This window comes from Rhodococcus koreensis (assembly GCF_017068375.1).
In the GTDB taxonomy this organism is placed as follows: domain Bacteria; phylum Actinomycetota; class Actinomycetes; order Mycobacteriales; family Mycobacteriaceae; genus Rhodococcus_F; species Rhodococcus_F koreensis.
Genome location: NZ_CP070609.1, coordinates 794574 through 909916, shown reverse-complemented (window position 1 = coordinate 909916; position 115343 = coordinate 794574). Strand labels below are relative to the sequence as shown.

The 115343-nt window shown below is 65.9% G+C and carries 104 protein-coding genes and 1 pseudogene (2 of these 105 cut by a window edge); 57 read left to right on the top strand and 48 right to left on the bottom strand.

Going from position 1 to position 115343, the window contains the following annotated elements; genetic code table 11:
* Nucleotides 1-1274, top strand: partial view of an alanine/glycine:cation symporter family protein gene (locus tag JWS14_RS04095; RefSeq protein ID WP_095863768.1) — the 3' portion only. It extends 220 nt beyond the left edge of the window; 1274 of the gene's 1494 nt are visible here — the last part of the coding sequence; its start codon lies off the left edge, out of view; its stop codon occupies nt 1272-1274.
* Nucleotides 1275-1437: 163 nt separating this feature from the next.
* Nucleotides 1438-2943 (top strand): aminobutyraldehyde dehydrogenase, encoded by a 1506-nt coding sequence (locus JWS14_RS04090; protein WP_206012570.1) that lies wholly within the window; start codon nt 1438-1440, stop codon nt 2941-2943.
* 1 nt (nt 2944) lies between these two features.
* On the opposite strand, the gene JWS14_RS04085 is transcribed toward JWS14_RS04090, so the two are convergent.
* From JWS14_RS04085 to JWS14_RS04070, 4 genes are all read right to left on the bottom strand, one after another.
* Entirely contained in the window at nt 2945-3706 is a 762-nt protein-coding gene (locus JWS14_RS04085; protein WP_072941603.1) for a class I SAM-dependent methyltransferase, read from the bottom strand.
* A gap of 64 nt (nt 3707-3770) precedes the next feature.
* The gene (locus tag JWS14_RS04080; RefSeq protein WP_072941602.1) at nt 3771-4211 is read right to left on the bottom strand and encodes a VOC family protein; all 441 of its coding nucleotides are present in this window, start codon (nt 4209-4211) and stop codon (nt 3771-3773) included.
* A gap of 123 nt (nt 4212-4334) precedes the next feature.
* Nucleotides 4335-4730 (bottom strand): hypothetical protein, encoded by a 396-nt coding sequence (locus JWS14_RS04075; protein ID WP_206012569.1) that lies wholly within the window; start codon nt 4728-4730, stop codon nt 4335-4337.
* Nucleotides 4731-5406: 676 nt separating this feature from the next.
* A complete protein-coding gene (locus JWS14_RS04070; RefSeq protein ID WP_095863772.1) occupies nt 5407-5985 on the bottom strand; it encodes a dihydrofolate reductase family protein in 579 nt (192 codons plus the stop codon).
* A gap of 409 nt (nt 5986-6394) precedes the next feature.
* On the opposite strand from JWS14_RS04070, the gene JWS14_RS04065 reads away from it, so the two are divergent.
* On the top strand, nt 6395-6922 hold the full coding sequence (locus tag JWS14_RS04065; RefSeq protein WP_095863773.1) for an Rv2253 family sensor-like surface protein: 528 nt from the start codon (nt 6395-6397) through the stop codon (nt 6920-6922).
* A 41-nt stretch (nt 6923-6963) separates the two neighbouring features.
* Here the strand turns inward: JWS14_RS04065 and JWS14_RS04060 are convergent, their stop codons facing one another.
* Nucleotides 6964-7434 (bottom strand): MTB12 C-terminal domain-containing protein, encoded by a 471-nt coding sequence (locus tag JWS14_RS04060; protein WP_206012568.1) that lies wholly within the window; start codon nt 7432-7434, stop codon nt 6964-6966.
* Nucleotides 7435-7475: 41 nt separating this feature from the next.
* The gene (locus tag JWS14_RS04055) at nt 7476-8066 is read right to left on the bottom strand and encodes a dihydrofolate reductase family protein (protein WP_095864011.1); all 591 of its coding nucleotides are present in this window, start codon (nt 8064-8066) and stop codon (nt 7476-7478) included.
* 199 nt (nt 8067-8265) lie between these two features.
* On the opposite strand from JWS14_RS04055, the gene JWS14_RS04050 reads away from it, so the two are divergent.
* The gene (locus JWS14_RS04050) at nt 8266-8892 is read left to right on the top strand and encodes a class I SAM-dependent methyltransferase (RefSeq protein WP_206012567.1); all 627 of its coding nucleotides are present in this window, start codon (nt 8266-8268) and stop codon (nt 8890-8892) included.
* 3 nt (nt 8893-8895) lie between these two features.
* On the opposite strand, the gene JWS14_RS04045 is transcribed toward JWS14_RS04050, so the two are convergent.
* The gene (locus tag JWS14_RS04045) at nt 8896-11433 is read right to left on the bottom strand and encodes a polynucleotide kinase-phosphatase (RefSeq protein ID WP_206012566.1); all 2538 of its coding nucleotides are present in this window, start codon (nt 11431-11433) and stop codon (nt 8896-8898) included.
* Entirely contained in the window at nt 11426-12862 is a 1437-nt protein-coding gene (locus JWS14_RS04040; protein ID WP_206012565.1) for a 3' terminal RNA ribose 2'-O-methyltransferase Hen1, read from the bottom strand. Before JWS14_RS04040 ends, JWS14_RS04045 begins: the two co-directional genes overlap by 8 nt.
* 235 nt (nt 12863-13097) lie before the next feature.
* Between JWS14_RS04040 and JWS14_RS51135 the strand changes: the two genes are divergently transcribed.
* Nucleotides 13098-13223 carry a hypothetical protein gene (locus JWS14_RS51135; RefSeq protein ID WP_259375783.1) on the top strand — a complete coding sequence of 42 codons (126 nt, stop codon included), beginning with the start codon at nt 13098-13100 and terminating at the stop codon, nt 13221-13223.
* Nucleotides 13224-13449: 226 nt separating this feature from the next.
* Here JWS14_RS51135 and JWS14_RS04030 read toward each other — a convergent pair whose 3' ends face one another.
* Together JWS14_RS04030 and JWS14_RS04025 are read right to left on the bottom strand one after the other, a co-directional pair.
* Nucleotides 13450-13656, bottom strand: a complete 207-nt coding sequence (locus JWS14_RS04030) for a hypothetical protein (RefSeq protein ID WP_072941917.1) — start codon at nt 13654-13656, stop codon at nt 13450-13452.
* Nucleotides 13653-13907, bottom strand: a complete 255-nt coding sequence (locus JWS14_RS04025) for a hypothetical protein (RefSeq protein ID WP_179377671.1) — start codon at nt 13905-13907, stop codon at nt 13653-13655. The genes JWS14_RS04030 and JWS14_RS04025 overlap by 4 nt, the downstream gene beginning before the upstream one ends.
* Nucleotides 13908-14178: 271 nt before the next feature.
* Here JWS14_RS04025 and JWS14_RS04020 point away from each other — a divergent pair, with 271 nt between their 5' ends.
* On the top strand, nt 14179-14367 hold the full coding sequence (locus tag JWS14_RS04020) for a ChaB family protein (protein ID WP_072941588.1): 189 nt from the start codon (nt 14179-14181) through the stop codon (nt 14365-14367).
* Between the two features lie 63 nt (nt 14368-14430).
* Here the strand turns inward: JWS14_RS04020 and JWS14_RS04015 are convergent, their stop codons facing one another.
* Nucleotides 14431-15156: a GntR family transcriptional regulator gene (locus tag JWS14_RS04015; RefSeq protein WP_179377672.1), complete on the bottom strand. Its 726-nt coding sequence runs from the start codon at nt 15154-15156 to the stop codon at nt 14431-14433.
* A gap of 52 nt (nt 15157-15208) precedes the next feature.
* Here JWS14_RS04015 and JWS14_RS04010 point away from each other — a divergent pair, with 52 nt between their 5' ends.
* Entirely contained in the window at nt 15209-18058 is a 2850-nt protein-coding gene (locus JWS14_RS04010; RefSeq protein WP_206012564.1) for an FAD-binding and (Fe-S)-binding domain-containing protein, read from the top strand.
* A gap of 69 nt (nt 18059-18127) precedes the next feature.
* Here JWS14_RS04010 and JWS14_RS04005 read toward each other — a convergent pair whose 3' ends face one another.
* Nucleotides 18128-19519: an amino acid permease gene (locus JWS14_RS04005; RefSeq protein ID WP_095863778.1), complete on the bottom strand. Its 1392-nt coding sequence runs from the start codon at nt 19517-19519 to the stop codon at nt 18128-18130.
* A 271-nt stretch (nt 19520-19790) separates the two neighbouring features.
* On the opposite strand from JWS14_RS04005, the gene JWS14_RS04000 reads away from it, so the two are divergent.
* Nucleotides 19791-20921: a PucR family transcriptional regulator gene (locus JWS14_RS04000; RefSeq protein WP_206012563.1), complete on the top strand. Its 1131-nt coding sequence runs from the start codon at nt 19791-19793 to the stop codon at nt 20919-20921.
* 19 nt (nt 20922-20940) lie between these two features.
* On the opposite strand, the gene JWS14_RS03995 is transcribed toward JWS14_RS04000, so the two are convergent.
* On the bottom strand, nt 20941-21858 hold the full coding sequence (locus tag JWS14_RS03995; protein ID WP_206012562.1) for a LysR family transcriptional regulator: 918 nt from the start codon (nt 21856-21858) through the stop codon (nt 20941-20943).
* 168 nt (nt 21859-22026) lie between these two features.
* Here JWS14_RS03995 and hglS point away from each other — a divergent pair, with 168 nt between their 5' ends.
* The 9 genes from hglS (at nt 22027) to JWS14_RS03950 (ending at nt 33245) form a co-directional block, all read left to right on the top strand.
* Complete coding sequence (hglS, locus tag JWS14_RS03990; RefSeq protein ID WP_206012561.1) at nt 22027-23490, top strand: 2-oxoadipate dioxygenase/decarboxylase; 1464 nt, start codon at nt 22027-22029, stop codon at nt 23488-23490.
* Nucleotides 23491-25047 (top strand): L-piperidine-6-carboxylate dehydrogenase, encoded by a 1557-nt coding sequence (amaB, locus tag JWS14_RS03985; RefSeq protein ID WP_206012560.1) that lies wholly within the window; start codon nt 23491-23493, stop codon nt 25045-25047.
* Between the two features lie 32 nt (nt 25048-25079).
* Nucleotides 25080-26228 (top strand): Glu/Leu/Phe/Val family dehydrogenase, encoded by a 1149-nt coding sequence (locus tag JWS14_RS03980; protein WP_206012559.1) that lies wholly within the window; start codon nt 25080-25082, stop codon nt 26226-26228.
* Nucleotides 26229-26276: 48 nt separating this feature from the next.
* Complete coding sequence (locus tag JWS14_RS03975) at nt 26277-27443, top strand: NAD(P)/FAD-dependent oxidoreductase (RefSeq protein ID WP_095863784.1); 1167 nt, start codon at nt 26277-26279, stop codon at nt 27441-27443.
* An 88-nt stretch (nt 27444-27531) separates the two neighbouring features.
* Nucleotides 27532-30075 carry an excinuclease ABC subunit UvrA gene (locus JWS14_RS03970; protein ID WP_206012558.1) on the top strand — a complete coding sequence of 848 codons (2544 nt, stop codon included), beginning with the start codon at nt 27532-27534 and terminating at the stop codon, nt 30073-30075.
* A gap of 648 nt (nt 30076-30723) precedes the next feature.
* The gene (locus tag JWS14_RS03965) at nt 30724-31587 is read left to right on the top strand and encodes a class I SAM-dependent methyltransferase (protein WP_072941558.1); all 864 of its coding nucleotides are present in this window, start codon (nt 30724-30726) and stop codon (nt 31585-31587) included.
* Between the two features lie 328 nt (nt 31588-31915).
* Nucleotides 31916-32245 carry an ANTAR domain-containing protein gene (locus JWS14_RS03960; RefSeq protein WP_095863786.1) on the top strand — a complete coding sequence of 110 codons (330 nt, stop codon included), beginning with the start codon at nt 31916-31918 and terminating at the stop codon, nt 32243-32245.
* Nucleotides 32242-32502 (top strand): hypothetical protein, encoded by a 261-nt coding sequence (locus tag JWS14_RS03955; RefSeq protein WP_143548923.1) that lies wholly within the window; start codon nt 32242-32244, stop codon nt 32500-32502. Before JWS14_RS03960 ends, JWS14_RS03955 begins: the two co-directional genes overlap by 4 nt.
* A 65-nt stretch (nt 32503-32567) precedes the next feature.
* The gene (locus tag JWS14_RS03950; protein ID WP_095863788.1) at nt 32568-33245 is read left to right on the top strand and encodes a hypothetical protein; all 678 of its coding nucleotides are present in this window, start codon (nt 32568-32570) and stop codon (nt 33243-33245) included.
* A gap of 8 nt (nt 33246-33253) precedes the next feature.
* Here JWS14_RS03950 and JWS14_RS03945 read toward each other — a convergent pair whose 3' ends face one another.
* Nucleotides 33254-34357: an aminotransferase class I/II-fold pyridoxal phosphate-dependent enzyme gene (locus tag JWS14_RS03945; protein WP_206012557.1), complete on the bottom strand. Its 1104-nt coding sequence runs from the start codon at nt 34355-34357 to the stop codon at nt 33254-33256.
* Entirely contained in the window at nt 34354-36036 is a 1683-nt protein-coding gene (locus tag JWS14_RS03940) for a nitrite/sulfite reductase (RefSeq protein WP_206012556.1), read from the bottom strand. Before JWS14_RS03940 ends, JWS14_RS03945 begins: the two co-directional genes overlap by 4 nt.
* A gap of 107 nt (nt 36037-36143) precedes the next feature.
* Between JWS14_RS03940 and JWS14_RS03935 the strand changes: the two genes are divergently transcribed.
* The 4 genes from JWS14_RS03935 to JWS14_RS03920 all read left to right on the top strand — a co-directional run bounded on the left by JWS14_RS03935 (nt 36144) and on the right by JWS14_RS03920 (nt 38702).
* Nucleotides 36144-36971 carry a sulfurtransferase gene (locus tag JWS14_RS03935; RefSeq protein ID WP_072941546.1) on the top strand — a complete coding sequence of 276 codons (828 nt, stop codon included), beginning with the start codon at nt 36144-36146 and terminating at the stop codon, nt 36969-36971.
* A 51-nt stretch (nt 36972-37022) separates the two neighbouring features.
* Entirely contained in the window at nt 37023-37670 is a 648-nt protein-coding gene (hemQ, locus tag JWS14_RS03930) for a hydrogen peroxide-dependent heme synthase (protein WP_206015914.1), read from the top strand.
* 73 nt (nt 37671-37743) lie between these two features.
* Nucleotides 37744-38220, top strand: coding sequence for a MarR family winged helix-turn-helix transcriptional regulator (locus tag JWS14_RS03925; protein WP_072941543.1), 477 nt, complete (start codon nt 37744-37746; stop codon nt 38218-38220).
* Between the two features lie 50 nt (nt 38221-38270).
* Nucleotides 38271-38702 (top strand): DUF5313 family protein, encoded by a 432-nt coding sequence (locus tag JWS14_RS03920; protein ID WP_095863792.1) that lies wholly within the window; start codon nt 38271-38273, stop codon nt 38700-38702.
* Between the two features lie 25 nt (nt 38703-38727).
* Here JWS14_RS03920 and JWS14_RS03915 read toward each other — a convergent pair whose 3' ends face one another.
* The gene (locus tag JWS14_RS03915; RefSeq protein ID WP_206012555.1) at nt 38728-39741 is read right to left on the bottom strand and encodes an alcohol dehydrogenase catalytic domain-containing protein; all 1014 of its coding nucleotides are present in this window, start codon (nt 39739-39741) and stop codon (nt 38728-38730) included.
* Between the two features lie 214 nt (nt 39742-39955).
* On the opposite strand from JWS14_RS03915, the gene JWS14_RS03910 reads away from it, so the two are divergent.
* The 7 genes from JWS14_RS03910 to JWS14_RS03880 all read left to right on the top strand — a co-directional run bounded on the left by JWS14_RS03910 (nt 39956) and on the right by JWS14_RS03880 (nt 47260).
* Entirely contained in the window at nt 39956-40882 is a 927-nt protein-coding gene (locus JWS14_RS03910; protein WP_206012554.1) for a cyclase family protein, read from the top strand.
* A 44-nt stretch (nt 40883-40926) separates the two neighbouring features.
* Entirely contained in the window at nt 40927-42459 is a 1533-nt protein-coding gene (locus JWS14_RS03905) for a long-chain-fatty-acid--CoA ligase (RefSeq protein WP_206012553.1), read from the top strand.
* A gap of 114 nt (nt 42460-42573) precedes the next feature.
* Nucleotides 42574-43812, top strand: a complete 1239-nt coding sequence (locus JWS14_RS03900; RefSeq protein WP_206012552.1) for an ABC transporter substrate-binding protein — start codon at nt 42574-42576, stop codon at nt 43810-43812.
* On the top strand, nt 43809-44594 hold the full coding sequence (locus JWS14_RS03895; RefSeq protein WP_206012551.1) for an ABC transporter ATP-binding protein: 786 nt from the start codon (nt 43809-43811) through the stop codon (nt 44592-44594). Before JWS14_RS03900 ends, JWS14_RS03895 begins: the two co-directional genes overlap by 4 nt.
* Complete coding sequence (locus JWS14_RS03890) at nt 44591-45298, top strand: ABC transporter ATP-binding protein (protein WP_072941411.1); 708 nt, start codon at nt 44591-44593, stop codon at nt 45296-45298. Before JWS14_RS03895 ends, JWS14_RS03890 begins: the two co-directional genes overlap by 4 nt.
* Nucleotides 45299-45314: 16 nt before the next feature.
* The gene (locus JWS14_RS03885; RefSeq protein WP_206012550.1) at nt 45315-46199 is read left to right on the top strand and encodes a branched-chain amino acid ABC transporter permease; all 885 of its coding nucleotides are present in this window, start codon (nt 45315-45317) and stop codon (nt 46197-46199) included.
* On the top strand, nt 46196-47260 hold the full coding sequence (locus JWS14_RS03880; protein WP_095863798.1) for a branched-chain amino acid ABC transporter permease: 1065 nt from the start codon (nt 46196-46198) through the stop codon (nt 47258-47260). The genes JWS14_RS03885 and JWS14_RS03880 overlap by 4 nt, the downstream gene beginning before the upstream one ends.
* Before the next feature lie 71 nt (nt 47261-47331).
* Here JWS14_RS03880 and JWS14_RS03875 read toward each other — a convergent pair whose 3' ends face one another.
* From JWS14_RS03875 to JWS14_RS03850, 6 genes are all read right to left on the bottom strand, one after another.
* Nucleotides 47332-48705: a phosphotransferase family protein gene (locus tag JWS14_RS03875; protein ID WP_338051132.1), complete on the bottom strand. Its 1374-nt coding sequence runs from the start codon at nt 48703-48705 to the stop codon at nt 47332-47334.
* Entirely contained in the window at nt 48696-49880 is a 1185-nt protein-coding gene (locus JWS14_RS03870; RefSeq protein ID WP_206012549.1) for an acyl-CoA dehydrogenase family protein, read from the bottom strand. The genes JWS14_RS03875 and JWS14_RS03870 overlap by 10 nt, the downstream gene beginning before the upstream one ends.
* Before the next feature lies 1 nt (nt 49881).
* Nucleotides 49882-50268, bottom strand: coding sequence for a nuclear transport factor 2 family protein (locus tag JWS14_RS03865; RefSeq protein ID WP_095863800.1), 387 nt, complete (start codon nt 50266-50268; stop codon nt 49882-49884).
* A gap of 77 nt (nt 50269-50345) precedes the next feature.
* Nucleotides 50346-51269: a hydroxymethylglutaryl-CoA lyase gene (locus JWS14_RS03860; RefSeq protein ID WP_206012548.1), complete on the bottom strand. Its 924-nt coding sequence runs from the start codon at nt 51267-51269 to the stop codon at nt 50346-50348.
* Complete coding sequence (locus JWS14_RS03855) at nt 51266-52531, bottom strand: CaiB/BaiF CoA transferase family protein (RefSeq protein ID WP_206012547.1); 1266 nt, start codon at nt 52529-52531, stop codon at nt 51266-51268. Before JWS14_RS03855 ends, JWS14_RS03860 begins: the two co-directional genes overlap by 4 nt.
* 147 nt (nt 52532-52678) lie before the next feature.
* Entirely contained in the window at nt 52679-53314 is a 636-nt protein-coding gene (locus tag JWS14_RS03850; protein ID WP_095863802.1) for a TetR/AcrR family transcriptional regulator, read from the bottom strand.
* An 86-nt stretch (nt 53315-53400) separates the two neighbouring features.
* On the opposite strand from JWS14_RS03850, the gene JWS14_RS03845 reads away from it, so the two are divergent.
* Both JWS14_RS03845 and JWS14_RS03840 read left to right on the top strand, forming a co-directional pair.
* Nucleotides 53401-53967: a VOC family protein gene (locus JWS14_RS03845; protein ID WP_095863803.1), complete on the top strand. Its 567-nt coding sequence runs from the start codon at nt 53401-53403 to the stop codon at nt 53965-53967.
* A 25-nt stretch (nt 53968-53992) separates the two neighbouring features.
* Nucleotides 53993-54631 (top strand): carboxymuconolactone decarboxylase family protein, encoded by a 639-nt coding sequence (locus JWS14_RS03840; RefSeq protein ID WP_206012546.1) that lies wholly within the window; start codon nt 53993-53995, stop codon nt 54629-54631.
* 28 nt (nt 54632-54659) lie between these two features.
* Here JWS14_RS03840 and JWS14_RS03835 read toward each other — a convergent pair whose 3' ends face one another.
* The 13 genes from JWS14_RS03835 to JWS14_RS03775 form a co-directional block, all read right to left on the bottom strand.
* Nucleotides 54660-55295 carry a VOC family protein gene (locus JWS14_RS03835; protein WP_206012545.1) on the bottom strand — a complete coding sequence of 212 codons (636 nt, stop codon included), beginning with the start codon at nt 55293-55295 and terminating at the stop codon, nt 54660-54662.
* Nucleotides 55296-55370: 75 nt separating this feature from the next.
* Nucleotides 55371-56129 (bottom strand): SDR family oxidoreductase, encoded by a 759-nt coding sequence (locus tag JWS14_RS03830; RefSeq protein WP_206012544.1) that lies wholly within the window; start codon nt 56127-56129, stop codon nt 55371-55373.
* 796 nt (nt 56130-56925) lie between these two features.
* A complete protein-coding gene (locus tag JWS14_RS03825; RefSeq protein ID WP_206012543.1) occupies nt 56926-57408 on the bottom strand; it encodes a VOC family protein in 483 nt (160 codons plus the stop codon).
* A gap of 65 nt (nt 57409-57473) precedes the next feature.
* A complete protein-coding gene (locus JWS14_RS03820; RefSeq protein WP_206012542.1) occupies nt 57474-58520 on the bottom strand; it encodes a branched-chain amino acid ABC transporter permease in 1047 nt (348 codons plus the stop codon).
* 125 nt (nt 58521-58645) lie between these two features.
* Entirely contained in the window at nt 58646-59536 is an 891-nt protein-coding gene (locus JWS14_RS03815; RefSeq protein ID WP_206012541.1) for a branched-chain amino acid ABC transporter permease, read from the bottom strand.
* Nucleotides 59533-60291, bottom strand: coding sequence for an ABC transporter ATP-binding protein (locus tag JWS14_RS03810; protein WP_206012540.1), 759 nt, complete (start codon nt 60289-60291; stop codon nt 59533-59535). Before JWS14_RS03810 ends, JWS14_RS03815 begins: the two co-directional genes overlap by 4 nt.
* The gene (locus JWS14_RS03805) at nt 60291-61100 is read right to left on the bottom strand and encodes an ABC transporter ATP-binding protein (protein ID WP_095863811.1); all 810 of its coding nucleotides are present in this window, start codon (nt 61098-61100) and stop codon (nt 60291-60293) included. The genes JWS14_RS03810 and JWS14_RS03805 overlap by 1 nt, the downstream gene beginning before the upstream one ends.
* On the bottom strand, nt 61097-62137 hold the full coding sequence (locus JWS14_RS03800) for a substrate-binding domain-containing protein (protein WP_206012539.1): 1041 nt from the start codon (nt 62135-62137) through the stop codon (nt 61097-61099). Before JWS14_RS03800 ends, JWS14_RS03805 begins: the two co-directional genes overlap by 4 nt.
* Nucleotides 62138-62529: 392 nt before the next feature.
* Nucleotides 62530-63675 (bottom strand): Rv3169 family protein, encoded by a 1146-nt coding sequence (locus JWS14_RS03795; RefSeq protein WP_476748559.1) that lies wholly within the window; start codon nt 63673-63675, stop codon nt 62530-62532.
* 21 nt (nt 63676-63696) lie between these two features.
* Nucleotides 63697-64077, bottom strand: a complete 381-nt coding sequence (locus JWS14_RS03790; RefSeq protein ID WP_095863813.1) for a hypothetical protein — start codon at nt 64075-64077, stop codon at nt 63697-63699.
* On the bottom strand, nt 64074-65081 hold the full coding sequence (locus JWS14_RS03785) for a phosphotransferase family protein (RefSeq protein ID WP_206012538.1): 1008 nt from the start codon (nt 65079-65081) through the stop codon (nt 64074-64076). The genes JWS14_RS03790 and JWS14_RS03785 overlap by 4 nt, the downstream gene beginning before the upstream one ends.
* On the bottom strand, nt 65078-66295 hold the full coding sequence (locus tag JWS14_RS03780) for an acetyl-CoA hydrolase/transferase family protein (RefSeq protein WP_241031263.1): 1218 nt from the start codon (nt 66293-66295) through the stop codon (nt 65078-65080). Before JWS14_RS03780 ends, JWS14_RS03785 begins: the two co-directional genes overlap by 4 nt.
* Nucleotides 66292-67167, bottom strand: coding sequence for a cyclase family protein (locus tag JWS14_RS03775; RefSeq protein ID WP_206012537.1), 876 nt, complete (start codon nt 67165-67167; stop codon nt 66292-66294). Before JWS14_RS03775 ends, JWS14_RS03780 begins: the two co-directional genes overlap by 4 nt.
* Nucleotides 67168-67966: 799 nt before the next feature.
* On the opposite strand from JWS14_RS03775, the gene JWS14_RS03770 reads away from it, so the two are divergent.
* From JWS14_RS03770 to JWS14_RS03715, 12 genes are all read left to right on the top strand, one after another.
* The gene (locus tag JWS14_RS03770; RefSeq protein WP_095863816.1) at nt 67967-69286 is read left to right on the top strand and encodes a metal-dependent hydrolase family protein; all 1320 of its coding nucleotides are present in this window, start codon (nt 67967-67969) and stop codon (nt 69284-69286) included.
* An 11-nt stretch (nt 69287-69297) separates the two neighbouring features.
* On the top strand, nt 69298-70164 hold the full coding sequence (locus JWS14_RS03765) for a sugar phosphate isomerase/epimerase family protein (RefSeq protein ID WP_206012536.1): 867 nt from the start codon (nt 69298-69300) through the stop codon (nt 70162-70164).
* Between the two features lie 350 nt (nt 70165-70514).
* Complete coding sequence (locus JWS14_RS03760) at nt 70515-71792, top strand: thiamine pyrophosphate-dependent enzyme (protein WP_206012535.1); 1278 nt, start codon at nt 70515-70517, stop codon at nt 71790-71792.
* Nucleotides 71789-72766 carry an alpha-ketoacid dehydrogenase subunit beta gene (locus tag JWS14_RS03755; RefSeq protein WP_072941363.1) on the top strand — a complete coding sequence of 326 codons (978 nt, stop codon included), beginning with the start codon at nt 71789-71791 and terminating at the stop codon, nt 72764-72766. Before JWS14_RS03760 ends, JWS14_RS03755 begins: the two co-directional genes overlap by 4 nt.
* 10 nt (nt 72767-72776) lie before the next feature.
* Nucleotides 72777-74045: a dihydrolipoamide acetyltransferase family protein gene (locus JWS14_RS03750; RefSeq protein ID WP_206012534.1), complete on the top strand. Its 1269-nt coding sequence runs from the start codon at nt 72777-72779 to the stop codon at nt 74043-74045.
* 1 nt (nt 74046) lies between these two features.
* Nucleotides 74047-75438 (top strand): dihydrolipoyl dehydrogenase, encoded by a 1392-nt coding sequence (gene lpdA / locus JWS14_RS03745; protein ID WP_206012533.1) that lies wholly within the window; start codon nt 74047-74049, stop codon nt 75436-75438.
* Nucleotides 75435-77078: a class I adenylate-forming enzyme family protein gene (locus JWS14_RS03740; protein WP_206012532.1), complete on the top strand. Its 1644-nt coding sequence runs from the start codon at nt 75435-75437 to the stop codon at nt 77076-77078. The genes lpdA and JWS14_RS03740 overlap by 4 nt, the downstream gene beginning before the upstream one ends.
* Nucleotides 77075-79021 carry a flavin-containing monooxygenase gene (locus tag JWS14_RS03735; RefSeq protein ID WP_241031262.1) on the top strand — a complete coding sequence of 649 codons (1947 nt, stop codon included), beginning with the start codon at nt 77075-77077 and terminating at the stop codon, nt 79019-79021. Before JWS14_RS03740 ends, JWS14_RS03735 begins: the two co-directional genes overlap by 4 nt.
* Nucleotides 79018-79782, top strand: coding sequence for an SDR family NAD(P)-dependent oxidoreductase (locus JWS14_RS03730; protein WP_206012531.1), 765 nt, complete (start codon nt 79018-79020; stop codon nt 79780-79782). Before JWS14_RS03735 ends, JWS14_RS03730 begins: the two co-directional genes overlap by 4 nt.
* A 100-nt stretch (nt 79783-79882) precedes the next feature.
* The gene (locus JWS14_RS03725; protein ID WP_206012530.1) at nt 79883-81058 is read left to right on the top strand and encodes a CaiB/BaiF CoA transferase family protein; all 1176 of its coding nucleotides are present in this window, start codon (nt 79883-79885) and stop codon (nt 81056-81058) included.
* Nucleotides 81055-81894 carry an IclR family transcriptional regulator gene (locus JWS14_RS03720; RefSeq protein WP_095863824.1) on the top strand — a complete coding sequence of 280 codons (840 nt, stop codon included), beginning with the start codon at nt 81055-81057 and terminating at the stop codon, nt 81892-81894. Before JWS14_RS03725 ends, JWS14_RS03720 begins: the two co-directional genes overlap by 4 nt.
* 3 nt (nt 81895-81897) lie before the next feature.
* The gene (locus tag JWS14_RS03715) at nt 81898-82890 is read left to right on the top strand and encodes an alpha/beta hydrolase (protein ID WP_206012529.1); all 993 of its coding nucleotides are present in this window, start codon (nt 81898-81900) and stop codon (nt 82888-82890) included.
* A 27-nt stretch (nt 82891-82917) separates the two neighbouring features.
* Here the strand turns inward: JWS14_RS03715 and JWS14_RS49965 are convergent.
* From JWS14_RS49965 to JWS14_RS03660, 12 genes and pseudogenes are all read right to left on the bottom strand, one after another.
* Nucleotides 82918-83090: pseudogene (locus JWS14_RS49965) on the bottom strand (OsmC family protein); the annotation flags it as partial.
* Nucleotides 83091-83182: 92 nt separating this feature from the next.
* Entirely contained in the window at nt 83183-83671 is a 489-nt protein-coding gene (locus JWS14_RS03710; RefSeq protein ID WP_206012528.1) for a thiamine pyrophosphate-dependent enzyme, read from the bottom strand.
* Nucleotides 83628-84797 carry a thiamine pyrophosphate-binding protein gene (locus JWS14_RS03705; RefSeq protein ID WP_206012527.1) on the bottom strand — a complete coding sequence of 390 codons (1170 nt, stop codon included), beginning with the start codon at nt 84795-84797 and terminating at the stop codon, nt 83628-83630. Before JWS14_RS03705 ends, JWS14_RS03710 begins: the two co-directional genes overlap by 44 nt.
* Before the next feature lie 76 nt (nt 84798-84873).
* On the bottom strand, nt 84874-85356 hold the full coding sequence (locus JWS14_RS03700) for a VOC family protein (RefSeq protein ID WP_206012526.1): 483 nt from the start codon (nt 85354-85356) through the stop codon (nt 84874-84876).
* 60 nt (nt 85357-85416) lie between these two features.
* Nucleotides 85417-86751, bottom strand: a complete 1335-nt coding sequence (locus tag JWS14_RS03695; RefSeq protein ID WP_206012525.1) for a flavin-containing monooxygenase — start codon at nt 86749-86751, stop codon at nt 85417-85419.
* Between the two features lie 164 nt (nt 86752-86915).
* Complete coding sequence (locus JWS14_RS03690) at nt 86916-89378, bottom strand: ATP-binding protein (protein ID WP_241031261.1); 2463 nt, start codon at nt 89376-89378, stop codon at nt 86916-86918.
* 39 nt (nt 89379-89417) lie between these two features.
* The gene (locus tag JWS14_RS03685; protein WP_206012524.1) at nt 89418-90308 is read right to left on the bottom strand and encodes an NADP-dependent oxidoreductase; all 891 of its coding nucleotides are present in this window, start codon (nt 90306-90308) and stop codon (nt 89418-89420) included.
* A gap of 159 nt (nt 90309-90467) precedes the next feature.
* The gene (locus JWS14_RS03680) at nt 90468-91658 is read right to left on the bottom strand and encodes an epoxide hydrolase family protein (RefSeq protein WP_206012523.1); all 1191 of its coding nucleotides are present in this window, start codon (nt 91656-91658) and stop codon (nt 90468-90470) included.
* A gap of 58 nt (nt 91659-91716) precedes the next feature.
* The gene (locus JWS14_RS03675) at nt 91717-92352 is read right to left on the bottom strand and encodes a VOC family protein (protein WP_241031260.1); all 636 of its coding nucleotides are present in this window, start codon (nt 92350-92352) and stop codon (nt 91717-91719) included.
* A gap of 74 nt (nt 92353-92426) precedes the next feature.
* Nucleotides 92427-92735: a hypothetical protein gene (locus JWS14_RS03670; protein ID WP_095863832.1), complete on the bottom strand. Its 309-nt coding sequence runs from the start codon at nt 92733-92735 to the stop codon at nt 92427-92429.
* 109 nt (nt 92736-92844) lie between these two features.
* On the bottom strand, nt 92845-96123 hold the full coding sequence (locus JWS14_RS03665) for a protein kinase domain-containing protein (protein ID WP_095863833.1): 3279 nt from the start codon (nt 96121-96123) through the stop codon (nt 92845-92847).
* Between the two features lie 422 nt (nt 96124-96545).
* Nucleotides 96546-96923, bottom strand: coding sequence for an ANTAR domain-containing protein (locus JWS14_RS03660; RefSeq protein ID WP_072941321.1), 378 nt, complete (start codon nt 96921-96923; stop codon nt 96546-96548).
* Between the two features lie 470 nt (nt 96924-97393).
* Between JWS14_RS03660 and JWS14_RS03655 the strand changes: the two genes are divergently transcribed.
* From JWS14_RS03655 to JWS14_RS03595, 13 genes are all read left to right on the top strand, one after another.
* Nucleotides 97394-99049: an ABC transporter substrate-binding protein gene (locus JWS14_RS03655; protein ID WP_241031259.1), complete on the top strand. Its 1656-nt coding sequence runs from the start codon at nt 97394-97396 to the stop codon at nt 99047-99049.
* A gap of 3 nt (nt 99050-99052) precedes the next feature.
* On the top strand, nt 99053-100015 hold the full coding sequence (locus JWS14_RS03650; protein WP_072941319.1) for an ABC transporter permease: 963 nt from the start codon (nt 99053-99055) through the stop codon (nt 100013-100015).
* Nucleotides 100016-100027: 12 nt separating this feature from the next.
* Nucleotides 100028-100909 (top strand): ABC transporter permease, encoded by an 882-nt coding sequence (locus JWS14_RS03645; RefSeq protein WP_206012522.1) that lies wholly within the window; start codon nt 100028-100030, stop codon nt 100907-100909.
* Nucleotides 100906-102582, top strand: a complete 1677-nt coding sequence (locus tag JWS14_RS03640; RefSeq protein WP_206012521.1) for a dipeptide ABC transporter ATP-binding protein — start codon at nt 100906-100908, stop codon at nt 102580-102582. The genes JWS14_RS03645 and JWS14_RS03640 overlap by 4 nt, the downstream gene beginning before the upstream one ends.
* 34 nt (nt 102583-102616) lie before the next feature.
* Nucleotides 102617-103021: a rhodanese-like domain-containing protein gene (locus JWS14_RS03635; protein WP_072941313.1), complete on the top strand. Its 405-nt coding sequence runs from the start codon at nt 102617-102619 to the stop codon at nt 103019-103021.
* 176 nt (nt 103022-103197) lie between these two features.
* The gene (locus tag JWS14_RS03630; protein ID WP_072941310.1) at nt 103198-104433 is read left to right on the top strand and encodes an acyl-CoA dehydrogenase family protein; all 1236 of its coding nucleotides are present in this window, start codon (nt 103198-103200) and stop codon (nt 104431-104433) included.
* A 177-nt stretch (nt 104434-104610) separates the two neighbouring features.
* Nucleotides 104611-105516 carry a LysR family transcriptional regulator gene (locus tag JWS14_RS03625; protein WP_072941308.1) on the top strand — a complete coding sequence of 302 codons (906 nt, stop codon included), beginning with the start codon at nt 104611-104613 and terminating at the stop codon, nt 105514-105516.
* Between the two features lie 104 nt (nt 105517-105620).
* Nucleotides 105621-106964 carry an NtaA/DmoA family FMN-dependent monooxygenase gene (locus JWS14_RS03620; protein ID WP_206015908.1) on the top strand — a complete coding sequence of 448 codons (1344 nt, stop codon included), beginning with the start codon at nt 105621-105623 and terminating at the stop codon, nt 106962-106964.
* Entirely contained in the window at nt 106961-108151 is a 1191-nt protein-coding gene (locus tag JWS14_RS03615; protein ID WP_083395854.1) for an acyl-CoA dehydrogenase family protein, read from the top strand. Before JWS14_RS03620 ends, JWS14_RS03615 begins: the two co-directional genes overlap by 4 nt.
* Nucleotides 108148-109491, top strand: a complete 1344-nt coding sequence (locus JWS14_RS03610) for an LLM class flavin-dependent oxidoreductase (protein ID WP_206012520.1) — start codon at nt 108148-108150, stop codon at nt 109489-109491. Before JWS14_RS03615 ends, JWS14_RS03610 begins: the two co-directional genes overlap by 4 nt.
* The gene (locus JWS14_RS03605; protein ID WP_206012519.1) at nt 109491-110825 is read left to right on the top strand and encodes an NtaA/DmoA family FMN-dependent monooxygenase; all 1335 of its coding nucleotides are present in this window, start codon (nt 109491-109493) and stop codon (nt 110823-110825) included. The genes JWS14_RS03610 and JWS14_RS03605 overlap by 1 nt, the downstream gene beginning before the upstream one ends.
* A 29-nt stretch (nt 110826-110854) precedes the next feature.
* Nucleotides 110855-111904 (top strand): aldo/keto reductase, encoded by a 1050-nt coding sequence (locus tag JWS14_RS03600; protein WP_206012518.1) that lies wholly within the window; start codon nt 110855-110857, stop codon nt 111902-111904.
* Nucleotides 111904-112944: an aldo/keto reductase gene (locus JWS14_RS03595; protein WP_179377682.1), complete on the top strand. Its 1041-nt coding sequence runs from the start codon at nt 111904-111906 to the stop codon at nt 112942-112944. Before JWS14_RS03600 ends, JWS14_RS03595 begins: the two co-directional genes overlap by 1 nt.
* 215 nt (nt 112945-113159) lie before the next feature.
* Here the strand turns inward: JWS14_RS03595 and JWS14_RS03590 are convergent, their stop codons facing one another.
* Nucleotides 113160-113423 carry a WhiB family transcriptional regulator gene (locus JWS14_RS03590; protein ID WP_241031258.1) on the bottom strand — a complete coding sequence of 88 codons (264 nt, stop codon included), beginning with the start codon at nt 113421-113423 and terminating at the stop codon, nt 113160-113162.
* A 194-nt stretch (nt 113424-113617) separates the two neighbouring features.
* Between JWS14_RS03590 and JWS14_RS03585 the strand changes: the two genes are divergently transcribed.
* A complete protein-coding gene (locus JWS14_RS03585; RefSeq protein ID WP_206012516.1) occupies nt 113618-115036 on the top strand; it encodes a PLP-dependent cysteine synthase family protein in 1419 nt (472 codons plus the stop codon).
* A gap of 130 nt (nt 115037-115166) precedes the next feature.
* A protein-coding gene (locus JWS14_RS03580; RefSeq protein WP_420855133.1) for an MFS transporter crosses the window boundary here: on the top strand, nt 115167-115343 show its beginning. It continues 1137 nt past the right edge of the window; the window shows 177 of its 1314 coding nt (coding positions 1-177); it begins with the start codon at nt 115167-115169; its stop codon lies beyond the right edge, outside the window.

Below are 115343 nucleotides of genomic sequence, written 5' to 3'. Positions count from 1 at the left end.
GCGTCGGTGTCGGAAGTATCGCGGGCGTCGCAACCGCGGTCGGCGGTGGTGGACCGGGCGCACTGCTGTGGATGGCCGTGACCGGTCTCGTCGGCTGTACCGTCGGGTACGCCGAGGCCACCCTCGCGCAGGTGTTCAAACGTCAGGTGGAGGACGAGGACCGGAAGAAGGCCGGCGAGGACATCGGCGGCATGCCGTACTACATCAAGTACGGCCTGAAGCTTCCGAAGGTCGCGGCGCTCATCGCGTTTCTCGGGCTGGTCGGCTACGGCTTCATGTTCCCCGGGTTCCAGGTCAGCACCATCGCTTCCAGTGCTCAGCTGGCGTTCGGCTTGCCGAGCTGGGTGCCTGCGGTCTTCGTCACCGCGCTGATCGCTTTGGTGATCTTCGGCGGCACGACGCGGATCGTCAAAGTCACCCAGACTCTCGTTCCGACTCTTGCAATCGGGTACCTCGTGCTGGCACTGGCCGTGATCTTCGCGAACCTCGAAAGCGTCCCCGACGCAATCAAGCTCATCGTGAACTCGGCATTCGGTATCGATCCCGTGCTGGGCGGTATCGCGGGCGCCGCAGTCGCGTGGGGTGTTCGCCGGGCGGTCTTCGCGTCGGCGAACGGCATCGGTGAGGCCACCTTCGCGGCCGCGGCGGCGCGGACCTCGCATCCCGGCAAGCAGGGCCTGGTCCAGACGTTCAGCATCTACATCGACGTCCTGCTGATCTGCATGGCAACGGGTTTGATGATGGTGGTGTCCGGCCAGTACAACGTCTCGGACGGCTCCGGCGGACATCTCGTCGAGAATCTTCCCGGCGTCGAGGCAGGGCCGAACTGGGTCCAGAAGTCCATCGACACACTGGCGCCGGGATGGGGTGCCGGCTTCATCGCCGTCGCCGTGTTCCTGTTCGGCTTCACCTGTCTGCTGCTGTACTACTACGTCGCGAACTCGAACCTCCTGTTCCTGCTGAACGGTCGAAAGGGACCGGTGCCCAAGCTGATTCTCAAGATCGGCACACTCACGATCGTCTTCGTGGGTTCCGTGGTGAACGCCGGAATCGTCTGGGCCATCGGCGATATCGGGCTCGGAATGATTGCCTGGATCAACCTCGCCTGCCTGGTCCTGCTGTTCCCCATGGTCTACAAGGTCTACCGCGACTTCGAGCAGCAGAAGAAGCGCGGACTCGACCCGACCTTCGACCCGAAGTCGCTCGGCATCGAAGGAGCCGACTTCTGGGAGGAAAGCAGCGCCACGACCGTTACAGCGGATCGCAAAGATTGAGCTCTTCGTTCGAGGACCGTGCACGGCGTCGATGTGACGCTGTGCGCGGTCCTTCGCGCGGAACCCGCGTGATGGGGGCGCGCTTCCTTCGCGAGTTCTTACCCGTCGGAACCACGCCGACGCGCCAGTTCGATTTTCATAGAACACCATGGAGGTTCGTCCGATGTCCATCCCCACTCATACTGGACACACGTCGGTCCGTCGACCCACCGACGGTTCACTGAAGGTCTCCGATGATCTCCCGCCGTTGCAGCATTACATCGGCGGAGAATTCGTCGACGGCGAGACCGACTCGTTCACGGACATCGTCGACCCCTCCACCGAAACCGTCATCACCCGAATCCCCGAAGGCACCGCCGCAGATGTCGACCGAGCCGTCGTCGCCGCGGTCGCCGCCAAGCCCGACTGGGCGCGGCTGGTCCCCAAACAACGCTCGGAAATACTGCACCGCATCGCAGACCGACTCGAGCAGAACTCCGAGATCCTCGCCCGCCTCGAATCTGCTAACACCGGCAAACCGTTCGAGGTCTCGAACGACGACGTCGCCGGCGCCATCGACACCTTCCGATTCATGGCAGGCGCACTGCGCGCCACCACCTCCCTCTCCGCGGGCGACTACGCCGAGCACCACCTCTCGCTCATCTTGCGTGAACCCCTCGGCGTCGTCGGCGTCGTCACTCCGTGGAACTACCCCCTGCTGATGGCCGCCTGGAAACTCGCACCGATCCTCGCCGCCGGGAACACCGTCGTCATCAAACCCTCCGAGCAGACCCCACTGACGACGCTCAAGTTCGCCGAACTCGTCGGTGACCTACTGCCTGCAGGTGTCCTGAACGTCGTCACCGGACTCGGTGCCTCGGTCGGAGCACGCCTCACCGAACATCCCGACCTCGACATGATCGCCCTCACCGGATCGGTCGGCAGCGGCAAAGCCGTCGCACGCGGCGCAGCGGAATCCCTCAAACGCGTTCACCTCGAGCTGGGCGGCAAGGCACCCGTGGTGATCTTCGCCGACGCAGACCTTGACGACGCCGCCGTTTCCCTGCGCGCGGCGAGCTACTGGAACTCCGGCCAGGAATGCGGCGCCGCCTGCCGCATCCTTGTCCACGAATCGGTCGCCGACGCCTTCGTCGACAAACTCGTCGCGCAGGTTGCCACTCTCGTCGTCGGCGAACCTGCCGTCGGCGACGTCGAAATCGGACCCCTCGTGTCGAAGGCGCATTACGACCGCGTCGCCGGATACCTCGAACGCGCTGCGCAGCAAGGAATCACCGCGGCCATCGGCGGAGCGCCACTGGACGGCCCCGGCTACTTCGTCGCACCGACCGTGCTCGTGGGTGTGCCCGACGGCGCCGAATGTGCACGCGAGGAAATCTTCGGCCCCGTCGTCACCGTTGAAACCTTCACCGATGAGGACGACGCCATCCGCCGCGCCAACGATGTCCCCTTCGGGCTGTCCGCATCGGTCTGGACCGAGAACGCCCGTCGTAGCCACGATGTCGCCGCACGCATCGACGCCGGAACCGTGTGGGTGAATTCCCATCTCGTCCTCGCGAACGAAGTCCCCTGGGGCGGGTTCAAAGGATCCGGCTACGGACGTGACCTGTCGGTCTACGCACACGACGAATACTCCCGCACCAAACACATCATGCACAACCACGGGCGCTGACCTACCGCCGATCCGCGCACGGAATCTTGGCGGGGGTCGATGCGACGAGCCAGGTCATATAGTGCTCGACCACGGTGCCTCCGAGTTCCCGGACAGCGGCGGCAGCGCGGTCGGCCTCCTCTGCGGTCCAGTCGCTGAACGTCGAGAACAGCCGGAACACCTGCCGGTCGTTCAGTTCGATGTTCCACCGGAACGTGCGGACCACGTCGACGGTGAACAGGCCCGAACGAATCAACTCCGCGGTGAGCGCTGAAACATCCTCCGGATCGCGTCCGGGGCGTGGTGGTGTGCCGCGGTCCTGCACGATCCGTGCGACCTGCTCCCGGAACGGGGTCCCGGCATCGGGGTCTCCGAAGACGTTCCGCCACACCAGGAACCTCCCCTCGTGGGTCAGCGCGCGGTGGACCTTCGGAAGAGCGACAGCGAGATCGATCCAGTGAATGGAAGTGGCCGCGATCGCGATATCGAAGCCATTCTCCGGAAGCTCGGCGTCCTCGACGCGTTCGACGATGACGGCCGCGTCCGGATATGCACGTCGAAGGTGTGCGGCGAGTTGAGGGCCGGGCTCCACCGCAGTGACGTTCAGGCCCGCGGCGAGCAGGGGACCGGTCGCCTGCCCGGTTCCCGCTCCGATGTCCAGGGCGCGGCGGCCGGGCTGGAGAACACCGAGACGGCGAAGACCGTCCCACAGGGCCGGCGGATACGGCGGCCGCGCCTCACCGTAGGTGTCGGCGTGCGCCTCGAAGTGCATCGGGTCGACCACGTTCGAAAGTCTATGCTCCTGTGCAGACCGGCCTGGTCACCGATCTCCTGTCGGCAACGTGCTGTCAGTTCAGCTCCTCGGCCAACGCGACGATGATCCCCGCGGGGCCGCGGACGTAGCAGAGCCGGTAGCTGTCCTGGTACTGCGCCATCTGTCCCACGAGTTCCGCGCCGTGGGCTCGCAGACCGGCGACAGTGTCGTCGATATCGTCGACGGCGAACATGATGCTCCGTAGACCCAGCGTGTTCCCCAGTGCGTTCTTCGGCTCGGCGCTGACCGCCGTCGGGTTGTGGAACTTCGTCAGCTCGAGCCGGCCGTGGCCGTCCGGGGTCCGCATCATCGTGATGTCGACTCGGACGCCGTCGAGCCCGTTGATGCGGTCCACCCAAGGTCCCTCGATCCGCGCCTCGCCCTCCCGCTCCATACCGAGTTCGACAAAGAACGCAATAGCAGCCTCGAGGTCGTCGACGACGACGCTCACGTGGTCCATCCGCTGAATCGCCATGTGGTTCTCCTTCGTGGTCGCGCGGCCTTTCGTGGCCGCCGGTGTGCCTGGGACGGAGTCGGCGCCACATTCTCGACATCCGTGTACAGAGTCCAGCAGACAAGTCCTGATCGGTGCGCGGTTTCAGGGCCGGCACTGCCAGTTCAGTTTCCCGTCGGTCACAGCGGGCGTCCATCCACCGCCGAACGGGATGAACCCGGGCAGGTAGGTGAACGCGGTCTCGCCTGCGGAATTGCCACCCGCGGGTGCGCCGCCCATTTCTTCGTCGAGCTCTCCCCAGGTGTCGAGTTCCATCTGCCGCTCCTCGACGAGGCGTTCGAGGTCGAACAGTTCGTAGGCCGGCAACAACGCCACCCAATTCTCGTGCGGAAATCCGTTGATCTGCTCGAAGAATGCCGTCAGCTCGTATGGCCACTCGACGCCGGTGGCGTCGACGGCCTGGGTGATCTGTGCCCGGTCCGCACCGGCGATCGGCGCGGGGTCAGGTGTGTGCGGATCCAGTGGGCGATCCGCGTCCACTGCTCGATGACCGCGTGGGCGGCGTCTTCCTGCAGGACAGCGGAACGATGAATCGTGCCGGCAGGGTCTGTGGCGGGTGAGGGCGCCGGCCGGGTCGGAACTGTGGTGAGCATCTGGGGGAGGTAGGAGTCGCCGACTTTCACCGTCGTCAGTGGCAACGGGTGCTCGGCGGGCGATAGCTGCAGCAAGACAGCCACGTCGCCCCGGTCGGCGTCCCGTCCTCGCGCGTGGACCCGGATGTGCCATGAACCGGGCGAGATGTCGTCCACCGTGGTCACTCCCGCGATGTCCTCGATGGAGGTCTCGGTCCCTGCAGGATGCGGGATCAGTGAGAGTGGGCCAGTCACCGCGAACGTGCCTTCCTCGATCGTCTCCCACTCGGTCATCGTGGTCGTCGGCGGTGTGGTCCGTACGCTGATGCCGACCTCCGCCGGGCCGTATGTCGCACCCGTGTAGACCACGACGAAGTCGGTCCCCAGGAAGATGAGACGTCCACACGAATCGGAGCTCAGGTCGCCGTTCTGGATCCCGGCGCCGCCCTCCAGAGTCTGACGAAGAGGACAGGAACCCCGAGATCGATCGTTCGGCGTGTGTCCATCCACGGATGATGTCATCCGGTATGCCGATCCGTCGAAGACGGAGCGGTAATTCTACTCGCGCATCGGGAATCGGTAGGTCAATGGAGCGTGGGTCGGTAGATGAGCTCCTGGATGTGACCGTCGAGCGTCCGGTTCTCGAGCAGTTCCAGGTCGAAGTCGGCCGCACCCTGGAAGATCGGGTCGTCACCGGTCTGACCGGTGATCACTGGGAAGAGCGTCACCTGCAGGCGGTCGACGAGTCCGGCGGCCAACAGCGCCCGGTTCATCGACAGGCTGCCGTGGGAGCGCAGCGGCACGTCGGACTCCTGCTTGAGCCGGGCGACGATGTCGACGGCGTCACCGCTCACGATGGTCGCGTCCGGCCAGTCGAGAGGTCCTTTCAACCTCGTCGACACCACCGTTGCAGGCAGACTCCTCATCCGCGTGACCCACGGGTCACGGACTTCGGACTCCTCGGTGCTCGATGCCAGCATTTGCGCAAATGCCCGATAGGTGTTGGCCCCGAAGACCATCCGCTGATCCGCCGCGTACAAGGAAAGGCGGTGGTCGAGCAACTCGGGACCCTGTTTGCCCCAGTAGCCTCCCCAGTCTCCGCCGCTGACGCCGCCGTAGCCGTCAAGGCTGGAAAAGACGTCGAAGGTGTAGGTCGCGGTCATGTCGTTCTCCTCGAGTCACGTTTGATCGATGTAGGTACTGACTGGGAATCAATGCAAAACTCATCGTCGCCGATGGGGCGCAGCGTTGCGCAGGGTTCCGTGAGGTGGCTCGCGGGTCGACAGCCGGGGGTCGCGCTGTGGCGGGCGGAGCGGATCGCCTCTGTCAGAGGGGCGAACTACTCGTACCATCGCGACGGGCAACAGGTCGCCACTCACTGCCGAGACCGGTGATCTGATCACGGTCCTGATCTGCGGAGTTCCGCGGATTGGCAGGCGTGCGGCGACCTGTTTCTCTGTGCAGAGCGGGCGACTCCAATCATTCTGGGGCTGCTTGGTCGCCGCGATCCCGGTTACCACCGCGGGACACATACACCCACCGCGCTGCCGACGCCTGTGATTCAATCGCGTCATGCGCAAGTCACTGCTGATAGTCGCGTTGATCGCGTCCTGGTCGGTTGCCGGGGCTGTGCCTGCGGGGGCGGCACCGACGCAGCCGTCCTGGTCGGGGGAGTATTCGCTGAAGCGCTTCGCCGCGACGAAGACCGGCACGAGTTTGGCCGCGCGGCAGTGGGAGCCCGACTTCTCCGATACGTACCGATTCGAGACGAGTTGCACGGACGACTCCTGCGTTGCGACCGTGACCGATGGACCCACGCCGGCCAATCCGACACTGCCGCTACCGCCGCGATACACCTGGGACGGGACCAGTTGGGTCCACACCTACGACTGGGAGTGGGACTGCTACCAGGGCGAGGGTGTGCCGAAGGTGTGGGCACCGGCGCACTCGGTTGCGTACTACACACCGCAGCCAGACGGGACGCTGACCGGTTCCTGGCGTACCGACATCGACAGCGGCCCGTGCGAAGGCTCGGTGCTCATGGACGTCGCCGCCTATCCCGTCCAGCCGCCACCCGGACCATTCGGCAGCAGTTCATAGGGCGCGGACGCACAGCGGCCGCGAACCGGCTGAGCCCTTGCCTAGCAGCCGGCCTGTGAGCATGCCCAGCTTCTGGCGATCTTCCATGCTCCGTCTTCGGCGACGAACGGAATCGGAGACCCTTCCGGCTGTGCCTGCCCTTGTAAGACGGGGTTGCCGAAGGCGAGTAAGGATCCGTCGCCACGGTCCACCACTAGGTGGAACTCGACCGTCATTCCCTCTTGAACGAACTTCTGGGCGAGCCGTGGATCGGCGTCATCGACGCCCTGAATCAGATTCACTCGGTCGGACAACGGGACGTCGTAGTCGAGGGCAGCGTTGTACAGAGCGGTCAGCTCGTCCGCCGTCGGGAGCAATCCCGGAATGTCGGGTGTGGCCGGCACGGATGACGTTGCTTCCACTCCCACCGAGGGGGGTGCTGACTCGCCGCCGTGGGAACCGCACGCAGCCATCAGCACCGACGTGGCGACGACGACGCCGGCGATCGGTATCGACTTGAACCGAAACGTCATCGACGAATCCTTCGTGGTGAGGAATGCAACTGTTCGTGCCACTATGACAGTTCGATGCTCGCTTCCGGCCCGTCGGACTCGTCGCGGGCGCACCGGTAGCGCTCATAGATCACGCGCGAGCCGAACGTCCTGGTCTCGACGAGGTCCAGCGGAACGTTTTCGGTGACCGGCGGCAGGAACGGCGTGCCGCCACCGACGACGATCGGATTGCGGAACATGCGCAGCTCGTCGACGAGACCGAGCTCGATTGCTGCCGCGGCCAGGCCGGCGCCGCCGATCGCGACGTCCTTGTCGGTCGCGTCGCGCGCCGCGGCGGCCTCCTCGGCCACCGACGCCTCGGCGAGCCGGGCGTTGCCGTGAACGCTGTCGAGCGTGCGGCTGAAGACGACCTTCGGGATAGTGCACCAGACGTCGGCGAACGCGGCGTGAAGCTCGTTGTCGCGCATCGACGGATCCGTGTCCCACGGCAGCATGGTCTCGTAAAGCCTGCGGCCGCACAGATAGCCGCCGAGCTCGCGTATCTGCGCGACGTGGAAACGAAACTGCTCCTCGTCGGGCACCGTCCACCCGAATCCGCCCTCCCGGTCGGCGATGAAGCCGTCCACCGAGACGCTCATCGAGTAGATCAGCATGGCAATGTCACCGTTGAGCTGGACATCCCGCTCTCCATCCTTCTGCACGCTGCTCTGCCACACACTGCGACCGATCGCGAGACGACAACGGATCGTCGTGGGCGGTCCACGCGATCGTACGGCGGTTGTCGACGCCAGGTGTCGACTCGCCCCGGGGAGGATCGGCACTCGCAGCACCCGATCGACGATCATTGACGGCATGGCGAACACGAGAATCCAGCCGGGCGACATCGTCCGAGAGTCGTACTCGGCCAGATCCCAGGAGTACACGGATCTCTTCGGCTCCATGACGTCGACGCACCCGTCCGATCGGGCCCTGGTGAGCAGCTGGGCCGCCGCCCTGACGGGTCCCGTGCTCGACGCCGGATGTGGTCCGGGGCAGTGGACCGACTTCTTGGCCGCGTGTGGAGCCGCTGTGAGCGGGATTGATCTCGTTCCCGAGTTCGTCGAACGTGCTCGCGCGCAATATCCGGACCTCTCCTTCGGCGTCGGCAGCTTCGAGACGTTGGACGTCGCGACAGAATCACTGGGTGGTGTGCTGTCCTGGTACTCGCTCATTCATCACGGTCCACAGGACATCGAAATTCCGCTCGCCGAGTTCGCGCGCGTGATCCGACCGGGCGGAGGGCTGCTGGTCGGCTTCTTCGAAGGAGCAACCGTCGAGACTTTCGACCATGCCGTGACCACTGCCCATCGTTGGCCGGTTGCCGAACTCGGCCGGCAATTGGCCCAGGCCGGCTTCGAGGTGATCGAGACACATACCCGAACCGGGAGCGGCTATAGGCCTCACGGCGCAATCACCGCACACCGGCAGAGTATCCGGTGACGGCTACAGCCTCGGGTCCACCGGCTCGGATTCGAGCGCCAGAACCGCGAACACCGTTTCGTGCACCCGCCACAGCGGGTCACCTTCGGTGAATCTGGTCAGCGCCTCGAGACCGAGCGCATGTTCGCGCAGAGCCATCGATCGTTTGCGACCGAGTGAGCGGTCGCGGAGAACGTCGAGGTTCTCGGTGTAATCGGGGCCGTAGATGATTCGCAGGTATTCCCGTCCCCGCACCTTGATGCCAGGCTGAATCCTTCTCTGTGCCAGTTCTGTGGGTGTGGGGCCGAGTGGCTTGACCACCATGCCCTCGCCGCCGGCATCGGTCAGTTGCGACCACCAGGTGGTCGCCGCATCCCGGGACTCGTCGGAGGTGAGATCGACGAACTGGTGCCCGGTCTCGGCGATGAGAGGATCGTCGAGTGTCGCCAGCTTCGCGAGGTGCCACGAGTGCGGTTCGGTGACCGCGGTTGCGCGGCCGTCACAGGCGAGGATGTGGAACGGTGCGAGCCGCACCCCGTCCAGGCCGGTCACCGGCCAGCAGTACCGCGCGTACGCGTCCCTGAAACGTCGGGCGTTGGCCGCGCGGGTCCGGGTGTGAGCCAACAGGTCTGCGACCTCCAATCCTCGCGCCGCGGCCCGTTCCAGTGCGGTGATCGCGTCCGGCAGCGCCGCACCCGCCGCGGCGCCGACCGATGCGTATTGGCTGCGGATCAGTTCTCCGGCCTTCGCCGACCACGGCAGCAGCTCGCAATCGAGCGCCAGCCACGACGACTCGAGGTCGTCCATCAGCGGCCTGCACGCGGTGCGGAGCCGGGCCACCAGTTCGCTCATCGTGGCCGGGTCGTCGAAGAACGGTCGGCCGGTGCGGGTGTAGACGATCCCCGAACTTCCATCGGTGACACCGAACCGCTCCGCCGCGGCTGCGGCGTCGCGGGCCAGCACGGCGATCGCCCGGGAACCCATGTGCTTTTCCTCGCACACGATCTCGGTGATCCCATTCGCCGCGAACTCGGCGAAGGCCTGCGCGGGGTGTTCCAGGTAGCCGTCGAGGTTCGAGGTGGCGGGTGGAGCCATGGTCGGCGGCAGGTACACCAGCCAGCGCGGGTCGACGGCGAACCGGCTCATGATCTCGAGAGCGGCGGCGGAGTTCTCCTCGCGCACCTTGATGCGTCCCTTGTTGTACCGGACGTCGATGTGCCGTGTTCCGCGCACGTCGTCGATGGACAACAGGGCCGGATCGCGCTGTGTCCGACGCCCTGGTGTGGCCGGCCCCGTCTCGAGTGGTCGCGCCGGTTCGAACCACACCTGCTCGGCCGGAACGGACACGATGTCCTTGCCGGGGTAGCGCAGGGCGGTCAGTCTGCCGCCGAAGACGACTCCGGTGTCGAGGCAGATGGTGTTGTTGATCCACTCGGTCTCGGGAACAGGCGTGTGGCCGTAGACGACGACGGCCCGTCCGCGGTACTCCTGGGCCCACGGGTAGCGCACCGGCAGCCCGTATTCGTCGGTCTCACCGGTGGTGTCGCCGTACAGGGCGAACGAACGCACCCGCGCCGATGCGCGGCCGTGGTAGGCCTCCTTCAGCCCGGCGTGCGCGACCACCAGATTGCCGCCGTCGAGTTCGTAGTGGCTGATCAGGCCGTCGATGAAGGCGTGCGCCGACTTACGGAAGTCGTCAGGTTCCGCGGCGAGCTGATCGAGCGACTCCTGCAGACCGTGCGAGGCGGCGACCTTCCGGCCGTGCAGCGCCCGGGCGAGCTTCTGTTCGTGATTGCCCGAGACGCACAGCGCCGTTCCGGCCGCCACCATACCCATCACCAGGCGCAGCACTCCCGCGGTGTCCGGTCCGCGATCGACCAGGTCGCCGACGAACACTGCGGTCCGCCCCTCGGGGTGGTGGGCGCCGGCGCCATCGGGCTGGAGCCGCCAGCCGAGTTCGCGCAGCAGCGTTTCCAGCTCGCTTCGGCAGCCGTGCACGTCGCCGATGATGTCGAACGGACCGGTCAGATCCCGTTTGTCGGTCCAGGCCTTCTCTGTCGACACCGACGCCGAGTCGATGGCGTCGACTCCGGTGAGCACGTGCACGCGCCGGAAGCCTTCGCGGCCGATCTTCGGCAGTGACCGCCGAAGGTCCTTGTGCTGCCGTCGGATCACGTGTGCACCGAAGTCGCGGTCCGGTCGGGTCGCGTTGCGCGCGATCGCGACGTCGTCGGGAACGTCGACCACGATTGCGTCGACCAGGACGTCGTGGGACTTGGCCAGATCGATCAATGCCTTGCGTGCTTCGCGCTGCACATTGGTGGCATCGACGACCGTGAGCAGACCACGCCGCAGCCGGGTCCCGGCGATGTAGAGTAGCACGCCGAAGGCGTCCGAGGTTGCGGCCTGGTCGTTTTCGTCGTCGGCGACCAGCCCCCGGCAGAAGTCGGACGACAGCACCTGGGTCGGTGCGAAATGCCGCGCGGCGAAGCTGGACTTGCCGCTGCCGGACACACCCACGAGAACCACCAGCGACAGTGCCGGCACAGAGATGTCAGGCATCGGAACCACCCGCCCGCGCGAAAACCGCCATCTGAGTCGGTGGACCGACCTCGGGGTCGTCCTCGCCGACCGGCCGGAAGTCGGCGGTGTATCCGTGGACCCGGCATACGTTGCTTGCCCACGAACGGAATTCGGCCCTGGACCACTCGAAGCGGTGGTCGCGGTGACGCATTCCCTCGAGTTCGGGGTAGCGCACGTTGTACTCGGAGTTGGGTGTCGTCACGATCACGTGCCCGGGCCGCGCGGTACCGAAGATCACCTGCTCGAGTGCGGTGAGCCGCGGCGGGTCGATGTGTTCGACGACCTCCATCAACACGGCCGCGTCGTAGCCGGCGAACCTGCTGTCGGTGTAGGTGAGGGCCGCCTGGAACAGTTGCAGACGCTCGCGGCGGCGCTCCGGCATCCGATCGAGCCGCAGCCGGCGTGCTGCGATCGTCAGCGCCCGGGTCGACACGTCCGCGGCGGCGATCTCGGTGAGGCGGGGATCGTCGAGCAGCGCGGAAACGAGTTGGCCGGAACCGCATCCGAGGTCGATGACAGTGCGGGCCTCGAGTTCGCCGAGCGCTCCGAGGACCGCCTCGCGCCGAAGCAGGTTCAGCGGCGGGGCGGCCGCCGTGTCCGCCTCGCACCCAATGCCCGCCGCGTCGCTGCCGGGCTCCTCGTCGACCGGTGGTTCCAACCGCTCCGCCACGTCGTCGCCGAGTTCGGCGAGCCGCTCGAACGCCGAGCGCGTCAGGGCGGACTGATGCCGCAGGTAGCGGCGGGTGATGAGGGTGCTCTCCGGGTGCTCCGCGAGCCAGGATCCACCGGCGCGGATCAGCTTGTCGACCTCGTCGGAGGCGACCCAATAGTGCTTGGCGTCGTCGAGCACCGGAAGCAGTACATACAGGTGATTCAGGGCGTCGGCGAGCCGGATGTCGCCGCGCAAGGTGAGCCGCACATAGCGGGAATCGCCCCATTCCGGAAACGCATCGTCGAGTGGCACGGGGCGCGCCTCGACGGTCCACCCCAGTGGCGTGAAGAGTTGTTCGGCCAGTTCCGGTCCACCGCGACACGGCAGTGCGGGCAGCGAAATCTCCAGCGGGATCGGCGTCGCGGCCAATTCCGGCTTGAGCGTGCACCGTCCGGCACGGGCAGTGCGGAAGACGTCCGCCAACGCCACCGACAGCAGCGATGACACGGCGTACGGCCGGTCGTTGACATACTGTCCCATCGCATAGTCGGCGGACCTGCCGGACGTGCGGGCGAGCCGGATCGCATCGACATCGAGCAACAGCGCCGCCGTGCAACGATTTTCGTTCGCCTCGGGATAGAACACGCGTGCGACACCGCAGGATTGGGTGAACTCCTGAACCCGATCGGGGTGCTTGTGCAGCAGGTACCCGAGATTGGTTGCCGGGCGCGCCGTCGTGGAAATCGTCAGGATCACCAGGCACAGTCTGCCGCAGGCAGGGTGCCCGCCGCACCCAGATTTCGGTCGGGCACCCGTCCGGACGGTACGGTGCTCGATTCGGTGGATACCTGGTTCGAGATCAACAGGGTGTCCGCACGCTCGAACGCAGTGTCGTCGCTTACCGTCCCGAAGGCACCCGGATCGTCGCTACAGCCGGCGACGCCGACAACACCGACGCGAGGGCAGGCGGCCGGCACAGCGGAACATCCCGTTGGCCCTCGACGAGTTGACCGCGATCGCCACCACCCCGCCCCTGACAGTGACGGCGCCGCTCATCCCGGCCGTGCCGCTGATGCCGTCCTGCGGAGCCGTCACCGATGGGAACGGGCAGAGCTGACCCGTGAGAAGGTGGCCCGGCTCGACCGAGCGCTCGAAGTGCGGTGGGCGAACTGCCGGGTAGCAGGGGCCTCACCCTGGATCGGCGGATCGGACCACTCCGGTTGACGGACTTCGGCAAGGACAGCGTCTGCGAGGTGGTCACCGTGGCATCGGCCGCCGGGGAACGGCGCCTGGACGGGTTCTACCCCGGTCACGGCAGCGCCTACTCCGACGAAGACCATCCGTCACATGCTGTCGAAGATGCGTTGTTCCGGGACGCCGGCGTTCTGTGCCGAGGTGACGGCGTCGAGGAGGTCGTCGGTGAGTTGCTCGAAGGTGGCGGTGCGGACCCGTTCCGGGGGTCGGTCGCTCGGGTGTGTGGTCAGGAAGCAGTGCAGCATCGCGCACGTGTCGCGCACGTGTTCGAGTGCCCGGCGTTGGTCGTCGTTCATCGCAGGTCCGATTGGCGGCCGACACTCGGCGTCGGCGCGTCGTGAGGTTCCCTGGGCGGGCTGGCGTGGTCGACCGCCCGTAGCAGGTCGTGGGTGAGTCGTCGGTAGGTGGAGAGCCATCGGTGGTCGACGGGTTCGTCGCGCAGATATGCAGTCAAGGTGGCGGTGTTCTCGCCGGTATCCAACCATCGGCGCAGGTCGGTAGTGCGATCCTGGACGTGCTGCAACAAAGTGTGTGGCGAAACGGGCATCGAGTCTCCTCTGGTCCGGAATTCCCTTCGGCGAGAATGAATTTCACGTGGCGGCGAGCTTCCCGAGTCATTGTTGCCTATGCAGGTGTCCGATGCTGGTGTTTCCCGGTCTGTGCCGCCACGGTCGGGAGTCGGGGTGACTCGTGACTGCCGATGGCTGATCAGTCGGTCGGCGTCGGAAAACTTGCCCAACTCCGGTTCCGTCGCGGTGGTACCGGGCGGACAATCGATGGGTACGAGACCAAGCCCATGACCGAGAAGGAGTGGAGCCGTGAACCGGACAGACCTCCCACAGACACTGCGGAGATCATCGAAGGAGGTGCAGGCCGCTTTCGCCACAGCGCATGAGACAGCCGTTCGGCGGTACGGCGAGGGCGAGGAGGCTCAACGTGCGGCATACGGCGAGCTCAAACAATCTTTCGAGCTCGTGACGGACCACTGGGTGCCCAAGCAGGACTGATGTCGCACCCGTGAGTACTTGTTAACCGCCGGACGTTGATAAGTACTCACGGGTGGATGGGCCTCAGACGACGGCAGACCAGATCTCGTCGACGGATCGATCGGACGCCTCGGTGCGAAGGGCCTGTGCGACGAGCAGGCGTCCGGTGTTCTCCAGGTGCCTACGCATCGCGGCCTCTGCCTCGTCGGAATCACCTGCGATGATCGCGTCGATGACGGGTGTGTGCTCGTCGTCGATGTCGGTGAGCGTTCTGGTCTTGTCGGCGGTGTTGGCCCCGAGTAGTCGGGTGGTCTCGCGCAATGTCTTGACGATCGCCCGGGCCCGGCTGTTGTCGGCGGCGTCGAGGATCATGTCGTGAAGCCCGAGGTCATGGTGGGCGAACTGGTGTTCGTCGCCGACAGCGGCCGCGTCCCGCATCAGGCGTTGCTGGCGGAGTAGTGCGTCCGACAGGGCGGGGTCGGATGCGGTCGCGGCCTTGCGGACGGCGGGAAGTTCCAGCGCCAATCGGACTGCGAAGATCTCGGCGATCTCCTTGGGCTGGGGGAGCAGAATGCGGAACCCCTGCCGAGCCTCGAACTTGATGAGTCCCACTTCTTCGAGACGGAGCAGCGCGTCGCGCACGGGGGTGCGGGAGATGCCCAGGCCCTCGGCGAGTTGGTAGACCGAATACTTCACTCCCGGCTTCATGCGGCCGTCGTCGATGGCGGCCCGCACGGCGGCGATGGCCTGCTCCATCCGTCGTCCTGCGAACGGGGTGAGCGGTTCGAGTTCGAGCGCTTCGTCTGCCACCCGATCACTGTAACAACACAGGACTGTTCGTAGCATGCTAGGAGCATGTAGCATGCTACAAATGATCACCGCTGAATCACTGGCCGCTGAGCTGCGCAGTTCTGGAGTGAGCGATGTTCTCTCCGACGGCACGACCCGCGCCGCCTATTCGTCCGACGCGTCCCTGTACCGGGTGCGACCGCTGGTCGTCGCGCGGCCGCGACACGCCGACGAGGTCGCGGCGGCCCTCGCGGTGTGCCGCCGGGAGGGTGTGCCCCTGACTTCGCGCGGCGGTGGCACGTCCGTCGCCGGCAACGCGGTCGGGACGGGACTGATCCTGGACTTCAGCCGGCACATGAACCGGGTGCTCTCGATCGACACGGACGCACAGACTGCGACAGTGGAGCCGGGCACGATCCAGATGGTGCTGCAGCAGGCCGTGGCACCGCACGGCCTGCGATTCGGGCCCGATCCGTCGACCTCCACCCGCTGCACGATCGGCGGCATGATCGGCAACAACGCGTGCGGGTCCCGCACCCTCGGATACGGCCGGACCTCGGACAACGTGACGGGCCTACATGTGCTCACCGGAACCGGGGAGTCGCTGCAACTGGGCGCGGCGGGCGAGCTGACGGCATCCCCGGCGCTGAGTGCATTGCAGCAGGTCACCCGCGGCGGCTTGGCGGCCATCCGCACCGAACTCGGCCAGTTCGGCCGTCAGGTGTCCGGCTACGCCCTCGAACATCTTTTGCCGGAGAACCGGTTCGACGTGACCCGCATGCTGGTCGGCACCGAGGGCACGCTCACGGTGGCGACCCGGGCCACGGTTCGGCTGGTGTCCGAGCCCGCCCACCGCGTTCTGGTCGTTCTGGGATACGCCGACATCGCGTCGGCGGGGGACGCGACCCCGTTGGTGCTGAAGTTCGATCCGACGGCCTGCGAGGGGATCGATTCCCGGATCGTCGACGTCGTCCGTGAACGCCGCGGCCAGGGCGCGGTGCCGCCACTGCCTACGGGGGCGGCCTGGCTGTTCGTCGAGGTGGTCGGCGAAGACCTCGACGAGACGATCGCCCGGGCCCAGCAGGTCGGACGCGACTGCGGAGCCGTCGACAGCCTCGTCGTCACCGACGCCGCCCGCACGGCCGAGTTGTGGCGGATCCGGGCCGACGGGGCCGGGCTCGCCGGGCGCAGCCCCGCCGGACTGCCCGCGCACGCGGGGTGGGAGGACGCGGCAGTGCCACCAGCGATGCTGGGCAACTACCTCCGCGATTTCGATGCGCTGATGGACGAATACAACGTCACCGGCCTGCCGTACGGGCATTTCGGCGACGGTTGCCTGCACGTGCGCATCGACTGGCCGCTCGACGAGCCCGGCGGCAGCGGCATCTTCCGGGAGTTCCTGGTGGCGGCAAGCACACTGGTCGCCGGCTACGGCGGTTCGCTGTCGGGTGAGCACGGTGACGGCCGCGCCCGCAGCGAACTCCTCCCGCTGATGTACTCACCGGACGCGATGACACTCTTCGCCGCCGTCAAGCACGTTTTCGACCCGGACAACATCCTCAACCCGGGTGTCGTCGTCGACCCCCGCCCGGTCGATGCGGACCTGCGCATCCCCGCCGCCCCGCTCGTGCGCCGCCAACTCGCGATGGCCTATCACAACGACGACGGCGACTTCACCCAGGCCGTGCACCGCTGCACCGGCGTCGGAAAGTGCCGGGCCGACAACACCGCCACCGGGGGTGTGATGTGCCCGTCGTATCAGGCGACACGGGAGGAGAAGGACTCCACCCGCGGCCGCGCGCGCGTCCTGCAGGAAATGATCAACGGCACCGCCGTCGACGGAGGCTGGCGTTCGCCGGAGGTCCACGACGCCCTCGACCTGTGCCTGTCCTGCAAGGGATGTTCCTCGGACTGCCCGACCGGGGTCGACATGGCCGCGTTCAAATCCGAAGTGCTGCACCAGAGCTACAAGGGTCGCATCCGCCCTGCCTCCCACTACTCGCTGGGGTGGCTTCCGCGCTGGGCGAAGATCGCCAGCCGTGCCCCCGGTCCGGTCAACGCCATGATGCGCGTTCCCGGCATCGGACCGCTGGCGTTGTCGTCGGCCGGAGTGGACAGGCGCCGCACCATCCCCCCGTTCGCGAAGCAGACGTTCCGATCCTGGTTCAAGGCCACCGAGAACGACCGTGCCACCACCGGTGACCCGGTGCTGCTGTTCGTGGACTCGTTCACCAACTACTTCACCCCCGAGGTCGGGCACGCCACCGTGCGGGTGCTCGAGGCCGCCGGTTACCGACCGCAGTTGACCGACACGCAGCAGTGCTGCGGACTGACCTGGATCTCGACCGGTCAACTCACCGCGGCGAAGAAGATCCTCGGACGCACCGTCGACGCACTGTCCGGCAGCGCCGCGGCCGGAATCCCGATCGTCGGAATGGAGCCGTCCTGCACCGGGGTCCTGCGTTCAGACGCCGCGGAACTGCTGGGCAGGGCGACCGCTGACCCGGTCGCCGAGGCCACCCGCACCCTGGCGGAACTGTTGACGGACCGAGGGTGGGAACCGCCGTCACTCGAAGGCAAATCCATTGTCGCGCAGCCGCACTGCCACCACCATTCGGTGATGGGGTGGAGTCCGGACGCGCAGCTCCTCGAGAAGGCCGGTGCGCAGGTGCAGCGGTTGGGTGGATGCTGCGGCCTGGCCGGGAACTTCGGCGTCGAGAAGGGGCACTATGAGGTGTCGGTGGCCGTCGCAGAACAGCAGCTTCTCCCCGCCGTGGCCGGAGCCGATGCCGACACCACCATCCTCGCGGACGGATACTCCTGCCGAACCCAGCTCGCTGATCTGACCGATCGCCGCGGCGACCACCTGGCGCAGCTGCTCGCCGCGCAGCTCGACGCGGACCGTGCGCGCAGACGGGACTGACCTCGGATGCGCGTACGACAAGGGGCGGCGGCAGGAGACGGTGTGTCTCGCCTGCCGCCGCCCCGAGCGCTAGTTCGTGACGGGTGCGGGGTGAGTGGTGACGGGTGGGTTGAGGCGTCGGCGGAGTCGGTAGGCGATCAGAGTCGCGACAAGGGCCCCGACGCTCAGGGAGATCTGCGAGCGCGACGATTCGACGTAGAACATCGACACCAGCACGGCGAGGATGCTGCCGGCGGCGAGGATGGACAGGTAGGGGAACAGCCACATCTTCAGGCGGAGTTGGGCGACTTCGTCGCGGGTCATCAGGCCGCGCAGTTTGATCTGCGACATCGCGATCATGAGGTAGACCATCAGGATGGTGGCGCCGGAGGCGTTGAGCAGGAAGGCGAACACGGTTTCGGGGGAGAGGTAGTCGAGGCCGATGCAGGCGAAGCCGACGAGGGTTGCAAGGAGCAGCGAGTTGCGGGGGACGCCGTGCTTGTCCAGCTTTGCGATCCTCTGTGGAGCATCGCCTTTGTGCGCGAGAGTGAAGAGCATCCGCGAGGAGGTGTAGAGGCCGGAGTTCAGGCAGGAGAGTACGGCGACGAGCACCACAGCGTTCATGATGTCGGGTCCGCCGGGGATGCCCATGTGGGTGAGGGCGTCGACGAACGGCGACTGGCCGACCTTGACGTCGGTCCAGGGGACGATGATGGCGAGGAGCAGCACGGAGCCGATGTAGAAGAACCCGATGCGGGCGATCACGGAGTTTGTGGCCTTGGCGACGGCCTTCTCCGGCTCGGCGGATTCGGCGGCGGCGATGGTGGCGATTTCGGGTCCGACCATGGAGAAGACGGCGACGACGACGCCGGAGAGGATGACGGTCCAGCCGTTGGGGGTGAAGCCGTCGTGATCGGTGAGGTTGGAGAAGTCGGCGGAATGGCTCGGCCACAGGCCGAAGACGTAGGCGGCACCGAGGGCGAGGAACAGCAGGATCGCGGCGACCTTGATCCCAGCGAACCAGTATTCGAACTCGCCGAAGTTGCGGACGGAGCGGATGTTCGTGGCGACCATGGCCAACAGCAGGACGGTGGCCATCGTCCAGGAGGGCAGGTCGATCCAGCGTTGCAGCAGTTTGCCGCCGATGACGGCTTCGGCGCCGACCGCGACGACCCAGAAGAACCAGTACAGCCAGCCGGTGGTGAAGCCGGCCCACCCCCCGAAGGCCTTGCGGGCATATCCGGCGAACGATCCGGTCGACGGGTTGGTGGTGGCCATTTCGCCGAGCATGCGCATCACGAGGACGATGACGACACCGGTGATGGCGTAGGACACGAATGCCGCAGGGCCGGAGGTGTGCAGCAGGGCGCTCGAACCGACGAAGAGGCCGGCGCCGATGACACCTCCGATCGCGATCATGGTGAGGTGCCGTTGTTTCAGAGACTTCTGCAACGTCTCGGGCGGTTGTTCGAGAGTGGACATCACACGCTCCAAAGGTCGAGTCGGACACGAGGGCGTCAGGCGCGATCCGTTCCGCGGTGGTGGGACGCTCTGACAGAGGAAGTGCCGAGGGCGGGGCCTGGCGAGGTGGCGAACTTCCGTTCGTGTGTGACCAACGTAACGGCGCAACACGTAGCATGCTAGGGACAAGTGTCAGAACTTTTCGCCCCGTCAGTCAGACACTTGTATGGCCGACGCGGAATGATCGCCGTACGTATCGCCCACGAAACACGCTGTTCACGGAGATGATGAAGTGACTCTCGACGAAGTGGTCACCGAGGTGGCCGAACGACTGTCGGCATCAGTCGTCCTGGTCGACCGGGCGTTCTCGCTGATGGCTTACAGCACCCAGTCGCCGGGTGTCGACAGGGATCGGGTGCAGTCGATCCTCACCCGGAGCTGCCCGCCGGAAGCGCGCGCGTGGTACGAAAGCTTCGGGATTGCCGATACCGCACGCCCGGTGATCACGCCAGAGAATCCGGATATTGAAGCGTCGTCGCGGATCTGTCTTCCGGCTCGCTATGCAGGCGCGGCGTACGGATATCTGTTCGTCCTGCCGAATGAGAACAGCGCCGTGTCCGACGGCGATCTCACCGCCGCAATGTCCCTGGCCGGCCAGGCCGGCGCGCAACTCGCACACACCGCCCGGGGTCGTGACGATATGGCGGTCGCCGTCGCAGACCTCCTCGAAGGCGACCGAAAGGCTTTCGCCCGTGCGATTACTCGCATCGAAGACTCCGGGCTCTTTCCGGACGGTGGCGCGTTGACCGTGCTGGCCGTCGACGGGCTCCTGCCCGCCCCCGGCACGCGCAGTCTGCTGGCGCCGATCGGATCGCTGACCGCCGTCATGGTGCCCGCGGCGGACGGCGCCGTCGACCCTGTCCGGTCCGTTGCCGAAAGCGGTGCGGGTGCCGGTGCTCTGGTCGGAGTGGGAGGTTCGTATCGGGGACTGCGTTCGGCCCGGCGGAGTTGGCAGCAAGCCAAGCTGGGTGTCCGGGTCGCCCGGCACGACGAGTCGACGGAACCGATCGCCTACTGGGAAGAACTCGGCATCTACCGGCTGGCGTCGTGCGGGCCCACCGGCGCCCTCGCCGATGCAGTACTCACGCCGTCGGTGCGGGCCCTGCTCGACCACCGCAACGTCGACCTGCTCGCCACCGCCCGGACGTATCTCGACCGGGCGGGCGATACCGCCGCCACCGCCGCGATCCTCGGCATCCACCGTCAGACCCTGTACTACCGGCTCGCGAAGATCGAGGAGGTCTCCGGCCTCGACCTGTCGGTGGGCGCGCAGCGACTCGAGTTACACGTCGGTCTCACGCTGGGACGCTTCATCTTCGAGCACCAGGGTGTACGGGACACCTCCATCGGACAGGAGAACTGACTTCCTCTCGGAGGAGTCCTCACCGCGTCTCGGCCGTGTTCACCACGGCACGCACGATCTCGGTGACGGCGCGCACGGTGGGCCGGGTCTCCGAGCCGGCGAGGCGCAGGAGCACGATCCGCCTGCCGATCTCCTGGGTGAGGTCGACCCGGATGATCGGTACCGAGCTGTTGAGCCTGATCATCATGTCCGTGACCGGAGCCGCGCCCAGCCCCTTCGCGGCCAGCGCCAAGGAGACGGCGGTGTCGACGATTTCATGTCGTGCGATCGGCTCGAAACCTTCCTGCCGGCACGCGATTCGGATGGCGCGACCGAACTGGGTTTCCGCGGGCGGCAGAATCCAATTCCACTCCGCCGCCTCGCGCAGATCGATCGTGCACTCGGTGCGGATGCCGTAGGCCCCCGAGGAGACGGCGAGCCCGAATCGCTCGCTGCGCAGGGTGATCATCTCGATATCCGGAGTGCGGGGCATCGGCGAATTGGGATAGTCCAGCCCGAAGGCGACGTCGACCTGTCCGCGTTGGACCGCCAGGGCGGCCTCGTCGACGTCGAGTTCCCGGCTGCTGAGGGTGAGGAGCGGGTACTCGCGCTGCGCGGCGGCCACGACCGGCGGCAGTAGCGCGGCGGCGGTGCTGCCGAAGGTGCCGAGCAGAAGGGGCGCGGCCACGTCGTCGTGGACTGCGCGAAGCGCGTCGAGGGCGGTCTGTTCCGCGCCCAGGATCTTCACGGCGTGTTCGGCCAGGACGACGCCGGAATCGGTGAGGACGACGTTGCGTCCCATCTTGGTGACGAGTTGCGAGCCGACGGCCTTCTCCAACGCTGCGATCTGCTGCGATACGGCGCCGGCGGTGTAGCCGAGTTCTTCGGCGACCGCGACCATCGTTCCGCGCCGGGCCAGTTCCCGGAGCGTGACGAGGTGGGCCAGACTTATATTCATATAGGGATCCTAAACGGTTGCGGCTAGTTTTCTTCGCTGGTGCTATTCGATCCGGCAGACCACGATGAACGAGCGGGAACGAATCGTCGAACCGGCGCACTGTTCGAAAACCTCCGGCACACCACGACTTCGCTCTCACCCGAGCCCATCGACCCTGGAGCTGCACGCATGCCGATCACCCCGCAGTGGGAACTTCGCGCCGAGTTCGCTCGCCGCCTCTCGCACATGTACGGGAAGGAAGTTCCCGCTTACACCACGTTGCTCGAGGTGTCGCAGGCCGTCAACGACGCCGTGCTGTCGCGCCCCGGCTCCGACGCCGAACGGCTGGGCTCGATCGCTCGCGTCACCGCCGAACGCCACGGAGCCATCCGCGTGGGCACCCCACAGGAGATGGCGCAGGTGGCACGCGTGTTTTCGGCCATGGGCATGCACCCGGTCGGGTTGTACGACCTGCGCGAGGCGGCTGCCAGTTCCGTCCCGGTCGTCTCGACCGCCTTCCGGCCCACGGACCCGGAGGAACTGGCGCGCAACCCCTTCCGGGTGTTCACGTCCATGCTCGTTCCCGCGGACCGCCGCTTCTTCAGCGCAGATCTGCAGCGGCGCCTCGAGAGTTTCCTCGCCAGGCGCACGTTGTTCACCACCGAACTGCTGGTCCTCGCCGACCGGGCGAGCGAGTACCGGGGGCTGACTTCCGGCGACGCCGAGATGTTCCTGACTCTCGCGACGGCGGCGTTCAAGCTTTCCACCGAGGCCGTCGACCGCGCCTGGTACCACGAACTCGAGCAGGTGTCCTCGGTGGCCGCCGACATCGGCGGCGTCACCAGCACCCACATCAACCACCTGACCCCGCGTGTACTGGACATCGACGATCTCTACGCCCGCATGGAGCGTCGCAGCATCGACATGATCGACACGATCCAGGGACCGCCCCGGTGGGCCGGCCCGGATCTGCTGCTGCGTCAGACCTCGTTCCGGGCCCTCGCCGAACCGCGGGTGTTCCGCGAGGCCGACGGCAGCGTCGAGAAGGGTTCGCTGCGAGTGCGTTTCGGTGAGGTCGAAGCCCGCGGCATCGCCGCCACCGTCCGCGGACGGGAGGTCTACGACCGGTTGACGGTCGAGACCGAGCAGGCGGTCCGGGAGGCGGCCGCCGCCGCGCCGGTGTCGGCCGAGGTACGCAATCAGATCGCCGCGGAGCTGTGGAATCAGCAGATGCCTGCCACCGAGCAGGGATTGGCCCTGCACGACCTCGCCTACTTCACCTACACCGTGAACACCGGCAAGCAGCGGGGCGGGCACGCGCCGTCCAGGTCGCTGCCCGATCTGATCGACCAGGGCTGGGTCCGCCCCGAGCCGATCGTCTACGAGGACTTCCTGCCGAAGTCCGCTGCGGGGATCTTCCAGTCGAACCTGACGTCGGACGGTCGCAAGGACACCACCCAGTCGACAGCCGCTGTCGACGCCGCCTGGATGGAGGGAGTTCTGGGCTGTCCCCTGCACGACCCGTACGCGCTCTATGACGGGATCCGCCGCGCATCCCTCGATCGTGTGGCCACCGAACTGCACATCCGCGGACCCATCGAAGTACCTGCACCCATCGCTACCCCACCCATCGCTACCCAGGGAGTCAAGTAAATGAGCACCGCTGTCGCCGACACCATCACCCTGCCCACCACCGACGAACTGCGCACCCTCGCACGCACCAGCCTGCAGCGATGTGGGGTCGACCCGGCCGTCCTCGACACCGCCGGGGTGAAGAACACCATCACCGCCCGCACCCCGGTCACCGGGGAGAGCCTGTTCGACTACCCGGCTGCAGGCGCCGCCGACGTCGAGGCCGCGATCGACGCCGCCCACGACGCGTTCCTGCAGTGGCGTACCGTTCCCGGCCCGGTCCGCGGATTCCTGATCAAGCGCCTCGGCGAACTGCTCACCGCGCACAAGGAAGACGTCGCCAACCTGATCAGCATCGAGGTCGGCAAGATCCGCTCGGAGGCCCTCGGCGAGGTCCAGGAAATGATCGACATCTGTGACTTCGCGGTCGGTCTGTCCCGCCAGCTCGACGGCCGCACCATGCCCTCGGAGCGCCCCGGCCACCGCCTGATGGAGACCTGGCACCCGCTCGGTGTCGTCGGTGTCGTCTCCGCGTTCAACTTCCCGGCCGCGGTGTGGTCCTGGAACCTCGCCCTGGCCATCGTCTGCGGTGATGCGGTGATCTGGAAGCCGGCACAGCTGACCACCCTGACCGCCGCCGCATGCTCGGCGCTGTTCGACCGCGCCGCAGCGGAATCGGGCGCACCGGCCAACCTGAACGTCCTCGTCTCGGCGAGTGCGGCCGACACGCAGGCCCTGATCGACAGCCCGAAGGTGCCGCTGATCTCCGCCACCGGTTCCGAGCGAATGGGGGAGCAGATCGCCCCGCGCGTCGCCGCCCGCTTCGGCCGGGCGATCCTCGAACTCGGCGGAAACAATGCCGCGATCGTCACCCCGTCCGCGGACCTCGATCTCGCCACCCGCGGCATCGTCTTCGCCGCCGCCGGCACCGCAGGTCAGCGCTGCACCTCGATGCGCCGCATCATCGTTCACCGGGACATCGCCGACGAACTCCTCGACCGCATCACCGAGGTCTACCGGCGCCTCCCGATCGGCGACCCGTTCGCCGACGGCACCCTGGTGGGCCCGCTGATCGACGGCAAGTCCCACGCCAACATGACCGAAGCCCTCGACCAAGCCGTCGCGCAGGGCGGGCAGATCCTCGCCGGTGGTCAGCGCCGGCCGAGCAGCGACAATTCGTACTACGTCGAGCCCGCGATCGTGCGGATGCCGACCCAGAGCGAGATCGTCAAGGACGAAACCTTCGCACCGATCCTCTACGTGCTGACCTACGACACGTTCGAGGAGGCGATCGCCCTGCACAACGACGTCCCGCAGGGTCTGTCGTCGTCGATCTTCACCACCGACCAGCGTGAGGCCGAGCGATTCATCGCCGCCGACGGTTCGGACTGCGGCATCGTCAACGTCAACATCGGCACGTCCGGCGCCGAGATCGGCGGCGCGTTCGGCGGCGAGAAGACCACCGGCGGCGGCCGCGAATCCGGCTCCGACGCCTGGCGCGCCTACATGCGCCGCGCCACGAACACCGTCAACTACTCCCGTGAGCTGCCCCTGGCTCAGGGCGTCAACTTCGCCTGAAACCCCTTCGAATCGCACGAGGAGCAACGACGATGTTCGAATTGATCGACGAATGGGGCCCGGAGAAGGTCGTGTGTGTCTCCGACGCACGCACCGGCATGCGCGGCGTTCTGGTCATCGACAACACCGCCCGCGGAATGGGCAAGGGCGGCACCCGCATGTCCACCACCGTCAGTGTCGGCGAGGTCGCCCGGCTGGCCCGGAACATGACCTGGAAATGGGCCGGGGTCGACCTCTTCTACGGCGGCGCCAAGGCCGGGATCTGGGCCGACCCGAACGCCGAGTCGAAGGAAGCGGTCCTGCGGGCGTTCGTGCGAGCCCTGCGCAACGAGGTCCCCGAGGAATACGTCTTCGGGCTCGACGTCGGACTGACCGAGAAGGACGCCGCGATCATGCTCGACGAGGTCGGTGGCCGGGGCGGCGCCGTCGGCACCCCACACGCGCTCGGCGGACTCCCGTACGACCAACTCGGCGTCACCGGCCACGGAGTCGCGGAGTCGGCCGACGCCGCCGCGCAGGCGATCGGCCTGTCCACCGGTTCGCTGAGCGTATCCATCCAGGGCTTCGGAGCGGTCGGCGCGGCGAGCGCGAAACGCCTTGCCGAACTGGGCGCGACCGTCGTCGCGGTCTCGACGTCGCGAGGTGGCATCCACAACCCGGACGGCCTCGACGTCGCCACCCTGCTCGACCTGCGCGAACGATACGGTGACGGACTGGTCGACGAGTACTCCGACGCCAAGCCGCTCGCCGCCGGGGAAGAACTCTCGGTGACGGCGGACGTCCTGATCCCGGCAGCATTGCAGGACGTCATCGACGCCGATCTCGCCCGGACGTTGCCCGCCAGGATCGTCGTCGAAGGCGCGAACCTGCCGAGCAGCCCCGAGGCGCAGTCGGTGCTGCACGGCCGCGGCGTGACCGTCGTCCCGGACTTCATCGCCAACGCCGGCGGCGTGGTGGCCGCAGCGGTGGCCATGGACGCGCGCTACTCCGGTATCCGTCCGGAACCCGCCGCGGTGTTCGCCAACATCTCGAACAAGCTGCGCGCCAGCACCATCGACACCCTCGATGCGTCGAAGGCTCAGGGTCGTACCACCCACGAGGTGGCGCGCAGCACCGCCCAGGACCGCGTGCGCGAAGCCATGGTGTTGCGTGGACGGGCTCCGCGGAACGCAGCGCTCTAGAAGACGGTTCGGCATAACATAATCACTCTTCAGGAAAGAAGAAGCGACATGAGCAAGGAACTCCCCGAGCAGGCATCCGTCGTCGTGATCGGTGGTGGCGTCATCGGCGCCAGTATCGCGTTCCACCTCGCCGAATCCGGGGTCTCCGATGTCGTCCTCCTGGAAAAGGACGAGTTGGCCTGTGGCTCGACCTGTAAGGCCGCAGGCGGCGTCCGTGCGTCGTTCAGCAACGAGGCCAACATCGCGATCGGTCTGCGCGGCCTCGAGGTGTATTCGCGGTTCGCCCAGGACTACGGTCAGGAGATCGACTTCAGCCGCGACGGCTACCTCTACCTTCTCTCGGACCAGACCAACGTCGACATCTTCACCGAAAGCGTGGCGCTGCAGAACCGGCACGGTGTTCCGAGCCGGATGATCACTCCCGACGAGGCGAAGAAGATCTCGCCGCTCATCAGTACCGACGGACTCCTCGCTGCCTCCTGGTCCCCCCAGGACGGCAAGGCGACACCGGAATCGGTGGTGATGGGGTACGCCGCGGCCGCCCGTCGCCGCGGCGCCCGCATCATCCGGCACTGCGCGGTCACCGACATCGAGAGCACGGGCGGCACCATCACCGCCGTCGTCACCGAACACGGACGTATCACGACGAGCACCGTGGTCTGCGCCGCCGGGGCGTGGTCGGCGGAGATCGGCACCATGGTCGGGGTGAACATCCCCGTGGTCCCCGTCCGCCGTCAGATCGCGTTCACCGAGCCGCTGTCCGAGTTGCCCGAGTTCTCGCCGTCGCTGACCATCGACTTTCCCTCGAACTTCTACTTCCATCCCGAAGGCAAGGGCCTGTTGCTCGGCTGGTCCGACCCGAACGAGCCCGAGGGATTCAACCTCAGGTTCGAACTCGAGGACTGGTTGATGGGTCTCGGCGCGATCGCCGAGACCCGGGTGCCTGCCGTTCTGGACTACGGCATCAGCACCGGCTGGGCCGGACTCTACGAGGTCACTCCCGACCGCAACCAGATCATCGACCGATCCACCGAGGTGGAAGGCCTGCTCATCGCCACCGGTTACTCCGGCCACGGCTTCCTGATGGGACCGGCGACCGGTGAGATCGTGCGCGACCTCTACCACAGCAGGGAGCCCGGTTACGACATCAGTTCGTTTGCTCTGCGCCGCTTCGCGAAGACCGGCATCGGCGCAGGCGAGACGAACATCGTCTGACCGGACGCACCACCGGGACTGCGGTTCCATCCCTCGAGGAAGACTGGGGCCCGACCTGTCCGAGCACGAACCGACACCTGGAGCAGTTGTGCCGACCTTCGATCCCGGACCGCCGGCCGCACTACCACCCGCCCGGGAATTCGCCGGCATCGAAGTGGTCGATGCCAGCGAACACAACCTCGCCCACGTCGATGTGTTCATTCCCCGGGACTGCATCGTCGCGTTCACGGGGGTGTCGGGATCGGGCAAGTCGTCGTTGGCCTTCGGTACCATCTACGCCGAAGCGCAACGACGCTTTCTCGAGTCCGTCACCCCGTACGCGCGCCGATTGATGGATCAGGTCGGAGCACCCAGGGTGGGGGACATCACGGGGCTTCCACCCGCGGTCGCGTTGCAGCAGGCCCGCGGTCACACCTCCGCCAGATCGTCGGTCGGCACCCTCACCCACATCTCCAACGTGCTGCGCATGCTGTTCTCCCGGGCCGGCACCTACCCGCCGGACGCCCCCATCCTCGACTCGAACGCCTTCTCGCCCAACACACCGGAAGGAGGATGCCCGACCTGCCACGGACTCGGACGCACCCACGACGTCGACGTCGACGCCCTGGTGCCGGACCCGAACCGCAGTATCCGCGACGGCGCCGTCGCCGCCTGGCCCGGCGCCTGGCTGGGGAAGAACTACCGCGACATCCTCGACACCCTCGGCATCGATGTGGACCGCCCATGGTCGGAACTCCCTGCAGATCAACGTGAGTGGATCCTCACCACCGATGAGCAGCCCACCGTCACGGTGTCACCGATCCGCGACCCGGGCAAGATGGTGCGCGACTACCAGGGAACGTTCTCGAGCGCCCGCACCTACGTCTTGCACACCTTCGCGACGACGAAGAGCGCAACCCAGCGGGCGAAGGTGTCGCGATATCTGGTCTCCCGCCCCTGCGGCGCATGCGACGGCAAGCGGCTGCGACCCGAGGCACTGGCGGTGCGGTTCGCCGGCCTCGACATCGCCGACGCGACCGAACTGCCACTGGCCGAGCTGGCCACGGTTCTCGAAACCGCGGTCCCCTCACACGATGCCTCCGCAGACGACGCCACCGTTCGAGCATCGGAGGCGTTGGTGGACAACCTACTCGGACGCCTCCGAGGGTTGTCCGAGCTCGGGCTGGGATACCTGAGTCTCGGCCGATCGACCACCACCCTGTCGCCGGGAGAGCTTCAGCGCCTTCGGTTGGCCACCCAGCTGCAGTCGGGCCTGTTCGGCGTGCTGTACGTCCTGGACGAGCCGTCCGCGGGCCTGCACCCCGCCGACACCGAGGCGCTGGTCGCCGCCGTGCGGCGGCTTCGCGCCGCAGGCAACTCCGTCTTCGTCATCGAACACAACCTCGACGTCGTCCGGGCGGCGGACTGGATCGTCGACGTCGGCCCCGATGCCGGGGAGCACGGTGGGAGGGTCCTCTACAGCGGCACGGTGGACGGTCTCGCGAAGATTCCCGAATCCGTCACCCGCCGATACCTTTTCGAACCACTGGAGAGTTGCCCCGAGCCCGCACAGCCGAGCAGGTGGATCGAACTCTCCGGCATCACGATGCACAATCTGCAGGATCTGAGTGTGCGGATCCCGCTCGGGGTGCTCACCGCGGTCACCGGCGTGTCCGGCTCCGGCAAATCCACACTCGTCAGCCGTGTGCTCACGGACGTCGTCGGCCGGCACCTCGGCGTCGACGACGAACCCGGCCCCGACACCGTGGGCGACGACGCCGACGACTCCACGGCTGTCCTGGCCGACGGCCGGGACATCGCCGAACCGACCGTGGTGTCGTCCCACGGGCTCGGACACATCGACCGGCTGGTGCGTGTGGACCAGACCCCGATCGGGCGGACGCCGCGCTCGAATCTCGCGACCTACACCGGACTGTTCGACGTGATCCGGAAACTCTTCGCTGCACACCCCACCGCCCGCGAACGCGGATACAGTCCCGGCCGTTTCTCGTTCAACGTCACCGGTGGCCGATGCGACGAGTGCGAGGGTGCCGGCGCGATCACCATCGGCATGCTGTTTCTCCCCGAGGCCTCCGCGCCGTGCCCGGCCTGCGCCGGCGCACGCTACAACTCCGAGACTCTCGAGATCCTGGTCGACGGCCGATCGATCGCCGACGTCCTCGCGATGACCGTCGACGACGCCCGGGACTTCCTGAACCATGTCCCGGCCGCCAAGAAGAGCCTCGACATGCTGGTAGAGGTGGGTCTCGGATATCTGCGGCTCGGCCAATCCGCCACTACGCTGTCGGGTGGGGAGGCGCAACGCGTCAAGCTGGCCAGCGAACTGCAGCGCGTCCGATCCGGGCACACGCTCTACGTGCTCGACGAACCCACGACCGGATTACACCCCGCCGATGTGGACCGACTCATGGTGGTGCTGCGCCGTCTCGTCGCGGCGGAGAACAGCGTCGTCCTGGTCGAACACGACATGTCGGTGATCGCCTCAGCGGACTGGATGATCGATCTCGGGCCCGGCGGCGGAGACAACGGCGGCCGCATCATCGCCTCGGGTCAGCCGGCGATTGTCGCGGAGACGGCCGACTCCGCCACCGCCGCATATCTCGGCCGGCACTTCGCACCGTCGGCGGTGTAGGTCCGGGGGAGGGCCCGCTAGCGTCACGCCACGGGCGAGGTCCCCTTTCGCGGAGAAATGAAAAGAACAGACAGCTTTTGGTGGCGCCGGAATACCCAGCGATCGCGCTCGAAGTCGCTAACCGTCACGGTCGAATTTTCCGATGCGCAGTAATGGTGCATTTCGGATTATTCCGCCCGAGTTCTTCGACGGCGTGTTCCGCCGCCGAGGTATTCATACGTACAGATCAGAGTGATGGCCAGGCTGGCCCCAGGTGAGCCTGGCCATCGCGTGTCGGATCTCTCCGCTGGTCAGCCGAGTCCGATTCCGCCGCCGAACGTGAGGCTGAGCCACTTCAGGAACGCCTCGAATGCGACGTTGAAGTCGATTCCTGCAGAACCCATCAGAATTCACTCCTCTGTTGGTGATGAAAATCCACGGGATCGTCGATCGCCGCTTACTTCATTTATCGCGTTCGCGATCTCGGGGCGTTTCACCAAACCGGAATTTTCTCACATATTGAAATTTGACAACCGTCCATTTTGATCTGAACAATGGTTCGAGGGATGGACGCCATTTCGGGTGAAGGTTTGTCTGTTTCTGGGCCTTACGACGGAGATCGGGCCGTGCGCCCCGGATCAGAACGGACGGCGAAGGAGTGAGAACGTCATGGCGACGGCAGACGAGCAGGCCGGGACACCGGACAGCACGGCGGTTCGAGTCGCCCTGTGGCGGGCGATGCACGTGCTGGTCGACCCGCCGCCGCACGTTTTCGTCGACGAGATCGGCCTGCAGCTGGCGGCCCCGGACGAGGGCTGGCGGGATCGCCCGGACATGGATCCGACCGGCACCAGCGGGTTTCGGGCGGCCATCGTCGCCCGTGCTCGCTTCATCGAGGATCTGGTCGCCGAGCAGGCAGGCCGCGGCGTCGTCCAGTACGTCGTCCTGGGGGCGGGCCTGGACACGTTTGCCCAGCGCAGGACGGAGATCGCCGCCCGCATGCGGGTCTTCGAGGTCGACCAGCCGAGCCCTCAGGCGTGGAAGCGGCAACGGCTGACCGACGTGGGTTTCGGTGTCCCGGAATGGCTTCGGATGGTGCCGGTGGATTTCGAGGCGAACGAGTCGTGGTCGGAGCGGCTTGTCGCGGCGGGCTTCGATCCTGGCAGGCCCGCGGTCGTCGTCTCCACCGGCGTCACCATGTACCTCACGAAAGGAGCCACCGCCGCCACCCTGCGCCAGCTCGCCGGTCTCGCTCCCGGTTCGACGCTGGCGATGACGTTCCTGCTGCCCACCGATCTCGTCGACGTCGCCGATCGCGCCGGACTCCAGGTGTCCGAGAACGGCGCGCGGGCGTCCGGAACGCCGTTCGTCAGCTTCTACACCCCGCAGGAGATGCTGGCACTGGCCCGCGACTCCGGCTTCGACAGCCCCCGGCACGTGTCGGGGGCCTCGCTCGCCGAACGCTACTTCGCCGACCGCACCGACGGCCTGCGGCCGTCGAGCGGCGAGGACCTGTTGGTGGCCACTATCTGATGGCGTCCGTTAACGCCGTCCCCGGTCGCGTGACCGTGTCGTGATCGTGGGTCGGCATGGTGTCCAAGCCGGTGCAATCTCGCCTCGAGATAACGCTACTGTGTGGTACAGGTCACAAGTTGGTATCGCGATGTTAGCCGGGAATCGCGCCGCGTGCCGCGTCACCAGGGCAAACAGCCGTGGAGCTGGACATGTGTCTAGATGACAGGTGCGGCTCGGTCCGCTACAACTGATCGTGCATCGACAGTGACGTGACTCACATTTTGCGTCCGGACGGGATCGCCGGCACACCGGCGGCAGATGCACGAGAGCGAAGGAGTACTGCGGAATGATCGAGGACAGCACCGAACCATCCCTCACTCCAGTCCCCAGCCCGACGCGCCTGGTTCCGCGCAGGCGCCCCGATGGCCGAGAACTGCTCGGCACGGCGAAGGGCATTCTGATTGCAGGCCGCGGCTGCTCTGACGCCCAGGCGTTCGACGAACTTCTCGACGTCGCACGACGCCATCACCTGACCGTCCTCGGCGCCGCCCGGAGCCTGGTCGAGCTGGCAGCCGGCCCCTCCTCCCGGCCGCGCAGGACCGACACCGCCCGATTCGACGAGTGGGAGCAGTTGGTCGCCCAGCTCCCTCCCCGCCGACACGCTCAGGCAAGTTGACGCAACAGGGGGCGGTGGGCGGCATTCAGGCCGATCCCGACGAGATCAGCGGAACGGAATCGGGCCACCTGCGCGAAACCACGTCGTCGCTCACCCCCGACGCGGTCGTATGGCCGGACCCGAGCCCGCTCGATTCGTGGTGGAAGCGTGTGGTCATCGACCACGCGACCGCGCTCGCCGAGGGTGAACCCTCCATGTACGCCGAGGGCGAGCCCTCCGTATACGCCGAGGGCGAGCCCTCCACGCGGCACGAGTAGGCGTCCGAGATTCTTCTTTCGCTGTCGATCATTGTCTCGCCCGCGTAGGGGGAGGAGTGTGGGAGATGGGGATTGGCCGTCGGCGCCGCGGGGCGCCGCCCGAGGAGAAGGATGCCATCGTGTATGCACGCTCTTCCACCTTTGATGCGCACCCGTCGTTCATCGACGAGGGGATCAAGCACGTGCGCGACACCGTGATGCCCGCGCTCGCCGACATCGCAGGGTCCGCCGGAATGTCCTTGCTGGTCGATCGAGGCTCCGGCCGGTGCATCGCCACGAGCTCCTGGACGGACGACGAGGCTCTGCGCGCGAGCGAAGCACCTGTTCGACAGCTGCGTGACCGCATGGCCGAGGTTTTCCACGCCACCGCGACCGTGTCGCGGTGGGACATCGCGGCCCTGCACCGTGACCACCGCTCACATCAAGGCGCCTGGGTGCGGGTCGCGTGGCTCGAGGTCGAGCCGGGGCACCTGGACCGTGTGATCGACGTGTACAAGATGTCCTCGCTGCCCGCCATGCACGACCTCGAGGGATTCTGCAGCGCGAGTCTGCTCGTCGATCCGGCCGCCGGTCGTGTGGTGTCGTCGATGACCTTCGACAAGGCCCCGCCTGCGGGCGGTGGTACCGGTGAAGTGGCCGAGAATGTCGGAACGTCGGAAATGTGCGAGTCCGGCGCTCGGCTCCTCGAGGTGGGGGAGTTCGAATTGGCGATCGCTCATCTGCACGTCCCCGAGATGGCGTGACGAGCCGATCATGTGAGGTGGGCTTCGAAGGGTGGCGACTTCCGTATCCCTACGGTCAGGGGGTCGATGCACGAGAGTAGGTGATCGTTCTCCCTCCTGTTGCCTATCGAGATTCTGATTTCCCGGGGTCCCGCCAGCCGGACAAGTGCACCGAGCTGCGCCAGGAGTCGTACCTTCTCCGGTGCGGCGTGATGGTGGGGAAGGAACAGGAAGTTCGCCTGGCTGGGGACTACCTCGATCCCCGCACCTGTCAGAGTGTCGTATACACGCCTCCTCTCGGACACCGTTGCAGTGATGCGAGATTCGAGGGCAGCCGTCACCGCGGGTTCGAGACACGCGAGGGCTGCCGCCTGAGCCACCGTGGAGACGGAGAAGGGGATGCGTACGGCGCGCAGCAAGGAGCCGACATCGGGGGACGACAGGGCATAACCGATCCGCAGTCCCGCCAATCCCGCGGACTTCGACAGCGACGCGAGCACGACGACGTTCGGGAATCGTCCGAGGAGTCTGGGGCCGCTCGCAGCGTCGGGATCGGTGACGAACTCGCGATAGCACTCGTCGAGGACGATCAGCAGGTCTTCGGGTACCGCCTCCATGAAGGCCTCGAGCGCGGTGTGGTCGACAGTGGTGCCGGTCGGGTTGTTCGGCAGGCATAGAAGTACCACCCGAGTGCGGTCGTTGATTGCGGCGAGGATGCGAGCGAGATCGAGGCGGTGGTCGGGCGTGAGCGCGACGCGAATCGGTGTCGCTCCCGCAAGCAGCGTGGTGTGCTCGTAGCTCGAGAACGAAGGCCATCCGTAGACGATTTCAGTTCCCGGGCCGGCGCATGCCGTGACGATGTTGCGCAGGAGACTGCTGGATCCGCTGTCGACGCTCACCTGATCGGGGGACAGGTGCCACCGACTGGCGAGGGCCTCGGTCAGTTCCCTGCTGTCGAAGTCCGGGTACCGATTGGCCCGGGTGATGCTCGCGCGGATCGCCGCCGCCACCCTGTCGTCCGGCGGGAAGGGCGACTCGTTCGAAGCGAGCCGCGCTGCTGGTCTCATGGACGATCCGGAGTCGCCGGGAACGTAGCTGTCGATCTCGAGGATGCCGGGGCGGTGTCGGATCATGTGAGGTCGGCGTCGGTGGCGCGGTGGACCCAGTTCGCGAACTTCTCGGAGCGAGCACGGTCGGCCAGATAGCGTCGAACTATGCGTTCGACGTAGTCGGCCACGTCTGTGGCGGGTAGTTTGTGGCCGCGCAGTTTGCGCCCGAAGCTCGTGTCCAGGCCGAGGCTGCCGCCGAGATGAACCTGGAATCCCTCGACCTGTTCGGAGTCGGCGTTGGTCACGATCATGCCCTTGAGGCCGATGTCGGCGACCTGAATGCGTGCGCACGAGTTGGGGCACCCGTTGAGGTGCAACGTGATCGGGTGCTCGAGTCGATCCTGGACGTCGGCGAGTCGGTCCTCGATCTCGGAGATGACGGTGGCGGCCCGCGCCTTGGTCTCGACGATCCCGAATTTGCAGAATTCGATGCCGGTGCATGCCATGGTGCTCCGTCGCCAGGGTGACGGACGCGACGGGAATCCGAGACTGTGGAGACTGGATTGGAGTGGGTCGATCTGTTCGTCGGGCACGTCGAGGACGACCAGCTTCTGCATCGGGGTGATGCGGACCCGTCGGGATCCGGAGGACTCGGCAACGCTCGCCAGGTCGATGAGCATGGTGCCTCCGACTCTGCCGACGACAGGTGCGATTCCCACGGCGTTGAGACCGTTTTTCTGCCGCTGGATTCCGACGTGGTCGCGTGGTTCGTCGAGCGGCTCGGGCGCGGGACCATCGATCATCGGGTGTCCGAGGTACTCCTTCTCGAGCACGTCGCGGAACTTCTCGACACCCCAGTCCGCGACCAGGAACTTCAGGCGTGCCTTCGCCCGCAGGCGTCGATAACCGTGGTCACGGAAGAGGGAGACGATGCCGATCCACACGTCGGGCACGTCCTCGAGCGGAACCCATGCGCCCAATCGTTCGCCGATGCGAGGATTGGTCGACAGGCCGCCGCCTACCCAGACATCCAGTCCTGGAACGTGTTCCGGGTGTTCGACGCCGATGAATGCGACATCGTTGATTTCGTGGACGACGTCCTGGAGTCCGGAGATGGCGGTCTTGAACTTGCGCGGCAGGTTGGAGTATTCGGGGTTCGCGATCAATCTGCGGGTGATCTCGCGCAGTGCGGGCGTGGCGTCGAGGACCTCGTCGACGGCGATGCCTGCCATCGGCGAGCCGAGGACCACGCGCGGGGTGTCACCTGCGGATTCGGCTGTGGTGAGGCCTACCCCCTCGAGCCTCCGCCAGATGTCGGGTAGGTCCTCGACCCTGATCCAGTGCAGCTGAATGTTCTGGCGGTCGGTGAGGTCCGCGGTGTCGCGGGCGAACTGCCGGGAGACTTCGCCGACGACGCGCAGCTGTTCGGTGGTCAGTGCTCCTCCATCGATGCGGATGCGGAGCATGAAGTGCTCGTCCTCGAGCTCTTCCGGTGGCAACGTGGCGGTTCGGCCGCCGTCGATGCCGGGTGCGCGCTGGGTGTAGAGCCCCCACCAGCGGAACCGGCTTCGACGATCGGTGGGGTCGATGCCGGCGACACCGGTGCGGCAGTACACCTCTTCGATCCGTTTGCGCACGTTGAGGCCGTCATCATCCTGCTTGACTTTCTCGTTCACGTTGAGTGGCTCGCGATCGCCCTGTGCCCATTGCCCCTCTGGGCGCTGGGGCTTCGCTCGGGCAGGACGGGTCGTCGGTGTCGTCATCCGGTGCTCCTGTCGAAACTGTGTGGGCCAAACTGTAGCGTAGGCGAATAGATCGTGCATTAATAATATGTGCACGCCTCGATTTTTCGCGAAGTGAAGGATGAACCATGAGCAGAAGCAATTTTCTGGTCGACGCAGACTGGGTCGTCGAACACGGGAAGGACCCCGACGTCGTCCTCGTCGAGGTGGATGAGGACACCACCCAGTACGAGAAGAACCACATCGACGGTGCCGTCCGCATCGACTGGAAACGCGACCTTCAAGATCCCGTACGCCGCGACTTCATCGACCGGCGATCGTTCGAGAAACTCCTGTCCGAGCGGGGAATCGCCAACGGCGACACGGTGATCCTGTACGGCGGGAACAACAATTGGTTCGCGGCCTACGCGTACTGGTACTTCAAGCTCTACGGTCACCGCGACGTCCGGCTGCTCGACGGCGGACGCAAGAAGTGGGAGCTCGACGGCCGGCCGTTGTCGAGCGATACTGTCGCCCGACCGGCTACCGACTACGTGGCGTCCGAGCCCGTGTCGGGTATCCGCGCGCACCGCGACGAGGTGATCGAGCAGATAGGAACGAAGAGCATCGTCGACGTCCGGTCGCCCGATGAATTCTCCGGCAAGATCCTCGCTCCGGCGCAGTTCCCGCAGGAACAACCCCAGGTTCCGGGGCACGTCCCGACCGCTGTCAACGTGCCGTGGTCCAAGGCTGCCGCTGACGACGGCACCTTCCTCGGCGAGGGCGAACTCCGCGCCCTGTATGCCGATGCCGGTCTCGACGACACGAAGGACATCATCGTCTATTGCCGAATCGGCGAGCGATCCGCGCACAGTTGGTTCGTGCTCCACGAACTGCTCGGCTACCCCGAGGTCCGGAACTACGACGGCTCCTGGGTGGAGTACGGCTCGTTGGTCGGCGTCCCGGTCGAGAGGTGACCTGCCTTGATCGGCTCTCGCTTCGTCGAACTCAATCAACGCGTGCGGTTCATGATGTTCACCGTGTTCCAGGTGGTCCCCGGCGTGCTTCCCGGTGTGCGCGCCGAGGTCGTGGAGGATGCACGTGCCTACTTCGAGGGAGTCGCCGAGTCCGGTGTCGTGCTCCGCGGAATTTGCGACGTCGCAGGACTGCGTGCAGACGCCGACTTCATGATCTGGACGCATGCCGACACCGTCGAAGGGTTGCAGGCGGCCTACTCGGGCTTTCGGCGCTGCCGACTCGGGCGAGCGTGTACCACGGTCTGGAGTGCGGCCGCGCTCCACCGGCCGGCCGAATTCAATCGCAGCCATATCGCTGCATACGTGGCCGATGAGGAGCCGGGGCAGTTCGTGTGCGTGTACCCGTTCAACCGATCGCTCGAGTGGTATCTGCTGCCGGACGTCGAACGGCGACGGCAGCTCGCCGAGCACGGCCGAGCGGCTCGTGCCTACCCGGATGTGCGTGCCAACACCGTGAGTTCCTTCGGATTGAGCGACTACGAGTGGATCCTCGCCTTCGAGGCTCCGGACCCGAGCCGGATAGTCGACATGATGCGAGACCTTCGCGCCACCGACGCGCGCCGGCACGTTCGGCTGGAAACGCCCTTTTTCTCCGGCCCGCGAACCGGCCTCGATACCCTCGTTGCGCGTCTGCCTTGACGATCGTCGAGCGCCTCCAGATTGATTCGTGCAATATTAGTTATTGCACGAATTAATCTGGTAGCCTGGTCGCATGACCGCAGACGTGCAGCAGAGTGAGGCCGGCGACGATCTACTTGCTCTTGACCGGCAGGTGTGTTTCGCACTCGCGATCGCGAACCGGGCGGTGCTCGCCGTCTACCGCCCCTTGCTCGAACCGATGGGGCTGACTCATCCGCAGTATCTGGTGATGCTCGCTCTCTGGGGAAAGGCCCCGATGGCGGTCAAGGAGATCGGGACCGCGCTGCAACTCGATTCACCCACCCTCTCGCCGCTCCTCAAGCGCCTCGAGGCGTCTGGACTGATCACGCGCACCCGCAGCCGGGCCGATGAGCGGCAATTGGATGTCGAGCTGACCGAAGCCGGTGCTGCGCTGCGGGCGGAAGCAGTGAAGATTCCGCCCGCCGTGATCGAAAAGCTCGGTGTCAGCCTGGCCGAACTCGAGGAACTTCACGACGTTCTCACCCGCGTCAATCAGGCTGCGCTCAGAGCGGGCGCGCTCGATCAATGAGGGAAAACATGTCGAATTCGATTCCAGCACAACATGAACAGGTTGTTGTCATGTCGCGAAAGACGCAACGAACCCGGCCCGGCCCCCTGCAGTGGCTGGGCTACGCGGTGGGCCGCACACTTCCCGACTCCATGCAGGACTGGGTCCGCAACGACCTGGTCGGTGACTGGGCCGTTCCCCGGCACCTCGTTCGCAGCATGGTCCCGTTCGTTCCGGTCTTCGCCGCGTTCTTTCTGTTCCCGGGTCCGCTCGGGCTGCGAGCCTCCATGGTCCTGCTCGGAGTGCTACTCGCCGTGTTCTATGCGGTGTCGTATATGGCGCAGAACCGATCTCGACGCCTCGAGAGGCACGGGCTGCCGCCCGATCTGGAGAACCCGAAGAAGGCGTCCCGTCATGACGCCGAAAAGGCGGCGTACGAGAAGCTTCACGGACCTTCCGTCACCTGGGGCGTCGAGCGGCGGGGCGGCAACGAACTCCGCTGAAGCCGGTCGATCAGCCCGAGAACGGTCACATGGTGAGGACCATGCGATAGCGTGCCCGCCCTTCCTCCATCGCGGCGTAGGTCTCCGCGGCTTCGCTCAGGGGCCGCTCCTCGATCCGGGCGCGCACGCCGGACAGGACCGCGAATTGCATCGTCTCCTCGACGTCGCGGGCGGTGCCGGAGGGGTGGCCGGTGACGTTGACGCCGGGAGTGATCAGCTGCAGGGGACTGATCGGCAGTGGGTCGGGCGTGACACCGACGACGGTGAGCTCACCGAGCGGAAGCAGCCCGCCGACCACGGCACCCATCGCCTTCGAATTCGCCGCGGTACCCAGAACCACCGACACGCCACCGAGTGCACGTAATGCTTCGCTGACGTCGCCGGCGGTGGAGTCGATGTAGTGATGGGCGCCCAGCTGGCGAGCGTCGTCGGCTTTGTCGGCGCCACGAGCGATGGCAATCGTCTCGAAGCCCATCGCCCGGGCGAACTGCACCCCGAGGTGGCCGAGCCCGCCGATGCCCAGGATGGCGACGCGGTCGCCCGGAACTGCTCGTGTCTTCCGCAGCGCGTCGAACGTCGTGACCCCGGCGCAGCCCAGGGGTGCGGCCTCGGTGAAGGACAGTTCGCTCGGAATCCGGGCGAGCGCGTTGGCGGGAACCGTCACGGACTCCGCGTATCCGCCGGGGTACTGCCAGCTCGGCACCTGCAATTTCTCGCAATAGATGAAGGTGCCCTTGCGGCACGGAATGCACTGGTTGCAGTGCCCGCCGAACCAGCCCACCCCGACGCGGTCGCCAACGGCATAGTTGTCGACGCCGGCACCGAGTTCGGCTATGGTTCCGGCGATTTCGTGACCCAGTGTCAACGGCCACGACATCTCGGGGAACGCGCCGCTGACGAACGCGTGGTCGGTGCCGCACACGCCGCACGCGGAGACGGCTATGCGAACGTGGTCGCGCGGTGGCGATTCCGTTTCGACGTCGACGAGTGTCAGCGGCTCGCCGGGGGCCTGGACGTGAACTGCCTGATGGGTTGGCATCTGCATCATTCCTGTCTGTCATCGTGAGCGATCGAGACCCACGTTCCAGTCAAGACCCTCGGCGGAACTCCTGACAAGGGTTGACGCAGGCTGTGGGGCGCCTCTTCCGAGCTCGCGCATGTCCGGTATTGACACCGGGGGTGCCGGGGGTCACAATTCACGAAGTTGACATGACTGTCACGTCATACTTTGTTCGATTGCCCGAGGAGGCAGGATGACCACGTCCATATCCGACATGCGAGAACTGGGCCGGCGGTTGAGCAACTGGGGGCGCTGGGGTGCCGACGACGAGCGTGGAACCACGAACCTCATCACTCCCGAGCGTGTGGCGGCTGCCGCTGCGCTGATTCGGACCGGCACGATATTCGAATTGGGCATCCCACTCGACGGGGACGGGCCCCAGCCGGGAGGCAATCGGATCAACCCGATCAGGCTGATGGCCGAGAACGGGCAGGAGCAGGTGCTCCCCGGCGGCTTCAAATGGGCCGACGACTACGTCTTCATGCCGCTGCAGGCGGGCTCGCAGTACGACTCCCTGTCCCATGTGCACTACGACGATCAGCTCTACAACGGTCATCCCGGTACGGGGGTCACCGTCAAGGGTGCCGACAAGTGCGGGATTCACACTCAGGCGAAGGGGATCGCCGGTCGCGGCGTGCTGCTCGACGTCGCCAGGGCGCGCGGTGTGGAGTGGCTCGAGGCCGGGACGGCGATCACTCCGGACGAACTCGACGCCGTCGCCGCCGCACAGAACGTCGAGGTCGGTCCGGGCGACATCGTGCTGATCCGCACCGGTTGGCGAGCAAAGTTTCTCGCCGACCACGATCCGGCAGGATTCATGGCCGGTGAGCCGGGTTTGAGTCTGTCGTGCGCCACGTGGCTGCGGGAGCGCGACGTCGCGGTGGTGGGCTCGGACAACTGGGCGGTCGAGGTGATGCCCGGCGAGAATCCGGGGGCGTTGTTCGAGCTTCACATGGTGCTGATCCGCGACATGGGCATGACCCTTGCCGAGTTGCTCGACTTCGAGGAGCTGTCCGCCGCCTGCGCTGCCGACGGCCTGTACGACTTCTTCTATGCCGGACCGCCTCTCCAGTTCACCCGCGGGGTCGGGTCGCCGATCAACCCGCTCGCGATCCGGTGAGCGCCGAGTCCACCACCACCTCTTCCCGACCAAGGAGAAACTGAATGCTGGTCAGCGACATCGTCGAGTACGGCGCGCGCAAGCATCCCGATCGGATCGCGCTGCGATTCGAGGACGAGGCAGTGACCTATGCTGAGCTGCGTGATCGCAGCCGACGGCTCGCCGGCGCACTGCTCGGTGTTGCCGCGCCGGGGGACCGGGTCGCGATCCTGTCCACCAACTGCACCGAATACTTCGACTGCTACTACGGTGTGCCGATGGCCGGGATGGCCCTGACCATCCTCAACTTCCGTCTGCATCCCGACCAGATCGCCGCGTTGATCCAGCATTCCGGTGCCACCGTGCTGATCGTGGCCGAAGAGTTCGCCGGCGCCGTCGACCAGATTCGCGGTTCTATCCCGTCGGTGCACACGGTCGTCTCGATCGGGGCCACCCCGGGAACCGTCGGCTGGGACGAGTTCGTCGGTGCCGGACCCGCGCAGGCGCCGACGGTTCGGCCGGCACCGGACGACATCGCATGGCTGGTCTACACGTCCGGCACGACCGGGACACCGAAGGGTGTGATGATCAGCCACCGCAACCTGGTCAGCGGGATCACGTCCTCGGCGCTGCAGTGGGCTCTGCCGGAGGACACGGTCTTCTTGTTCTGTTTCCCGCTGTGCCATGTCGGCGGGTACGTGACGTTGCTCAACCACCTGATGGGGAGCACCGTCGGCATCGTCCGCGCCTACGACAATGCGACGTTCCTGCGTCTCGTCGAGCAATGGCAGGTCACTCAGACCGGGCTGGCACCCACGATGATCAACTTCCTGCTCCAGGATCCGGCCCTTGCCGACCACGATCTCAGCACCCTGCAAGCGATCGGGTACGGATCGTCGGCGATCCCGGCGCAGGTGCTGCGGCAAGGACTCGAACGTCTCCGCTGCGACTTCTATCAGGGCATGGGAATGACGGAACTCGCTGGCAACGTGCTCCACCTCGACCACGACGCGCATCGGCGCGCTGCCGGTAGTGAGAGCGGATTACTTGCTGCCGCAGGAAAACCCATGCGCCTGGTCGACATCCGCATCGTCGACGACGCCATGCGCGACGTGCCCACCGGTCAGGTGGGGGAGATGGTGGTCCGCGGCGACCAGGTGATGACCGGCTACTGGCGCGATCCGGACGCGACGGCGGCCGCGTTCACCGACGGCTGGTTCCACACCGGTGACCTGGTCCGACGCGACGACGAGGGCTTCGTCTACATCGTCGACCGGAAGAAGGACCTGATCATCAGTGGCGGCGAGAATGTCGCCTCTCTGTCCGTCGAACAGGCCCTCTACCGTCACCCTGCGGTCGCCGAGGCCGCGGCGATCGGCGTCGAGGACGACACCTGGGGCGAACTGGTCTGTGCGGTCGTCGTTCTCCGCGACGGCGCCACCGCCACCGCGGACGACATCATCACCGCCTGCCGGGAACAGCTCGGCGGATTCCAGGTGCCCCGCCGGGTTGAGTTCGTCGACACCCTGCCCCGGAACGTCACCGGGAAGATCCTCAAACGCGATCTGCGCGAACGCTTCTCCCACACCACGGTCTAGTCCCTCTCACCGCGCAGGGCGGCGACGATTCTCGTCGCCGCCCGCTGCGCGCTGCCGAAAACAACCCCGCTGGAACGTCTTCCGTCCCTGTTCCTTCCCTCTAACGGAGTAACCATGAAACGTATCCTCGCCGCGGGCCTGACAGCCCTGTGCGCCACCGCGGCCCTCACCGCCTGTTCTGGCCGAGATGACACCGCGACCGCCGCAGGCGGCTGCGACCCCGGCATCACCGACACCGAGATCCACTTCGGCACCAGCCTGGTCCAGTCGATCGCAGGACCCCAGGCGACCGCGGCGTCCGCCCTGTTCGACGAGATCAACGCCGCCGGCGGCGTCGCGATGGGTGATGGCAAGTCCCGCAAGATCGTCTACACCGCACTCGACGACGGATACGACCCGGCGCGCACGGTCGGCAACGTCCGATCGCTGGTCGAACAGCAACACGTCTTCGCGATCCAGAACCTGATCGGCACCGCCTCGACCCTCGCCGTCGTCGACTACCTCGCCCAGAAGAACGTCCCGCTGGTGTTCCCCATGACCGGCACCGACGAACTGCTCGCCACCCTCGACGAACGGCCCGTGGTCGCCGGCGCGGTGAACCCGCAGACCGGCTGGGAGGTCGCCGAGCGGGCGAAACAGATCCTTCGCGATCACCCGCAAGGCAAGGTCGCAGTGTTGTACTCGAACGACAGTCTGGGCAACGGCAGTCTCGACGCCCTGCAGTCCGCCCTCGACGGCAGCGGCACGCAGATCGTTGCCGAGCAGTCGTACGAACAGACCACACCGTCCGTGGACTCGCAGGTGGTCAACCTCGCGAACTCCGGGGCCGACGTGTTCGTCAACTTCGCCACCGCCGGCTTCGTGACGCAGTCTCTGAAGAAGGCCCACGAGTTGAGCTGGAAGCCCGAGACGTACATCTACTCCGGCGCGACCGACACCAACTTCGTCCTCGCACCGGCGGGCCTCGACGCCGCCGAGGGCGTGCATTCGTTCTACTGGATCTACGACGTCAGCAGCACCGACCACGACCAGGTGGCGGGCGTGCAGGAATGGCGTGCTTTCGCCGATCGGCACGCCGGCGCGTTCAAGTCCTCCGACACCATCGCCGCCACCGGTTACAACACCGCTCAGCTGCTGGTGGCCGCACTCGAACAGATGAAGGGGTGCACCCGCGCCGATCTGCTCGATTCCGTCCGGAATCTGCACGCGGTCACCACCGACCTGTCCATCGACGGCGTCACGTTCGACACGAGCGCGGACTACCCGTACGCAATCACGTCGATGGCGCCGATGACGTTCCGCGACGGCAGCTGGCACTACGACGCTGTGGTCACGCGCAGCGCCGAACGATGACCGCCCGGCCACCGGATGTGCCCACGCTGAAAGTCAGCGACGTCCGGTTGCGGTTCGGAGGAGTCGTCGCCCTCGACGGACCGTCGTTCACGATCGAGCCCGGACAGATCGTCGGGCTGATCGGCCCGAACGGCGCCGGGAAGACCACCTTGTTCAACTGCATCAGCAGACTCTACGAACCGGATTCGGGACAGATCACGTTCGGCGGCACCGACCTGCTCGCGCTGTCGGCGGACGGGGTCGCCGACGCCGGGATCGCGCGCACCTTCCAGAACATCGGCTTGTTCCCGACGATCTCGGTGCTCGACAACATCCTCACCGGGGCCTACTCGCGCACCCGGGCGGGCTTCCTCGCCACCGCTCTCGGACTGCCGCGCACCCGCAGGGAGGAGGCAGGCGAACGGGACGAGGCCTGGGCTCTGCTCGAGTCGATGAATCTCGCGCACGTCGGCCGCGAACCGGCAGGCAACCTGCCCTACGGCACCCTGAAACGGGTCGAGCTCGCACGGGCACTGATGCAACGACCTCGCCTGCTGATGCTCGACGAACCGGCGAACGGACTGATCCACGAGGAGGTCCTCGAACTCGCCGAGACGGTCCGCCGGTTGCGCGACGAGCGAGGATTCTCGGTGCTGCTCGTCGAGCATCACATGGCCATGGTGATGTCGATCTCCGACCGGGTGGTGGTACTGAACTTCGGGCAGAAGGTCACCGAGGGCGACCCGGCAGAGGTCGCTGCTCACCCCGAGGTCATCGAGGCGTACCTGGGCGGTGCGGCATGAACCTGCTCACCGTGGAAAACCTGCATGCCCGATACGGCCGTGCGGAAGTGCTGCACGGCATCGACTTCCAGGTACCGGCAGGGGAGGTGACCGTGGTACTCGGCGCGAACGGCGCAGGCAAGACCACCATCCTCCGATCGATCTGCCAGATGGTCCGCACCAGCGGGTGCATCAGGCTCGACGGCCGCGACATCACCGGCATGCGCACCGACCGGATCGCCCGGCTCGGTGTGGCCCATGTTCCGCAGGGCCGCGGCACCTTCGGCACCCTGACGGTGGAGGAGAACCTTCGCGTCGGGGGATTCACGACGTCGGCGGCGATCACCGACCGGGCCGTCGAGCACTGGTACGACTTCTTCCCGCGACTACGCGAGCGACGTAACCAGCAGGCGGGCGGGCTCAGCGGCGGTGAACAGCAAATGCTCGCGATCGCCCGCGCGCTGGTGGCCGGGCCGCGTCTGCTGCTGCTCGACGAACCGTCCCTCGGCCTGGCCCCGCGCATCACGCAGGAGGTTTTCCGTGCGCTCGGCCGGATCAGCCAGGAGACCGAGACCACGATCCTCGTGGTCGAACAGAACGCGCACCTCGCCCTCGAGATCGGCACGTCCGCGGTTCTCGTCGACGCGGGCCGAGTCGTCGCCCAACGCCCCGCCGCCGGATTGGCGCACGACGAGTCGGTGCGACGCGCCTACCTCGGCTACTGAGCACAGGAGAGTGGTCATGGATGTATTTCTCCAACAATTGGTGGACGGGCTCATGTGGGGCGCCCTGTACGGCGCGTTCGCGCTGAGCATCGTCCTGGTCTACCGCGCATCGGGAATCGTCAACTTCGCGCAGGGCGAGATGGCGATGTTCTCGGCGTTCTTCGCCTGGCAGTTCCACGCATGGGGTGTGCCGCTGTACCTCGCCGTCCTCGGCGCGATGGCGGTCGCCTTCGTCGGCGGAGCCGCCACCGAACGGGTACTGATCCGGCCGCTGGCATCGTCGCCGAACCACATGCCGCTGGTCATCATCACCCTCGGCCTGATGCTGGTGCTCAACAGCGCCGCCGGCTGGATCTGGGGCGTGCAGAGCAAGGAGTTCCCGGCGATCGTGTCCGGGCCGGTACTCACGCTCGGTCCGGTTGCGGTTTCCCAGCAGTCGCTGGTCATCGTCGCCGCCGTCGTCGTGGTCGCGGCGCTGCTGTTCGTCCTGTTCCAGCGGACGAAGGTCGGGCGGGCGATGCGGGCGGCGGCAGACAACCCGGACTCGGCGCAGCTGATCGGCGTGCCCGTCGGCCGGATGCTCATGATCGGCTGGGGTCTCGCCGCGACCATCGGAGCCCTCGCCGCCTCCCTCGCGGCGCCGCAGCTGTTCCTGCAACCGAACATGCTCGTCGCCTCGCTGATCTACGCCTTCGCCGCCGCCGTCCTCGGCGGCCTCGACAGCCCGGTCGGTGCACTCGTCGGCGGGTTGTGCGTGGGTGTCGCGGAAAACCTTGCCGGCACCTACATTTCCTGGATCGGCCACGACTTCAAACAGGCCGTGGCGTTGGCCCTGATCCTCGGTGTGTTGCTCCTCAAACCCGAGGGTCTGTTCGGTGCACGGAAGGTGGCCCGAGTATGAGAATCGTCGAACTGCTTCGCCGTCCCCGCGCCGAACTCGATCCACCACGGTGGCTGGCGAGAGCGACGGTTGCGGTGGTGCTCCTCGTGACGGCGGTGGCGCCGTTGGTGTCGGCGCCGTACGTCAACTTCGATCGATCCATGGTGCTGGTGTACGTGGTGGTCGGGCTGGGACTGAACCTGCTGACCGGCAACACCGGTCAGATCTCTCTCGGCCACGGCTTCTTCTTCGCCGTCGGTGCGTACCTCAGTGCCGTGCTGGTCGAGAATCACGACGTCCCGTACCTGCTGCTCCTTCCGGTCGCGTTCGCGGTCTGTTTCGTGATCGGGTACCTGTTCGGCCTGCCCGCCCTGCGCCTCCACGGACTTCAGTTGGCGCTCGCCACTCTAGGGCTGGCACTGGTCACCCCGGCGGTGATCAAACGGTTCGAGCACGTCACCGACGGCCAGGCGGGAATTAACATCGCCGGCGCCGAACCCCCGGCATTCAGCGGACTCGAACGCGACCAGTGGGTGTACTACCTGTGCCTGGTGGTGGCGCTGATCGCCTTCTTCGTGGTCCGGCGACTCTCCACCGGCCGGATCGGTCGATCACTGATCGGGATCCGGGACTACGAGGCCGTCGCCACCACGCTCGGCGTCCCGGCCACCCGCACGAAGACGACGGTGTTCGCGCTCAGCGCGGCCTTCGCCGGCATCGGCGGCGTGCTCTACAGCTTCGTGGTCCAGTACGTCGGCCCCGAGGCATTCGGGCTCCCGTTGGCGATCGCCTTCATCACCATGATCGTCATCGGTGGCCTCGGCACCGTCCCCGGTGTGGTGTTCGGGGCGTTCTTCGTGCAGTACGTGCCGCAGTGGACAGCGGAGATCAATCAGTCGGCGGCGGGCATCACGTACGGTGCGGCGTTGATCGTCTTCATCTTCGTGATCCCGTACGGGCTGATCAGTGTGATCCGGTGGGTGCTGGGGCCGCTGGTGAGCAAGATCCCCGGCGCTCGCCGACACAGGCGGGCTGTGTCTTCGGTCGACGAGGATCCGCGGGAGCTGGTCGCCTCCCACTGACGATCTGTGGTGGGCTCGAAACGGGAAGTGCCCGGCGGACGAATCCGCCGGGCACTTCCCGCTTTTCGCAGCTATGCGTTCATGTGCCGGGGATTGGCCACCCGCAGGCGGGCCACAACGGCGATCGAGATCGCCCGGAGCACGCTGTCGTCGAGGTAGTCGAGAGCCCCCGCGCGAATCCGTGCGGCAAGCTCGGCCTCGGACGCGCATCCGAGCGCACCGAGGGCGCCGTCGAGCAGGGAATCGGCGCCGTTCCCGGCATCGAGTTCACGCCCCGCGGTGCGCAACAGGTTGACGCAGATCCGCAGGAGATACCGCTCCCGCTCGTGCGTTCCGTCGAGGGCCGGTCCGAGGTCGTCGGCCAAAGTGCCGGCCACGAGGTCGAGGATCTCCGGGACACTGGGCCTGTCGTGCACGGTGCGCCCGGGTGGCGCCGGCGGGGGAGCGGTTGCGGCGTCGTCGAGCAGTCCGAGGACGTCGAGCAGGTCGTATTCGGATTCGCAGACCCGGCGTCCGATGGCCGCCAGTTCGAGGGACCGCTCGGCCCCGCCGAGGTGACGTTCGGCCTGAAACCTGCTCAGCACCAACCATCTCACGGTTCCGAACGTTTCCCACCAGTGCAGTTCGGGCAACGACGGCCTCGTCCCGGTGGCCTTCTCGTAGCCGTCCAGGAGCTGGTCGCGGGCGCCGATTCCGGCGACGGGCTCATCCGCGCCGAACCGCCACGCCCGCACGCACAGCCAGCCGAGGTCCTCGACGGGGTTACCGAGGTGGGCGAGTTCCCAATCGAGCACTCCGCGGATGCCGGTTCCGTCGACGAGAAGGTTTCCGATCCGGAAGTCGCCGTGTACCAAAGCCTGCGGTCGCGACGGTGGACGGTGGTCACGCAACCATCGCAGACCCACCTCGACCGCGGGCCGGGGTTCGCCGAGGTCGCGGTAGGTGGCCTCGAGCGCGTCCACCGGGTCGGTGGTGTCGAGCACGGCGAGAGAGTCCAGGGGAGTGCGGTGGATCAGGCCGAGGACGAAACCCATGTCCTCGGCGAGACGGCTGCGCACCTCGTCGAAGGCGGGGTCCCGCTGCAGTTTCCGGGGGAGCGATTCGCCCTCCACCTTGTTCATGATCAGGTACGGGGCGTCGATGCCGGGCGCGGTGTCCCCGGAAGCGAGGACGGTGGGCACCGGAACCCCCGCGGCGGCGGTGGCCCGCAGGCACGCCACCTCCGCGCGCATCCGGGCGGCGTCGCCGTGCCCGGGCGGGTCGCGGCGCAGCACGACGGGCAGGGGTTGCCCGTCCGGGCCGTCGGCGTCGACGGCCCACACCTGCCGGCTGGCGCCGCCGGTCAGCTGCCGGGGTTCCCCGACCGTGGCGTCCATGCCGTAGGCGGCGGTCAGGACGGCGCGGATGCCGTCCGCGAGGGCTACGGGAGCGTCGGTCATCGCCATGGGGCAGCCTCGGGATCGCGCAGCAACCGGCGGGCGGTCGACATGCGGTGCACTTCGTCGGGACCGTCGTAGATGCGGGCGTACCGCGCCTGCCGGTACATCCGCTCGAGTGGGGTATCGGCGGTCAGGCCGAGCGCCCCGTGAATCTGGATGGCCCGGTCCACGACGTCGTGGAGCATGCGGGCGCCCCAGAATTTCACCAGCCCGATGCGTACGCGGGCGTCCTCCCCGGCGTCCATCGCGCGAGCGGCATCGAGAGTCATGAGCCGGGCGGCGTGGATCTGGGCGGCGGATTCGGCGATATAGCGGTGCACCTCGCCCTTCTCCGCGAGCAGCGAGCCGTGGGTGTAGCGGGTGTTCGCGCGGGCACACATCAACTCGTATGCGCGCTGAGCCTGCCCGAGCCACCGCATGCAATGGAATATGCGGCCGGGGCCGAGCCGGTCCTGGGCCACCGCGAAGCCCTTGCCGCGTTCGCCGAGGAGATTGGCGGCGGGGACACGCACATCGGTGAGCCGGACCTCGTAGTGATCACTCGGGTCGTGCCCCATCGTCGGGATCGACCGGACGATCTCGAATCCGGGGGTGTCGGTCGGCACGATGATCGCGCTGATTCGCTCGTGCCTCGGGGCGGTATCGGGTTCGGTCCGGGCGAAGACCGAGCAGTAGCCGGCGTCCTGGACTCCGGTGGTGAACCATTTGTGTCCATTGATGATCCAGGTGTCGCCGTCGAGGTCGGCGCGTGTCTCGATGAGGGTGGGATCGGATCCCGCCGCGTCCGGTTCGGTCAACCCGACGGACGGCAGGAATTCCCCGGAGACCAGCGGGGGAATCCATCGCTGCCGTTGCTCGGGAGTGCCGTGTTTGTGCAGCATCAGGGTGTCCTGCATGGACACCGAGCCGACGGCCAACTGGCCGAACTCCGAGCGTCCGATGATCTCGTTGAGATGCACGAAGTCGAGGAACGGGACACCGCCACCGCCGAGTTCGGCGGGATGGCCGAGCGCCCACAAACCGAGTTTCATGGCCCTCGCACGCAATTCGGCGATTGCCACGTGAGCTGGGCCGTCCTCGTTCACCAGGATGGGTTCGGCGGGGATGACGCTGTCGTCGATGAACGAGCGCATCCGCGCGCACAGTTCGGGGAGCGGGACGGCGGAACGGGTTTCGGGCATGTCAGCGCTCCCGTCGCCGGCCGGCCTGCGCGCGCAGGGGCAGGGTGGCGGCGGAGTCGACGTATTCGTCGATACGGGTGATCCGGCCGTCGTCGACGCGGACGAACAGGCACGCAGGCACCTCCAGCGGTCCGTGGCCGGGCAGTGTGGCGCGCAGGACGTGCTGCTGGGCAAAGCCCTCCGGCAACTCGTGGCGGCGGATGTCCTCGTAGCGCAGGTCCTCGAGAGTGCGCGAGAGCCAGCGCAGCACCGTCAGGTTCTCGGCGACCGTCTGTTCGCGTCCGTCGTCGTTGTGCCAAATCCGAGCGTCCGGTGCGTACAGCTCGGTCAGTGTCGTTTCGTCGCCGTCACCGACGGCGGCGAAGAAGCGATCAGCCAGCTCGTTCATGCGAAAATCCGTCTCTTCCGTGTGGTGCTGCGCGCGGAGCGGCGGAGTGTTCCGTCGCGGTGTCGGCAGCGAGGTGGTCAATTGCAGGCGGTGCCGGTGGGAACCGGTCGGCCCCCGGCCGAGAGCAGTCTGCTTGTGAGGGATTTGCCGAGCAGGCGCTCGGCCAGTCGAGCCGCGTCGAGTTCCCTGTCGATGTCGATGCCGGTCGTGATGCCGCCGTCCTCGAACATGTAGACCAGTTCTTCGGTGGCGATGTTGCCGCTCGCACCCGGCGCGAAGGGGCACCCACCGAGCCCGCCGACGGAGGCGTCGAACTGGCGGATGCCCGAGGTGTATGCGGCCCACGCGTTCGCCAGTCCTTGGCCGCGGGTGTCGTGCAGGTGCAGGCCGAGGTCGACGCCCGGGATGGCGGCGCGCACCCGGGTGAGCACGTCGGTGGTGCGCAGCGGCGTCGCGGTCCCGATGGTGTCGGCGACGGACACCGCATCCGCACCCGAAAGAACTGCACGACGCGCGATGTCGGCCACGCGGTCCGGTGGGGTGGGCCCGTCGAACGGGCAGTCGAACGCGATGGCGACGATCACTTCGAGTGTGCCGCCCGCCTGGTGAATCAGTTCGGCGACGGGGGTGATCAGCGTGATCGACTCCTCGCTGTTGCGGCCGACGTTGGCCCGGCTGTGCCCGTCGGACGCGGAGACGACGTATTCGAGGCGGGTCAGACCCGCTGCGAGTGCTCGCTCGACGCCGCCGAGTCCGGCGACCAGCGCCGAGAAGGTGACGTGTGGCCAGCGGCCGAGTCGGGCGGCGACGGCCTCGGCGTCGGCCAGCGCCGGGACGGCCCGCGGGGAGACGAAGGACGTGACCTCGATGCGCCGGACACCGGTCGCGGCGAGCGCGTCGATCAGCTCCAGCTTGGCGGCGGTGGGAATGGGCTTCTCGATCTGCAGTCCGTCGCGGGGCCCTACCTCCCGGATGTCGACCTCGGGTGGAGTCGCGGTCACGAGATCGTGCCCTGCTCGCGAAGTGCGGCGAGCCGGTCGGCGTCGTAGCCGAGGATTTCGGCGAGCACCTCGTCGGTGTGGGTGCCCGGGCGGCTGGGCCCGCCCCACCGAACCCCGCCCGCGGTCTCGCTGAGTTTCGGGATCACCCCGACTCCCTTCACCGGCTCCGGATCGAATCCGGTGTCGCCGGGCCCGAGGGAGGGGTCGACGTGGTCGACGAAGATCTCGCGGGCGTTGAACTGGGGATCGGCCATCACCTCGGCGACCGTGTTGACCGGGCCCGTGACCACCTCGAACTTGGTCAGCAGTTCGATCAGCTCCGCCGCGGGGAAGCCGGCCGCCCATTCGGCGATCAGGGTGTCGAGCTCGTCCTGGTGATCACCGCGCGCGGTGTGGGTGGCGTAGCGCGGATCGGTGGCGAGGTCGGGGCGGCCCATCGCAGCGGACAGACGCGCGAACAGCGTGTCCTGGTTGGCCGCGATGATCACCCACAGCCCGTCCTGCGTCCGATACAGATTGGACGGTGCGACGCGGTCGAGGCGGGTGCCGGAGGGTTGCCGGACGTGGCCGGTCTTGTGGTAGTCGGGAACGGTGGACTCCTGGATGGCGAGTGCGGCCTCGGTGAGCGCGGCATCGACGATCTGTCCCCGTCCGGTGCGTTCGCGCGCGATGAGCGCGGCGAGGACACCCTGGAAGGCGAACATCCCGGCGAGGCTGTCGCCGAGCGAGAGCGCGATCCGCGGGGGCGCCTGGCCGGGAAATCCGTTGAGGTGCCGCAAGCCGCTGATGCCCTCGGCCACCGACGCGTATCCGGGACGCGCGGCGTACGGACCGGTCTGGCCGTATCCGGAGACCCGGGCCAGGACCAGCCGCGGGGAAATTTCCCGGAGGACGTCGTAGCCGACGCCCCAGCGCTCGAGGGTGCCGGGCCGGAAGCTCTCGACGACGACATCGGCGGTGGCGACGAGGTCGAGGAAGATCCGCCGGCCGGCCTCGGTGCGCAGGTCGAGGTTCACGCACCGTTTGTTGCGGGCGTGCACCGACCAGAAGTATTGGTGACCGCCCTCGGCCTGGCCCCAGTCCCGCAGGGGGTCGGGACGATCGGGGGCTTCGATCTTGATGACGTCGGCGCCCATGTCACCGAGGAGGCGCCCGCAGTACGGGCCTGCGATGAGGGTGCCCAGTTCGAGTACCCGCAGGCCGTCGAGCGCTCCCTGCGGTGTGTCGGTGGTAGGGGACGCGAACGGTGGGTGCGTTGTCATTGTGCGTGCCTTCGGGGAGATCGGAACAACGGCCGAGTCGACGAGATCGATCGGTCGGCCGTTGCTCAGTCGATGGTGAGGGGTGTGCAGGAGCGCACCGTCGGGATCGTGACCCGGCACGGTTCTCGGTGGGGGAGCGCGCGGCGCTCAGTTCCGGTCGAGACCGAGTGCGCCGAGGCACATCTGGTCGAGGGTGTCGAGCAGGGCCGCCTCGTCGGCGTCGTCACCCTGGATCAACCATAGGTACAGGGTGTGGTCGACCATGGCGGCCATCGCGCGGGCCGCCAGTACCGGGTCGAGAGTGGCGGTGACCAGTCCGTCCTGCTGCCAGCGTGCGATCGCGCGAGAGGTCCGGTCGATCAGCTGACGGCGGTGCTCGTGACGGAGTTCGCGGAATTCGTCGTTGAACGTCGCGACCTGTTCGACGATCGCCATCAGCGGGGCGTTCCGGCGGTAGGACTGATAGTACGAGCGGTTCGACGCGACCAGTTTCTCCGCCGGAGACAGGTCGCCGTCGGTCGGCTCGCGGCGGTGCATGTCCTCGAACAATCGAGTGCTCAGCTCCCGGAACACTTCTTCCTTCGACTCGAAGTAGCGGTAGAAGGTGCCGTAGGAGACGTTCGCCTCCTGGGCGATGTGTTCGACCCGGGTGTCGGGGAATCCGACCGTCTCGAACACCTTCCGGGCGGCGTCGAGCAGTGCGTCGCGTGTCTTGCGGCCACGCGCGGTCAGGGTGTCGACAGTGGCCGGCGTGGACGGGGTATTGACAGATGACTTGCTCACAGACAAACTCTCCCAATAGATGACATGACTGTCAAGTCATTTTTGTTCGCTTCTCGCGACGACTTCACCACATCGGAAGGACCGCCATGAGCAATCCGAACTCCAAGTACGAACTTCGGGGTATCAACCACCTTGCGCTGGTGTGCTCGGACATGCAACGCACCATTGATTTCTACTCGGGCGTCCTGGGCATGCCCCTGATCAAGACCATCGAGCTGCCGGGGGATCTGGGCCAGCACTTCTTCTTCGACTGCGGCAACGGCAACACCATCGCGTTCTTCTGGCTGGCCGATTCCCCCGAGGCCGCGCCCGGTCTCGCCGCCCCCAAGGGGCTCCCCGACGAGGGTGAACTCGCGAGTGCGGTCGGGTCGATGAATCACGTCGCGTTCGCGGTGCCCCCGGAACAGTTCGACGAGTACTACACCCGCATGCAGGCCGAGGGAATCAAGGTCAGTCGGGTCCTCAACCACGACGACAGCTCCGCCGGCGTGTCCCGGCACGTGCACCCGGGCACCTTCGTGCGCTCGTTCTACTTCCAGGACCCGGACGGCGTACTGCTCGAATTCGCCTGCTGGACGCGAATCTTCACCGAAGTCGACGTCTCGCACGAACCGAAGACCGCCGCCGACCGGCGCGTACCCACCGCATCCTGACCGCCACCGCCCGAAAGGAAATGCCGTGCCCCGTCTCCGTGAGGTACCCCGCGCCGAAGTCACCGACGAGAAGATCCTCTTCTTCTACGACCGACTGTTCGGACCCGACAAGGATCCCGCCGTCGATCACGGCACCATCCACGCCACCCCCGGCGACTGGTGGACCGTGTTCGCCCAGTCACCGGACGTGTTCCGGCACGCCGTCCGCGGATTCTCGCTCTACCGGAACGTCGCCCTGGACCCCCTGTTGCGTGAACTGGGGCAGGCCAGGGCCGGGTACGCACGCGGGAGCCAGTTCGTCTTCTCCCAGCACTGCAAGCAGATGCGATCCCTCGGGGCGCCGGAGAAAAAGATCGCGGCCCTTCCGCACTGGCAGGTCAGCGACTGCTTCTCCGCACTCGAGCGGGCGGTCCTGGCCTACACGGACGGCCTCGTCTACGACGGCGGCCGGGTGCCGGACGAGGTGTTCGCGGTCCTGAAGGCCCATCTGACGGATCCCGAAATTCTGCAGCTGACCTACATCACCACTCTCTACGACATGCACGCCACGATGTGCCGGGCCCTTCGCCTCGAATTCGACGACCGGCCGGAGTTGATCGCCGAGGTCGAGATTCCCGCCGGCATCGAGGTCCGTGACCTTTCGGCCGACCTGTCCGGAGAATGACACTCGCTCCGCTACCGGTCGCCGCTCCTCACGTGGGTAGCTCCGCCCCGGACTGCTCGGCGGCCATGTACTCGGCGTACCAGTCGGGCCAGTTCGGGTCCTCCTCGCCGGTGCGCTCTTCGTGCCGGCCGTGGGCGGCCGCCGCCCGGCGGAGCGCGGTCGCCAGGTCGCGTGCGGAGCCGAACGACGTGGTGGCCGTGTCGATCCGCCCGGGAAGCCTGGTGGTGACCTCCTGCAGCAGCCAGGAATTGCCGTCGGGGTCGCTGAACGACGCCAGGGAGGAGTAGCTGCGGCGGTCGGGGTCCGGCCCGTCTGCAGGCCCGTCCGCGCCGCGGTGGAACACGCTGACCGCGACGCCGGCAGCGACCAGCTGGTCACGGGCGACCTCGATGTCGGAGACGATGAGATATCCCTTGGCCGAACCGGGTGCGGCCGTGGTGAGGTCTGCGCCGAAGTGAATCGAGGCGTCGGAGCCGGGCGGGGTGAACTGGACGACGCCGGAGTCGGGCGGTGTGACGTCCTGTCTCCAGCCGAGTCTGGTGTAGAACTCGGTGGCGCGGTCGACGTCCGAGATGGGGAGGACGATGACCTCCAGCTTCATGTCGACGGTCGGGACATTCGTGGTGCTGGTTGCCTCATCGGTGTGAACTTCGTTGGTGCTCATGGGTTTCCTCTCGCGATGTGTCGGGGATCGATCGAACAGGTCGTGCGAATCGCTGCGTCTGTCGTCGTGCGGTGGTCAGAAGACGAATTGCTGGCCGCCGTCGATGTCGTACGTCGCGCCGGTGAGTGCCGTGTTGCTCATGATGTGGACGGCGAGGGCTGCGACGTCGGCAGGGCCGACGACCCGGCCGATCGGAAGCTTCGTCCGCAACTCGTTCCGCCGTTCGTCGAGCCGATCACCGAGCAGCGATGCCGACAGTGGGGTGTCGACGAAGCCGGCGGCGATGAGGTTGACGCGAACCGGCGCGAGCTCGAGAGCGAGGGCCGCCGTGAACGGGGGCAGTGCGGCCGTGGCGGCGGAGGCGATCCCCAGGCCGTGACCGATGCGCCGGCCGCCGGTGCCGCCCATGAACAGCAGCGTGCCCCCGGGCCGCATCTTGTTCGCCGCATTGCGCGCGACCTCGAGCCCCAGCACTATGTGCTCGGTGAGCTGCCGGCGCACCTCGTCCGCGTCCATCTCGAGCAGGGGAGCGTAACGCGGGCCGCCGGCCGTCACCAGCACATGGTCGATGGTTGTCGGCAGGTCCTCGAAGAACCTCCGCAATGCTGGCGGGTCGGTGGCGTCGAACGCTGCGGTGCGCTGTGTGCCGACGTCTGCCGCTGCGGCCTCGAGCCGGTCGGGGTTGCGCCCGGTGAGGATGACGTCGGCACCCTCCATCCGGGCGCGTCGCGCTGTCTCGAGCCCGATGCCTGCGCTGCCGCCGATGAGGACGACGGTCTGTGCGGCCAGCTCCGGTTCGCGCTGCATCGAGGCTGGTCTGGTTTCGCTGGTCACGATTTCTCCGATCGGTAGCGTCGGCCACCGATCACCGGGATTCGCACGCGTGGCGCTCTCACGCCGATCGACCACGTCGGCGCGGTCGGGGAGAGCACGTCGCAGTCCGGCACCGCGCGACCTCGAGTCGCGGGTCGGTGTCCGCCTACGGAAATGTTTCTACAGTCGTCGCGACGGGGCAAGGGGCGGCACCAATCGCCGTCAATTGATTTCGGCGAACACCAGGGTGGGATCAACCATCGGGACGTGGGTCTGGTTTCCCATCCGCCGCTACCGGATGGTCGTGAAGGTCGTCAGTCTTCCAGCGGCGCGCCGGTGGTCTTGGGGCCGAACACGGCGACGATCACCTCCGCTGCGACCCAGCGCGCTGCGACGGGTACGAACATCGCACGCGCCCGACTTGGATCGCCATCAGGTTGTCGTCCCATCGCGGCAATCGAGCGCGAGGATCACGTGTCCAATTGGCACCGGACCGCGTCGCCACTCTCAGCGGTCCGACGGAAGATTCTCCGTGTGACCCCGCATATGGGCCGAGGCCACGTGAGGCGAGTTGCGGTCCTCATCACCGTGGCTACCTGACGCCGCCGGCAACGGAAAGCAGTCGAGGGCGATCCGAAGTGAACCAGGAGGAGTCCGGGCCAATGCGGACGAAGAAGCCAATGCGGACGAAGAACTCGTGGTCCACGACCCCGGTCTCGGGACCCGAGAGCCCGTGCGGACCTGGTCGAGCATCGGCCAATTCGGCGGCGCTCGACCAGCCAGCGTGTTTACGTCACGATCGGGGAAGCCATTGGCCTCAGACGACGAAACCTCCCGGCCCCATTATCCCGGTTTGAATCCATTTCTCGAGATCTTCCCTTGCGGATTCATCGACGAACTCGAAGCGAACCCCGCCGGTAGTCTTTGGGTTCGTGTACCACGCAAACGTGGTTCCATCGGGGTTCAAAACCTCGCCATCCGATTCCACTCCTGAATCGAGATACCGCTTCTTGTTTTCATCGATTTTCGGGTCCCACATGCCGATGTGATGCAGGCCCTCCCCGTGACCAGCGGAATAAACTCCGTCACCCTTGGCTTCGAGCAGTTCCATATAAGGGGGTCCTTGTTGAGAATATGTAACTCGCAGGTCGAACTCGTGTTCGTCGGGATCGGCCAGTCTATTGAGATGCACTTCGGTCGGCTCATGGAAGGTAAGCCCAAAAAGATTCCCGTACAGCGTGATTGCGTTGTCGATGTCTCTGACGAGAATTCCGTAGTGATAGACGTTCGGTGATTCCATGTGCGTTCCTTTCGGGACTGCGAGCAAATTGGACGACGGGAAGATGGCGCTGAACCTGCCTTCTCCTAATGCTTCTTCCTGATCTCATCCGCTCCAATCCGTTCATCCGGAGACAGAATTCGCGCATTTTCATTCATGTTCCGCGGTCGCATTGTCCGGAGCCAGGAGTTGGTACGGTCGACAAGACCGACTATGCCATCCGGAAAAAACAGCACAATCAGGATGAACAGAAACCCGAGGACGACGAGCGGTTCGGACACTGTGCGACTTGCCCATTCGGGTAGGCCGTCGAGCACGCCGGACGTAGAAAGCTCGGGCAGCCTCAAAGTGAGGATTCCGTATACGAGGCCACCGATCGCTGCACCCCAGATCCGGCCGCGGCCGCCCAAAACCACCATGACGATCAATGCAAGACTGAAATGCACTGATGCGCTAGACGGATTGGCGCCCCGCGCAACCAAGAGATACACCGCCCCGCCCGCCGCCGCGATCACGCCGCCGAAAGCATATGCAACCAGCTTGTAGCTGTACGAGAACAACCCGAGACTTTCGACCCGATCCTCGTTCTCGCGGATCGCTTGCCAAACCTGGCCACAACGAGACCGCGTCGCCATCCAGGCCAGAAGGTAGGCGACCACGGCGAATGCGAGCGATAGCCAGTAGAGCCAGCGGACGTCGCGGGCGCTGGCGAGCAGATCGGGGATCTGCTCGAAGGCAACAGGCAGGCCCTCCTCGCCGCCGAAAATCCCCGCAGGATCAACCAGGAGCAAAATGTAGAAGGCCTCGCCGAACGCCAGCGTGACCATCGTGAAGGCGACCGCCTTCACGCGAAGGGCGATCGCTCCCAGCGCGGTATTGACCAGCCCGGACAGCGCGATGGCAAGCGCTGCAGCGGAAAAATACCCCAGGCCTGCGTGCATCAGCAGGTTGGTTGCGTAGATTCCCAGAGCGAAAACCAGGGCATGACCAGCGCTCAGCAGGCCGGTGTATCCGAATACGACATCGAAAGATATCGCGACACCAGCGAATACAAGGCCGATCGACAAGATGAGCAGAGAACCGGAACTCGACAACTGTCCGGGGAGAAGGATCGGAATCGGAACATCCAACATCGGTAGAGCAGCCAAAACGAGAATGACCGTGAGGCCCACTCGCGCCCCGACGGAAATCCGCCTCGGGTGCAGCTTTCCCGGACTCCGGTCGACGGGCAACCGTGTCTGGGTACTGGATAACGGAATCATGCTGACGCAACCCTTCCGAGCAAGCCCTGTGGGCGCAGTAGGAGCACAGCCGCAAGCAGACCGACGACCGCGATGTCGCCCAGCCCAGTGCTCACGTAGAAGTTCACGATTTGCTGAGTGAAGGCGACGAGAGCGGCAGCGATGGCGGTGCCGCCGATTGATCCGAGTCCGCCGATAATCACCACGATGAAAGCGAAGATCAACAGATTCGGACCGAGGGCAGGGGTAATTCCCGTGAAGTAGACCGCGCCCAGCGCGCCACCCAGGCAGGCCAACGCAGCGCCCAGTACGAACACGAAGGTGAAGCTCCGCGCGACATCGATGCCCAGCGCCTGAACCATCCGCCTGTTCTCCACACCTGCGCGGATGATCAACCCATACTTGCTCTTCTTCATGAAGAACAGCAAGCTCACCAGCACCAAGGCTGATATGCCGAAGATAAGGATTCTACTGTTGGGAATGCGTCCACCGAGGATCACCGTGACGTCGGTGAACCAGGCCGGCTGTGCGATCGATTGCGGCGAATACGAGAAAATACCGCCGATGAGCCCCTCCATGACGAATGCGAGCCCCAACGTGATGAGGATCTGTGTGAGGTGATCACCGTAGTTGCGCGCTATCAGCGTCCGCTCTACGAAATATCCTAGAACGCATCCGAATATGACCGCCACAACTATGGCGACAGCGAAACGTGCAGCGAGGGAATCTATCAAGTCGAACCGGTCCATGACGACCCAGGCCGCATATCCGCCCACCCCAAAGATCGCGGCATGCGCAACATTCAGGACGTCCATCAAGCCGAATATCAGGGAAAGCCCTGAAGAGAGGAGGAAATACAGGCCCGCGAGTCCGAGGCTCGTAGCAGTGAGGACGATAAGAGTTGTCATTGTGCAGACCCCTTTTCGGTCCCGATCGTGTTGCTGCCACGGGAAGACGGCGCGACACCGAGGTAGCGCTGCGTGAGGTCCGCATCTGCGGCCAAATCCTCCATCGAACCGGTAAAAACAACTGCGCCGTGGTCCAGCACGATCGCATCGGTAGCCAGGCGCTGCGCGACTCGGATGTTCTGGTCGACGAGCAGGATTGTGGTGGCACTGGCGGCCTTCGCCAGAGCCTCGACTACCTGGCCGACCACGATGGGCGCCAATCCCTTGCTCGGCTCGTCGATGAGGAGCAAGCGGTTCGGGTTCAGGATGGCACGCGCGATTGCCACCATCTGCTGCTGGCCGCCGGACAGCGCTCCCGCCCGCTGAGCGCTCCGACGCAGCAAGTCTGGGAACAATTCGTGCACGAGATCCAGACGTTGGGTCGCCTCCGGTGTCCGCGCAGCCAATCGAAGATTCTCGGCGACAGTCAACGTGCTGAAGACCTCGCGGTCCTCGGGCACGTATCCGATACCTCGGCGGACCAGGTGGTGGGTGGGCACGCCCAAGATCTCGTCACCGTAGAGCCTGATGCTGCCGCTGCCCTCGAGCAAACCGAGAATTGTCATCAACGTTGTCGTCTTCCCAGCACCGTTGCGACCGAGTAGTGCGGTGACACGACGTGGACGTACCTCGAACGACACACCTTCCAGAACATGTGCTTCCCCGCGGTGCACCTGAAGGTCTCGCACGGACAGGGCAGCGTCGCCGTCGGACATCAGAACTCCGGCCCGAGGTAGGCGGCTTGGACCCGCGGATCGGACATAACTGCGTTCGGCTCGTCGCACAGGAGAAGACCGCCGTCTTGCATGACGGCAATACGATCCGACGCGTCCAGAACGAGATCCATTCGATGCTCGACCATCACCACCGTACGGCCCGTGTCGTGCACCGCCCGTACGACGTCGATCAGCGCGTGGACATCCTCGGCGGAGACACCGGCCGTCGGTTCATCCAAGAGCAACACGCGCGGGCGCGCGCACAACGCGAGGGCTATCTCGAGCTTGCGCTTGTCTCCGTACGGTAGGTCGGACACGATGTTTCCGCCCATGTCGTGCAGGCCGACCTCTTCGAGGTGCTCTCGTGCACGCTCCGTGGCTCGATCGTGGGCCGATGGCCTGCCCCACAGGTTCATGCTCCCGCCCAGCGCAGCCTGGGCCGCCAACCGTGCGTTCTCGAGGACCGTCAGTCCAGCAAACAGGCTCGACGTCTGGAACGTCCGTCCCAAGCCGCGCCGGACACGGTGTGCGGCTCCCATTCTGGTGATGTCCTGACCATCGAAGTGGACTGAACCCGATGAGGGGCGATACACCCCTGACAGGAGATTCATCAACGTGCTCTTGCCGGCCCCGTTGGGCCCGATAACGGTGAGAAACTCGCCACGCCGGACACGGAGTCCGACATCGCTGACGATGGCGAATCCGCCGACACTCCAGGAGAGATCGACTGTCTCGAGCGCATACTCGATCGCGGGTCCCAGTACCTGTGAGGACGGCAGCGTCCGGTCAAGTGCTGCGGTATCTTTCATGGTTTCGCTGCCTCACTGCCGACGTTTCCGACTGTGTGGGCGACCAATTCGCCATCGTTGTCACTGAGCGAGACGAGGTACATGTCCTGAAGTAGGGCGTGGTCACCTGAGCGGATTGTCATAGGTCCTTTCGGCGCCTCGAATGACCACCCGTCGAGTGCCTCGATCATGCCTTCGACGTCGTCGGGGCCCGCAGTGGATAGTGCATGCACGATCTGCTGAGCAGCCACGAATCCGTCGTGGGTGGACAGGTCGGCATCGGGCACTCGCTCGGTCAGGCAATCGTTCATTTCGCCGCCTGGTGCGCCTGGGTAATAGTGCGTCACGAAGTTGATCTTCTCGGCGGCGTCACCATAGATTGACCAGTGCGGCTTCTCGACCAGCACGCTCGCGACCGTGGTCGTGTCCAAGATTCCTTGTTGCGACATCGCTTGCCACATGGACGGAGCCCCATCGCCGTAATAGACAACAATCAGTAGATCGGGCTTCAACTCGCTGATTCGCCGCGCGTAGGGCGTGAACTCATTCGTGTCCAAAGGCACAAGCACTTTCTCTACTTCAGATCCGCTCGATTCGAGGATGCCGGTGATCGTAGAGGCGTACTTCTGTCCGAATGCGTAGTCCTGGGCAAGTACTACCGTCTTGTTATTGTTCTTCTCGAGGACGCTGCTCAGGGCGGCCGCTTCCTGATACGCCTGTCGCGAGGCACGGAAAGTGTTGGCGTTCAGACCGGTGACATCATCGATCCCCGCGGCACCGGAGATGTACAGGAGATTCTGTTGCTCGGCGAAGTGGCCGAGTTGCATCGCGGCGGCGGACGACGTGGTGCCGGTGAGGATGTTGATCCCGTCACCAACCATCCTGGTGGCCGCAGCGAGCGTCTGCTCGGGATCGCCGCCGTCATCGGCGTAGACGAATTCGATTGGCTTGCCGTCGACTTCGCTGGTGCCTTCGGTGCTGCAGTACAGGCCGGCCTCCAGTCCGTCCTTGATCATGTTTCCGTAGGTACCGAACGATCCGGTGAGCGACGTTGTCACGCCCACTCGTATCGCATCTCCCGATGTGCCGGAACCCGTCGAGCTGCAAGCGACCAACCCGACCGATGCCAGCAATGCTGCGGACAGTACACATGCGCCTCGCCGTGTACTCCGTAAAATCACCACAATTTGCCCCTTCAGGAAGATTCTCGTTGCACGAAATGCCTGCATCTGAGGAATGCGACTGGCCGAAATCGCTCCATGCTGCGTCAGAAGTGGTCAATCTCGTGGTCTTCGACCGAATTCTTATTGGTTCGCCACGGTCACAGGAGATTCAGAATTCATGGACTCGAAATGCGTTCCGATTATCAGAATGTCGCGAGCGATGGCTGAAGTCAAGGGTTTCAGAGAGTTTCGGCTGTACGGTCCATACCGTCCTGGCCTGGTGCTTCTCAGACGAGGAGGTTCCAGCCCTTCCTGCCCGACATGCACACTTCATAGGCCACGGGGTCGATGGTCTGGTATATCCCGAGAACGGTCTGGCCGTCGTCACGTGTGACGCGGCAGAGATGCTCGTCGAGGCCGCGGATACCGATCCGGGTCTCCGGTCGACTCAGATCATACGATTCTCCCTCGGTCAGGTCGGGGCCGGCATAACCGCCTTGGTGGATGTCACGATCCGGTGTGCCGCCGTACATTCCGCATCGCAGATAGGCCGTCTGCTGGCCCACCCGCTCGTAGTGGAGTTGGACTTGCTTGCCGTTGTCGAACTCGTAGTCGACGATGGCTTCGACGAAGAGGTCCGTGTCCGGCTCGAACCGGAGTCGGCGGGTGGGTTTGAGGACTCGCGTCGAACCCGATGTCGAGTCGCCGAACGGGTAGAAGAGTCGGTCACCCCACAGCGCCCAGTCCGGAAATGCCACGAAGGCGTTGCCGTTGGTCCCTACGTGCAGGCGGCCTCCCAGGGACAACTCCGGTCCCCCGACACCGCGTCCGGTGCCCCAGTGGCGATCCCTCGTTCCTGCGGCATTCGGACCCAAAGTGGTTCGTTCGCCCTCGATCTCGACCCATCCGGTCACCGAGCCGAAGCATTCGAATCCGCTGGTGACATCGTTGCGGCGACCGGTCGGAAAGCCGTGCGCAGAGTCCGACAGCGGTTCGCGAAAAACCTGCCGGGTGGTGTCGTGGAACGTCAAATCGTAGCTGACTCCCCACTCGTTCGGCTCGAGGACGTAACGCCATTCCCGCAGACCGCGAACAATCGTGGGCACGATCGGTCCCACGCGCAGGTCGGTGCGATCCGCGCCGATCGAGCGGAAACTCCGGACGGTGGTATGTCGGCCTTTCGAGTTGACGATCGCGTAGGCCTCGGCCCGATCGAGGTTCGGATAGAGGCTGCCGCCCGTGGCGATCAGCAACTCGCCGGTGTCGTCGTGGATCACCACCCAGTGGCGTTCGTACGCCCGGGGATCCCCTGTCCACATGACCCGTACGGGATCCGGGGTTTGGTGGACGAAATAGTCATCTATCGGCGATAGCGGGAACTGTTCGGCCAAGTGCTCGTCGCCGGAGATCGATTTTGGTGGTAGTGCGTTCACGTTTGCTCGTCTTTCTGCCTGTCAGGCGGGATCGGTGGCAACCCGCCACTGCAGGTACTGTCCGATTTCGGCCCGACGCTGTCGAAACTCGGGGTCTGTGGGAATGGTGGAGATGAGCTGAGTTAACGATCCTCGTAGCTCCTCGTTTCGCGCGACGACAGCTGTGATGTCGGTCGGGGCAGGCGCCTGCGCCTCGACGCCGGCGTTCAGGAGTTCGGTGAGCCGAGCGTTGTCGTCCAGGAGGAAGGGCAATGCCGTGTCCCATGATGTGGCAACCCGCTTGATCAGTCGGCGTGCGTTGCTCAGTAATTCGGACGTCTCGACCGGAAGCGAATGAGATCCGTCAGCGAGATCGAGAAGCCGATCGACTCCGGACAATTGCTCGTGAATGGTCGGTCTCATCGGATATCCTCCTTGACTACGAAATCGAGCAATGTCGCCAGTACCCGGCGGGTGGGGCGAAATGGCTCGTCACTACGGCCATCGAGAAACGATCGCAGACCGCTGACCTGCATCACCGCGGTCTTGAACGTCGAAAAGGCCTGCCACCACCGAAGGTTGCCGCGGTCGACCTCGAATCCTGTGGCTCGCTCGTAATGCTCGATCAGATCGTCGGCATCCCACGCCCCGTCGATCAGGTGCTCCATCCTCCGCAGCGGCTGCGTCACCCACCCGAGGTCCTCGAGCGGATCGCCGAGATGAGCCAACTCCCAGTCGAGCAGTGCGGTAATCCGATCACCGTCCAACAGAATGTTGCCGGGTTTGAAATCGGCGTGGACCAGAACGGTGCGAGCCGGTTCGGGTGCTGACGCTCGTAGTCCCGCAATCGCAAAATCCAACTCGGGCAACGGCTCCAGCTGGTTGTGACGCAGAACCTTCTCCCAGGCGTCGAGTTCGGCGGGCGCACCGAGCCGGCCGGAACCATCGAGTACCGCTGACAACCCGAGTGCCTGCCAATCGGTGCTGTGGACTTGCGCCATGAGTTCGCAGAAGCTTTCGGCAAGGGCCCGCCGCTGAGTGATCGAGCGTTGCGGGTCCGAAAGCACGCGGTAGTCGCAGTCACCTGGGCACCGCTGCATGATCAGCGAGGGCCGGCCGAGCCATCGCCCGTCGGCGTCCAGCCAGCGGGCACCCGGGGTTGGCAGATCGCTGCTCTCCAGCATGCCGAGCAACGCGAACTCCACGTTGCGGTCTGTGTCGACCAGGCCTCCGTCCGGGTCGCTGCGCAGGATCAGCGGCTCGCAATGCTCGGTGCCATTGTGGTCGGTCACCAGGTCGAACACCCAATTGTCCCGGGACCTGCCGACACCGATGCGGTTCAGGCCTACTACGCGAGCACCGGCCCCATCCAGTTGGTCGGACAGGAATCTGGTGAGTCGGTCGTCAATTTCGGATGGTGGTGTCATCGTTGGTGTCCGTTCTGTTCGTGAAGGCTCGATCGGTGCTGAGGCGCCGCGATCGCGATCATGGCGTCGGCGCGTTCGCGCAGAGTCCGCCCTCTGAGATCGACGACGCCGAACTCGGTGGCCACGAAGTCGATGCTCGTTCGCGGCGTCGTGACGGTCGGGGGCTGCAGCTGCCGAACGATCCGGGAGGTTCGTCCGCTGTGTGCCGTCGCAGCGAGCGCGACGATCGATGCCCCGCCGGGCGAGCGCTGAGCGGCCCGCAGGAATTCTGCTTGCCCACCGGTGGCTCCCAAATATCTGCTGTCGATCTCTTCGGCGTTGACTTGACCGGTGAGGTCTACCTGCAGTGCCGAGTTCACTGCGAACAGTCGGGGGATCGACGCTGCGGCTGCCGGACCGATTACCTCGGCGACCGGCCGTACCCACGTTGTCGACGTGGCGATGTGCTCGTACAGTTCCTCGGAGCCCGCGGCTTCGCTGATGATGACCGAACCGGGCTCTTCGCAGAGTGATCCAGCGCGATGCAGATCCAGCAGCCAATCGCCGGCGAGGGTCGATCGAACACGTAATCCGCGGCGTACGGTCAGCGCCTTCCCGATGGCTGAGGGGACCGCGCCGATGCCGAGTTGGATGGTCCCGCCGTCAGGGATCAGCGGCAGGATATGCCTGGCGATTCCGTGGTGATCTTCATCCACTGCTGGTGTGGGCACAATCGGAAGAGGCCGGGACGTGTGGATGACGGCAGCGAACGTGGAGGCCGGAAGTGTTGGCGCGGACGTGGTTGGCATCGCGGCATTGACCTCGGCCACCACGGTTCGTGCTTGCGAGATCAGTTCGTAGGTGTAGTCCATCGCCATTCCCAAGCCGTGGCATCCCTGCGAATCAGCGGGGGACACTTGCATCAGGAGCACGAGGTTGCTCCGGGCACGCAAAGGCAACAGGCGTGGCAGGTCGTCGAAATTGCAGGGGATTACCTCGGCGTGGCCGGTGGCCGCGAGCTTGCCGAGTGGCCCCATTGCACCGAAGGACACGAGCGGACGCTGCGGCGCGGATCCTTTGAGCGCATCGCTGTGGCTGAGTCCGACGAAGATCTCGACCTCGGGTGGGCAGGCCGCGAGGAGCTGATCGAGCAGTGGCGTCGGCTCCCCGACGCCTTGCGCCACCACAACCAGGTCTCCGGGCCGCACGAGATCGGCAGGCCAGTTGCTGTTCACAGGATCGCCACGGGCGTCACCGGAGTTCCGGTCGAGCCGACGAGGGGGATCGGGGCGAACAGCAGGAAGAACGTCGAACGATCGAGGACGGACAGCGCCTCCGCGAGTTCCGCGAGATCCAGGTTCTCGATCAGCGGCACGCCGAACTGGTGGAGGAGCACCAGATGCGCCGGAAAGCCGGGTTCAGCCGATTGCTGTTCGACCGCATAATTGTCCGCACCCACCAGCGCCACGTCACGGCTCGCGAGCCAGCGGGCGGCCTCTTCGTTGATGCCGGGTTCGTCCGCGAAGTAGGAGTCGCTCGATCCCTTCGATTCCCACCACCCGGTCCGGACCAATACGGCGTCGCCCGGCTCAACCGACACGCCGGCTTCGGAAATGCCGCGCTCGAGTTCTTCAGGTCCGACCGCGGTCTGCGGGGCGAGCGGCCCACCGGATGCGCGTACCAAGTCGACGAGAATGCCACGGGTGGCGACCGGTGCGAGCTTCTCGGCGCCGCACCGCTGTGCGCCTTGCGTACTTCTGGTGAGGGCAGACGAATGCCCATTGTAGAGTTCGTCCCCCGACCACGCATGAGACAGCGCGTCGACGTGAGTACCGCTGTGGGTCGCGAATTGCACTGTGTCCTCGGCGAATTTGAATCCTCCCGGCGTGCGTGCACCGAGCGCGTAATCACCGGCGTCGCGGTTCATGAACCGCGACGGCTGTTGCCGGTGGCCGGGCGCAGGTGTCTTCGGGCCGAGGGGTTGGGCCAGCGACAGCGTCTGGCCGGTGGCGACCAAGCCCGCGGCCCTGCGCGTCACGCCGGTTGTGACGAGATTGAGTGCACCGGCTTCGTCGTCGGCGCCCCATCGTCCCCAGTTGTTGCTCATGCGCAACTCCGATCCTGTGTCAGTTGTGCCGGCGCCAGTGCCGGCGCCTGTTCGCCTAGACCTCGACGCACCACTTTTCCGGTCGCGACGTCGTCAATCAGCGCCTCCGCTCGAGGCGATTCGGTAGCGCATGCTGCGAGTAGCGCAGGCAGGCTCGCCGCTGCGGGTGGGTCAGCCATGGTTCTTCGAGTCGTGATGGCACATAGCGATCTATCTCCTCAGGGGTTCCGCTCAGCGCTCAACGAGCTCGCGACGGTGAACCGGCAACCCTCAAGCTCTCGGTTTTTCGAAACTGATTTCGCGTATTCGAATATTAGCGATCCGCGCGCGGCGACGTCAAGGGTCTGGGCGGTGGGCGCCTTCGGACCGCTCGGGGTCGCGTGCGCCCCGCGTTCGTGAATTGCCCCCGCCCGGGCGACTTCGGCACAGCGGCGCGACAAGCGAAGCGGGAGAAGTCAATTGCATGTGAGCGCGACCTGGAAGGTCGGACCCGTCCACCGCGCGACGGCAGTGGCCACGGAAGGCGGGACGGGTCGGTGTCAAGTCTGCCGACTTGCCTCTTCGTGACAAACCGGCCAATACGGGATTTCTCTTGACAAGTCCCGCGGTCCGGTGACACATTTCACAACTAGGAAAATGGTTCCGAATTCAGGAAGACTGCGTCGGGTCGCATTCCGCCAACAGAGGCGACACTCGAAGGGCGCCCTATGGCGCCGGAATTGGAACGGACAATCCCGTTCGGGTCTCGCCGCTGCGCTTCACCAATCCTGGATTCCCCGAGGCTGAGAAGGAGAAAATCGTGACGATCAAGCTTCGCAACGCACGGCTGATCGATGGTACGGGGGCAGAGCCGTATCTCGCCGAAATCGTGATCGAAGGGCAGCGGATCCTGAGTGTCGCTGCCGAGGGGACCGGAAACGGGCAGGACCCCGACGCCACAGTCATAGACGTCGGCGGCGCGACGGTCATGCCGGGACTGATCGATGCCCACTCGCATCCGAGCTTCCTTCCCGAGATCGACCTTGCGAAAATGGGCAATCTGCCGGTCGAGGAGCACACGTTGCTCACTGCTCGCAACGCACGGCTGATGCTGGATCAGGGCTTCACCAGCATCCTGTGCGCCGCATCGGCGAAGCCGCGACTGGACCTGGTTGTCCGGAACGAAATCAACGCGGGCAACCTGATCGGACCGCGCATGCTGGTCGCATCACCCGAGCTGACCGTCACCGGAGGAGTCGGTGATGTCCGGCTGCCGCACATGCATCGGCAATCCGTCGAACATGTCTGCGATGGTGTGGATCAATTCCGCCAGACGACGCGGTGGTACATGCGTGAAGGCGTCGACCACATGAAGCTCGACATCTCTGGTGACGAGTTCATTCCATATGCTAAAGGTCGCATGACCACCATGACCGACGAGGAGGTTGCCGCCACGTGCCAGGTGGCCCACGCTCGCGGAAAACGCGTGGCGGCGCACGCCCGAAGCGCGGAATCGGTGAAGATGTGCGTCCGCCACGGCATCGAGATCATCTTCCATGCCGATTTCACCGACGAGGAAGGTCTCGACCTGGTGGCCGAGAACAAGGACAAGCACTTCGTGGCCCCGGCCTTCGGCTTCCTCCACACGTCGAGGTACGAGGCCGGCGACTGGGGGCTGACCCCGGAAGTCACTGCTTCGATGGGTCTCGACGAACAGCTCGAGAGCCTGATCGCGAACATGATCGAGCTCAAGAAGCGCGGAGTTCGAGTGTTGCCCGGCGGTGACTACTTCGTGCCCTGGAACCCGATGGGCAACAACGCCCGGGACCTGGAGCATTTCGTCAACTTCCTGGAGTTCAGCCCGATGGAGGCCATCGAGTCTGCAACCCGCCTCGGTGGCGAGCTGATGCTCCAACCGGACGATTTGGGCTGCATCAAGGCCGGCTACCTCGCCGACCTGCTGGTTCTCGATGGTGACCCATTGGAGGACATCGCGATCCTGCAGAATCAGTCGACGTTCACCGGCATCATGAAGGATGGCGTCTGGCACAAGGAACCGCCGCTCTCGCGCAGCGGTGACGTCGAGAAATGGTCGATCAGCGGGTCCGCGGCGGGCGCCCCCGAGCCGGTTCTTCGGTAGCGGGTAAGGGAATGATCGAGGTAAATGGTCGCCAGCAGTACGTGGTGCTGGCCAACATGACCACTGTGACGACGGCCAGCTTTCGAGAACGCATCGAGGTGGCGGCGGCCGCCGGTTTCGACGCGCTGGGCATCAGCCTGGACACCTACCGTCGGGTCGTCGCGGAGGGGATGAGCCCGAAGGAGCTCCAGGCCGTCGTGGTCGACAACGGTCTGGAGATCGTCGAGCTCGAAGCAGTATTCGGGTTTGCCGTTCCCACGGCCGAGACCGGCGTGCCGTTCGGCGGTGGGCTCGTCTACACCAGCCCCGACGACCTGAACGAGTTTTGGGCCATGGCCGAACTGTTCGGCGCACGGCACTTGCAAGCTGTCGGGGCATTCGACCGAACGGATCTGGAACCCGACGTCGTGGAGCGATTCGCATCGCTCTGCGATCGTGCGGCCGACGTCGGGCTGCAGATCGCTCTCGAGTTCGTGCCGACGACCAATATCCCGGACGCCGGCACGGCTCTCTCGATCGTCGAGCAGTCCGGCCGAGACAATGCCGGCCTTTGCGTCGATTCGTGGCACCACACGCGCGGAGCCAACGACCTCGAGATGCTGCGATCGATTCCGTCTCGACGAGTCACGATGATCCAGATCAACGACGGTCCAAAGGATCCCGCCGATCCCGACTTCCTGGTGGAGACCCTTCACCATCGGGCGGTGCCGGGCACCGGTGACTTCGACCTCGACGGTTTCGTCGACGCCGTGACCGAGGGCGGTGTGACCGCGCCGGTGTCCGTCGAGGTGATTTCGGACGAACTTGCCCGACTCGAACCCGCCGAGGCAGCACGCCGCTGCTACGACGGCGCGATCGAAGCGCTGGCAGGGAAATAGGTTCGTGCGTGCCGGGCCAGACTGAACCCACGGCATGCATTGCTGGATCCACGCGGGCATACCTGCGTGGGAAATGCAGGTAGTGAGGCAGGTAGATCACCGCCGTCGCACTCGCCACGCAATTGCGAGTCTTATCGGCATGAACACACGGTCATGCCTTTTCGCAGGGTTCGGTCTCCATGCTCTTCGTGGCGGTGGGATGCGTACGGTCCTTGCCGTTCGGGCCGAATCATTCAGGCACGCAGATCAATAGCTAGCCGGCAAGCCGGAGGCCCACGGGCCTCCGGCTCGCCGGCATGTGGCGATACACGAGACCGAATTGGGGTGCCGCGAAAGAAAAGAGGGTTGACATGGCGTACCCGAGCGACGAGTATTCGATGTTAGGAATTCGATTTCGAATTTACGAAGACCATCGCCGCGGTCCGATCCCGAGGGGAGCAGCGCCGCCAGCGAGACGCGGCCGACAAGGACGCGGAGGGGGCGAGTGCGGACCGCCATCGCGGACGCCGTCCCCGACGGCAGAAAAGGACGTCATGAACGGTACAAACACGCCGAATGCAAGCGCGTCAGCGCACGTGCTGACGCCTGCGCGGATACTCGACGAGAACGGAATGCTGGTAGGGGAGCCGCCGCAGATCGAGCCGGAGCGCCAGCGTGCGATGCTGCGCCTGATGATGCTTGGACGCCGCCTGGACCAGAAGGCAATTTCTTTGCAGCGCAGGGGGAAACTCGGCACCTACCCGCCGCTGTCCGGGCAGGAGGCCGCCGCGGTCGGCACGGCATACGCGATGGATGCCGAAGTAGACCACTTCGTGCCCCAGTACCGTGAACAACTCACGATGCTGCACTGGGGTTTGCCGTTGTCCACCTACCTTCTGCAGCGGATGGGGCATCCCGCGGGATCGGCCCTGCCGTCCCACGGCCGGTTGTGGCCGCAGCAGGTCGCGCTGGGCGCGCACCTGCCTCACGCGGTCGGGCTCGCATGGGGAATGCGACTGCAGGGCAAGCCGGGCGTGGTACTGACCCAGTTCGGCGACGGCGCCTCCAATGAGGGCGACTTTCACGAGGCGTGCAATATCGCAGGCGTCAAACGTGCGCCACTCGTCATGGTGTGCCAGAACAACGGCTGGGCCATCTCGATCCCGTGGCATGAGCAATCGGCCGCAGAGTCCGTGGCGTTGCGCGCAGCAGGATACGGATTTCCGGGGATCGCAGTCGACGGCAATGATGTGCTCGCGGTCTACACAGCCGTCGCGGATGCGCGGACCCGCGCCGAGGCCGGCGACGGCCCGACACTGATCGAGGCGCGATGCCATCGCCTCGGCGCCCATTCGACAGCCGACGACCCCAAGCGCTACCGACCCGCCGACTTCGACGAGCGGGCAGCCGGGGTTGATCCGATCCACCGGTTCCGGGCCTACCTGGTCGGCCTCGGACAGTGGGACGACACCGCTGACGCCAACACGATCGCCTGGTGCGACGACCAGATCGCCACGGCAGTTGCCGAATTCGATGCCACGCCGCCACCCGACCCCGGGCAGATGCTTCACCACCTCTACGCAGAGCCCGATATGCGACTACGTCGCCAGCAGGAAGAACTGCGTAGCAGTATCGAGGAGAACCGATGACCGGCATGAACATGGTGGAAGCGGTGCGCAGCACGCTCGAGGCAGAGATGCGCCGCGACGAGCGGGTTGTCCTGCTCGGCGAGGATGTCGGGAAGTCGGGCGGCGTCTTCCGTGCGACGGACCGGTTGCAGACGGAGTTCGGGGCGGACCGCGTCTTCGACATGCCGACCAGTGAGGCGGGGATAATCGGCGCCGCCGTCGGGCTCGCCGGCTCGGGCCTGGTGCCCGTCGTCGAAATGCAGTTCCTCGGCTTCACTCAGCAAGGGTTCCATCAGCTCGGCAATCAGCTCGCCCGAATGCGCTATCGCACAAACGGTGCTCTGACAATGCCGGTGACCATTCGCGCGCCCTTCGGCGGTGGCGTACGTACCCCAGAACTGCATTCCGACGCCTTCGAAGCGCTCTTCGCCCACAACCCCGGGATGCGGTTGGTCGCCCCCGCGACGGCAGCGGACATGAAGGGGTTGCTGGCCACTGCAATTCGGGATCCGGATCCGATCTTCGTCCTCGAGCCGCTCCGTGGCTATCGGCTTGTGCGCGACGACGTTCCCGACGGTGACCACCTCGTCCCGTTCGGTAAGGCGCGCATCGCACGTGAGGGGACCGACGTCACCGTCATCGCGTGGAGCGCGATGGTCCAGGTCGCAATGGAGGCCGCGGCTGCTGCCGCTGAGCAGGGTATCGATGTGCAAGTCATCGACCTGCGCTCACTTGTCCCGCTCGATTGCGACACCATACGTGAGGCTGTGGCGCGCACGGGCCGAGCGATCGTAGTTCAGGAGGCTCCTTACACCGGCGGGTTTGCCGGCGAGGTCGCCGCTACCGTCGCCGAAGAGGCTTTTCTCCACCTCGAAGCCCCGGTCACCCGCGTCGGCGGATATGACATCCCGTTTCCCATGCCCCAGCTCGAGGATCACTACATCCCCGACGCGAGGCGAATCTTGCGCGCGATCCGCGCTGCCGTCCACTTCTGAGGATCGATACATGTCTTATACCTTTCACTTGCCCGACATCGGCGAAGGCATCGCAGAGGCGGAAATAATCCGATGGCTCGTCGGCCCAGGAGATCAGGTCGTCGAGGACCAGCCCGTCGCCGAGATCGAAACCGATAAAGCGCTGGTAGAAATGCCCTCCCCGGCAACCGGCCAGGTCGCCGAACTCTGTGCACCAGAGGGCGCCATGGTCCAGGTCGGCGAACGTCTCATCGTCATCGCCGATGGCTCGGCCCCCACGCCGGCCGAGCGGGCGCAGTCCGTTGACGGCGGGGCAGGCGCGCCGCCGGCCGGCTCGGCCGATCACACTGCCCAGAGTGCACACGGATCCGGTGTGCAGAAGAGGCCACTGGCAACGCCGGCGACCCGGCGGCTCGCCAGGGAGGTCGGCGTGAGCCTCGAGGGTCTCGTGGGCACGGGGCCCGGAGGACGCATCAGCGACGACGACGTTCGCGCTGCTGTTCACGGGTCGCCGCAGGAGAATTCCGGCCCCGCTGGGGCGGCAGCCACCGAGCGCTCGCTTCCGGAGTCCGGATCCCACCAGCCGGCCCGTCTCACAGAAGACCAGCGAATACCGGTCCGGGGGTTGCGCCGGCGTACCGCGGAGGCGATGGTCCGGGCACTCCGCGACATCCCGCACACCGTCGCGATGCACCACGCGGACGTGGGGGATCTGCTCGCCCTGCGCAAGACGCTGCTGCCCGGAGCCGAGGCCAAGGGAATCGGTCTCACACTGACCCCGTTCCTGGTGAAGGCTACGGCGCTCGCGCTGGCCCAGTTCCCCATGGCCAACGCCAGTTTCGACGACTCAGCCCAGGAAATCGTCGTGCGGGCATTGCGAAATATCGGGTTTGCCGTCAATACGCCTGACGGTCTGGTCATTCCGGTGGTCAAGGACGCCGACCGGAAGCCGCTGCTGGCCGTCGCGCGCGAGGTGGAAGCCCTCACCGCCGCGGCACGGACCCGGACGGTGGCGATCGAGCAGATGCAGGAGGGCACGTTCACCATCAGCAATCACGGGCCGCTCGGCGGGAACTTCGGTACACCCATCATCCGCGCACCCGAGGGCGGCATCCTGGGCTTCGGGCGCGCCACCCCGCAGGCCGTCGTCCGTGACGGCGAAATTGTCGCACGTACGTTGCTGCCGATCTCGTACTCCGCCGACCACAGGCTGGTCGACGGCGACGTCGTGATCGGCTTCTGCCAGGCACTGATCACGCTGCTAGAGGCGCCGGTGCAGCTTCTCGTCGAGGAAGGATGACATGGTTGTAGGAGAGATGGCCGAGCCCGTCGAGGTACTGGTGGTGGGAGGCGGCCCCGGAGGGTACACGGCCGCCGCCCGGGCCGCGGAGCTGGGCAAAGAGGTGCTGCTCGTCGAGCGGAGCGATCTCGGTGGGGTGTGTCTGAATGTCGGATGCATTCCCTCGAAGGTCTTCACGACCGCCGCGCACGACCTTGCCCGTAGCGCACGACTTCCCGTCCAGGGACCACAGCTGCAGTCCAGAATCGACCTTTCCGGTCTGCAGGCCTGGCGAAAGCAGGTCGTCGACCGGCTGGTCGGGGGCGTCAGCGCCACCCTGGGCCGGGTGCGGGTGGTGTCCGGCACCGCGTTCTTTCTCGATGAGCACCGGATATCGGTCGAGAGCGGTGATCACGTCCAGCACTTTCGGTTCGAGCAGGCGATCCTGGCCACCGGCTCCCAACCGGTCGAGCTCGCGGCTCTGCCCGTCGACGGGATCCGGGTGTTCGACTCGACGGGAGTGCTCGCCTTCGACGAGGTGCCGCCCTCGCTCGTAGTTGTGGGAGGCGGCTACGTCGGGATGGAACTGGGCATGGCGTTCGCCCATTTCGGCACTCGCGTGACCGTTGTCGAGGCCACCGACCGGTTGCTTGCGGGATTCGACCCCGACCTGGTGCAGGTGGTCACCGAGCGCGCGGGCGAGCTGGGGATCGACATCCGCCTCGGCACGACTGCCGTCGGAGTCCAGGCCGATGACTTGCTGATCCGCAAGGACGGCACAGACGACCGGGTTCCCGCGCACGCGGTCCTGGTCGCCGTGGGCCGCGGCCCGGTCACCGGCGACCTGCAGCTCGACAGGCTCGGACTCGCAGTGACCGCGACCGGACACATCCCCGTGGACGAGCAGGGCAGGACCGCACTGCCCCACGTATACGCCATCGGGGACATCACCAAAGGACCCGCGCTCGCCCACAAGGCGATGGCAGAAGGAGTCGTGGCCGCCGAGGCGATCTCCGGGCTGCCGAGCGCCTTCGACGCGCAGGTGCCGCTCATCGCGTTCACCGATCCGGAGATCGCGGCCGTGGGGCTGACGGCGGAGCAGGCCGAGGAGCAGGGGTACGAGGTAGTAGTGGGCCGTAGCTCGTTCGCCACGTCCGGGCGGGCTGTGGTGCTCGGCGAGGCCGACGGGATGGTGAAGATCGTCGTCGACGCGGAGACGGACGTGGTGCTCGGGGTACACATGGTCGGCCCCAGCGCGTGTGATCTCATCGCCCAGGCCGCAGTTACAGTCGAGACCGGCTGCCGCGCCGAAGATTTGGTGGCCACCATCCACCCACATCCGTCTCTGGTGGAGACGGTGCATGCGGCCGCGGTGGCCGCGCGCCGTCGCGCTGCACGCAGGAGGAACCGATGAACGCCGCCGAGACGCCGCTGCCCGCGTCGATCTCCGAGATCATTCAGGACACCTCACGACAACGCCGCTCCCAGCCCGCCGTCATCGACGAACAAGGAGAGCTCAGCCACGGTCAGCTCGCGGACTCCGTGGCGTCGACTGCGGCTGGGCTGCGCGCGATCGGAGTCGGCCCGGGAACCCGGGTCGGTCTGTTGTGCACGAACCGCAGAGAGTGGCTCGTCGCCACCTATGCCGCGATAACGGTCGGAGCCACCGTGGCCGCCTTCGCGACGTGGTCGCGGCGGTGGGATCTCGATCATCTACTCACCCACTCGCGCTGCGAGGTGCTCATCACAGTAGATGGATTCGGCCCGACCGACCTGATGCCCACGATCCGCGAACTCGTCCCCGAAGCGTGGAGTGCCGCCGGGCCAGGTTGGCGTTCCGTGGCCTACCCCGCACTGCGTGGTGTGGTGATCATCGGAAACCGGGTCCCGGCGGGGGCGTACGCGTTCCGAGACCTCGGCGAACATCGTCGCGGCAGCGCCGTCCCCGACGTCGAGACCGACACCGATGGCACCGCTCTGGTTCTCTACACATCGGGTTCGACATCGAGGCCGAAAGCCGTCCGGCTCGGACAACACGATGCCATCGACCATGCTCGGGAGGTCGCCGAGCGGATGGGGATCACACCCGAGGACCGAATCGTGGTGCCTGTCCCGCTCTTCTGGAGCTACGGCGGGGCCAACGCACTGATGGTCGCCCTCGTCACCGGTTGCACGATCGTCCTCCAGGAGACCTTCGATGCAGGCGGAGTCCTCGAGCAGATCGAGCGGCACCAGTGCACTGCCATCTACACGTTGCCCTCGATCACCCGTAGCCTGCTGGCGAATCCGGGGTTCTCCCGCGCCCGCACCGCGAGTCTGCGACGGGGGATGACGATCGGCCCGGACGCCGATGTCCGCTCCGCCGCAGAAGAACTGGGTGTGAGCGACATCTGCAACGCATACGGGTCGACGGAAATGTACGGCGGCGCCACGGTCACCCCGTATGACTGGCCACTCGCAATGAAGTGCTCGACCCAGGGGTCACCGCTGGCCGGAAACCAGGTTTCGATCATCGACCCGGAGACCGGCGCCGAACTGCCCGCAGGGAAGGTCGGCGAGATCACAGTGTCCGGCTTCGTCTCGTCCGGCTATCTCGACCAGCCGGATGAGACCGCCGCTGCGTTCACCGAAGACGGCACGTTCCGTACCGGTGACCTAGGGCGACTCGACGACGACGGCAGGCTGCACTTCGCCGGCCGTGCCTCGGAGATGATCCGGACCGGTGGCATCAACGTCTCCCCGCTCGAGGTGGAGGACTTCCTGCTCACTCACGACGAGGTCTTGGAGGCGGCGGTCGTGGGGGTCGACGACACCGACAAGGAACAGGTCGCCATCGGGTTCGTCCGCATCGAGGGCTCCGCCGTCGCAGACGAGGCCGCGCTGGTCGACTACTGCCGCCATCACATCGCCTCCTATAAAGTTCCCGGCCGAATCGTGATGAAACATAACGAGTTACCTCGAACCTTGACGGGGAAGCTCATTCGAAACGCTTTGCTGGACGAAGCCAAGGAAGTGTGGGCGTCGTCCGATAACACGAAGGAGTACACAGAGTGACGAACACCGATGTCGGGGCGGAGACCTCGCGGCTGGACGAACGAAGGATTCGCGAGGCTGTGGCGGTGGCCAACGTGCCGACCTTGCTGATGGTGTTGTTCCAGATGACAGGGGAGCAGCGTTGGTTGGCCGAGCCCTACCTGCCGACCCCTGTACGGGGGCTCAGCGACAATGACACAGCCGGGCTCGAACAGTCGCTCCAGGACGAGATTCGACGCGCCGCCGCAGAGGCGATCCTGAATTGGGGCAGGAGCGGTTCCCTCGCGGTTGCGCAACTGTCACCCGACCAGCTGATCGAGATGTTGCGCGTGTCGGTCGGCGAGCACGTGCCCGACCAGTACGCCGACATGGCCACCCACGAATTGCAGGTCGGGGCGGGCGGGACGAGCGCGGCTCCCCCGATGGTCCCGCCCCCGGGCTTCGATGCCGTCGTCATCGGCGCCGGCGCGTCGGGCCTCTGTGCCGCATACCGGCTGGGCGAGTTGGGCATTTCCTACACCGTGCTCGAGCGGAACGACGAAGTCGGCGGAACATGGCTGGAGAACCGCTACCCGGGATGCGGTGTCGACACACCGAGTCACCTGTACTCGTTCTCGTTCGCGCGACACGACTGGTCCCGATGGTTCGCCTCACGGGATGAGTTGCACGGCTACTTCCAACAGATTGCCGACCGGTTCGGAATTCGCCCGAACATCAGGTTCGGCATCGAGGTCGAGGGTGCCACCTGGGATGACGACACCCGGCGGTGGACGCTGGATCTGATCGACCAGGACGGTCACCGATCGACCACCACTGCTGCGATCGTGATCAGCGCAGTCGGCGCCTTCAACAAGCCGAAGATCCCCGCGATCCCGGGCACCGATTCGTTCACCGGGCCCGTGGTCCACACAGCGCGGTGGCCCGAGGACCTGGACGTCGCAGGCCGGCGAGTAGGAGTGATCGGCAACGGGGCGAGCGCGATGCAGCTGGTTCCCGCGATCGCCGATGCCGCCGAGTCGGTCACGGTATTCCAGCGGTCGCCACAGTGGGCCGCCCCGTTCGAAAAATTCAAGGTCGACGTTCCAGAGCCGATCCGCTACCTCATGGCTGAGGTCCCGCTGTACCGGTCGTGGTATCGGCTCCGGCTGACCTGGATCTTCAACGACCGCGGCCACGACGGATTGCAGAGAGATGTTCAATGGCCGCACCAGCATCGGTCGATCAATGCGATGAACGACGGCCACCGGCGTTTCCTCACCCGATACCTGGTCAAGGAGCTCGACGGGAACTTGGAGATGCTCGGCGATGTCTTGCCGACCTATCCGCCCTTCGGGAAGCGAATGCTGCTCGACAACCGCTGGTTCGCCACGCTGGCCCGCGAAGACGTCCACTTGCAGACGACACCGATCGCCGAGATCCAGGATCAGTGCGTCCACACCACGGACGGTCTCACACATCCAGTCGACGTTCTGGTGTTCGCCACGGGATTCGACGTCGTCAGATTCCTCGCCCCCATGCGGATCACGGGCCGCAGCGGCCGCACACTCGAGGCGGCCTGGGACGGTGACGACGCGCGTGCCTATCTCGGCGTCGCGGTTCCGGATTTCCCCAACTTCTTTTGCCTGTACGGTCCCAACACCCAGTTCGGGCACGGAGGAAGCCTCATCTCCATGATGGAGCTCCAGATGAATTACATCGTCGATCTGATGAACCAGATGATCACCAAGGACCTGGACTCCGTGGAGTGCAGCCAGGACGTCTATGACGACTACAACCGCAAAGTGGACGACGCACACTCTCGGATGGTGTGGTCCCACCCCGGGATGGACGTCTACTACCGCAACTCCAAGGGGCGAGTCGTGGTCAACAACCCATTCAAGGTGGTCGACTTCTGGGACATGATCCGCCGAGCCGATCTGGGCGACTTCCGGACCACCGAACGTACCTCAGGAGACATGGAATGAAGATTGCAGGTTGCTCCGCAGTGATCAGCGGGGGAGCGTCGGGGCTCGGCGCGGCTGCCGCTCGCCGGTTGGCCCGAGCCGGCGCGAGCGTAGTGCTACTCGACCTCCCCCGGGCGGAGGAGGCAGGCGCGGCGCTCGCCGCAGAGTTGGGCGGCGGCGCCGTTTTCGTACCCGGGGATGTGACGAAGTGGGACGACGTGGGTGTTGCCGTGCAGACGGCACGGGAGCTTGCTCCGCTGCGGATCGCGGTGGCCGCCGCTGGAATTGCGACCAGCGGGAGTCTGGTGGGCCCGCGCAGCGACAGGGGAGAGCTGTTCGCGCAGACGGTGGCTGTGAATCTCGGCGGAACCTATGCCCTCATCGCGCACGCTGCTTCCGCGATGAGTGAGCAGGCGCAGACCGACGGAGAGAGAGGCGTGGTGGTCTGCACTGCTTCGATCGCCGCATATGAGGGGCAGGTCGGGCAGGTGGCCTACGCGGCCTCCAAGAGCGGAGTCGCAGGACTGACGCTGCCGGCAGCGAGGGAACTCGCCCGGCACCAGATCCGCGTCGTCACCATTGCCCCCGGTTTGTTCGAAACTCCGATGTTCGCGGGAGTCGCGGATGAGGTGCGCGCCTCGGTGGGGGCGCAGGTTCCGCACCCGAGTCGGCTCGGCAATCCCGATGAGTATGCAGGTCTCGTGCAGCACGTGATCGAGAATTCGATGCTCAATGGTGAGGTGATCCGGCTCGACGGCGCGATCAGGATGGGGCCGCGGTGAGCCTGCGTCGAGATTGACCCGAGGATCCATCCTTTCGAGATATCGAATTCAAATCCGTTATTATGTAGAATGTGGCTAATTGAGTGTTGGGAGTTCAAGTATGGGTCCGTTGGCGGGGATCAGTGTGGTCGAGTTTGCAGGCATCGGACCGACGCCCTTCGTCGCTCTCCTACTGAGTGACTTGGGAGCTGATGTCATCACCATCGACCGGGTACCTTCCGCGGATGGCGGTACACCAGACGACTTGGTCCGAATGACCACCGGGGGGCTCGGCCGGGGGCGCCGCTCGGTGGCAGTCGACCTCAAGTCCCCCGGTGGGATCGATACCGTGCTCGAACTGCTGAAGAACGCGGACGGACTGATCGAGGGATACCGGCCCGGAGTCATGGAACGCCTGGGCTTGGGGCCGGAGGTGTGCCTGGCTCGAAACCCGCGCCTGGTCTTCGGGAGAATGACCGGATGGGGCCAGGACGGCGACCTGGCCCAGCGTGCCGGCCACGACCTGAACTACATAGCGGTCGCCGGCGTGCTGCACCACATCGGCGGCCGAGATCAGGCGCCCACGGTGCCGTTGAACCTCATCGGCGACTTCGGCGGCGGAGGCCTGCTTCTCGCGTTCGGCATGGTCGCAGCGATGCTCGAAGCGAAGAACTCGGGTCGGGGCCAGGTGGTGGATGCGTCGATGGCCGAGGGCTCGGCACTGCTGATGACGATGATGTACGAGCTGTCCGGGCGTGGCATGTGGGACCACGACCGGGAGTCGAACATGAACGACGGCGGCGCCCACTTCTACAGCGTGTACGCCACCTCCGACGACAAGTATGTCGCGGTGGCCGCCATGGAACCGAAGTTCTACGCAAACCTCCTCTCGGCGCTCGGGCTCGATGACCGCGATCTGCCCGATCAGTGGGACCGTAGTCAATGGCCGGCGCTACGCGAAGTGTTCGCAGAAATCTTCCGAACGCGGACCCGCGACGCGTGGACGGCGCTGCTGGAGAACACCGACTCGTGCGTCACTCCGGTCCTGTCCATGCTGGAAGCGCCCAGTCATCGTCACAACGTATCGAGGAATGCGTTCATCAAGGTGGACGACATCACCCAGCCGGCCCCGGCTCCCCGATTCAGTCGCACGCCCACACAGGTGCGGCGCGGGGTGGCGGAACCGGGACAGCACTCGGTGGAGGTGCTCCGCGAAGCGGGTATGGATGAAGCAAGGATCGATGCGCTGCTCGCATCTGGCTCGATCGCTTCAACGGCTCAGGAGGTCAAGGCATGAACCCGGATCGATTCTTGAGGACATTCGATGTCCTCGATGCACTCGTCGACGCACCCGACGGGTTGCGGCTCACCGAGATCAGTCAGGCGGTCGGCGCGCCGGTCAGCAGCACTCACAACCTGCTGCAGACGATGCTCGCCGCCGAAATTATCGCGGCCACAGACGATCTCCGCTACACGGTCGGCCCGCGGGCTGTTCGAGTCGGGATCAAGATCATGAATTCGCTCGAAGTACGTACGCTCGGGCGGCGGCATCTCGAACATCTCGCCAAGACCCTCGGCAACGACGTGTACCTGGCGGTACGGGTCGGCGACCGGATCGTGTACGTGGATCGATTTCGCGGGACGCAGCCCGTGTCGGTCAACATCAGGATCGGCGATTCCCTGGCGCTGCATGCCACCGCGGTCGGAAAACTGTATGCCGCATATGAGGACGACTTGCGCGAACGGGTGCTTGCGCGTCCGCAACGCCGCTTGACGTCCACCACGATCACCGAACCGGAATTGCTGGAAGCCGAGTTCGATCGGATCCGGCAGAGTGGACTGTCCGTCAGCCGAGAGGAGGGCTATCCGGGAATCTTCGGAATCGCTGTTCCGGTTCGCGACGCCGCCGGGACGATGGTGGCTGCGATCCACGTTTCCGCGCTCAGTGCAGGCCTCGACACCGCCCGGGAAGACGAGCTGATCGAGCAGAGCCAGCGGACCGCTGCGGACATCCAAGACGATCTCGGCGTCAACGACCTCGCCAAACTGGTTTCGCCTGGCACCGCCGCCCCCGGTAGCGGGGCGGCCGGCGAAACTGCCACGAAGTCTGCTGCAAGAGCGGCGCGGCGCTGAAACATGAGGGCACCCAGCGACACCGACATCCCGGAGGCACACCGGATAGACCCGCAGATGCGCCGACAGCTCGCGACGCTGCGTGATTCTCTCGGACCACGCGGTTTCCTCAGCGTCGCCGACCTGAAAGAGAGGCGTCGACTGTACGACCGGCTGGGCATGAGCGTCACGGCCCCTGGCGAGCAGCCTGCAGTCGTCCGTAGCGACATCGTTCTGGAGGCGGGTTCGACAGTTCGGGCGCGGATCTACCAACCTGCCGAAGACCGCTGCGAGGGCGGACTGCTCTACATCCATGGCGGAGGAATGGTCATGGGCAGCATCGAGGCCGAGGACGCATATGCGGCGCAACTCGCTGCGGGCACTGGGGCCACCACGGTCTCGATCGACTACCGGTTGGCCCCGGAGCACCCCTACCCGGCTGCAATCGACGATTGCACGGCAGCACTGACCTGGATGATGGATTCGGGTCACACACTGGGGATCGACCCGGACAGAGTTGCCGTCTACGGCGTCAGCGGAGGAGGAGGGCTCGCAGCGGCGCTCGCCCTGCGTTGGCGCCACCGCAGAGACCCCCGCATCGCGCTCCTCGCATTGGCGGCGCCCATGCTCGACGACCGCACCGGCGTGCAAGGCGCTCAGCCGGCGCTCGGCGTCTGGGACAGCGAGCACAATATCGAAGCGTGGCGTCACATCCTCGGTGACAGGGCAGGAGGAACCGAGGTCCCCGCCGACGCCGCCGCGGCCCGCGCGACGGATCTGACAGGCATGCCGCCGACCTTCCTCGACGTCGGCTCGCTCGATCTATTCCTCTCCGAAAACCTGCGTTTCGCACAGGCATTGGCAACAGCAGGGGTATCCCTGGAGCTGCACGTCCACCCCGGCGCGTACCACGGATTCGACCAGCTGGCTCCCGGGGCGGAGCGCACCCGTCAGGCATGGGCGCAACGCATCGAGGCGCTGCGCTGCGCCCTTCGGGGCGATCCGGCCTCGCCCTGACATCGCCCCGGGTCCGCATCAGACCCTCGCGACCTCGAGGGTGACGGCGAGGCCGAATCCGCCGCCGTCCGTGGAGCCGATCCCTGCGGGCGCCGACGGCCGAGTCGGCGACGTTGGCCCCGGCCTGACGGCCGACGAGCTGGAGTGCGGAGTTGCTCGGGGTTGGTGCCGTCGCCGGACCCGCCCAACTCGATGGGGATCGCGAGGTCCCGTTCTCAGAACACCAGCAGCACTGGGTACTTCGGGTAGGTTATTCCCAACAAGTCGAGCATCGACCGGCTCATGACTCCGATCAGTCAGTGGGCACGTCGTCGGGGTCGAGCTCGACCTCGATCAGGAGCGGTCGTGTGCGATTGACGATAGCTTTCTCCACCGTTGTGAGATCGTCGGGAACTCGCATGGTGACTCCCTCGCCCCCGAGGGCAGTTGCAAGCGCCGAAAGATCCGGCCACCGGAACAGTGTCCGGGCAGGGTCCATGTCCCGGTTGCGGAACTGAATGTGCTCGGCGCCATAGGACGAGTCGTTCAGGACCATGACAATCAAGTCGATCCCGTTTTGCACGGCGCTGACGAATTCAGTGATTCCACCGAGCATGAAGCCGCCGTCTCCACAGACCAGGAATACGGGCCTGCCCTGCGCGGCGAGCGCGGCTCCGATCGCGTTCCCCATGCCCAGGCCGATCGCGCCGAAGTTGCAGGTATGCACGAGTGAATAGGGGTCAGGAACGTGCAGGAGCTTATATCCTGCAAACATGAAGCGACCGGCATCGACTACGACCACTCGGTCCTCTGGAATCAATCGGTCGATTGCTCGCACGCTCACGGAATGGGATACTGCCCACGAGAGAAGTGGGAGACGGTGGGATCTCGTAGTCCTCGCTATCAACTGACTTCTCGATCCAGTCATTCCGAAACCGGCGGGCAGGGACTTCTGCCTCGTCGAGATACCCGAGGATCGCGTCCGCGATCGTCGCAGCGTCGCCCAGCACAGCAGCATCGACATCGATGTGTCGCCTGATCGCCTGTGGATCGGTATCGCACTGCACGACTCGCTTGCCGTCCAGGAGGGCCCCTGAATCCGTGGTCCAGGAATTCAGGCTCGCGCCGAACGCGATGACGCAATCGCTCTTGCCGATCTGGTCCAGAGCGACGGAGGTGGAGAGTGTGCCGAATACTCCCAGCGCCCCTGGGTCCGCCGCGAACAGCGACTTTCCCCGCAACGTGGTTGCGACCGGCGCACCGAGACGCTCGGCGAGCCGGCAGATGGCTGCCCGAGCGCTCGGCGTCGCCGCCCCGCGGCCGGCCAGGACGATCGGTCGCTCGGCGGCAGCAACAATGCCGACCGCTCGGTCCATCGCGTCAGGGTCCAGTGTGGTGATCCGGTCCGCAGTCGGCAGAGGGTCATGTTGGTACTCAACCTCTTTCCACATGTAGTCCACCGGCACGTTGAGTACGATCGGTCTGCGTTCTGCGGTCGCCCGCCACAGGGCCTTGCGCAAATCCTGAACAGCGGTCTCGGGGCGCCGTACCTGTTCGAAACCGGCCCCTGTCGGAAGAACCAGGTCTCTTTGTGCGATGTCCTGCAGGGTGTTTCGGTCACCCTCGGCGGTGTCGCCGCAGATCAACACTATCGGCATCCGGCTCCGCACGCTGTCGATCACAGGCGGAAGGGCGTTGGCCAATCCTGGACCGTGGGTGACGGTCGCCACGCCGACCTCTCCTGAAACGCTGGCGTAGCCATTGGCCATCAACACGGCGCCGGCCTCGTGCGCCGATGCGATGTATGTGGCTCCAGGGATCGAGGCGTAGTGGTTCGCCAGGTAGAGGTTGCCGTCGCCCATCAGGCCGAACATTGTCTCGACCCCATGGTCGATCAGCCCTTGGGCGAGAGCCTTGTAGACCTGCATCGGTTGACCCTTTCGTTCAGAACGTCTCGAGACCACGTTGTGCCGATCAGTCGGCGGATTCCCAACGGCGCCGCGGTCATTGCACGTGGTAATTGAACATCCGCGCGCCTTCTGACGCCGGCTCTTGTGAGATGGTGTCGGCAAGTACTTTGTATTCGGGAATTCGGCCACGGTCCACTGTCGACCGGTCGCGGCAAACCAATTCGATGAGGTTGTCCGCCGGATCTCGGACATACATCTGGACCCCGCCATCCGGAAGCTCATATATGGTGCTGAGAAATCCCTTTTCTTTGATCCCCAGGTTCGTCGCGTGGTCGTACAGGCCCATGAAATCGCTGACCTCCAACGCAAAGTGATGAATCTGCCTTACGTCCGTCGTCGCCCCGTACTCGTATACGTGCAGTGTCCTGTCACCGATCGAGAACCACGCGGTCGGAACTGCGAAGGTCGGGGACGGGACCTGCTCGAGATGCAGAAAGTTTTCATAGAAGCGCACCGACTCACCCAGTTCACGAGCTGGCACGCTCACGTGATTGACGGCTACGACGGGGTGGCTCATCTCGTTCCTTTGTTTCTCGGTGACACCAGGGGGAATTCGTATCGGTTGAGGCACAACCGATCAGACAGGTTGCGGGATCTGAGCCGATACCGCGGCCTTCTCTTTCGCCTTCGCGAGGTCTTCACGAACGGCGAGACCGTACTCACGTGGGTCCAACTCGAGTCCGTACCGCCGCCCCGACGGATACAGCCGAGCCATCTGCTCGTGTTCTGCAGCGATCGCCACCCGCATCGCGGCCTCGTCGGGAAGGTCGACGTCTCCGGCGATGACAGCGGCGAGCCAACGGCTCTGGATGTCGATCATCCGGATATTGGCGCCGCCGCTGACGTCGAATAGTCCAACGAAGTAGAGGCCGGGCCAATTTGGCGACACGGCCCTTCGATACAGGTCGATGCGTCCACCGTTGATCGGCGACACCTCGCTACTGAGGAACGGGATGTCGAACTGGTAGCCGGTCGCGGCGATCACGGCGTCGAAATCCTCTTCCGTTCCGTCGTCGAATCGAACGGTAGTGCCTTCGGCGCTGTGTGTTCCGGGACGGACCGCGATTCGGTTCCACGCGATATGGGACATCACGGTCGGGTGACTGGCCGGGTGCGTCCGTGTTTTCGGTGTCGTGAAGCCCCATTGCTCCATCCGTCCGTGCGCGACCAGCGTGACCAGTTCTCGGACCCGGCGCGCCAGCGGCCAAGGTAGCCAGGGGCGCTCCACCTTCGCCAGAAAGCGTGACAACGGAGCACCGAACATCATTCGAGGCATGATCAGAACGGGAGAGCGGGCAGCCAGCACCGTTCGGTCCGTCACAATGCAGACATCCGCAGCGATGTCCAGGCCGCTGTTTCCGGTCCCGATCACGAGGACCTTCTTTCCGGCGAAGCGATCCGGCGCCCGGTAGTCCCGTGAATGCAGGTATTCACCCGTGAAGTCGGCTGCGAACGGGGGGTGGCTCGGGATCGACTGGTGTCCGTTCGCTACCACCACACGGTCGAATTCGGGTTCCGTGCCATCGTTCAGCTTCAGCTTCCAGCGCGGGCAGGCGGGTGCTTCTGCTACCGGCTCGACGCTGTCGACCGTGGTGTTGACAACGATGTGCGCCCGCAAACCGAAGTGGTCGGCGTAGGCGTCGAAGTAAGCCCGCATCTCATAGTGAGTGGGGAACAGGGATGCCTCCGCGGGTATCGGAAAGTCGCGGTAACCGGTGTCCTTCGCTTCGGAGTTGATCCGCAGCGACTGATATGCCGCGCCGATCCCGTTGTCGTTGTCGTATACCCACAGCCCACCGACCTCGGACCCCTTCTCGTAGACGGTGACGTCGAAGCCCCGTCCGATGAGGTGTTTGGCTGCACTCAGCCCGGCGGGCCCTGCGCCGATCACGGCAATTCGCTGGACCTTCAAGATTTCCTACTTTCGAAATGTGTTTCCAGTTTTGGTAATCGTGATGGTATCGCTCGTCCACTCACCTGACAAGAGAGGGGGACGCACGGTGTGGGCGATCGGTCACGGTCGCCGTGGTGGCTGGTCGGTGCGATCAGTGGCGGCGGTATGCAACGCCGGCATGGTCATGAGTGGTGAGTTCGCATCTCGGGGCCGGGGTTCTGCTGGTGTCGCTGTTCCACGAGCCACGTGGCGATCTGCGTTCGCGAGGTGTAGCCGAGTTTGGAGAGGATCCGTTCGACGTGCCCCTGTGCAGTCCGCTGCGAGATGACCAGCTTTGCGGCGATCGCCCTGTTGGTCAGTCCCTCGGCGACGAGCTCGGCGACTTGTCGTTCACGTCGGCTCAGGGTGCCGACTTCGGGCGTCCTCGTCGCAGGCACGGGCTGTATATCGAAGGCGTATTCGACCGCGTCGTCGACGCTGAACGCGCTGCCGTGCTGGTACTTCTCCTCGAACTGTCGGTCACCGAGCACACGGCGTGCCTGCTGTTCGCAGTCGCTGTGGTAACTCAGACCGGTGAGATAGTTGGCCATGGTTCCGCCGACGTCCCGCCAGATTGCGGCGGCGGCTCCGAGAAGGACTGCGGCGCAGCCGGGATCGTGGTCGGTCTCGATCCATGCGAGCGCTTCCAGGCTGCAGCCGATGCCGAACGAGTCGTCGGCACGAGTCGACAGTCGGATTCCCTCCTCGATGACCGCTCGCGCCCGGGTGCGATCACCATCGCACCACCACGCCCAGGCCCCCATCATCGCGGACCGCCCGCAGTACACGAAGTCGCCGAGTGTCCCGGCGAGGGCAAGCATCTCCGCGTGGCAGACGCGCGCCTTGGACGCGTCGCCGAGCGACACGTAGGAGAGCCCTTTGCCCAACAGGCTCACTACGTGTAAGAAGTCGGCACCCTCGGTTTCTTGCGCGGCACCGATCGCCTCATCGAAATACATTACGGCGGAAACGGAGTCGCGGTTGTAGAGAGCGAGGAATCCTCGGACGAATCCCCGCAGCGCACGCATCCAGGTGGCGCCCGGTCGATCCTCGAGGGAATCGGCGCGGGCCAGCAGACCAACACCTTCAGTCACGTCTCCCTGCACTCCCGCGAAGAGGCTGACCAGGTACAGGGCTGTGGCCGGATCCGCACCGGATTCGCCGACGTGGGCGGCGAGGACCCGGTCGAGCCAGAGCCGGCCCTCCCGGACGTATCCGCGGGAGAGCCAGAACGGAGACAACCCGACCGCCATGCGCAGTCCGGCATCGGCCTCGTCTGGTTCGGAGAGCGCAAAATGCAGGGCAGCACGAAGATTCGGCTGTTCCCTATCGAGGAGATCGAGCCAATGCAGCTGACGAGGACTGATGATGTCGGCCGCGGCACGCGTGATCAGCTCCTGGTAAAAGTCCTGAAAGCGTCTGCGCAGGTTGGGGTATTCGTCCGTGGGCTGCAGTTTTTCCTGGGCGTACTCTTTCAAGATATCCAGCATCCGGTACCGGACCACGTCGCCGGCCTCTTCCCTGATCAAAATCGATTTGTCGACCAGTGCCGACACGACGTCGAGGAGATCCCCGCCCCGATCATCGTCGCCGCAGATGGCTTCGGCGGCGTCGAGTTCGAAGCTGCAGGCGAACACCGTCAACCGCGCCCACAGACGCTGCTCTTGCGGGGTGCACAGCTCGTAGCTCCAGTCGATGGACCACCGCAACGTCTTCTGCCGGTCGGGTGCGGCACGGCTGCCGCCGGTGAGCAGGCGGTATCGATCGGTCAAGCGGTCGAGGATCTGGTGCACGGACATGACTTGCAGCCGAGCTGCGGCCAATTCGATCGGCAATGGCAATCCGTCCAGGCGAGCGCAGATCTGCGCCACCGCCACCTGATTGTCCTCCGTGAGTTCGAACGTGGGAACGGCGGCGACGGCTCGTTGCAGAAACAACGCGACCGACTCGTAGCCGGGCAACCCGCGAAGCGACGGCGCATGGTCTGGGTTGGGGGTCTGCATCGGCGGAACCCGGGTCACCGCCTCCCCCCTGACCCTCAGCGGCTCCCGGCTCGTCGCCAGGATGCGCACCCCTGGGCAGGTCCGCAACACGGTGGCCGCCAGTGCCGCCACCGACTCGACCAGGTGCTCACAGTTGTCGAGCACCAGCAACACATCCTTGTCGGCGAGGTGGTCGGTCAGCAGGACCAACGGTGCGTCCACCGTGTGATTCCTCAGTCCGAGGACATCCGATACGACACCGGTCACCAACTCCGGATCGGAGAGCTCACTGAGCTCGATCAGCCACACCCCGTCGGTGAACGCTCGCTGCGAGTCGGTGGCGACTCGCAGCGCGAGCCGGGTCTTCCCGACGCCCCCGATCCCGGTCAATGTCACCAGCCGGGACGCGGACAGCATCTTCTTCGTCTCGCCCACCTCGTGGCGACGGCCGACGAAACCGGTCAGGTCCACCGGCAGGTTTCCGGTCCGGCCTCGGCCCCGGACCGGCATCGAATTGCCCGAACCACCGCCCGATCGTGCCTTCGCGTCGGGCGGCGGCACGGGCATCGGGGTGAGTTCGGTCGGGCGGCCCGCGGGCCCGGCTCGATTGGATTCGTCGTTCATGGATTCTTCGCTGATCTCGGTGGGCCGCTACCGTGCCGGTCAGACGACGAGCGTGATGCGGCGTCCCAGCTGGCGGTCGTACTCGTGGTGAGCAGCCTCGATCTCTGAGAACGTGAACGTTGTCGAGCCGGGGAGGTCGAGCTCACCGGCGGCGAGGAGTTCGGCGAGTGCGTGCAACATCGCGCCGGACTCGTGGGTGATCACCAGCGTCGCGCTCTCCGGCGACACGCTGTGGGGCGGGCTTCCCGGGACAACGGTGACGTAGTGCCCCCCGGGCCGTAACGCGGCGGACAGGTCAATTCCTGCGGTGTCGATCACTGCGTCGACGCGGGAGACCGGCAGTGAGCCGATATGTACTTCCTCGGCTACACCGGTCGGCAATGATTCCGCCTGCTCGGCCCGCCGAACCAACGCGTGCGCGCGGTATCCGCGGAGGTGGAGAAGCTGCAGGGCGATACGTCCGACCGCGCCGGCGGCTCCGGCGACGAGCACGTCGGATCCCGGAGTCAACTGCAGAGCATCGACGGCCTGCATCGCTGTCAAGCCGGGTAGGGGTAACTGGGCAAGGATGGCCGGGTCGACGTTTTCGGGGGCACGGGCAAGGGACGTCTCCGGGAGGCAGACGAACTCCGACCATGTCCCGTTTCCGGTGACGGCCGACGTCGAGGCACCAATGACCCGATCACCGGGCAGAAACCGGCCGGCATTCGGGCCCGTCTGTTTTACGGTGCCCACCAGGTCGTATCCGAGCGTGAACGGCGCAGTTCCCTGAGGTGTGATCATCCCGCTACGAATCTTCACGTCCGCGGGATTGATCGCCGATGCTTCGAGGGCGATGAGTACTTCACCCTCACCCGGACTGGGGACTGGAATATTTCGCACCTGGAGCACATCGATGTATCCAGGAGAATCGAACTGAACAGCGAACATGGTTCATACCTATTCTTGTGTGAAACGAGACGATGTCGGGCTGTGGCGCAGAGAACGCACGGCGTGGCCGCGCAGCCGGGGCGACCGGGAGGCTCGCAGTGAGCCACCCGGTCGCCCGCGGCAGGACGTGGGCCGGTGCACACGTCCGACGGCGCTCGGCTATCGAAGCGACCGCAGGCCCACGCGAATCTCTTCAGCCAGGAGCTGTGGCTGTTCCCAGGCCGCGAAGTGCCCGCCCTTGTCGAGCTTGTTGTAGTGGACGAGGTTGGGATACGCCTTCTTCGTCCAACTGCGCGGTGCCTGATAGAGCTCGTCGGGAAAGACGCTCACGGCAACCGGGATGGAGACGCCCCTGGTGGCGAGGAACGCCGGGGACGTGAGTTCCCAATAGAGCCGAGCTGCGGACACCGCGGTGTTCGTCAGCCAGAACAGCGTGATGTTGTCGAGGACGTCGTCTCGCGTCAGGCCTTCGGGCTGTCCGGCGAAGGCCCGGGCGATCAGCTCCAAACTCTTCGCGTCGTGGTCGAGCATGAACGTTGCCAGTCCGACGGGCGAATCCGTCAATCCGGTCAGTGTCTGTGGGCGCGTCCCCATCTCCACGGCGTAGCCGATGTGCTGGTAGAAGAATGCCAGCTGGTCGGAGGCGGCCTTTTCGTCGTCGGAGAGATCGGACGGCAGTGGGTTGCCGGTGCGGAGCGCCTGATCGATCTCGGGTGGAACCACGGAAGCCATGTTGGTGTGAATGCCCACCAGTTCCGGCGGCGCCTGCAGAGCCATCAGTTCCGTGACGATCGCGCCCCAGTCGCCGCCTTGAGCCGCGTACCGCGTGTATCCGAGGCGCTTCATCAGCTCGATCCAGGCGCGTGCGATGCGGTCGAGGCCCCAGCCGGTGGTGGTCGGTTTGCCGGAGAACCCGTAGCCGGGCCCCGACGGAATCACCAGATGGAAAGCGTCCGATGCGTCACCACCATGAGCGGTGGGATCGGTCAGCGGTTCGATGATCTTCAGCTGCTCGATGATCGACCCGGGCCACCCGTGCGTGACGATGAGCGGCAACGCGTCCTCGTGCTTCGAGCGAATGTGAATGAAGTGAATGTCGAGCCCATCGATCTCCGTGATGAACTGCGGCAGAGCGTTCAGCTTCGCCTCGACCTTGCGCCAGTCATAATTCGACGCCCAGTACTGCGCGAGTGCCTGGCTCGTCGCGAGCGGCACGCCCTGCGAGTGATCTGCGACGGTCTCCTTGTCGGGCCACCGTGTGGCCGCGATGCGCTGGCGCAGCGCCTCGAGTTCGGTCTCGGGGAACTCGATCGTGAACGGCCGGATCGCGACTTCGGATGTGACAGACATGTGGGGTCCTTGCTGTGTTGATTGTTGGTGGAGAATGGCTTTTGGGTGGATCGGAGCGTTAGATGGGCAGCTCAGACCCGGCCTGTTCGGCGACCATGTAGGCGGCGTACCAGTCGGGCCAGTTCTCGTCGTACTGTCCGCCGTTGCGCTTCTCGTGTTCACCGTGGGCGATGGCCGCGCGGAAAAGCGCCTTCACCAGTTCGCGGTGGGAACTGAATGTTGTTGCGGCGGAGTCGATGCGGCCGGGCAGCCGGGTGGTGACTTCCTGCAACTTCCAGGTGTTGCCGTCGGGATCGTGGAAGCTGGCGTACGAGTTGTAGCTGGAATGGTCGGGGTCCGGTCCGGGGACCGGGCCGTTGGCGGTGTAGTGGAAGATGTCGCTGACATCGGTTCCGGCGGCGACCAGCTGCTGGTGGGCGGCGACGATGTCGGAGACGATCAGGAAGGCTGTGGCGGAGCCGGGTGCGGCGGTGGTCAGGTCGGTGCCGAAATGGATCGAGGTGGCGGCGCCTGGCGGGGTGAACTGGACGACGCCGGAGTCGGGCGGTGTGAAGTCTCGTCGCCAGCTGAGTTTCGTGTAGAAGTCGGTGGCGCGATCCATGTCGGAGACGGGGAGGACGAGGACCTCGAGTTTCATGTCGACGGTCGCGACCGTCGCGGTGGTGGTCGCCTCGGTGGTGCGGGTTTCGGTCATGCTCATTACTTCCTTCTGGGGATTTCTCTGGTGGGTGGTGACGGTGGGGTGGGGCGATCGACGGTGCAAACGCCCTACATCGGGGTGCTGCTGCTGTGCCAGCCGGCAAGGAGTGGGTCGCCGATGGTGGTTTCGGCGCGGCGGTCCTGCCTTTGGTCGCGTTGCCGGTCGTGCCGGCTCTGCTGCTGCATGGTGTTGTCGTGGTCGCGGGGAGTGCCATGTGCGGCGACGACGGCGACGGGGGTGGCGGCAGCTGTGGTCGCGGCTGCAGTGCCGGCGGGGATGACGCCGAGTGCGGCGGTGGCGACCGCGGCGGTGGCGAACCGCTTCCAGGAGGAGATGCTGGTGTGTGAGTTGTTCTGGTGGAGGTGCGTGCTGTTCATGCCGATAAGACTCGCAATTGCACGGCGCGTGTGACGGCGGTGATCTACGTGCTTCACTACCTGCATTTCCTACGCAGGTATGCCCCCGGTGGACCCAGCGGAGGCCGAACTACGGCTTTCGGGAATCGATGCTCTCCTCGCGGGCGATCCAGGCGGCAAGCTGCGCGCGGGATCGATGCCCGGTCTTCGTGAGGATGCGGTCTACGTGTCCTTCTGCGGTACGGGGCGAGATGACCAGCCGTTCCGCGATCTCCTTGTTCGTGAGTCCCTCCGCAACCAGCTTTCCCACTTCTTTCTCACGAGGGGTGAGCTTCACCTGCGCTGAAGGAGTGTCCTGCGCCGCCGGCTTGGACGTGCGCTTTTGCAACGCGAATTCGATCGACGCGAGGTGTTCGAGGCGTTCACCGGCCTGGGATTCTCGCTCGAACGCAGAGTCACCCAGCAGCTGACGGGTGCGATTCTCGTAACGAGTTCGTGTGCGGATCAACTCTTCGTTTCCGAAGAGCGGAGAGCTCCCCATCTCGCCACACAGAGTGCGCCCGATACCCAGCAGACGTGCGGATCGAGCGGGATTGCCTTCCTCGATCGCGATCCACGCAAGAATCTCGGTGCATGCACTCACACCCAACCAGTCGCTCAGTGACTGCTTCAGTTCGATCGCTTCTTTCAACGAATCCGAAGCTTGCGGGTACTTGCGCTGGGTCCACAGTGCGAGTCCGCGCGCCCACAGCGCCCATGACGTCGAGAACCGCTCCGGCAGCGCTTTGCCCTGGGCGATGGTTTCCTCCGCCGAAGCAAGGGATTGTTCGAGGTTGCCGGACAGGCAGTGCACGAAAGCCAATTGGGCGCCGCCCAACAGTGTCAGGGAGTTGACTTCCCCTGACTCGGCGTGGTGTGACATGCCGGCGGTGAGAAGCTCCAACGCTTCTTCGAGATTTCCGTCGATCTCCTCCGCCGCGCCTCTGAACTGAAGCGCAAACGCCTGGGCGGTTCGATCACCGACCGATTCCGCGACGTCGCTGCATTCCAGCAAGTAGCGCTTGGAGGTCGTGATGTCGCCCTGAATCATTGCGTACCAACCGATCACCCAGAGCGCTTTCGCCCTCTCGCGGCTCGGCTGGCGGTCGGCCTCCAAGGCCCGGGTCAGCCAGTACCGCCCGTCTCGTAGCAGGCCACTCGCGTTCCAGAAGAACCACAGCGAACCTGCCATCCGCAGACCGGTTCGGGCCTCGCCTGGGGTGGACAGGCAGTACTCCAGCGCCGACCGCAGGTTCGCACGCTCGTGCCGGAGGCGACGGTTCCATTCCAGCTGGCCCGATGCCAGTGACTGAGCCTCGCTGCGTTCCGACATCCGCAGGAAATAGTCGCGGTGATTCCTGTGCCACTTGTCCTGGTCACCTTGCTCGGCAAGTCTCTCGACCGCGTAATCCTTGATGCTTTCCAGCAACTTATATCGAACCGTGGATCCGGACTGAACGGTGGAAATGACCGATTTTTCGACAAGAGTGGAGATCAATTCGAGAGCATCCGGAACGATGTCCGGATCAGTGCACACGCTCTCGACTGCATCGAAATCGAAACCGCCCGCGAAGACCGACAGCCGCGCCCACAGGACTTGTTCCTCCGGCGAGCACAGATCGAAGCTCCAATCGATGGCGCCACGCAGCGTCTGATGCCGCACCGGACCGCCACGGTTTCCCCGGGTCAACAGATCGAACAGTGCGCCCTCCCGTGACAGGACGCGGTCGAGGGGAAGGGACCTGATCCGGACGGCTGCGAGTTCGATGGCCAGAGGGATGCCGTCCAGCCGCCGGCACAGACGGGCAACCCCCAGGCGGCTCTGGTCGTCGAGGGTGTATCCGGGGACGACGGATGCGGCGCGTTGCTCGAAAAGATCGACCGCCTCGGAATGAAAGCTCTTTCCGTCTCGTCCCTCGACGAGCTGAGCTTCATCTAGAACCGACATGGGAGGAACCTCGAACACGGCCTCACCCAGCACACCGAGCGGTTCCCGACTGGTTGCCAGGATCTGCACGCGGTCCGACCGCCGAACAATGTCGGCCGCGACTGTTCCGCACGCCTCGATCAAGTGCTCACAGTTGTCCAGGACGATGAGTGCATGCCTTCCACCGAGGAATTCGAAGAGGTAGTGAGTTCCATCCGCAGTCACTCCGTCTCGAATATCGAGCGCCTCGGCAATTGCGCTGACGACAAGTTCTGGAAGGGAGATCGCGGCGAGATCCACGAACCAGATGCCGTCGGCGTAGGTTCTGCGCACTTCCGAGGCGACGCGGCACGCCAGCCGGGTCTTCCCTACCCCTCCGAATCCCGTGAGTGTCACTATCCGAGAATCCGCGAGCCGCGCCTTGACCGCGGCCACTTCATTTCGGCGTCCGACGAAACTTGTCACTTCACGAAAGAATTCGTGCGCGGTGGGAACGGGTTGGTCGGCCGCCGCCACTTTCTCCTCGCGATGGCTGTCTCCCGGTTCGGTGTGCAGTGCCATCTCGTCGACGGGAAAATTATGGAGACGTTGGGATGCGCGGAGTTGCTGACCGAGTTCCGTGGCGGAGGGGCGGCTCGCCGGGGTACCGGACATGGCATGTTCGATGATCGTGCTGACGTCCTCGGGAATGCCGTGCTTCCGTGGGTCCGGAACGGGCTCGGCCGTGATCCTCAGGAACTGGGCTACCACCTGCTCCCCGCTGCGGCGTTCGAAGGCAGCGTGACCGGTCATCACAGCGAACAACGTGGCACCGAGGCCGTAGACATCGGCAGCAGCACTCGGAGGTTCGCCGGTCACCACCTCGGGGGCGGTGAACGCCGGCGAACCCGTCACGACGCCGGCGGTGGTTTCGAACCCGCCGGCGATACGGGCGATGCCGAAATCTGACAGGGCCGGCTCGCCGTAGTCGGTGATCAGGATGTTCCCGGGCTTGACGTCGCGATGAAGGATCCCGAGGCGGTGGGCAGTCTCGAGGGCACCGGCCATCTTCACCCCGAGCCGCAGCGCTTCGTCGAGCGGGAGCGGTCCGTCGCGCCGGATCCGCGTGTCGAGTGAGTCCTGGGCGTGGTACGGCATGACGATGTACGGCCGACCGCTGTCGGTGACGCCCACATGGAGGACATTGACGACATTGGGGTGTCCGGTCAGCCTGCCCGCCGCGCGCTGCTCACGCAGGAACCGTTCCCGGTTCTCCTCGTCGAGGTCCGCGGTGAGGACCTTGATTGCCACGGTGCGGTCGAGCGCCGCCTGGGTGCAGCGGTAGACGACCCCGAAACCACCGCGGCCGACCTCTTGTGCGTCCTCGAATCCGGCGGCTGCGAGGTCCATCGCGACCGATCCCGACGCGCCACGTTGCGTCGCGAAAGGATCGATGTCAGTCATTGACTACATCGATTCTTCCGGTCCGAGCCACTGTCGAAGAAATGCATCACTGCCGGCCTCTCGCGGATGTATCCAAGGATATCGCTGCAATGACGGTGGCGTTGCGAATGGTCATGCCTGTTTCACTAGCTGCGTCAACCCAGCGCTCAATCCGCGCGAGCACCTCCGCAAGCGGGTCGCCGGCATGCCCCGCTCCGGCAGTAGTTCGCATCCTCGAACCCGTCGCTTGTGAGGCCGGTCCGACCGCCTTCGGCCTATATCGGGCACGGGCCGCGGCAGAGGAACGCGGCCCGTCACCGCGCGTCGCAATATCGACACGCTCATCAACCAACTCTTGACGAAGTGCATGGCGCCGCCGGGGTAACTCCGCGGCGGCGTCCTATCTTGCCCACTTGACACATTCGCCTACACATCAGGTGTCATCACGGTCGAACCTGTGTCGCGAGGTGGGGGTGGTGGCGTCCCTGCAGACTGTCCATCCGCTGCGACGGACGACGGTGGTGCCCGGAGGACGGTCCGCGGAGTCCTTCCCACTCGGGGAATGCGACCGGCCTGCGACTCGTGAGGTGACCGGTGTTGCTGGTGAGATCGATCAGGCACCGGGCAGCGCCCTGCACGGAGAGGTGGTGCCTGCGCGCCACGTCGAGTAGTTCGTCGAAAGCCTGGGCATCGCTGTAGCCGCGTCTGGTGATCAGGACCGCCTTCGCAGTGGTCACGAGTTCACGGTCCGACGGCCCCCGGCGCCGGTCGAGGAAGCTTCGGGCGGACCGCACGGGGTTCGAGATCTCGGAATTCAACATCTGGCATCACCTTCGCCTACGACATTCCCCGGGTGGCGGAGTCGTAAACGGATACGGTCGCATTCCCGTCCCCGTTCACCGAGGATGGGGATACAGATCAGCTCGACCGGGCACACTGCGGCCGCCGATCGTCGGCCGATCGTTCCCTTGAGCCAATCTTAAAGAACCTCGTAGTTCAGGTTGGTTGTTCGTCATTCCGGCACTGTGCACACTCAGCTGGTCACAGTTGTGACGAGTGTCGAGACGCGGAAGGAAGAACGTGATGAGCGCCCATGGCCCCCTGTTCTCCTCCGCTGCGTTCCACTGTTGTCGCTGATCTCGTGACCGGGCGCCTGCGGGCACCCGATTCGGAGTTCGTACCTCCGATCCCCTGATCGTCCCGTCCGCCCGACCGTCGTCGGGGTGGATTCGGCGCCACGCGCGTGTCTCGTCTTCCTTCCGTTCGTCCATGCATTGAGGAGTTCCGTCAGATGACCCGAAGATTCGTCGGCAGAGCAACAGCTCTGATTGCGGCTACGGCCGCCGCAGCACTGGTGCTCACCGGGTGCGCCGCATCCCAGTCGGTGGCCTCCTCGAACGTCGGAGGGGATCCGGTTCCCGGCGGGACCCTCCGGTTCGCCGTCCTGGACGCGCCGGCGAACCTCGATCCGCATTCCGGTAGCTCGTACCCGGAGTCGCTGATCACGAGCAACATCAGCGACAAGCTCGTCTATCAGAATCCCGAATCGGGTGCTCTCGAGCCCTGGCTGGCGACGTCCTGGGACGTCAACGAGACTCTGACGGAATTCACGTTCCACTTGCGGAACGACGTCACGTTCAGCGACGGCACGCCGTTGACAGCGGACTCGGTGAAGGAGAACTTCGACCTCCTCGGTTTCGGCAACAAGGAACTCGGTGTCGTCCCGGTATCCGCGTACTGGGGCGGGTACGTCGGCACGGAGGTGATCGATCCGAGCACCGTGAAGGTCACCCTCGACAAGCCGAGTGCCGGTTTCCTCCAGGGTCTCTCGATGTACTTTGCCGGGATCCTCGGGCACACGACGCTGCAGTTGAGGAAAGAGGACCGCGCGCTTCCACAGAACATCGTGGCGACCGGGCCGTTCGTCGTGACCGAACACGTGTACCAGGAGAAGACCGTCCTGCGGAAGCGGGAAGGATACAACTGGGCGCCGGCGAGCCGGGGGCACAACGGTGACGCCTACCTCGACGCCGTGGAAGTGCTCGTCATCCCGGAGGCCGGGGTCCGGACGGGGGCGTTGCGCTCGGGTGAGGTGGACGCGATCCTGGACGTCAACACGACCGACGAGGCGCCGTTGCGCGCCGAGGGCTACGAGATCGTTCCCCAGCTGATCCCGGGCCGCGATATCGCATTCGATTTCAAGACCGATCTCTTCCCGACCAACGAGCGTGCCGTGCGCGAGGCCGTCAAACTCGGCTGGAGCCGGGACGCGCTGGCGAAGACGGTACTGACCGACAGCTACCGGCCGTCGTCCTCGGTGGTCTCGGAGCGCGTGCCGGGATATGCGGACTTCAGCGATCGACTGGTCGAGAACCAGGACGAGGCGAAGCGGATCCTGGATCAGGCCGGCTGGAAGGAAGGCCCGGACGGTATTCGCGTCAACGCCGACGGCAAGCCGCTCAACCTGAGTCTGCTCGCCATCAACAACCTGGTGATCAACAAGCCCGCGTTCGAACTCATCCAGCAGGATCTGCGTGACATCGGTGTGGACCTGCAGTTGCAGGTCCTTCCCATCCCCGATTACCAGGCGGCGAGCAAGCTGCAGGGCAAATGGAACGTCCAGGTGTTCAATACCAGCCGATCGGACGTGGCGGTGCTCGAGCAGACCTACTCGCCGCTGTTCACGAACGGCGCCGCCATCACTGCGGACAACCCCGTCCGGCAGAAGGCGATCGACACGTTCCGCGCCGTCAACGAGACACTCGATCCGGCCAAGCGTGCCGCCGCGGCCGCCGCGGCGCAGGACTTCGTTCTCAACGAGGAGATCCTCAGTGTGCCGGTGTACAACCCGGCCCAGGTGACCGCGGCCAACCCGAAGGTCCACAACGTGGGCTACGAGGCACAGTCGCGAAACGTGTTCTACGACACCTGGATAGAGCAGGGCTGAACAATGGGACGGTACATCCTCGCCAAACTGGGTCAGTCCCTGTTCGTCGTGTGGGCGGCGTACTCGCTCACGTTCGTCCTGCTGTACGTGCTTCCGTACGACACCGTCGACCTCATGTTCGACCCGAGCGAGGCGGAACTGGTCAGTGACGCCGACAAGGACGCGGCGCGCGCACACTACGGTCTCGATCAGCCGGTGGTCGTGCAGTACGCCACGCGACTGTTCGGTGCGTTGCACGGGGACTTCGGGCATTCGGTGCGCACGGGGGAGAACGTGTGGTCGATGATCTTCGCGGTGTTGCCGCAGACGGCGATCCTCGCGGGTGCCGCACTGCTGCTCGCGGTGATCGTGGCGTTCGCAATTGCGCTGTCGGCGGCGTACACCCGCAGTTCGTGGCTGTCGCAGGCCATCGCGTCCCTCCCCGCGGCCGGTGTGTCCGTACCGGTGTTCTTGGTGGGGCTCGCGATCCTGCAGGTCTTCTCGTTCCAGCTGCGATGGTTTCCCCCCATCGGAAACGACGGCTTCGCCTCGCTCGTGCTGCCCGCCGTCACGCTGGCGATACCGGTGTCGGCGCCCATCGCGCAGCTGCTGCTGAAGAACATCGAACTCGGGTTGAACGCGCCCTACGTCACGGTGTCCGTCGCGAAGGGCGCCAGCCGGTTGTGGGTTCTGGTGCGCGATGTTCTCAAGAACGCGAGCCTGCCCGCACTGACGATTGCCGGACTCACCCTCGGGAATTTGCTGGCCGGCGCGGTGATCGTCGAGACCATCTACTCGCGTTCCGGCCTCGGCCGGCTAACCGAGACGGCAGTCCGCACGCAGGACGTGATGCTCGTGCAGGCGGTGGTGGTGTTCGCGGCCGTCGTCTTCGTGGTCGTCAATTTCGTGGTCGACATCGTCTATCCGCTGCTCGACCCGCGGCTGCGCACGCGGGTCCTGGCCGGCGCCGCCCCGGCGGCCGGGTAAGGAGGCACCACAGTGACCACATTCGATTTCCGCTCATCGGCCTCATCCACCGCCGACACCGCCGGCGACCGGTTCGTGCGGTTCGTGCGGTTCGTGCGGCTCGCGTCGACCGCACCGGGCCTGGTCCTGTCCTGGCTGGTGATCGTCACGGTCGTTCTCTGGGCGGTGGCGCCGGGCTGGTTCACGTCGTTCAGTCCCTACGACGGTGACGTCGACGCCAGCTTCAGCCCACCCGGTCCCGACCACCTCTTCGGGACCGACCGCCTCGGCCGGGACCTCCTCGCCCGCGTGATCTTCGGGGCGTCCACGACGCTCAGTGCGACGTTACTCGCGGTATTGGTGGGGTTCGTCGTCGGTTCGGTCGTCGGTCTGCTCAGCGGGTTCGTCGGCGGTCGCACCGATGCGATCGTCATGCGCTTCGTCGATGTGCTGCTCGCGATTCCGGCGCTCCTGCTCGCCATGACGGTGGTGACGGCACTCGGATACGGAACCTTCAATGTGGCGTTGGCGGTAGGGATCTCCGCGGTTGCGGCATTCGCCCGGGTGATGCGCTCCGAGGTGCTGAAGGTCGCCCAGAGCGACTACGTGGAGGCGGCCTACGGATCGGGAGCCGGCTTCGGTCGGGTCGTGGTCCGGCACGTGCTGCCGAACTCGGTCACCGCCGTGTTGTCGTTGGCTGCGCTCGAATGCGGTTCGGCCATCCTTGCCGTGGCGGCACTGGGCTTCCTCGGTTACGGAGCGCCGCCGCCGGAGCCCGAGTGGGGGCTCGCCGTGTCGGAGGGGCGCGACTACCTCGCCACCTACCCCTGGATCTCGATCCTGCCCGGCGTCCTGATCGCCGTGGTCGTGCTCGCCACCAACCGCATCAGCAAATCGCTAGGAGACCAGAGATGAGCGACGTCGAACAGGGGCACGGTCCACTGCTGCAGATCGACGATCTGCGGGTCAGCTACCGTACCGCTCGAGGGGCCGGGAAGACCGCCGTCGAGGGTGTGGGGCTGAGCGTCCACCCGGGTGAGTTCGTCGCCGTCGTCGGTGAATCGGGCTCGGGCAAGAGCACCACCGTCCATGCCGCGTTGCGGCTCCTGCCGTCGTCGGCGTCCATCGAGTCCGGCACGATCCACCTGGGTGGGCGGGACGTGACCCGGTGGAAGGACCGGCAGCTGGCACAGCTGCGCGGTCCGTTCGTCGGGTTCGTTCCACAGGATCCCGGCACCTCGCTCAACCCGGTGAAAAGAGTCGGGGTGCAGGTCCTCGAGGCGATCCGGCTGCACCGGAAGGTCGAATCGGGTCCGGCGCGGGAGTTGGTGCTCGAAAAACTGCGCCTCGCCGGACTGAACAGTGTCGAACGGATCTACTCGCAGTTCCCGCACGAACTCTCCGGCGGGATGAAGCAGCGAGTCCTCATCGCGATTGCCCTCGCGAGTGATCCGGCACTGCTGGTGGCGGACGAGCCCACGTCGGCGCTCGACGTGACGGTCCAGAAGGTGATCCTCGACCACCTCGCGGTTCTCCGCGACACCCTCGGGCTCGGCGTCCTACTCGTCACCCACGACCTCGGTGTGGCGTTCGACCGGGCGGACCGCGTGGTCGTCATGCGGCAGGGGAGGATCGTCGAACAAGGCGAGACACGGGAGCTGGTCGAGAATCCGGGGCAGGAATACACCCGGTCGCTGATCGCCGCGGCGCCGTCGTTCCGCAGCGCGCGCCTCGGTCCGTCACCGCTCGCGCTCGCGGCGCGCGCCGTGGACGACACCGCGGCTGCGGGCCCCGTCCTGGAATTGCGCGACGTGACCAGGCGGTTCACCGTCGGGTCGGGCTCGAAGGCCTCCGAGTTCGTCGCGGTCGACGGTGTGACCGTCGGTGTGACCGCCGGTTCCACCCACGCCGTGGTCGGTGAATCGGGAGCAGGCAAGTCCACACTCGCGCGAATCGCGGTCGGGCTCAGCCGACCGGACGCCGGCGAGGTTCTGCTCGAAGGCGACAGGATCGACGGACTGTCCCACCGCCGGTTCCGGCCGGTGCGACGCAGGATCCAGCTGGTACGCCAGAACCCCTACTCGTCACTCGACCCCAAGCTCAGCATCGAGCAGATCATCACGGAACCTCTGGCTGCGTTCAAGATTCGGAACAATCGAACCGAACGCCGCACACGGGTGGTCGAATTGCTCGACGCGGTGGCGCTCGACAGCACGTTTCTCCGGCGCAAACCCGTCGAACTGTCGGGCGGGCAACGGCAGCGCGTCGCGATCGCGAGGGCACTCGCCGCCGACCCGAGAATCGTCGTTCTCGACGAGGCGGTCTCGGCCCTCGACGTCTCGGTTCAATCGCAGATCCTGCAACTCCTCGTCGACGTACAGGCCGAATTCGGGCTGACGTACCTGTTCATCACCCACGACCTGGGCGTGGTGCGGTTGATCGCCGACGACGTCACCGTGATGCGCGGCGGGCGGGTGGTGGAGTCGGGACGTGTCGACGACATCTTCGGCGCGCCGCGCGAGGCCTACACCCGAAACCTACTGCACGCCGTACCCGGCGAGAACCAACTTCTCGCCGCTGCGCTCTGACATCCGGACAACCACCTACCGAAAAGGACATCACATGACCGACAACACCGACACCGCCGGCCGACTCACCCCCGCTCTCGTCACCCCGGTGCTCGCGGCCGCGGCCGTCAACGGCGGCGCCGTGCTCGTGGACGTGCGCAGCGACAAGGGGCGCGGAGAGAACGGCGAGGTCCCGGGAGCGATCGTTGCCGACCGCGACGCACTCGACGAACAGTTCGGACTCGACTCACCCACGAAGCACGCCGAGATCATCTCGCTCGACCAGCCGATCGTCGTCGTGTGCGGATCCATTGCGGGGTCCGGCCCGGTGGCGGAGGGATTGCTCGAGCGGGGCTTCCGCAACGTGGTGCACATCGACGGCGGGTTCGCCGCATGGAAGGACGCAGGCCTGCCCGCGAACGAGCCTGCACGGGCACACGGCGACGAGACGCGGATTTAGCGGATCTACACAAAGCGTCAAGGCTGATTGTGTTGATCGGCAACATGTCTCGATATGAGATGGGACGAGAACCTGGGCTTCCGGTCGTTCCCTTCGGGCCCGGCCGGTAGACCGTTCCGTCGGCCGTCACCCGTCCGGGTGACGGCGCTCGATCACGTCGTCCGAGGAGACCCTTCATGACCGCTGTTACCCTGACCGGCCGCGTCAGCGACCATTCCACCGCCGTGGACCGTTCCCTCCCGCGGTTCCGGGAGATCTTCGCGCGCATCGCCGCCGGCGCGGCGCAGCGCGAACGCGCCCGGGAGCTGCCATACGCGGAGGTGGCCGAGCTGTTCGCCGCGGGGTTCGGTGCTCTGCGCGTCCCGGTCGAGTTCGGTGGCCACGGGGCGACCCTGCCCGAGCTCTTCGAACTCCTCGCGGAGCTCGGGCAGGCCGATTCCAACATTCCGCAGATCCTGCGGGGGCACTTCACCACCGTCGAAATCCTCCGCAACCTGGACGACGGACCGGTTCGGGCCCACTGGCTGGAAAAGATCGGTGCGGGAGCGGCATTCGGCAACGCACAGTCGGAGCCCACCGGCCGGGGAACGTTCGACATCTCGACCACCGTCACCGACCACGACGGTGAGGCAGTGGTATCCGGCGAGAAGTACTACACGACGGGAACCCTCTACGCCGACTACATCCGGGTCGCCGTGACGGACGGCGATGCGCGGCGCCGTTTCGTGGTCGTGGCGGCCACCGCGGCGGGTGTCGACCGTATCGACGACTGGGACGGGATCGGTCAACGGCTCACCGCCAGTGGAACCACGAAGTTCGAGGCGGCACCGGTCGCAGAATTCGGCGAGTTCGGGCACCGCCCGGGATTCCTCGACCAGCAGTCCTCGTTCGTGCAGATCGTGCACCTGGCGACGCTGGCGGGGATCAACCGCAACGTGCGAGACGACGCAGTGGAACTCGTGCGCAGCCGCACCCGGACGAGTCTGCATGCGCCGTCCGATGCGGCGACGTCGGACTACGCGGTCCTCGGCGTGGTCGGGAAGATCGCGAAGAACGTTCTGGTCGTCGACAGCATCCTGCAGCGGATCGCGCAGGAACTCGAAGACGTCAACGCACGGTTCGCGGCCGAGGGGCCCACCCGCGACCTGTTCGCGGAGGTCTTCGTGAACACGTCCGCGGCGCAGATCGCCGTGATCGACGCGGTCCTGGACTCCGCCAACCTCATTTTCAACGCGGGTGGTTCCTCCGCGGTGCGAGAGGGACGCAATCTGGACCGCCACTGGCGGAACGCCCGCACTCTCGCCTCACACAACCCCGTGGTCTACAAGCCGACGGTCATCGGCGACTACCTGGTCAACGGCACCACACCCAAGTCGTTCGCCGACCGGTACGGCGAGCCGAAGAATTCTTGATCGCCGCTCCATCCCCGGAAAGTGCTTTGGCGTCGAGGATCGAGTGCGCGCGACAAGGTGTACTGAACAGAATCGTCGTGATCACAAACCTGTGCTGAACGGTCGCCGGTGGGCAGGATGGAATACGGTCGACCGGAGATCCCGCGCGACCGGCCGATCTACCCACGAGGACCACCTGTGTATGACATTCGACGGTTGATTCTGCTCCGCGACCTCGCCGAGCACACGACGATGACGGCTGTGTCCGAACTGCACGGGATCACCACGTCCGCGGTGTCCCAGCAGTTGAGGATCCTCGAGGACGAGGTCGGCGCGGTCCTGACCCGCAGAGAGGGGCGCGTGCTGCGTCTCACCCACGCGGGCCGGGTGCTGGTCGATCACACATCGAGAGTCGTTGCCGCACTGGAAGAAGCGGAGAGCGCCGTCGCGGCGACGGGAGAATCCGTCACCGGCGTCCTCACTCTGGCGACGTTCCAGACCGCCCTGACCCGGCTCGCGCTGCCGGTGGCCACGCGACTGGGTCGAGAGCACCGCGGATTGCGGGTGCGACTCATCGACGCGATGCCGGTCAATTCGGTGCCTGCCGTCCGGCAGCAGGAAGTCGATCTGGCGATCACCTACACCTACTCGTTCCGTGCACGCGACCTTCCCGCCGGTCTCGCCTCGGAGTTCCTGTTCGACGACCCACTGGTGCTCCTGGCTCCGACTCCGTTGCGGGAGCGCGCGAGGCAGCACGGGCTCGGCGCGGTCGCCGACGTGGATTGGATCGCCGCCTCCGACGGGGCACCCTCCATCGTGTCGGTGATGTTCGCGTGCCGTCAGGCCGGATTCACGCCCCGGATCGAGCATCGGTGCGGCAGCTTCACGGGGATGGCGGAAATGGTCGAAGCCGGTTTCGGGGTGGCCGTGGTCCCCGAGATGGCGGTCTCCGAGGCCCACCGGCACCTCGTCGCGTGCCCGGTCGCCAACGGCGCGCGGCAGATCGGCGTCACGTACCGTCAGGCGTCGATCGAGCGCCCCGCGGTGGCCGCGGCCATCAGGGCATTGCGGATGGTCGCGGGACCACTGCAGCTCGCGTCGTGAACCGTCTGCGGTCGTCCGACCCGGTTTGAGGATTTCTTAACGAATCTCTTAGCGTCACTGGCTTGTTCGCCTCACCTTCCCGCTCGATACTGAAGCACGTGACCATGAGTTCGCAACTGCACCTGAATATTTCACTTCTCACACCCGGGCACTTCCGCGGCTCCTGGCGGGTGGAGGGCAACAACCCCGGCGATTTCGTGGATCCGGCGCACTTCCGTCGTCTCATCCGGATCGCCGAGCGCGGACACCTCGACGCCGTTTTCGTCGGTGACAGTCCCGCGCTGTCCTCGGACATTCACCACGCTCCCGGCCTCGGTCTCGATCCTGTGGTCATGCTGGCCGATGCGGCCGCCGGAACGGAACACATCGGGGTGATCGCGACGGGATCGTCCACCTACAACGATCCCTACAACCTGGCCCGGCGATACCTGTCGCTCGACCATCTCACGGGCGGTCGGGCCGGGTGGAACGTGGTCACCACCCAGCATCCAGCGGCGTCCGCCAATTTCGGGTTCTCGGAGCCTCCCGATAAGGACGAAAGATATCGCAGAGCAGACGAATTCGTCGATGTCGTGGCCAAGCTCTGGGACGGGTGGGAAGCCGGCGCGATCATCGGGGACACCGAGAGCGGGCGGTTCGCCGACCCGGACCGGATCACTCCTCCCGGCCATCGTGGTCCGATCCTGTCGGTCGCGGGCCCGTTGCCGCTGCCGCGCTCACCACAGGGCATGCCGCTGATCGTGCAGGCAGGCGCGTCGGAAGGCGGCCTCGCCCTGGCGGGAAAGTACGCGGATCTCGTGTTCTCGGCAGCACAGACCGTCGACGTCGCGAGGAACCTCAGGACCGACATCCGCGGCAGGGCGGCGGCGAACGGGCGCGACCCCGACCGGGTCAAAGTCTCGACCGGTCTCATCACCGTCGTCGGCGGCACCGAGGCCGAGGCCCGGCGGCGCGAGGAGGAACTGCGCGAGACGATTCCGCTCGAGCCGGCATTGCGGCAGCTCGCGGGACAACTCGGTCTCGATCCTGAGCGGCTCCGGCTCGACACGGTGATCAGTGCCGACGATCTTCCGGGCACGGAGTCGTCGCTGCCCCGTTCGGCCGGATTCGCCGCGAGCACACGTGCACTGCTCGCCGGCGAACCCCTCACCGCACGGCAGTTGATCCACAAGTTCGCAGGAGGGGCGGGTCACCAGCTGGCCGTCGGGACCGGCGAACAGATCGCGGACCGGATCGAAGCATGGTTCCGCAGCGGTGCCACCGACGGCTTCACGATCATGCCGGGGGACGTGGGTACCGGCCTCGAGGCCTTCGTCGAACAGGTGGTGCCGCATCTGGTGAGCCGCGGACTCTTCCGCCCCGAATACACCCACCGCACTCTGCGGGGCAATCTCGGCCTCGAAGTGACCGAGACTGCCGGCCGCACCAGGAAGGAAAGCTTCACATGACTGTCGGAGTGACCGAACCCCGCACCACCGTGCGAGGACTCGACGAAAACCGATTCCGCGAGGTTCTCGAGTTCATCGCCTCCCGCGCCGAATACCACGACCTCACCGGGGAGTTCCCGTTCGACGCGTTCGATGCGCTGCGCCGGATCGGGGCGCAGTCACTGACGGTGCCCGAGCAGTTCGGTGGGGGCGGCGCCGGAATTGCCGAGGCCGTCGAGGTGATCGAGCGCGTCGGGGCGGCGGACCCGTCGGTGGGACTGATCCTGCAGTGGAATTACACCAACCACTTGACGCTCCAACGACCCGACAACCCGTGGCCCGACGACCTGAAGGCCGCCGTGTTCCGCACAGCGGTCACCGAGGGCGCCCTCATCAACGGTCTCGCGGTGGAACGCGAACTCGGCAGTCTGTCCCGCGGAGGCGTCCCCGCCACCACGGCCACCCGCCTGCCCGACGGCAGCTGGCGGATCGACGGCGAGAAGGCCTACGGAACGGGCATCTCGGGGCTGCACTGGTTCACCGTCACAGCCACCACCGCGGATCCCCAGCCGAAGGTGGCCACGTTCCTGTTCGACCGCCAGGCCACGGGCTGGCGGGTAAAGCAGACGTGGGACCACCTCGGGCTGCGCGCGTCGGACACGCAGACCGTGATCTTCGACAATGCCCGGATTCCGCACTCCCGGTTGGTGGATCTGCGCGACCCGAACGACGGCACCGGCAAGGTCCGCAGTGCAGGCAGGCAGGCGCTGCCCCTGCTCCTGGCCGCCAACTACAACGGGGTGTCGATCGCGACGAGGGACTGGCTGGTCCGGTACCTCCACACCCGAGTGCCCACCGCGCTGGGCGCGCCGCTGGCCACGGTGCCGCGCTTCCACGACCGCGTGGGGGAGATCGAAGCGCAACTGCAGACCAGCCGTGCACTGCTGCGGCACGCGGCGGCGGTAGTGGAGACCAACAGCGCCCTGCCCGCGTTGGCGAAGCACGTGGCGACGACGACGGCGATCCGGATCACCGAGTCAGCGCTCGACCTCACCGGGAACCCGGGACTGTCTCGCAGCAACCCACTCGAACGACACCACCGCAACGCCATGGTGGGCCGGATTCATTTCCCGCAGAGCGACTTCGTCGTCGCCAACCTCGGCAAGTCCGCCATCGCAGCGGGCGCGCCGGCCGAGGAGGAGCAGTGAGCAGGCACGTTCACCTCAACGTCAACATTCTCAACGCAGGCGTCTTCGGTGGGTCCTGGAGGTTTCCCGGAACCGATCCGCTCGCCTCCTTCGGGCTCGACCACTACATCGACATCGCCCGGAAAGCGGAGGCAGCCAGGCTCGACGCGATCTTCCTCGCCGACGGTCCGGCGATCCGGGAAGACCTGCGCTACCGGCCGTTCAACAGCCTCGAACCGTCCGTCGTGCTGGCCGCGGTCGCCGCTGCGACGGAGACGATCGGTCTGATCGGCACACTGTCCTCGACCTACAACGACCCGTACGACGTCGCACGGCGTTTCGCCACACTCGACCAGCTCAGCGGTGGCCGGTCGGGCTGGAACGTGGTGACCACGGCGGGCAGGGAACCGGCGCGCAACTTCGGCTTCGACGACGAACCCGACCACGCCGGCCGCTATACCCGGGCCGCCGAGTTCGTCGAGGTGGTGCGGAAACTATGGAACAGCTGGGAGCCCGACGCCCTGGTGGGCGACAAACCGGCATGGCGATTCGCCGACCCCGACAAGATCCACCGCACCGACCACCACGGCCCCCACTTCGACGTCGCCGGACCGTTGAACGTTCCGCGCTCACCACAAGGGGAGCCGGTGGTGGTGCAGGCCGGTGCATCGACGAACGGGCGGGCACTCGCCGCCCGAGTCGGTGAGGTGATCTTCACGGCCGCGCAGACGGAACAGGAAGCTGCCGAGTACTACCGAGACGTCAAGGCCCGCGCCGTCGGTTACGGGCGCAGGGCCGAAGACGTCGTGGTCCTGCCGGGCCTGTCGACCGTGATCGGCAGCACCGAGGCGGAAGCGCTGCGCCGCCGCGACCTACTCGCCGAACTCGTGCCGCCCGAGTATGCGCTCACCCGACTGGCGGGTCAGCTCGGCGTCCCCGAGGACGCGCTGGTCCTCGACGGGCCTCTGCCCTGGCACCTGCTGACGGCCGCGGACGAGGCAGGCGGCTCGCAGACGTTCTACAAGATCGCCGTCGGACTGGCGCAGCGCGAGAATCTGACAGTTCGCCAACTACTGCGCCGACTCGGCGGCGGCGCCGGGCACCGCATCGTCACCGGCACCCCGGAGCAGATCGCCGACGCGATCCTGGACTGGGTGGACAAAGGCGTCGCCGACGGGTTCAACCTGATGCCCGACGTGCTGCCCAGCGGATTCGACGATTTCGTCGACCATGTCGTCCCGATCCTGCAGCGCCGCGGCCGGTTCCGCACCGAGTACGAGACGACAACTCTGCGCGGGCACCTGGGCCTGAAGATCCCGGCTCACACCGTGCCGACCTCGACGGACCGGGTGGTGGCGTGATGGGCGGAGTCGACGGTCGCTCGCTGCACTTCCTCGTCAACGTCGGAAGCGCCGGATATCACCCGGCCGCCTGGCTGGATCCTGAGCTGGCACCGGAGTCGTTCATCAGTCTCGACCATTACCGCCGGGTGGCCGCCGTGGCGGAGCGCGGACTCCTCGACGGATTACTGTTCCCGGACATCCCAGTACAGCAGCCGGGCATCGCCCGCGGTCCCGCGGCCACACTGGACCCGATTCTGCTCACGAGCGCTCTGGCCGTGTCGACCGAACGTGTCGGGCTGATCCCGACCGCCACGTCCACACTGAATCTGCCGTACAACCTGGCGCGCAGAATTCTCTCGCTCGATCATGTGAGCGGCGGCCGGGCCGGGTGGAACGTGGTCACCACGTTCGAGCCGAACGCCGCCCGTAACTTCGGCATCGAACATCTCCCCGAGCGCGACGAACGCTACCGGCGTGCCGGCGAGTACGTCGAACTGACGAAGAAGCTGTGGGACAGCTGGGAAGACGACGCACTGATCGGCGACCAGGCGTCGGCACGCTTCGCCGACCCCGACAAGGTGCATGCCGTGGATCATCGCGGCGAGTTCTTCACCGTCGCCGGGCCCCTGAACGTCACCCGTTCCCCACAGGGCCGACCAGTGCTGGTGCAGGCGGGTTCGTCCGCTCAGGGCAAGGCTTTCGCGGCGGCCCATGCGGAGGCGATCTATGCCACCCAGTTCGGGCTGGGGCCGGCGCAGCAGTTCGCCCGGGAGATCCGGTCGGCCGCGACCGCGGACGGTCGCGACCCCGCCCAGATCCGAATCCTGCCCGGACTCGTCCCCGTCGTCGCCGGCACCACCGCGGAGGCGTCCGGCAAGTTCGACATCCTGCAGTCGCGCTTGCACCCGGACAGCGCCCCGGTGCGGGCACTCGCCCGGTGGCTGGGCTACCCGGACGAGGACCTGGACCTGGACGCACCGCTCCCCGAGCGGCTGTCGACACTGCCGGAGAACAGGGTCGGACCGCAGGGCTTCTTCGCGTCGCTGACCCGGTACGCCGCCGACACCGGGCACACCGTCCGGCAGCTCCTGTCCGAGTTCCTCGGTGGGCACCGCGTGGTGGTCGGTACTCCGGAGCAGGTGGCCGATCATGTCGAGACGTGGTGGCGGTCGGGCGCCGTCGACGGGTTCACCGTCATCCCGGCCGTTCTGCCCTCGTACCTGGAAGACTTCGTCGACCACGTCGTCCCGATCCTCCAGGCCCGCGGGCTCTTCCGCACCGACTACACCGGCCGCACACTCCGGAGCCACCTCGGTCTCCGCGAACCGATCAACACGTTTTCCCGCAGATGATTGCCCCGACAGAAAGCAGAAACCAGATCATGACGTACCGCCACCTCGGACGGACCGGTGTGCAGGTCAGCGCGCTCACGCTCGGCGCAATGAACTTCGGGTCCTGGGCGAACACCGATCACGAGGACGCCGCCCGGATCATCCACCGCGCGCTGGACGCCGGAATCAACGTCGTCGACACCGCCGACGTGTACTCGCAGGGCGAGAACGAGGAGATCGTCGGGAAGGCGCTGCACGGCCGCCGCGACGACGTGGTCCTCGCCAGCAAGTTCCACGGCCAGATCGGGTCCGACCCCACCCATCGCGGCAACTCGCGGCGCTGGATCTTCAAGGCGATCGAGGGCAGCCTCCGACGGTTGCAGACCGATCATCTGGACCTCTACCAGATCCACCGCCCCGACCCCGACACCGACTTCGACGAGACCCTCGGCGCGTTGAACGACCTCGTGCGGCAGGGCAAGATCCGCTACTTCGGCACCACCACGTTCGAGCCGCACCAACTGGTCGAAGCACAGTGGGCAGCCGACAGGCGCCACCTGCAGCGTCCGGTCACCGAGCAGCCGCCGTACTCCATTCTCGCGCGGGCCGCCGAACGCGCCACGCTGCCGATCGCCGAGAAGCACGGGCTGGGCGTCCTCACCTGGAGCCCGCTCGCCGGGGGCTGGCTGTCGGGCCGGTACCGCGCGGGCGAGACGGATGCCGCGGAGTCGAGCCGGTTGACCCGGCAGCCGCACCGCCACGACCCGGAGTTGCTCGCCAACCAGCGCAAGCGGGCCGCCGCCGAGGAACTGCAGAAGCTGGCCGACGACGCGGGCCTGCCGCTGATCCACCTCTCCCTGGCCTTCGTCCTCCAGCATCCCGCCGTCAGTTCCGTCATCATCGGGCCGCGGACCCTCGAGCACCTCGAGAGTCAGCTCGGCGCCGTCGACGTGAGACTGGGCAGCGACATCCTCGACCGTATCGACGAGATCGTCGCCCCCGGAGTCACGATCAGCCCGGCGGACGAGGGCTACCTTCCGCCGTCACTGACCGACGCGGCAACTCGCCGTCGCGCCACCACAGCGAAGGACGATCACTGATGGCACTGCAGGACTTCCGCGTCTTCGGACGCACGGGTGTGAAGGTCAGCCCGTTGACGCTGGGCACGATGAACTTCGGGGCCCGCGGCAAGACTACGCACGAGGACGGCATCCGGGTGATCCACCGGGCGCTGGACGCGGGCATCAACGTCGTCGACACGGCAGACACTTACTCGCGCGGGGAATCCGAGGAGATCGTCGGGAAGGCGTTGAAGGGCCGCCGCGACGACGTGTTCCTGGCGAGCAAGTTTCACAACGCCGTCGACGACAATCCACAGCATCGCGGCAATTCGCGTCGATGGATCACCGAGGCCGTGGAGGGCAGTCTTCGGCGCCTCGGCACCGACTACCTGGACCTGTACCAGGTCCACCGGCCCGAGTCGCACACCGAGATCGGCGAAACTGTCGGAGCACTCGACGATCTCGTTCGGGCGGGCAAGATTCGCTACTACGGAACCTCCGTGTTCTCGCCCGCGGAACTCGTCGAGACCCAGTGGGTGGCGGACTCCCGGAACCTGCAGCGCTCGTCGAGCGAGCAGGTTCCGTACTCGCTGCTGATCCGCGGCATCGAACGGGAAACCCTGCCGATCGCGCGCAAGTACGGGCTCGGCGTGATCACCTACGGTCCGCTCGCCGCGGGCTGGCTCAGTGGGAAGTACCGGATCGGTGCTCCGCAGCCGGAGTCGTACCGCACCGAACTGATCAAGGGCCGCTTCGACATCGACGCACCGGCCAACGCCCGCAAGCTCGCAGCCGCGGACGCACTTGCCGTGCTGGCGGAAGAACTGGGCATCAGCCTGATCCAACTGTCCTTGGCGTTCGTGCTGGCCCATCCTGATGTGACATCCGCGATCGTCGGACCACGCACCATCGAGCACCTCGACAGCTATCTGGACGCCGTCGATGTGACACTGTCCGGTGAAGTGCTGGACAGGATCGACGAGATCGTCCCGCCCGGAACGGTGTTCACCGAGCGCGACACCGGAAAGATTCCCGAGGCGCTGGCCCGGCCGGAGCTGCGACGGAGCCCCGCCGCGTAACACGACGGCCGGCGGAGGCCCCGCCAACGCGTCTCGAGGAGACGTCGTTGACGGGGCCATCCACCACGTCCGGTGTTCTTACCCCTCTTCTCGAACACCGCATGTCACCGCAGCCTCTCCCAAGACCGCGGCATACTGAACGTACTTGCTTTCCGGGGGCGGCGCACCAAATCAATTCTTTGCGAATATAACTCGGCTTTCGCGCTCAACGTAGCTCAGCGACCCTGTCGAGCGAGCCGTTCCCCCGGCGTCGTCGCTCCCCAGACTCCGTGCTGTTGGCCGGTGTCGAGCGCATACGCGAGGCATTCCTCCACCACCGCGCAGCTGCGGCAGAACTCCTTGGCGAGATCTTCCCGCTCGAAGCGCGCGTTCCTGCGTTCGGCGTCCGCCGGGAAGAAGATCTCCGCGTCCTCTTCATGGCAACGCGCCGACAGTCGCCACTGCCACAGCTCTGTGTCGTGACGCTGCAGTGTTGTCACCGGTGTCGACATCTTTTCGACTACCCCCTTCGGTCTCGGGTCGTCCCGTAGTACAGCCGATCGGCTGTCGCCGGAGAAGAATTCGAATCTCGAGGATGCGAAGATCCGATCGGCGTGACTCGAATCCTGTTGTTCGGCGACCGTCCTTGCCATGCTGATCGAGTGACACCGGCGCGGCCTCGAAAGGTAGACGCATGACCATCCTCGATCCACCCACAGTCGATGCTGCGAGCCTCGGCGTCTACGACTCGATCACCGATGCCATCGGCAACACGCCCCTCGTTCGGTTGAACCGGGTCACCGAAGGCATCTCCGCGACGGTGTACGCCAAGCTCGAGTTCCTCAATCCCGGCGGAAGTGTGAAGGACCGTGCCGCCCTGGCCATGATTCGCGCGGCGGAGGAATCGGGAGAGTTGCTACCCGCGGGCACCGTCGTGGAAGGCACGTCGGGCAATACCGGGGTCGGTCTGACGTTGGTTGCTGCCGCCCGGGGTTACCGTTCGGTCGTCGTCGTGCCCGACAAGACCAGCGCCGAGAAGATCGGGTTGCTGCGCGCGCACGGGGCGCAGGTGCATGTGACGCCCGGCGGACGGCCCAGTCATCATCCTGAATTCGTCCGCAACGTCGCCATTCGGCTCGCGGCGGAGATTCCCGGCGGCTGGCTCGCCGGTCAGTACGACAACCCGGCCAATCCGGACGCGCACCGCACCACGACCGGACCGGAGATCTGGCGTCAGACTCAGGGCCGGGTCACCCATTTCGTGGCGGGAGTCGGAACCGGTGGGACCATCACGGGGACAGGGGAGTTCCTGGCCGAGGTCTCCGGCGGTGCCGTGCAGACAGTCGGCGCGGACCCCGAAACCTCCGTGTACGGCGGGGGCGACGGCCGGGCCTGGTACATCGAATCCGTCGGCCACTTCCTGCACCCGCAGACCGAGACAGACGAGTGGCCGGACTCCTACCACCCGGACGTCGTCGACCGACTCGAGCGGATCACGGACGTCGAGGCCCTCACGGTGCTGCACCGCCTCGCCCGGGAGGAAGGACTCCTCGTCGGGGGTTCCGCCGGCACCGCGGTCGCCGCCGCCCTGCGGGTCGCGCGGACTCTCGGCCCGGACGACGTCGTGGTCGTGATCGTCCCGGACTCGGGCCGGGCGTACCTGTCGAAGTACTTCGACAACGAGTGGCTCGGACGGCTCGGCTTCCCGCTCTACCACGCCCCGAGCGGACCCGTCGTGGGTGACGCACTGGGTGGCCGGGGAATCGCACCCCGGACAGTGCCGTCGACCGTGACCGTGGCCGAGGCAGGTGACCTGCTCACGGACACCCCGGCGCTACCCGTCGTGCTGGCGCGCCCGGGTACCGGTCCGATCGTGGTCGCGGAGATCCTGGGGGCCGTCGGTCCCGAGGCTCTGTCGGACGCTCCGGACGACGACCCGGTCGGCGCGCACGTCGCTCAGCCGCTGCCCGTCGTGGGAGTCACCGAGGAGTTGTCGGTGGCAGTGCGGCGAATCGGCGGACACCGGGGGCCGGTGGTCGTGGCCGAGGCCGGGCGGGTGGTGGCGCTCGCAGACGCCGACGACATCCGCACCGCCGCGGGCGAGCATCGGTAGGCCGATCCTGACCGACCTCGACACAGCACCGGAACGCACCGATGCCGGACCGGCGCTTCGCGACACGGCGGGACGTCGGGAGGTGCTCGTCTGCGCCGCCGCCGGTTTCACCACACTCCTCGACTCCGCTGTGCTGGGCATCGGCTTGCCGGCCATCCGGTCGTCCCTCGATGCGGGGACGGCGGACGTGCAGTGGATTCTGGCGAGTTACTCACTGACCTTCGGTCTCGCCCTCGTCCCCGCGGGGCGGATGGGGGATCTGATCGGCCGGAGGCGGCTGTTCCTTGCGGGTTTGAGCCTGTTCGCC

Bases quoted from the DNA above. Each gene is read 5' to 3' on its own strand.
- JWS14_RS03905 (WP_206012553.1), top strand. From the start codon at position 40,927: ATGCTGGTCAGCGACATCGTCGAGTACGGCGCGCGCAAGCATCCCGAT.
- JWS14_RS03890 (WP_072941411.1), top strand. From the start codon at position 44,591: ATGAACCTGCTCACCGTGGAAAACCTGCATGCCCGATACGGCCGTGCG.
- lpdA (WP_206012533.1), top strand. From the start codon at position 74,047: ATGGTTGTAGGAGAGATGGCCGAGCCCGTCGAGGTACTGGTGGTGGGA.
- JWS14_RS03865 (WP_095863800.1), bottom strand. From the start codon at position 50,268: ATGAACGAGCTGGCTGATCGCTTCTTCGCCGCCGTCGGTGACGGCGAC.
- JWS14_RS03725 (WP_206012530.1), top strand. From the start codon at position 79,883: ATGGGTCCGTTGGCGGGGATCAGTGTGGTCGAGTTTGCAGGCATCGGA.
- JWS14_RS03835 (WP_206012545.1), bottom strand. From the start codon at position 55,295: ATGAGCACCAACGAAGTTCACACCGATGAGGCAACCAGCACCACGAAT.
- JWS14_RS03600 (WP_206012518.1), top strand. From the start codon at position 110,855: ATGACGTACCGCCACCTCGGACGGACCGGTGTGCAGGTCAGCGCGCTC.
- hglS (WP_206012561.1), top strand. From the start codon at position 22,027: ATGCCGATCACCCCGCAGTGGGAACTTCGCGCCGAGTTCGCTCGCCGC.
- JWS14_RS03605 (WP_206012519.1), top strand. From the start codon at position 109,491: ATGGGCGGAGTCGACGGTCGCTCGCTGCACTTCCTCGTCAACGTCGGA.
- JWS14_RS04055 (WP_095864011.1), bottom strand. From the start codon at position 8,066: ATGCTGATCTACTCGATGAGCGTCTCGGTGGACGGCTTCATCGCCGAC.
- JWS14_RS03820 (WP_206012542.1), bottom strand. From the start codon at position 58,520: ATGTTGGATGTTCCGATTCCGATCCTTCTCCCCGGACAGTTGTCGAGT.
- JWS14_RS04060 (WP_206012568.1), bottom strand. From the start codon at position 7,434: ATGACGTTTCGGTTCAAGTCGATACCGATCGCCGGCGTCGTCGTCGCC.
- JWS14_RS03685 (WP_206012524.1), bottom strand. From the start codon at position 90,308: ATGTTCGCTGTTCAGTTCGATTCTCCTGGATACATCGATGTGCTCCAG.
- JWS14_RS03950 (WP_095863788.1), top strand. From the start codon at position 32,568: ATGGGGATTGGCCGTCGGCGCCGCGGGGCGCCGCCCGAGGAGAAGGAT.
- JWS14_RS03740 (WP_206012532.1), top strand. From the start codon at position 75,435: ATGAACGCCGCCGAGACGCCGCTGCCCGCGTCGATCTCCGAGATCATT.
- JWS14_RS03680 (WP_206012523.1), bottom strand. From the start codon at position 91,658: ATGTCTGTCACATCCGAAGTCGCGATCCGGCCGTTCACGATCGAGTTC.
- JWS14_RS04045 (WP_206012566.1), bottom strand. From the start codon at position 11,433: ATGCCTGACATCTCTGTGCCGGCACTGTCGCTGGTGGTTCTCGTGGGT.
- JWS14_RS03885 (WP_206012550.1), top strand. From the start codon at position 45,315: ATGGATGTATTTCTCCAACAATTGGTGGACGGGCTCATGTGGGGCGCC.
- JWS14_RS03935 (WP_072941546.1), top strand. From the start codon at position 36,144: ATGAGCAGAAGCAATTTTCTGGTCGACGCAGACTGGGTCGTCGAACAC.
- JWS14_RS03765 (WP_206012536.1), top strand. From the start codon at position 69,298: ATGATCGAGGTAAATGGTCGCCAGCAGTACGTGGTGCTGGCCAACATG.
- JWS14_RS03595 (WP_179377682.1), top strand. From the start codon at position 111,904: ATGGCACTGCAGGACTTCCGCGTCTTCGGACGCACGGGTGTGAAGGTC.
- JWS14_RS04065 (WP_095863773.1), top strand. From the start codon at position 6,395: ATGCGCAAGTCACTGCTGATAGTCGCGTTGATCGCGTCCTGGTCGGTT.
- JWS14_RS03700 (WP_206012526.1), bottom strand. From the start codon at position 85,356: ATGAGCCACCCCGTCGTAGCCGTCAATCACGTGAGCGTGCCAGCTCGT.
- JWS14_RS03655 (WP_241031259.1), top strand. From the start codon at position 97,394: ATGACCCGAAGATTCGTCGGCAGAGCAACAGCTCTGATTGCGGCTACG.
- JWS14_RS03690 (WP_241031261.1), bottom strand. From the start codon at position 89,378: ATGAACGACGAATCCAATCGAGCCGGGCCCGCGGGCCGCCCGACCGAA.
- JWS14_RS03585 (WP_206012516.1), top strand. From the start codon at position 113,618: ATGACCATCCTCGATCCACCCACAGTCGATGCTGCGAGCCTCGGCGTC.
- JWS14_RS03810 (WP_206012540.1), bottom strand. From the start codon at position 60,291: ATGTCCGACGGCGACGCTGCCCTGTCCGTGCGAGACCTTCAGGTGCAC.
- JWS14_RS03915 (WP_206012555.1), bottom strand. From the start codon at position 39,741: ATGCCAACCCATCAGGCAGTTCACGTCCAGGCCCCCGGCGAGCCGCTG.
- JWS14_RS03675 (WP_241031260.1), bottom strand. From the start codon at position 92,352: ATGACCGAAACCCGCACCACCGAGGCGACCACCACCGCGACGGTCGCG.
- JWS14_RS03965 (WP_072941558.1), top strand. From the start codon at position 30,724: ATGGCGACGGCAGACGAGCAGGCCGGGACACCGGACAGCACGGCGGTT.
- JWS14_RS03875 (WP_338051132.1), bottom strand. From the start codon at position 48,705: ATGGCGATGACCGACGCTCCCGTAGCCCTCGCGGACGGCATCCGCGCC.
- JWS14_RS04010 (WP_206012564.1), top strand. From the start codon at position 15,209: ATGCTACAAATGATCACCGCTGAATCACTGGCCGCTGAGCTGCGCAGT.
- JWS14_RS03900 (WP_206012552.1), top strand. From the start codon at position 42,574: ATGAAACGTATCCTCGCCGCGGGCCTGACAGCCCTGTGCGCCACCGCG.
- JWS14_RS03880 (WP_095863798.1), top strand. From the start codon at position 46,196: ATGAGAATCGTCGAACTGCTTCGCCGTCCCCGCGCCGAACTCGATCCA.
- JWS14_RS04070 (WP_095863772.1), bottom strand. From the start codon at position 5,985: ATGACCGCGACCTACACCTTCGACGTCTTTTCCAGCCTTGACGGCTAC.
- JWS14_RS03715 (WP_206012529.1), top strand. From the start codon at position 81,898: ATGAGGGCACCCAGCGACACCGACATCCCGGAGGCACACCGGATAGAC.
- JWS14_RS03785 (WP_206012538.1), bottom strand. From the start codon at position 65,081: ATGACACCACCATCCGAAATTGACGACCGACTCACCAGATTCCTGTCC.
- JWS14_RS04030 (WP_072941917.1), bottom strand. From the start codon at position 13,656: ATGAACGACGACCAACGCCGGGCACTCGAACACGTGCGCGACACGTGC.
- JWS14_RS03620 (WP_206015908.1), top strand. From the start codon at position 105,621: ATGAGTTCGCAACTGCACCTGAATATTTCACTTCTCACACCCGGGCAC.
- JWS14_RS03980 (WP_206012559.1), top strand. From the start codon at position 25,080: ATGTTCGAATTGATCGACGAATGGGGCCCGGAGAAGGTCGTGTGTGTC.
- JWS14_RS03995 (WP_206012562.1), bottom strand. From the start codon at position 21,858: ATGAATATAAGTCTGGCCCACCTCGTCACGCTCCGGGAACTGGCCCGG.
- JWS14_RS04080 (WP_072941602.1), bottom strand. From the start codon at position 4,211: ATGGCGATTCAGCGGATGGACCACGTGAGCGTCGTCGTCGACGACCTC.
- JWS14_RS03640 (WP_206012521.1), top strand. From the start codon at position 100,906: ATGAGCGACGTCGAACAGGGGCACGGTCCACTGCTGCAGATCGACGAT.
- JWS14_RS03630 (WP_072941310.1), top strand. From the start codon at position 103,198: ATGACCGCTGTTACCCTGACCGGCCGCGTCAGCGACCATTCCACCGCC.
- JWS14_RS03975 (WP_095863784.1), top strand. From the start codon at position 26,277: ATGAGCAAGGAACTCCCCGAGCAGGCATCCGTCGTCGTGATCGGTGGT.
- JWS14_RS03855 (WP_206012547.1), bottom strand. From the start codon at position 52,531: ATGACAACGCACCCACCGTTCGCGTCCCCTACCACCGACACACCGCAG.
- JWS14_RS03720 (WP_095863824.1), top strand. From the start codon at position 81,055: ATGAACCCGGATCGATTCTTGAGGACATTCGATGTCCTCGATGCACTC.
- JWS14_RS04090 (WP_206012570.1), top strand. From the start codon at position 1,438: ATGTCCATCCCCACTCATACTGGACACACGTCGGTCCGTCGACCCACC.
- JWS14_RS03845 (WP_095863803.1), top strand. From the start codon at position 53,401: ATGAGCAATCCGAACTCCAAGTACGAACTTCGGGGTATCAACCACCTT.
- JWS14_RS03755 (WP_072941363.1), top strand. From the start codon at position 71,789: ATGACCGGCATGAACATGGTGGAAGCGGTGCGCAGCACGCTCGAGGCA.
- JWS14_RS03670 (WP_095863832.1), bottom strand. From the start codon at position 92,735: ATGAACAGCACGCACCTCCACCAGAACAACTCACACACCAGCATCTCC.
- JWS14_RS03615 (WP_083395854.1), top strand. From the start codon at position 106,961: ATGACTGTCGGAGTGACCGAACCCCGCACCACCGTGCGAGGACTCGAC.
- JWS14_RS03775 (WP_206012537.1), bottom strand. From the start codon at position 67,167: ATGAGCAACAACTGGGGACGATGGGGCGCCGACGACGAAGCCGGTGCA.
- JWS14_RS03910 (WP_206012554.1), top strand. From the start codon at position 39,956: ATGACCACGTCCATATCCGACATGCGAGAACTGGGCCGGCGGTTGAGC.
- JWS14_RS03750 (WP_206012534.1), top strand. From the start codon at position 72,777: ATGTCTTATACCTTTCACTTGCCCGACATCGGCGAAGGCATCGCAGAG.
- hemQ (WP_206015914.1), top strand. From the start codon at position 37,023: ATGATGTTCACCGTGTTCCAGGTGGTCCCCGGCGTGCTTCCCGGTGTG.
- JWS14_RS04050 (WP_206012567.1), top strand. From the start codon at position 8,266: ATGGCGAACACGAGAATCCAGCCGGGCGACATCGTCCGAGAGTCGTAC.
- JWS14_RS04005 (WP_095863778.1), bottom strand. From the start codon at position 19,519: ATGTCCACTCTCGAACAACCGCCCGAGACGTTGCAGAAGTCTCTGAAA.
- JWS14_RS03825 (WP_206012543.1), bottom strand. From the start codon at position 57,408: ATGGAATCACCGAACGTCTATCACTACGGAATTCTCGTCAGAGACATC.
- JWS14_RS03870 (WP_206012549.1), bottom strand. From the start codon at position 49,880: ATGCCCGAAACCCGTTCCGCCGTCCCGCTCCCCGAACTGTGCGCGCGG.
- JWS14_RS03920 (WP_095863792.1), top strand. From the start codon at position 38,271: ATGTCGCGAAAGACGCAACGAACCCGGCCCGGCCCCCTGCAGTGGCTG.
- JWS14_RS03635 (WP_072941313.1), top strand. From the start codon at position 102,617: ATGACCGACAACACCGACACCGCCGGCCGACTCACCCCCGCTCTCGTC.
- JWS14_RS03940 (WP_206012556.1), bottom strand. From the start codon at position 36,036: ATGACGACACCGACGACCCGTCCTGCCCGAGCGAAGCCCCAGCGCCCA.
- JWS14_RS03705 (WP_206012527.1), bottom strand. From the start codon at position 84,797: ATGCAGGTCTACAAGGCTCTCGCCCAAGGGCTGATCGACCATGGGGTC.
- JWS14_RS03815 (WP_206012541.1), bottom strand. From the start codon at position 59,536: ATGACAACTCTTATCGTCCTCACTGCTACGAGCCTCGGACTCGCGGGC.
- JWS14_RS03660 (WP_072941321.1), bottom strand. From the start codon at position 96,923: ATGTTGAATTCCGAGATCTCGAACCCCGTGCGGTCCGCCCGAAGCTTC.
- JWS14_RS03925 (WP_072941543.1), top strand. From the start codon at position 37,744: ATGACCGCAGACGTGCAGCAGAGTGAGGCCGGCGACGATCTACTTGCT.
- JWS14_RS03945 (WP_206012557.1), bottom strand. From the start codon at position 34,357: ATGATCCGACACCGCCCCGGCATCCTCGAGATCGACAGCTACGTTCCC.
- JWS14_RS03790 (WP_095863813.1), bottom strand. From the start codon at position 64,077: ATGAGACCGACCATTCACGAGCAATTGTCCGGAGTCGATCGGCTTCTC.
- amaB (WP_206012560.1), top strand. From the start codon at position 23,491: ATGAGCACCGCTGTCGCCGACACCATCACCCTGCCCACCACCGACGAA.
- JWS14_RS03650 (WP_072941319.1), top strand. From the start codon at position 99,053: ATGGGACGGTACATCCTCGCCAAACTGGGTCAGTCCCTGTTCGTCGTG.
- JWS14_RS03760 (WP_206012535.1), top strand. From the start codon at position 70,515: ATGGCGTACCCGAGCGACGAGTATTCGATGTTAGGAATTCGATTTCGA.
- JWS14_RS04025 (WP_179377671.1), bottom strand. From the start codon at position 13,907: ATGCCCGTTTCGCCACACACTTTGTTGCAGCACGTCCAGGATCGCACT.
- JWS14_RS03960 (WP_095863786.1), top strand. From the start codon at position 31,916: ATGATCGAGGACAGCACCGAACCATCCCTCACTCCAGTCCCCAGCCCG.
- JWS14_RS03895 (WP_206012551.1), top strand. From the start codon at position 43,809: ATGACCGCCCGGCCACCGGATGTGCCCACGCTGAAAGTCAGCGACGTC.
- JWS14_RS03730 (WP_206012531.1), top strand. From the start codon at position 79,018: ATGAAGATTGCAGGTTGCTCCGCAGTGATCAGCGGGGGAGCGTCGGGG.
- JWS14_RS03805 (WP_095863811.1), bottom strand. From the start codon at position 61,100: ATGAAAGATACCGCAGCACTTGACCGGACGCTGCCGTCCTCACAGGTA.
- JWS14_RS03665 (WP_095863833.1), bottom strand. From the start codon at position 96,123: ATGACTGACATCGATCCTTTCGCGACGCAACGTGGCGCGTCGGGATCG.